The sequence below is a fragment of the Streptomyces sp. NPDC040405 genome, from assembly GCF_055595765.1.
Map to the genome: position 1 here is coordinate 112,593 of NZ_JBVIVI010000002.1, position 90,446 is coordinate 203,038.

Here is a 90,446-nt window from a genome sequence, read left to right on the forward strand (position 1 = left end):
GGCGGCCCCGAACAGGATCAGCGGCACCGCGGTGATGAGCCCGCAGCTCACCAGCAGCGCCGAATGCCCCAGGCCGCCGCCGCTGCCGAACGTGCTGTCGCCGCGCGCCCCGAGGAACAGCAGGAAGCCGAGCGCGGGCAGGAACTGGACGGCGGTCTCGGCGGCCAGCGACTCCAGCCCGTCCAGCCCGATCCGCTTCTTGACCAGGCCGTACGTGGCGAAGGAGAAGGCCAGCGTGAGGGCGATCCAGGGCAGCTTGCCGTAGCCGACGGCCAGCACGGCCACCGCCACCACGCCGACGCCGACCGCCGTCCACTGCGCGGGGCGCAGCCGCTCGCGCAGCAGCAGGACGCCGAAGCCGATGCTGACCAGGGGGTTGATGAAGTAGCCGAGCGCCGTCTCGACGACATGTCCGCTGTTGACGCCCCAGATGTACAGGCCCCAGTTGACGGAGATGGCGGTCGCGGCGAGCGTGACGAGACCGAGCCGCCGGGGCTGCCGCAGCAGCGGGCCGATCCAGGACCAGCGGCGCAGCGTCAGCAGGATCAGGCCGACGACCACCAGCGACCAGACCATGCGATGGGCGAGGATCTCGACCGCGCCCGCGGGCTGCAGCAGCGGCCAGAACAGCGGGGCGAGGCCCCACAGGCCGTACGCGGCGAAGCCGTAGAGGAGACCGGAGCGGTCCGGCTGGTGCTGCGACTGCGGCTGCATGAGGGCCCCTCCCCGACGGCGTGGCGGCCCTGATGCGGGAGCCTGTCCGACGGTAGCGCCGGGCGGCCCGGCTGTCATCACCGTATCCGCGATATGGGACTGACAGGCGGGCCGCCGCGTCTCCCGGCTCAGCCCTTGAGGGCCACCGCGAGCGAGTCCGCGATCGGGGTGGTCGGGCGGCCGGTCAGGCGGGACAGATCGCCGGGGGTGGTGGCCAGCAGGCCGCGCGCGATGGCCGCGTCGACGTCGGCGAGGATGGCGGCGAACGGCTCGGGCAGGCCCGCGCCGGCCAGGATCCCCTTGACCTCCTCGGGGGAGACGGCCTTGTAGGCGATCTCCTTGCCGGTCTGCCGGGCGACCTCGGCGGCGTACTCGGCGAAGCTCCAGGCGGTGTCGCCGGACAGCTCGTACGCGGTGTTCTCGTGGCCCTCGCCGGTCAGTACGGCCACGGCGGCCGCCGCGTAGTCGGCGCGCGAGGCGGAGGCGACCCGGCCCTCGCCCGCGGCGGCGACGACGGCGCCGTGCTCCAGCACGGGGGCCAGCCGCTCGGTGTAGTTCTCGTTGTACCAGCCGTTGCGCAGCAGCGCGTACGGCAGACCGGACTCGATGAGGGCCTGCTCGGTGACCCGGTGCTCGTCGGCGAGCCGGAAGTCGGCGGCCGGGCCGCCCAGCACGCTGGTGTACGCGAGCAGCGCGACCCCGGCCGCCTTGGCGGCGTCGATGACCGCCTGGTGCTGCGGAACGCGCTGCCCGACCTCGCTGCCCGAGATCAGCAGCACCTTGTCGCCCGCGGCGAAGGCGCCGCTCAGCGTCTCGGGGCGGCTGTAGTCGGCCACCTTCAGAGTGACGCCGCGGGCGGCGAGCGGGGCGGCCTTTCCGGCGTCGCGTACGACCGCGGTGATCCGGTCGGCCGGAACCTTCTCCAGCAGGCCGTCGATGACGAGGCGGCCGAGCTGGCCGGTGGCTCCGGTGACGACGATGCTCATGGGGTGGGTCTCTCTTCCGGTCGCGTGCTTCTGTTGGCGAAACCCACCCTAGGCACAGCGCTAACCATTCGAAAGTACCCACTTTGAAGTAAGGTACTGGCATGTACGTAAGCAAGGATGGCCCGGTCTGCCCCTCGCGGCTGATCCTGGAGCACATGACCAGCCGCTGGGGCGTCCTCGTCTTCGCTGTCCTGCTGCAGGGCACCCGCCGCTTCAGCGAGCTGCGGCGCGAGATCGGCGGGGTGAGCGAGAAGATGCTCGCCCAGACGCTCCAGACCCTGGAGCGGGACGGTTTCGTCCACCGCGAGGCGCACCCCGTCATCCCGCCGCGTGTGGACTACTCGCTGACCGGCCTGGGCCGGGAGGCGGCGAGCCGGGTGTGGGCGCTGTCGGGCTGGGCGGAGGAGCACGCTCCGCGGGTGCTGGCGGCCCGGGAGACATACGACGCGGCCAGGCCGGGTGCGTAACCCCGGCCTGGCCGCTTCGTAGGAAAGGTGCGGCTCAGCCGACCACGGTCCAGGTGTCGTTGCCCGCGAGCAGCGCGCCGAGGTCGCCCTTGCCCTTGCGCTCGACGGCGGCGTCGATCTGGGTCGACATCTGGTCGTCGTAGACCGGCCGCTGGACGTCCCGCAGCACCCCGATGGGGGTGTGGTGCAGGGTGTCCGGGTGGGCCAGCCGGGACAGCGCGAACGCGGTGGTGGGCGAGGCCGCGTGGGCGTCGTGGACCAGGATCCGGTCCTCGTTGTCCGGGGTGACCTCGACGACCTCCAGATCGCCGGTGGCCTGGTTCCGTACGACGCCCTTGGCCAGCCCGGCGCCGAAGCGGATCGGCTTGCCGTGGTCCAGCCGGATCACGGCTTCCTCGGCCTGATCCTTGTCCTTGAGCGCGTCGAAGGCGCCGTCGTTGAAGATGTTGCAGTTCTGGTAGATCTCCACCAGCGCGGTGCCCGGGTGGGCGGCGGCCTCGCGCAGCACCTGGGTGAGGTGCTTGCGGTCGGAGTCCACGGTGCGGGCGACGAAGCCCGCCTCGGCGCCGAGCGCCAGGGAGATGGGGTTGAACGGGGCGTCCAGGGAACCCATCGGGGTGGACTTGGTGATCTTGCCGACCTCGGAGGTCGGGCTGTACTGGCCCTTGGTGAGGCCGTAGATGCGGTTGTTGAAGAGCAGGATCTTCAGGTTCACATTGCGGCGCAGCGCGTGGATGAGGTGGTTGCCGCCGATGGACAGCGCGTCGCCGTCACCGGTGACCACCCACACCGACAGGTCGCGCCGGGCGGCGGCCAGCCCGGTGGCGATGGCGGGGGCGCGGCCGTGGATCGAGTGCATCCCGTAGGTGTTCATGTAGTACGGGAAGCGGGAGGAGCAGCCGATGCCGGAGACGAAGACGATGTTCTCCTTCGCCAGCCCCAGTTCCGGCATGAAGCCCTGGACGGCGGCGAGGATCGCGTAGTCGCCGCAGCCGGGGCACCAGCGCACTTCCTGGTCGGACTTGAAGTCCTTCATGGACTGCTTGCCCTCGGCCTTGGGCACCAGGGACAGCGCCTCGGACAGGGCGACGGGCGGCTGCGAGATGGTCTCAGTCATCGATGGCCTCCTTGAGGGCCGTCGCCAGCTGCTCGGCCTTGAACGGCAGCCCCCGCACCTGGGTGAAGGAGCGGGTGTCGACGAGGTACTTGGCGCGGATGAGGGTGGCGAGCTGGCCGAGGTTCATCTCGGGCACGACGACCTTGTCGTAGCGGGCCAGCACCGCGCCCAGGTTGGCCGGGAAGGGGTTGAGGTGGCGCAGATGGGCCTGGGCGATCCGGTCGCCCGCGCGGCGCACCCGGCGCACCGCGGCGGTGATCGGCCCGTACGTCGAGCCCCAGCCCAGCACCAGGGTGCGGGCGTCGCCGGTGGGGTCGTCCACCGTCAGCTCCTCGACCTCGACGCCGTCGACCTTGGCCTGCCGGACGCGGACCATGTGGTCGTGGTTGGCGGGGTCGTACGAGATGTTCCCCGAGCCGTCCTGCTTCTCGATGCCGCCGATGCGGTGTTCGAGCCCCGGGGTGCCGGGCACCGCCCACGGGCGGGCCAGGGTCAGCGGGTCGCGCTTGTACGGCCAGAAGACCTCGGTGCCGTCCTCGGTGGTGTGGTTGGGGCCGGTCGCGAACTGGACCCGCAGGTCCGGCAGGCCGTCGACCTCCGGCACCCGCCACGGCTCCGACCCGTTGGCCAGATAGCCGTCGGACAGCAGGAAGACCGGGGTGCGGTAGGTGAGCGCGATCCGCGCCGCTTCCAGCGTGGCGTCGAAGCAGTCGGCCGGGGTCTTCGGGGCCACGATCGGCACCGGGGCCTCGCCGTTGCGCCCGTACATCGCCTGCAGCAGATCCGCCTGCTCGGTCTTGGTCGGCAGCCCCGTGGAGGGCCCGCCGCGCTGGATGTCGATCACCAGCAGCGGCAGCTCCAGGCTGACCGCGAGCCCGATGGTCTCGGACTTCAGCGCCACCCCGGGCCCGGACGTGGTGGTCACCGCGAGCGCCCCGCCGAACGCGGCGCCCAGCGCCGCGCCGATGCCCGCGATCTCGTCCTCGGCCTGGAAGGTGCGCACACCGAAGTTCTTGTGCTTGCTCAGCTCGTGCAGGATGTCGGAGGCCGGAGTGATCGGGTACGAGCCCAGGAACAGCGGCAGGTCCGCCTGCTGGGACGCGGCGATCAGCCCGTACGACAGCGCCAGATTGCCGGAGATGTTCCGGTACGTCCCCGCGGGGAAGGCGGTGGCGGCGGGCGCCACCTCGTAGGAGACCGCGAAGTCCTCGGTGGTCTCGCCGAAGTTCCACCCGGCCCGGAAGGCGGCCACGTTCGCCTCGGCGATCTGCGGCTTCTTGGCGAACTTCTGGCGCAGGAACGCCTCGGTGTTCTCCGTCGGGCGGTGGTACATCCACGACAGCAGGCCGAGCGCGAACATGTTCTTGCTGCGCTCCGCCTCCTTCCGGGACAGCCCGAACTCCTTCAGGGCCTCGATGGTCAGCGTCGTCAGCGGCACCGGGTGGACCTGGTACGCGTCCAGCGAGCCGTCTTCGAGCGGGCTGCGCTCGTAGCCCACCTTCGCCATCGGGCGCTTGGTGAACTCGTCGGTGTTGACGATGATGTCGGCGCCGCGCGGCACATCGCCCAGGTTGGCCTTGAGCGCGGCCGGATTCATCGCCACCAGCACGTCCGGCGCGTCGCCCGGGGTGAGGATGTCGTGATCGGCGAAGTGGAGCTGGAAGCTCGACACTCCGGGCAGGGTTCCGGCGGGGGCGCGGATCTCCGCCGGGAAGTTCGGCAGGGTCGACAGGTCGTTCCCGAACGACGCCGTCTCCGAGGTGAAGCGGTCTCCGGTGAGCTGCATACCGTCGCCCGAGTCGCCCGCGAATCGGATGATCACGCGATCCAGACGGCGGACCTCCTTGCCGCCGTCCGGTGTTCCCCGTTCCCCGGCGAGCCCCCGCTCGCCCTGCTGATCGGCTGGTTCGGCCTGCTCGGCCGGGCTGCTGACCTGGCTGGTCACTGCTTCGGACCTCCCTCGAGGCGGCGCACCTGGACCGTCGGTGCCGACCGGTTGTCCCATGACCATCGTACGTCGGTAAGGCTCGCCTTCCTTGGCCGGATCGTCGGATGGATCCCGCGCCAAGTGTCTGCGATGTCACGGTATGACACGACTTTCCCGTATCCCCGTGGTGTCATTTCAGGTGATTCCCTCACTCTGTCTTTGGTCCCGCTTTGGTCCTAGGACCGCAGGTGTCGGGGCAGGTGTCGGGAGTTGAGATACAGGTTTCAGGAGTTGAGATAGGTGAGAACCGCGAGCACCCGGCGGTGATCCCCGTCACTCGGCGACAGGCCGAGCTTCAGGAAGATGTTGCTGACGTGCTTCTCGACCGCGCCGTCGCTCACCACCAGCTGCCGGGCGATCGCCCCGTTCGTCCGGCCCTCGGCCATCAGTACCAGGACCTCCCGCTCCCGCGGGGTGAGCCCGGCCAGCACATCCTGCTTACGGCTGCGGCCCAGCAGCTGGGCGACGACCTCCGGATCCAGCGCCGTACCGCCGCGGGCCACCCGCACCACCGCGTCCACGAACTCGCGCACCTCGGCCACCCGGTCCTTGAGCAGATAGCCGATGCCGCGGCTGCTCCCGGCCAGCAGCTCGGTCGCGTACTGCTCCTCCACGTACTGCGAGAGCACCAGCACCCCCAGCCCCGGATGGTCGTGGCGCAGCTGGATCGCGGCCCGCACGCCCTCGTCGGTGTGGGTGGGCGGCATCCGTACGTCGGCGACCACCACATCCGGCAGCGCGCCCTCGTCGGCCAGCTCGCGGATCGCCTTGATCAGCGCCTCCGCGTCCCCCACGCCCACGACGACCTCATGGCCGCGGTCGGTCAGCAGCCGGGTCAGGCCCTCCCGCAGCAGCACCGAATCCTCGGCGATGACCACCCGCACTCTGTCTTCCACGATGCCCGGCCCCCAGTTGCCGTTCGAATTGACGGGGTCAGCATTCCAGGATTCGGACGAATCCGCCGCGCATACCGCGCGCGGCGGGGCGCGGGGTGTCCATTGGGGGCGCGGGGGCGCGGGGGCGTCGGTGCCGGGCCCGGCCGTCAGCGCCAGGGCAGCTCCACCGTCACCGCGGTCGGGCCGCCGGGCGGGGAGTGGACGATCAGCACCCCGTCGACCGCCTCGATGCGCTCGGCCAGCCCCGCGAGGCCGCTGCCCCCGGCCGAGGTGGTGGCCCCGCCGCGCCCGTCGTCGCCGACCCGCAGCATCACCCGGCCGTCGGCCCGCCACACGTCGAGGTCGGCCCTCCGGGCGTGGCTGTGTTTGCTGATGTTCTGGAGGAGTTCGGAGACGGTGAAGTAGGCGATGCCTTCGATGGCGGGTGCGGGGCGCTGGGGCAGGTCGACGGTGACGGTGACGGGGGTGGTGCAGCGGGCGGCGAGTGCGGAGAGGGCGGGGCCGAGGCCGCGGTCGGTGAGGATGGCGGGGTGGATGCCGCGGGCGAGGTCGCGGAGTTCTTGGAGGGCGAGTTTTACTTCGCCGTGGGCTTCGTCGACCATGCGGGCGGCTGCTTGGGGGTCTTCGTCGAGTTTTTCTTTGGCGAGGCCGAGGTCCATGGCGAGGGCGACGAGGCGGGCTTGTGCTCCGTCGTGGAGGTCGCGTTCGATGCGGCGCAGGTCGGCGGCGGCGGTGTCGACCACCGTCCCCCGGTCCGACTCCAGCTCCCACACCCGGGTCGCGAGCCGGGACGGGCCCAGCAGCCCGATGACCAGCAGCCGGTCGACGGAGGTCAGCGCCCGCATCACCGACGGGGTCGCCAGCAGGACCAGCACCCCGAGGACACAGGCCGCGGTGATCTCGAACGGAGTGTCGAGGTAGAAGTGGCGGTTCCGGCTGTCGTCCCCGAACAGCTCGATGCCCGGCCGGTCGAGGTACGCGGGGAAGACCCACCGCCACAGCGGATACGTCGCGAAACCCCAGCCGTAGCAGGTGAACACCACCGCGACGGTGAACGCGAAGATCGCCCACGGCATGTGCAGCAGCGCGTACAGCACATGCCGCCACGAGGTGCCGCTCTTGAGCAGCGCGCCCACCCACGACACCGGCCCCCGCTTGCCGTTCGCCGCGCGGACCGGCTCCGGCTCGGCCACCTCCAGCCCCAGCAGCGCACGGGCGCGGGCCCGCTCCACGACCCCGATCCCCCGGCAGCCCGCCAGGGCGGCGCCGAGCACCGGAACGCCGAGGAAGGTGATCAGGAGCCCCACGCCGAGGGAGAGCATGACGACCGCGTACGTGAAGATCAGGATCGAGATCGGCAGGCTGATCACCAGATAGAGGAACGCGCGCCAGACGCGGGCCTCGAACGGCGCGCGCAGTACCGGCGGCACCAGGCCGCGCCGGGGTTCGCTCCCCGGCCCGTACGGTCCGTATGCGGTGGCCATCTCGTCGTCCGTCCTCCCGGAGCCGGGGCCGGGGCCCGGCTTGCCCACTGTCGTCGTCCTCCAGCGTCCCCGGCACCGGCGGGCCGGGCCATGAAGCGGGTCGGCGTCTTCGCCCGGGGGCTAGCCCCACCCCCCGCTACGGGGTCGTCCGGCGGGCCGCCGCCGGACGGCGGGGGACTCCGCCCGTACGGCTCATGCCGTCGCGGTCGCGCCACGGCAGCTCGGCGTCCACCGAGGTCGGGCCGCCGGGCGGGGAGTCCACCACGAACCGGCCGTCGACCGAGCCGAGCCGCTCCGCCAGTCCCGCCAGCCCGCTGCCCCCGTCCGGGGACGCGCCGCCGCGCCCGTCGTCCCGCACCCGGATCAGCAGTCGGCTGCCCGACCGGGCCAGCGCGACCGACGCGGTGCGGGCGTGGCTGTGTTTGCTGATGTTCTGGAGGAGTTCGGAGACGGTGAAGTAGGCGATGCCTTCGATGGCGGGTGCGGGGCGCTGGGGCAGGTCGACGGTGACGGTGACGGGGGTGGTGCAGCGGGCGGCGAGTGCGGAGAGGGCGGGGCCGAGGCCGCGGTCGGTGAGGATGGCGGGGTGGATGCCGCGGGCGAGGTCGCGGAGTTCTTGGAGGGCGAGTTTTACTTCGCCGTGGGCTTCGTCGACCATGCGGGCGGCTGCTTGGGGGTCTTCGTCGAGTTTTTCTTTGGCGAGGCCGAGGTCCATGGCGAGGGCGACGAGGCGGGCTTGTGCTCCGTCGTGGAGGTCGCGTTCGATGCGGCGCAGATCGGCGGCGGCGGTGTCGACCACCGTCCCCCGGTCCGACTCCAGCTCCGTAATCCGCCGCTCCAGCTCGTCCGACGGCGACAGCAGTCCGCGGACCATCACCCGGTCCACGTTGGTCAGCGCCCGGGCGATCCAGGGCAGCACCGGCCAGGCGATGAACAGCGAGGTCAGCGTCACGGCGAAGGTGAGGATGCCCCAGGGCAGCCGGATGGCCGCGTAGAGCGTGGCGCGCCAGCCCACCGGGTCCCGCAGGCTCCGCCACAGCCAGCTGAAGAAGCCGTCGTCGAGCCCGCGCGGCATGCGGCTGGGCTCGTCCACGTGGAGCCCCAGCAGCGCACGGGCGCGGCGCCGCTCGAACCGGGCGAACGCCCTGCTCCCCAGCAGCCCCAGGGCGAGCACCGGCAGACCCGCGATCGTGACGGCCATGCCCATGCCCACGGCCAGCCACATCAGGGCGTAGACGAAGCCGAAGATGCCCAACGGCAGATTGATCAGGAGATGGCCGATCTCCTTCCACGTCTGCGCGGGATAGGCGAAGGCGGGCGGGCGCGGCAGCCGCTCGCCGCCCTCGCCGGGGGAGCCGCCGGGGGAGCCGTCGGGGGAACTGGAGGTCATGGCACCAAAGACTGCCGCGCCCCGGCGGGCGGCGCCATGGGGTACATCGCCGGGCGCGAGTAGGGCTAGCCCCACCCGTCTCCCCACTCGCCCCCACCCGTCTCCCCACTCGCCCCCACCCGTCTCCCCACTCGCCCCCACCCGTCCTCCGGGCTCCGCATGCCGGACGGGCGGATCACCCCACCGCCGGTAGGGCCTAGACTCCCGTGCGTACGGATCGTCGAACACACGACGTCGACGAGCAGCAGGCAGGACAGGGAGCGAGGGGCGGACGTGCCGGAGGCGACGACCGTACGCGCGGCCAGTAGCGTCCCGCTCGCGGCCGACTACTTCCACGCCTATACGGTGGTGGGTCTGGTCGCGGCGGTCGGGGTGCTCTTCGTGGCCGTGGCCTTCGGGGCAGGGCGGCTGCTGCGGCCGGTGGTGCCGACGCCTGAAAAGCTGCTGACATACGAGTGCGGTGTGGACCCCGTGGGCGAGAGCTGGGCACACACCCAGGTCCGCTACTACGTCTACGCTTTCCTGTATGTGATTTTCGCGGTGGATTCGATCTTCCTGTTCCCATGGGCGACGGTCTTCGCCGCGCCCGGTTTCGGCGCCGCCACCCTGGTGGAGATGTTCATCTTCCTCGGGTTTCTCGCCGTAGGTCTGCTGTACGCATGGAAGAAGGGCGTCCTGGAATGGACGTGACACCGACCCCCGCGCAGGCTCCCGTGGATCTCCCGGAGCCGCGCCGCCTCGGCCCGCTCGCCCGGCTGGCGCCCGAACCGATGAAGGTGGTCCTGAACTGGGGCCGCCGCTACAGCCTGTGGGTCTTCAACTTCGGGCTCGCCTGCTGCGCCATCGAGTTCATCGCCGCCTCGATGGCCCGCCACGACTTCATCCGGCTCGGCGTGATCCCCTTCGCGCCCGGACCGCGCCAGGCCGACCTGATGGTCGTCTCCGGCACCGTCACCGACAAGATGGCGCCCGCGGTCAAGCGGCTCTACGAGCAGATGCCGGAACCGAAGTACGTGATCTCCTTCGGCGCCTGCTCGAACTGCGGCGGCCCCTACTGGGACTCGTACTCCGTGACCAAGGGCGTCGACCAGATCATCCCGGTCGATGTGTACGTACCCGGCTGCCCGCCCCGGCCCGAGGCGCTGCTCCAGGGGATCCTCAAGCTCCAGGAGAAAATCGCCCGCGAGTCGCTGGGGGAGCGGTACGCGACGGGCGGCCGCCCGTCCACGGCCGCGCTGCGCAGCGGCCTGGTCGAGCCCCCGGCCGCCCGGGAGGACGCGCGATGACCGAGCCGACGGAGCCGAACGAGGCCGCCGAGCCTGCTGAGGCCGTGGAGCCCGCTGAGCCTGTTGAGCCCGCTGAGCAGGCGGTGGGCTGGCTGCCGAGCCCCGCCACCGAGCTGTTCGGCGCGGGCGCCAAGGCCGAAGAGGCGTACGACCTGCTGACTGTCGACGTGCCCGCCGACGGCTGGATCGCGGCGCTGGAGACCGCCCGCGACACCCTCGGCTGCACCTACTTCGACTGGCTGAGCGCGGTGGACGAGTCCGGCCAGGGCTTCCGGGTGGCCGCGCACGTCGTCGCCCTCACCCCGGGCGCCGCCATACGCCGCCTGCTGGTCCGCACCACCGTGCCGCACAACGCGGCCACGCTGCCCACCGCCGTGGGCGTCTACGCGGGCGCGGCCTGGCACGAGCGCGAGACCCACGAGATGTTCGGGATCGGCTTCAGCGGCCACCCCGGCCTCGCGCCGCTGCTGCTGCCCGACAGCTTCGAGGGCCACCCGCTGCGCAAGGACTTCGTGCTGGCGGCCAGGGTCGCCAAGGCATGGCCGGGCGCGAAGGAGCCGGGGGAGTCCGAGCACGGTGGCCCCAAGCGGCGCCAGATGCTTCCCCCGGGCGTGCCCGACCCCAACGAATGGGGCCCGCTCAAGGGCCAGCTCCCGCCCGCCCCCGCCCGTCCGGCCCGCGGCGGCGCCCGCGCGGCGGGCGACCGCCCGGTCCGCCGCCGCACCGCGGCGGCGGGGACCGGCTCCGGCGAGGCCGCGGAGCCGAAGGCCGCCGACGCGGCCCCGGCCGAGCGCCCGGCGCGGCGCACGCGCAGCGCGGCGGCGGGTTCGGCGAGCCAGCAGGCCGACGCGGCGCCGACGCCGGAAACCCCGGCGGCCGAGCGCCCGGCGAGGCGTGCGCGCACGGCGGGCGAGGGCTCGGCCGGCCAGCGGACCCCGGCCGCCGAGCCGACACCGCCGGAGCAGACCCCGGCGCCCGAGGGCGACAGCACGGCACCGGCCGAGCGCCCGGCGCGGCGGCCCCGCTCGTCCGACGCCCCCTGGCACCACGCACGCCCGGCGCATGACGACGCGGCCGAGTCCGGCCCGGCGCCCGAGGCCCCCGCGACGGACGCCGCCGAGAAACCGGAACCCGCGGAACCGCCCGCCCCGGAGCAACCGGAAGCCGCGAATCCGGGCACCGGTAAACCCGAAACCGCGAAACCCGGCACCGCCGAACCCGGCAACGACGAGACGCCCCACCCCGACGGCCCCCCAGGAGGCACCGCGTGAACGACGTCCTCGACGTCGCGCTGCGACTGCTCATCCTCCTCGTCGCGTTCCTGGTCCTCCCGCTGGTCGTCGGTCAGACCGAGCACAAGGTCATGGCCCATATGCAGGGCCGCCTCGGGCCGATGTACGCGGGCGGCTTCCACGGGTGGGCACAGCTGGTCGCGGACGGCGTGAAGTTCGCGCAGAAGGAGGACGTGGTTCCGGCCGAGGCCGACCGGCGGATCTTCCAACTCGCGCCCGCCGTCGCGCTGCTGCCGTATCTGCTGGTCCTGGTCGCGATCCCGGTCGGCCCGGGCGGCGCGGTCGGGGAGGTCATCGACGCGGGCATCTTCTTCGTGCTCGCGGTGATGGGCGTCGGCGTGCTGGGCTCGCTGATGGCGGGCTGGGCCTCGGCCAATAAGTTCTCCCTGCTCGGTGGGTTGCGGACGGCCGCCCAGCTCATGGCGTACGAGCTGCCGATGCTGCTCACCGCCGCGTCCGTGGCGATGGCCGCGGGCACGGTGTCGCTGCCGGGCATCCTCGACGCGTTCCAGTGGTGGTGGGTGCCGTGGCAGATCGTCGGCGGGCTGGTGTTCTTCACCGCCGGGCTGGCCGAGCTGCAACGGCCGCCGTTCGACGCCCCGGTGGCCGACTCCGAGATCATCTTCGGTGCGTACACCGAGTACACCGGGCTGCGCTTCGCACTGTTCCTGCTCGCCGAGTACGCGGGCATCGTCATCCTGTGCGGGCTGACCACCGTCCTCTTCCTCGGCGGCTGGCACGGCCCGTTCGAAGGCGACGTGGGCTGGCTGTGGACGCTGCTCAAGACGGCCGTCCTCGCCTTCGTCGTGATCTGGCTGCGGGTGAGCTATCCGCGGCTGCGCGAGGACCAGCTGCAGAAGCTCGCCTGGACCTGCCTCATTCCGCTCTCGCTCGCCCAGATCGCCCTCACCGGCGTCGTCAAGGTGGTGATCTCCTGATGGGTATTCCCGGTTCCGGCCTGGCCAAGGGCCTGGCCGTCACCCTGCGCACGATGACCCGCAAGTCGCACACCGCGCAGTATCCGGAGGTCCAGCCCGAACTGCCGCCGCGTACCCGCGGGGTGATCGGGCTGTTCGAGGAGAACTGCACGGTCTGCATGCTGTGCGCGCGCGAGTGCCCGGACTGGTGCATCTACATCGACTCGCACAAGGAGACGGTGCCCCCGGCGGCGCCGGGCGGGCGCGAGCGCAGCCGCAATGTGCTGGACCGGTTCGCCATCGACTTCGCCCTGTGCATGTACTGCGGTATCTGCATCGAGGTGTGTCCTTTCGACGCGCTGTTCTGGTCGCCGGAGTTCGAGTACGCGGAGGAGGACATCCGCGACCTCACCCACGAGCGGGACAAGCTCCGCGAATGGATGTGGACGGTGCCCGCGCCGCCCGCGCTCGACCCGGCCGCCGAGGAGCCGAAGGAGATCGGCGCCGCCCGCAAGGCCGCCGAGAAGGCCGCCGCGGCCGAAGCGAAGGCCGCCGAAGAGGCGAGGGCAGCCGAAGCCGGCGGTTCCGACGAGAACGGGGCCGCCTCGTGAGCACCGCGGTCCAGCTGGCCGCCACCGGCCACGGGTTCCTGTCGCCCACCGGCGTCGAGATCGCCTTCGTCCTGGTGGGCATCGCGACGTTCGCCGCGGCCGTCGTCACCGTCACCACCAAGCAGCTGGTGCACGCCGCGCTGTGGCTGGTGGTGGCGCTCGGCGGGCTCGCCGTCGAATATCTGCTGCTCACCGCGGAGTTCATCGCCTGGGTGCAGGTGCTGATCTACGTCGGCTCCGTCGTCGTCCTCCTCCTCTTCGGGCTGATGCTGACCAAGGCGCCCATCGGCCGCTCCCCGGACGCCGATTCGGGCAACCGCCCGGCCGCCCTCGCGGTGGCCGTCGCCGCCGCGGCCGCGCTGGTGTGGGTCGTCGTGGACGCCTTCCGGGCCACCTGGATCGACCTGGACAAGGGCGTGCAGGGCTCCACCGCGGTCTCCGGGGAGAGCCTGTTCCGGTACTGGGTGCTGCCGTTCGAGGCGCTGTCCGTGCTGCTGCTCGCCGCGCTCGTCGGCGCGATCGTGCTGTCCCGCAAGAAGGTTGAGGAGAAGCGCTGATGCACCTCGCCTACCCCGCCGTGCTCGCCGTCCTCCTCTTCTGCACGGGCCTGTACGGCGTCCTGGCCCGCCGCAACGCGATCCTGGTGCTGATGTCGGTCGAGCTGATGCTCAACGCCGTCAACCTCAACCTCGTCGCCTTCGACGTCTGGCTCCGCGACACCCTGCACGCGGGCCAGGCGCTGACCCTCTTCACCATCGCCATCGCCGCCGCCGAGATCGGCATCGGTCTCGCCATCGTCCTCCTCGTGTACCGCAACCGGGGCACCTCCGACGTCGACCGCCTCCGGGACCTGGCCGACCCCCCGCCGGGCGGTCAGGACCCTATGGACGACAGCATGGCAGCCGCCACTGACAACGGCCCCGACCAGGGAACTCCCGCCCGGAGGCAGACCGCGTGACGACCACGACCGCCGCCGTTCTCGTCCCGCTCCTGCCCTTCCTCGGTGCCGCCGCGGGACTTCTGCTGGGCCGTCGCGCCCCCGGCTTCGTACGCCCCCTCGCCATCCTGCCCACCCTCGCCGCGACCGTGCTGGCCGTGCTCGTCGCCGTACGCCAGGGCGGCGGCGAGGGCGCCGGGAAGGCGCCGCTGACCCTCGCCACCCGGCTCGCCGACACCGGCTCGGTCCCGATCGACCTCGCGCTGCACATCGACGGGTTCGCCGCCCTGGTCGCGGTCCTCGTCGGCGTCGTCGCGTGCTGTGTGCAGATCTACTCGACCGGCTATCTGCGGGACGACCCCCGCTATCCCTCCTACGCCGCGCTCGTCTCCCTCTTCACCGCCGCGATGCTCCTCGTCGTCTACTCCGACGACCTGATCGTGCTGCTCGTCGGCTGGGAGATCATGGGCATCTGCTCGTACTTCCTGGTCGGCCACTACTGGGAGACCGCGGCCGCCCGGTCCGCCTCCCTCAAGGCGTTCCTCGTCACCAAGCTCGGCGACGTCCCGTTCCTGATCGGCATCTTCGCGCTCGCCGGGGACACCGGCACGTTCCGCATCAGCGAGATCTACGCCCGGCTCACCGCCACCACCTCCGGGATCCCGCTGGACCACCCCACCCTGATCGCGCTGCTGCTGCTGGCCGGGGTCGCGGGCAAGTCGGCCCAGTTCCCGCTGCACACCTGGCTGCCGGACGCGATGGCGGGCCCCACCCCGGTGTCCGCGCTGATCCACGCCGCCACCATGGTCGCCGCCGGTGTCTACTTCATCGCCCGGCTGCTGCCCGTCTTCGTCTCCTCCGCCGCCGCGCTCGCCGTCCTGGCCGCCATGGCGGCCATCACCATGGTCGGCTCGGCGCTCGCCGCGCTCGCCCAGGACGACATCAAGCGCGTCCTCGCCTACTCGACCGTCGGCCAGCTCGGTTACATGACCGGCGCGCTGGCCGTCGACGACCGCGGTGCCGCCGTCTTCCACCTCATCACCCACGGCGCGTTCAAGGCGCTGCTCTTCCTCGGCGCGGGCGTGATCATCCACGCGGCCGGGACGAACTCCCTGGCCGCCATGTCCCGGATGAGCGGCCTTCCCAAGCGCATCCCTGACGCCTTCTGGACGATGACGGTCGCGCTGCTCGCGCTCGCCGCCATCCCGCCGTTCGCGGGCTTCTTCTCCAAGGAAGCCGTCCTCGGCGCCGCCGAGCACGCCGCCACCGGCCACGCCTCCGCCGTACCTGCCGGAGTCGGCTGGACCGTGCTCACCGCCGGGGTGCTCACCGCGCTGCTCACCGCCGGGTACGCGGGCCGCCTGTGGCTGATGGCCTTCCGCGGCAAGGGCGAACAGGCCCCCGATCACGGCAGGCAGCCGGTCGCGCTGAACGTCGTCCTGTGGGTGCTCTTCATCCCCACGCTCGCCCTCGGACTGTCCTACGGCACCCTCCCCGACTGGTTCGACGGCGAGACCCTCACCCCGACCCTCACCACCTCCGTCCTCGGCACCGGGGCCGCCCTCATCGGCGTCCTCGTCATGTACGCCGCCTGGCGGCACACCTCGGCGCGGGCCGCGCGCATCCCGCTCGGCGCCGTGGCCGCCCACCCGGATGCCGCCGACGCCGTCTCCGAGGTCGAGGCCATCGCCACCCACGAGGCCGCCTACGGCTCCATCGCCGGGGCCGCCGACCCCGCCGACCCCGGCCGCCTCCTCCTCGGCCCCCTCCACCGCCACGCGGCAGCCGGTTTCCACCTCGACGCCGTCTACAGCGCCCTGTTCGTCCGCCCCGTGCGCGCCGCCGCCACGCTCGTCCGCTTCCTCGACCGCGAGGTCGTCGAGACGTACGTACGCGGCGCGGCCGGTGCCCCCCGCCTGCTCGGCGCGGCCGTCCGCCGCGCCCAGACCGGCAATGTGCAGACCTACCTCGGCGCGCTGCTCGCGGGCTCCCTCGTCCTGGCCGTGGCCGCCGTCCTCGTCGCAGCGGGAGCCTGACCCGTGAACCACACCGTCCTGCAATACCTCCTCGCGGCCGTCGTCGTGCTCCCCCTGCTCGGCTCCGTCGCCGCCCTGCTCCCGGCCCCGCCCGGGCTGAAGGGCCGCGACCCCGGCCAGGCGGTGCTGCGCCACGGCGTCACCGTCAGCGCCGTCGTGCTGGTCGCCGCCATCGCGCTCGCCGCCGGTTTCGACCACGGCCGCCCGGCCGCGATGCAGGCCCAGACCGACATCAGCTGGATCCCGGCGCTGGACATCCGCATCCACCTCGGCGTGGACGGCGTCTCGCTCCCCCTGGTCGTGCTGACCGCGCTGCTGACGTTCCTCTGCGCGCTCTACTCGTACTTCAAGATGCCCGCCGGGGGATCGGCCCCCTCACCAAAGGGTTTCGTCTCGCTGCTGCTCCTCCTGGAGGGCGGCACCCTGGCCAGCTTCGCGGTCCTCGACCTGATGCTGTTCTTCCTGGCGTTCGAGATGACGCTCATCCCGATGTACTTCCTCATCAACCGGTGGGGAGGCGCCGAACGGGAGCGCGCCGCCTGGCGGTTCATCCTCTACACGCTGCTCGGCTCCGTCGTCATGCTGCTCGGCCTCCTCCTCGTCGGGGTCAAGGGCGGCACCTTCGACATGGTGGCACTCGCCTCCGACAACGGCTCCGGGCTCAGCCACACCACCCAGCTCATCGCGGCCCTCGCCATCATCGCCGGACTCGCCGTCAAGGCCCCGATGTGGCCGCTGCACAGCTGGCTGCCGGACGCCCACACCGCCGCGCCCACCGTCGGCTCGGTCCTCCTCGCGGGCGTCCTGCTCAAGATGGGCACGTACGGACTGGTCCGCATCGTGCTGCCGATGGTCCCCGAGGGCGCCCACACCTTCGCGCCCTACCTCGCGGCCTTCGCCGTCGTCGGCATCATCTACGGATCCCTCGCCTGCCTCGCCTTGGCGCGCAGCGGCGCGGGCGGCGACCTCAAGCGGCTCATCGCCTACTCCTCCGTGGGCCACATGGGCTTCGTGCTGCTGGGCATCGCCACCCTCACCCCCACCGGGGTGAACGGCGCGCTGTTCGCCAACATCGCCCACGGCCTCATCACGGGCCTGCTCTTCTTCCTGGTCGGTGCCCTCAAGGACCGCTCCGGCACCACCGACCTCGACCAGCTCTCGGGCGTCAGCGGCGCCGCCCTCTACGGCCGGGCGCCGCGCCTGGGCGGGCTGCTCGCCTTCGGCGCCGTCGCCTCCCTGGGGCTGCCCGGACTCGCCGGGTTCTGGGGCGAGATGCTCGCCATGTTCGGCGCCTTCGAACCCGCCGACGGGCTCAGCCGCCCGGCGTACCTCACCTATATGGCGCTCGCCGGGTTCGGCACCCTGCTGACCGCCGCCTACATGCTCATCGTCGTACGGCGCGTCTGCATGGGCGACCACCCCGTGGAACCCGGGGCCGAACACGGCGCCGCCCGGCCCGCCCTGGCCGACGTCCACGGCTACGAATTCGCCGCCTGGAGCCCCCTGGTGGCCCTCACCGTCCTCGCCGGACTGTGGCCCGCGGCCCTCCTCGGCCTCACCGACCCGGCCGTGCAGCAGCTCCTCGCGGGAGGCAACTGATGACGACCCCGATCGCCTCCGATCTCGCCGCGAGCCTCGTCCAGTCCGTCGACTGGCTGGCCGTCGCGCCGCCCACCATCGCCGCCGTGGCCGGTCTCGCCGTCCTCGTCGCCGACCTGTTCCTGCCCGAGCACAGGAAGCCCCTGCTGGGCTGGCTGGCGACAGTGGGCCTCGCGCTCGCCGGGCTCAGCCTGCTGCCGCTGCTCGACGGCGACCGCTCCACCTTCTGCCTCACCTCCGGCGACGGGGCGTGCAGCTACACGGCCGACACCTTCACCCTCGTCATCCAGTTCTTGGTGCTCGGCGGGGCGCTGCTCACCGCGCTGCTGTCCATCAGCAGCGTCGAAGACCTCAAGCTGCCCGCGGGCGAGTTCTGGTTCCTGCTGCTGTCGTCCGCCTCGGGCGCGGCCCTGCTGCCCGCCTCCCGGGACCTGGCGACCCTCGTCGTCGCCCTGGAGGTGGCCTCCCTCCCGGCCTTCGCGCTTGTCGGGCTGCGCCGGGGCGACCGGCTCTCCTCCGAGGCCGCGCTGAAGTTCTTCCTCTCGTCGGTCACCGCGACTGCCGTCATGCTGCTCGGCGTCAGCTTCGTCTACGCCGCCACCGGCAGCCTGCACCTGTCCCGGATCGCCGACGGCCTCGCCCATGTCGACCCGCGGCTCGGCACGCTCGCCCAGACGGGCGTCGTCCTCACCCTGGTGGGCTTCGCGTTCAAGACCGCCGCCGTGCCCTTCCACTTCTGGGTTCCGGACACCTACGTCGGCGCGCCGATCCCGGTGGCCGCCTATCTCTCCGTGGTCGGCAAGGCGGTCGGCTTCTCCGGCCTCATCCTGGTGACCCTCCTCGCCTTCCCGTCGTACGACGACGTGTGGGGCCCGGCCATCGCCGTCCTCGCCGCGCTCACCATGACCGCGGGCAACGTCGCCGCGCTGCGCCAGCGCCCCGAGCGCGCGCACAGCGCCGTCCGCCTGCTGGCCTGGTCCTCCGTCGGCCAGGCGGGCTATCTGCTGGTCCCGATCGCGGCCGCCGGATACGCGGGCTCGGCCGACGACGCGTCCCGCGCCATCGGCTCGACCGTCGCGTACGCCCTCATGTACGCGGCCGTGAACCTCGGCGCCTTCGCGGTCGTCGCCCTCGTCGCCCGTACGAACCCCACCGGCCGCATCACCGACTACCGCGGCCTGTACGCCGCACGCCCGGCCACCGCCCTCGCCCTCGGCTTCTTCCTGCTGTGCCTGGCCGGGCTGCCGCCGGGCGTCATCGGGCTCTTCGCGAAGGTGACCGTCTTCTCCACGGCCGTCCACGCGGGCCTGGGCTGGCTGGCCGTCGTGATGGCGCTGAACGTGGTGATCGCCCTCTACTACTACCTCCAGTGGACGACGGTCCTCTTCCGCGCGCCCAAGGCCGCCGAGGGGGAGACCGGGGGCGTGGCATCGGTCACCCCCGTGGCGGCCACCGCCCCCCTGACGGCCGCCATCGGACTCGCCGCCGTCCTCGGCATCGCCCTGTCCGGTGCCCCCCAGCTCGTCCTGCGGTTCGCCTCGGGCGCCCTGCTGTAAAAGCGGCCTCCCGCCGCCCCGTGTGCACAAGGGAACTAGTGGCCCTCACCTGGCGTTGACCAGTTCAGGAGGGTCCACTGAGAGGTGGAAACACCAGTCAAGGGGTTCCCCGCGGCATCATCGGGAGGGCGCACAGTGCACCGCCGGCACAACGGGCTGAAGACCGCCGTACTCCTCGGGGGACTGTCGGCGCTCATCATCGTCATCGGCAGCTTCTTCGGCCGGATGGGGCTGATCGTCGCGGTCTTCGTCGCCCTGGGGACGAACGCGTACGCCTTCTGGAACAGCGACAAGCTCGCCCTGCGGGCCATGCGGGCGCGCCCCGTCAGCGAGTTCGAGGCGCCGGGGCTCTACCGGATGGTGCGCGAGCTGTCGACCGCCGCCCGCCAGCCCATGCCGCGGCTGTACATCTCCCCGACCGAGGCCCCCAACGCCTTCGCCACCGGCCGCAACCCGCGCAAGGCGGCCGTCTGCTGCACCGACGGCATCCTGCGCCTCCTCGACGAGCGCGAGCTGCGCGGCGTCATCGGCCATGAGCTGAGCCACGTCTACAACCGCGACATCCTCATCTCCTCCATCGCCGGGGCGCTCGCCAGCGTGGTGGTGTTCCTGGTCAACTTCGCCTGGCTGATCCCCTTCGGCCGCTCCGACGACGACGAGGGCCCCGGCTTCCTCGGGGTGCTGCTGATCATGTTCCTCGGCCCGCTCGCGGCCGCCATCATCCAGCTCGCCGTCAGTCGCTCCCGCGAATACGAGGCGGACGCGTCCGGCGCCCAGCTCACCGGCGACCCCCTCGCCCTCGCCAGCGCCTTGCGTAAGCTGGAAGCGGGCGCGCAAGCGCTCCCGCTGCCCCCGGAGCCCCGGCTGGAGACCGCCAGCCATATGATGATCGCCAACCCGTTCGGGGCGGGCGGGGGTATGTCCAAGCTCTTCTCCACGCACCCGCCCATGCGGGAGCGCATCGCACGTCTCGAAAAAATGGCGGGGGAGCAATCATGAAGACGATTCTGAATCTCATCTGGCTCGTGCTCAGCGGCTTCTGGATGGCCTGTGGCTATGTCCTGGCCGGTCTGCTGCTGTGCATCACCATCATCGGCATCCCCTTCGGGATCGCCTCGTTCCGCATCGCCGGGTTCGCCCTGTGGCCGTTCGGCCGCACGGCCGTCCCCCGCCGCGACGCGGGCGCCGCGTCCTGCGTGGGCAACGTCCTGTGGCTCGTCCTCGCCGGCTGGTGGCTCGCCCTCGCCCACATCGTCACCGGCGTCCTGCTGTGCGTGACGATCATCGGCATCCCCCTGGGCGTCGCCAACTTCAAGCTGATCCCGATCTCCCTGACCCCCCTCGGCCACGACATCGTCCCCACGGACCGCCCCTTCACCGCCCGTTGATCACCCGGTGAGCAGCCGCCCGTGCTCGTCGAGCAGATTGCGCACCTCGGGTACGTCCCCGAAGTCGCGCAGCCTGCGCAGTACGACGCGCGAGCGCTCGGCGGTCCGCTCGCTCGCCACGTCGGCGGACGCCGTGACGACGAGCCGCGCCTCGGCGGCGGCCTGCTCCGGCTCGTTCGCGTCCGCGAGGGCGACCGCCAGCCACGACCTGTACAGCGCGACCTCGCGCGCGTGGGTGGCGTCGTACCGGGTGAGCACGTCGGTGAGGAGCGGCACGGCCCGTAAGGGGCGCCGCAGCTCGGTGAACACCCGGGCGTCCATCACCTCCAGCTCCGCACGACTGACCCAGTAGGCCCACAGCGGCACGTCGGCGCCGCCGTCCGCCGACAGGGCTTCGTGCGCCGCGCCGAGCGCCCGGATGGCGGGCTCCGCCTCCCCGGCGCGGGTGCGGGCCCAGGCGACGCGGTCGAGGAACAGCGCCCTGGTCTTGGCGGGCGCGTCCGGGCCCGCCTCCTCGACGGCCGCGAGGGCGAGGTCCAAGCCGTCCCGCTCCCGCCCGGTGTTGCTCAACTGGTATCCGAGGCTGCCCGCGAGATGGGCCACGAGCGGCCCGTCGCCCGCCTGCCGCGCGGCCGAGATCCCGACGGTGTAGGCGCGCTCCGCCTGCTCGTGGTGTCCGGCGTCGCTCGCGATCCACCCCGCGATCTGCGCCAGCTCTCCGATCTGCGCCAGCAGCGCGCCGCCCACGTCCTCGGTGTGGCTGGTCTCCCGGTACAGCTGTACCGCCGCCGCCAGTTCACGGAAGGCGGGACCGATCAGATCGCCTCCCGCGAGCACGTCGTCGGCCAGTCGCAGCCCATGCACGCGCGCCGCGAGGCGGGCCACGGTCCCGGTGCCGATACGGCGCCCGGACCGCGCCGTGAGCGGCGCCAACGGGTCGCCGGGCGGCAGCAGCTCGGCCAGCGAGGCCGAGGGCCCGCCCGGGGCTGTGTCCGCCTCGCCCCGGGCGTAGTCGGCGGCCCGCTCCAGCTCGCCCACCGCCACGCCGAGTGCCTGCGCCAGGGCGGGCAGCCAGGCGTCGGGCACCCGCGCGCCCCGCTCCCACCGAGAGACTTCGTGGCGCGTGACGGAGTCCAGCCCCGACAGGGTGCACAGCCGCTCCGCCAGCTGCCGCTGGCTCCGCCCCGTGGCCCGCCGAAGGCGTACGAGACAGGTGCCGAACCACCTGCGCCGGTCATCGCTCATCCTGGCCCCCTCCCCGCCCCAGTCTGGCCCCTCCCGGGCCCCCTGGGCGGCTCCTCCGTGAGGTCAACGGAGCCATTTCGATGGAGTCACGCACTCCCGACGGAAGCAGACCACCATGCCGGACCGCACTGCCCGCGACATCGCACCGCCACTACGACTGCTGCCCTGGACGTCCCCGGACGGCAAACCCTGCTACCTCTCCTCCGGCGACGCCGACAGCAGGCTGAACCGGCGGGCGGACGAGATCGAGGCGCTGCAACTGGACATGGGCACGGAACTGCTCGCCCACGCCCGCGCCCTGCTGGGCGACCGCGGGGCGCATCCCGGGGAACTCCGCTACCTCGCACACCGGCTGGCCGAGGCCCTCCGCGACGCCCTGCGGATCGCCGAGAGCCGGGGCGACCGGCTGGAGGACCCTGCCGAGGGGGAGGACGACGAGGGGCCGCATACGCGAACGCCGGGGCCCGCGGCCCCGGCGTGCCGTCACCCGGCGCGACCGCCTACCGGTAGTTGACGAACTGGATCGCGAAGTCCAGGTCCTTCCCCTTCAGCAGCGCGATCACGGACTGCAGATCATCCCGGCTCTTCGAGGTGACCCGCAGCTCCTCGCCCTGCACCTGCGCCTTGATGCCCTTCGGGCCCTCATCGCGGATGATCTTGGCGACCTTCTTCGCGTTCTCCTGCGAGATGCCTTCCTGCAGCGAGGCGAAGATCTTGTACTCCTTGCCGGACGCCTGCGGCTCACCCGTGTCCAGCGCCTTCAGCGAGATCCCGCGCTTGACCAGCTTGGACTGGAAGACGTCGAGGATCGCCTTCACCCGCTCCTCGGAGTTGGCGCGCATCTCGATCCGCTCGCCCGACCACTCGATCGAGGCCCCGACGTTCTTGAAGTCGTAGCGCTGGGAGATCTCGCGGCTCGCCTGGTTGAGCGCGTTGTCGACCTCCTGCCGCTCGACCTTCGAGACGATGTCGAAACTGGAGTCGGCCATCTTGAGTTGGCTCCTCGTACGTAGATCCGTCAGTGGCACGGCCCAGCGGACCGCAGCTGCCAGCCTAGCCACCCCCGCCATGATCCAGAGGCGATCAACCGGGTGGCGGACCACCCCCGGGGATCAGGTATTGTTTACGTCGTTGCCAGGGAGCAGCGCCGCGAAAGCGGGGCACCTGGCCACATCCCAGGCGGTGTGCCCGAGTGGCCAATGGGAGCGGACTGTAAATCCGTCGGCTTAGCCTACCCAGGTTCGAATCCTGGCGCCGCCACGCTGGGAAGAACGGCCCCCGAGCTGCGATTACGCGGCCGGGGGCCGTTTTCGTTGCTGAATGGGAATCGCGCCCGGAATGGCGGGGAATGTCCCAGACTGTCTCACTCGATTTCGCGTGTTGACCAGCGCGTGTGGGACATCTGTGGGACGGAGATTCCGATCACTTCCAGGTCTTCAGTGCCTTGTCGATGCGGGCGTTCGCCATGGTGGTCGCTCCGTCGAGGCACTTCGCGTAGACCTTCAGCAGGACGGCCACGGTGTGGCCCGCGCGGCGCGCGACCTCCATGGGGTCCACCCCGGAGTTCAGCCACAGGGACACGCACGCATGACGGAGGTCGTAGGGCCGGACGGCCAGTGCCGAAGTCTGCTGCTCCGGCGTGAGCGCCTTCCTGCGTGCCCGCGCCCAGACCTCCCCGTAGCCGCTCTCCTGCACCAGACCGCCCCGGGCGGTCTGGAACAGTCGACCGTCGGGGGCCGTGCCGTACATCACCAGGTGATCCCGCAGCATCGTCACCAGGTCCGGCGGGATCGGAACCGATCGCACTTCCTTCCTCGGACGCCGCTTCAGTCCGCGCTCGTCGTGTGCGGTCCCGGAGTCCGTCCAGGAGCTTCCGACGCGCGGCCGGGAGCCGTCGAGCCGCAGTGTCCCCCAGCCTGTGACGGGGAGATCGCAGTTCGCGCGCCGCAGCCACACGGCCTCACCGGGGCGCATACCAGCGTGGTAGAGGCAGCCGAAGAACGCCCGGAGGTGCTTGCCCCGGTTGCCCTGCTCGGCGACGGCGTCGAGCAGGCGGCGTGCCTGCCGGGGGTTGACCACTGCCCCGGGGTCCACCTGCTCTACCGCGTCCGGGATGGTCCACTGCACCTGGGGGAGCGGGTTCGCGGTGAGCCGCCGAGCCTCCACGGCGAAGCCCAGGGCGTTGTGGAAGATCGCGCGCTTGCGGCGGATAACGGACGCTGCGGCGTGCTCGCCGTCGAGGCGCAGCGTGAACGCGGTGAGCACCTTCCGCAGAAGCAGGGGGTCGTCCAGCGCGCTCACGGGCACCGTGTTCCGTTCCACCCACGCGAGGATGCGTTCCACGTCCGCAGGCGGGTCCTCCTTCCAGCGGTTCATGTTGAACGCCCAGCTATAGAGGGCCCGGCGGAGCTCCCGCGCGTCGGGCATTCCCCGACGAGTGGTGACCAGGGCCGGGGTGACACTCGCCATGGCTTCGGCCAACGTGGTGCGCGTCTTGGCGGGAGCGGTCGGCCACTTCATCTCGATGTAGTCGCGAGCGTGCTGGTACCAGCTCACATCGTTGAGCTTCCGCAGCTCGGAGAGTGGCAGACCCGTGGCCTCATCGAATGCCTCGCCCTTGTTGACGGCGATGAGCAGCTCGGCCCGGCGGCCGTCGGCCTGAGTTTTGGTGGCGAAGCTCTCGGAATGGGGGGTGCTGCCGACCTTCCAGCGGAGTTCCGCTGTGGTCCGGCGCAGATCCTTCCGCTGTCGTACGGCCCAGATACGGACGTTGAACGTGTGTCCCACGGGGGTCCTTCCGTGAAAGAGGGGTCCGGCCGCAGCGCGCGGCCGGACCCCTGCGAGTCGAGGTCAGTAAGCGGGGGAGTCGAGGTCTCGCCACCAGGCGTCCAGGTCGCTACGAAGGACGCGAAGGTGGCCGTTCGGGAGCTTGGTGAGCTTCGGGGCCATGCCCCGGGCGCGCATCCGGTAGAAGGCGGCGCGGCTCATCTTGATCTCTTTGAGGACTTCGGGGAGCTTGAGTTTTTCGTCGCGTGCCACGCGTTCGACTCCTTCGCGCCGATAGCGGGGTATTTGGACTTTCCGGGGCTCGCGTCTGTCCGAAGCGCGGGATTCTGCGTCACCGCGTCACCTGCGTCATTCAGGCTTCTGACCTGCCAGTTTTGGGTGACGCAGAGCGTTGGGAGTGCGTCACCGGTGACGCAGGCTGTCCGTCATCGGTGACGCGGGTGACGCGGGTGACGCGGCGTGACGCAGCAGACGGCTGTCTGCGTCACGGCCGTCTGCGCAGGTCACCCGCCGTTTTCCGGGCCTCCGTGACGCAGGTGACGCAGCGTTCCCCACTTAGGAAAAAAGGGGGGTGTCTGTGGTGGTGCAGTGCGGTCAGGGCGGGAAGATGGAGCCGCTTCGCGGCGCGTCCATCGCAGGGCGGCGCTGCCGCCGAACAGCAAGAGGAGCACGCCCCCTGGTGCTCCTCTTGCTTGTGCGCGGCGTCAGAACGTCTGTTGCTCGTGCGGCGGCGGAGCGGGCGAGCGGGTCATCTCGATGTAGCGGCCCTCCCTGGTGCGGCCTGAGTCGATGAGGACGCCCCGGGCGGCCAGGGTCGGCTGTAGACGCTTGAGACGGTCGGAGAGGACTTTGCCGGTGGTCGGCCACCCCTTGGGCAGGGGGCGGAAGTCCTCGCCCGTGTAGAGGCGGGTGAGGCAGTGCAGCCACTCCGTGGAGGTCATCCGCTGCTCTGTGCCCGGTTCGATGTCTGCGGCGTGCCTGAGGACGGTCTGCGCCAGCAGGTCACCCTCAATGACGTCGTCGTTGAGGTCGTCCAGACTGGCCCGGTAGGCGGTGAGCGCTCCGAGGCCGGTTGCCGCGTCGAGTTGCGCGCACAGGTGTGCGAAGTCCGCCATCCGCAGGTCGGTGGGGGTCTCCGCCTCCGCTGCGCGGACCTTGACCGTCAGGTCGAGGAGAGACCCGAGGACGACGGGCAGGACTTCCGCGTACTCCGCCCACAGCTCAGCCTCGGTGCGCCGGACGCGGGGCCGCTCCAGACGCAACGGCAGGAGCCGTTCCGCGAGGTCAGGCCGGATGACGCCCACGTCGATGCCGGTCAGGAGCAGGGGGCGGCGATAGCGAGCGCGGAAGACGTCCCCATCGGTGAACAGGGCGCGCTTGACGCTCTCGGCTCCGGTGACGATGCAGCACATGGCGTCGGACAGGTCCGGGGTCATGTGGGAGAGGTTGTCCAGGGCGGTGACCCATCCGGCCGCCACCGCCGCGATCAGGTTCTCCTCGTCCTTCGGAGCCCGGCGCAGGTCACCGCTCATGCCCTCGATGATCCGCACGAGCATGCGGCCCCCGGTGGACTTGCCCGCCCCCTGCGGGCCGGTGAGGAACGGGGCGGGGACGGGCACGGACGGCCCGAGGCACCCGATCAGCCAGGCGATGGCCAGGCATTCAGTCTCCGCATTGGCGAAGTTGCACAGCCTGAGCAGGAGGTCGATGCCCTTGCCGTCGGTGTCCTTGGCGGGCAGGGGCAGTTCCCCGGTGAGCTGGGTGCGGCGCCAGCACACCTCGCGCGGGTCGGGGATGGCGATGTCCCAGCCGGTGGGGTGGATGCGGACGGACTGCCCGTCACTGCGCCCCAGGTCCAGCCACGTGGCCCCGTCGAATCCGGGGGCGACGCGGATGTGGACGGGCTGCACGTCCTCGGTCAGCGCGAGCGCTTCGATCAAGTCCAATGCCTCCTTGAGGGCGGTCCCGTTGAACACGCCGCGCCCGTCCCTGAACAGGCCGACCATGAGTTCCTGGCGGTGGCTTCCTGTCGTGCCCTGGGAGCGGATCGGGCGGGCCACGGGGTGGCCGTTCCTCTGCGCGTATACGGTCCCGTCGGCGGTGCGGAAGTACCGGAAGTGCGCCTGCGCGTAGTCGGTGATGACCTCGCGGGCGGGGTTCTTCTCGTCGTCGGACATGGTCACAGTCCCAACCTGGTACGGGCGTTGGTCCACGCATCGGCGCAGTGCCGGGGCGATTCACCCTTGGCCTGAGCGGCGGTGAACAGCCGCTCGACGTGGGCCTCGGTCAGGCAGCCGCACCGGCCATGGGCGGACAGCACGGCCAGGAAGGTTCGGTAGACGGTGGCGTGGACCGCGCTACGGGCCTCGGTGATGCGCTGCTCGGCCATGGCGATGCCACGCTCCAGGTAGGCGGGCATGCGGTGAGGGCACACCCCTTCCCCGGCCCGTGCGGGCACGGTGATGGCCTGCGGGGCCGACCGGACCGTCGAGGGCTCCTTCACGGCCAGCGCGCGCACGATGTCCGGCAGGGCCGTCATGTTGCCGGTGCCGGGACCACGCCACCGCGCGTAGGCCATCGTGGATTTGAGGTCGACACCCTCACGGACGCGGTTCACCGACCGCATCGCACCCAGGTAGATCCAGTGCTCCCCACGGGTGGTGGGCACGATCCTGGTGGGCGAGAGGACCTGGCGGGCCCAGGCGACGGCCACCGGGCTGTCGAGGTCCACCACGGTCAGCCCGGCGCCGCCGGGGTGGTAGGCGACGGTCACCGCCTGTCGCCAGGCAAGTGCCCAGGCGGGGGAGGTGATGACGGCGGGGTCGGTGGTGGCAGCGGCCCAGGCGTGGCAGACGGAGAGGCACTGGCAGGGGCCCGGGTCCTTCATGTTCGGGCGGCCACCGCAGGCGTTCTGCGCGCACGCCGGGCAGTTCCCGAACGGGATCTTGCCGCGCCGCAGGGGCAGCACCGGCAAACCGGTCGCGCTCAGTTCCAGCGCGGTCCGCAGGGGTGAGGGAGCAGGGCGGTCTCGCCGGACGATGGCGGGTTGGGTCATGCTGGAGACCTCCAACAGGTCTGTTGTGGGCTGGTTGGGCCGGGGCGGTCCCGTGTCATTGGCGTGAGAGGGGACCGCCTCGGGCGTGGTCAGAAGGGCGGTTCGTCGCTGTAGCCGGTCGGCGTACGGCGCGGCCAGCGAAGCAGCGGCAGCAGGATCACGGCCCACTGCGACCAGCACGGGCAGGGCTCCCACTCCGTACCGGCGTACTCGCCGTTGTGGTCGGCGTAGTCGTGCGCGATGCCGCCCACGCCCTGGCAGTCGGGGCAGTCGGGGCGCGGGGTGTCAGCCAGGGCCAGAGCCCGACGTGGGCAGTAGGTGACCTTGATGCGAAGGCGGATCACAGGTGTCGGTCTCCTCGTCAGCCGTAGAACTTGTTCCGCTTGATCACGGCCTTACGGATGTTGACCGTGGCCCCGCCGTGGTGGCCGCTCGCGCTGAACACCTGGACAGCGATCCATCCGCCGAAGATGACGGCGGCGAGGATGATGAGCTGTCCGATGAACGCGGTCAGGGCGGCGATGAACGAGGTGAGCAGCAGCAGCCCGCCGCACACGGAGAGGAACCCGACGCCCCCAAGGGCGACATTCACCGCCGCGCGGGACACGGTCGGCTTGGTCGCGACCGGTTCGGGCTGGCCCGAGTCGATGGCGTAGCCGGTGACCACACGGCCGTCCGGGAGCTGGACGCTCGCCACCGCCGGAACACTGCCCGGCTGAACGAGAACCAGCGGCGCCGGGGCCGCGACGGCGGGCGTGATGGGGGTCGGCCGGTGGACTTCCACGGGCCGTTCGGCGGGCGCGTGCTGGGGGTGTTCGGGGTACATGCGGAATCCCTTCCGAAGGTGGGCCAGGGAGGCGGAGGTACCCCCTGCCGGGTGGCGTGTGGAGGGGGTTTCGGGGTGCTGACCTGCGGCGCCTCCCTGACTCCCTGAACGATCATTCGCGCAGGTCAGGGCCAGGGAGACGGGGCAGGGAGGCGTTCAGGGACTTCTCCCTGCCTCCCTAGTCCGCGCGGGTTCGGCTCCCTGTCATTCGGCGGCGGAAGCGGAATCCGTCTCGTCCCGGTCGGCGAGGGCGCGAAGGATGCGGTCGCGGGCGACGACCATGCGGCCATCGGACTTGTACGGCTCGGCCCCGGTGCCCTCCAGCTCGCGCTTGAGGTCGATGAACGACCAGCCGCCGTAGGCGCCCTCATCCAGCGTGGCGAGTCGCTTGAGCACGTCCTGAGTGAGCACCCGCGAGGAGTCCCCGAGCACGTCGGCGATGTCGGCGAGCGGGTCACGCTCCTCCCGCTCCTCGATGATGTGCAGGGTGGTCACGCCGTCGCGCAGGGCCTTGGCCCGGTCGGTGATCGCCTTGGCCTGGTCGTCATCGATGTAGTGCGTGCGCACCGTGATGGACGCCTGACCGGCCGGGATGTCGATGCCGTCGCTGGCGACGACCAGCGTTCCCTTGTCCAGCCCCTGCCGCAGCAGGTGCGGTGCGGCTCCGCCGTCCACGGCCTTGTCTCCCAGTGCCATGCGGGCCTGGGATTCGGTGCCCAGGGCGAGGGAGGCGCGGGTGTGGGCGCCTTCGCGGACCAGCTTGGGGAGGTTCTGGTCGGTGGGGTCCTGCGTGCCCTGCCACATCAGCACATCGACCGCCCGGCCCTGGTTGTTGAGCTTGCGTACGGCCATGAAGTACCGGCTGGTGGCCTTGGAGCCGCCGTAGGGCCGGTTCTCCTCGTCCTTGACCGGGCACATGAACGCCACCTGTGCCTCGTCCACGATGCCGATCAGCGGGGAGAAGACGGCTTTCGGGTCGAGCCTGCGGACCTCGATCCGGCGGTTCATCTCCGCGACCAGGCCCTCAGCCATCTCGGTCGCCTCGATGACGTTCTCATCGGCCGGACCCTGGATGAGCACGCTGGCCAGCCCGTCGAACATGGCCCAGTCGCCGACGCCTTTCAGGTCGGCGATGCGGAACTCCACCGTTGGGTCCAGCGCCGCCCACAGGGCCAGCGCACGGAGGGCGGCGGTCTTGCCCTGGTTGGACAGACCGGTGACCAGCAGATGCCGCTGAAACAGGCTCAGCGCGGCGGCGTCCCCGCGCAGGTCCTGCCCCCACGGGGCCTTGCCCTTCTTGTAGTTGGCGGTCAGTGTCTCGTCGGTGGTCAGCGGGGACGGGCCGATCGGCTCGTCCAGCGCACCCGAGTCGGCGATCCACAGCCGCACCGTGCGGGCCGCCTGCGGGATGGTGATGAACACCTCATGCTCATGCCGGGACAGGTTCTCCGCGAGCTTCCGGCGCCGGTTTTGCACCTCGATGGTCGACACCCCGGAGGGAAGGGTGACGTCGACTTCGACGCCGCATCCGGCGATCCGGATCGGGCCGAGCATCGCGGCGCCGGAGTCGCCCATCTCCTTGATGGCGTTGCGCAGCGCGGGCACTCCCACGTCGCGCAGGGCCTTGACGACGATCGAGGGGGTGATGGGCTCGCCCTCGCTGCTGCGGGCGTTGGCGGGCAGAGCCCAGTTCGGCGCGGCCTGCTGGTGCCGACCAACGGCCCAGAGGCCGAGCAGGGCGAGCAGCGGGCCGAGGGTGACCAGCGGGCCCCACACGATGGTCACGATCGAGATCAGCAGCCGGATGAACTCGATCACCGCCATCAGCGGCGTGACCACGTCGGTGAAGTCCTTGTTGGCGATGGCCAGCACCACCCCAAGGCTCACCAGGCCACCGATGCCCATACCGGTGCCCACCAGCGCGCCCTTGGCCGCGTCGACCGGGGAGCGCAGCAGGTCCATCCGGCGGCGGTGGCGGGCGTCGCGGAAGCGCTGCCCGCGCTCCTCCCACTCGGCCGCGACCTCGTAGTTCCCGGCCGCCTCGGCGGCCCGCAGCATGCGTTCATAGCGAGCCGCGGTACGGCCGTCCCACGTGCGGCGGGCCACGATCCGCGCCCCGCCCAGCACGTACAGGTTGTGCCGCACGACCGCCCGGGCGGCGGTCCTGGTGCGCTCGTGCTTGGCGGCCGTCTTCACCGCGCGGCCGGAGCGCACCCACAACGGCACCGGGGCCGGGGGCGGGGTGTCCGCCACCACGGTCAGCGTCGGCCCTTCGTCCGTGGCGGGGGTTTCGGGGGTCTTGTAGAGGTGAACGACGTTGTCGCTCATGCTGGAACTCTCCTGACTGCCCCCTTTTCTGGGGGTGGGAAGGGGCGTGAGCCCCGGGGCGGCCGGTTGTCCTTGGCCGGGAGACGGCCGCCCCGGGGCGAAGTCACAGACCCGCGCGCCGGATCGCCTGCTCGGTGGCGCGGGCCCGCTTCTCGGCCTGCTTCCGGGCGTCACGGGCGGCGGCGCGGTCCTCGCGCGGCGCGGCGCGTTCGGCGGCCTTGGCGGCGGCGAGTTCGGCCTTGGCCTTCTCGTCCTGACGGCGCAGCGCGGTGGCCTCGCGCTGCCCCCGCTCGGCGGCGATGGCGTCAATGCGCTCGATCTGCCGGTCAAGCTTCGGGTCGACCGCGTCGGCGGCGGCCTGCTTGGTGCCCCGCAGGATCAGCCAGGCACGCTTGCGCTTCTCGGCCGGGGTGTAGGAGCGGTAGACGTCAGTCACAGGGTGTCCTTCCTGGTGCTGGTCTCGGACTCTTTGAACGCGTCGGCGATCTTCATCAGGAGCGTTTCGGCGGCCATGAGGTGACCGGCGAGCCGCCCCGAGTCCGTCATGTCGATGGGCCCGATCGCGGCGACGTAGGCGCGCGTGGCCTCGATGACCACGATCTGTTCGGCACTGCGGACGATGCCCTCCATGGCGCATCCCTTCGGTGTCGGTCGATGCGGTGGAGCGAAGATGGTCAGGACGCTTTGGGCTTGCGCAGGCGCCGGGGGCGGGAGACGTCGGCGGGGTTGTCCGGGGGCCGCTTTCCGCTGCGGCCCCACACCCCGGGCGCCGTCCCGGCCGGGTTGACCGGGCCGGGGTCCGGTGCCTTGACCTCTTGGCCGCGCGGCGTGATCTCGAACCAAACGCCCACGTCAGCTCACCTCCATGCAGTCGTCGGGGTAGGCGCAGGTGACGCACACCCCGAGAGATGTCGGGATGCAGTAGCCCGCGTCCGTGGAGCACTGCGGGCAAGTGCGGCGCGCGGTCAACGCCGCATCCAGCGCGGCCTGTCGGCCCGGGGTCATCGGACGGACGGGCTTGGCCAGGTCGACGCGGTAGAGGTAGGCGACCAGTGGGGGCCGCCTGCGGCGTGGCCGTTCAAGCTGCGCGGCCACGCCCTGACCCCCCGGGCGCAGGCCACGGGCACGGAGTTGCCGACGGGTGGCGTAGCCGTCCGGCGCGAGGTGCCACCGGAAGACCGGCATCGCCCCCATCACCCCTCCCGTGCCGCGCGGATCTCCGTGCGGCTGAGCTGGTCGGGCCGTGTGCGCGGTGCCGTGGTGTTCCACGGGAAGGGGCGGATGCTCTCAGCTGCGGTGAAGACGCGGATCGCGGCTCCGGCCGGAGCATCGGGCAGGGCGTAGACGCGGGCCCCGTCGAGGGAGGCCAGCAGCCGCGCGCCGTGGTGTTCGCACCCGGCGGCGCCTGCGTTGACCGCGTCCAGCACGGTCACGGCGACCGGGCCGCCGCAGGAGGTGGGGTCTTCCGGGTGCGCGGCGGGGCAACGGTGCGGGTCCACGCTCACCACCAACCCGGCTTCGTCTTGGGCACGATGTACGGGCAGTCGTTGCGCAGGTGGTCGACGCACTGCGGGCAGTCCTCCCGGGGCCCGAGGTCGCGGTGCACACGCCGATCGTGGGCGTGCTGCCAGCACTGCGGGCACTCGCCCGGAGGGGCCGGGTCAGCGGGGCCGCGCGTCATGACGACTCCTCCCGCCCGGCCCTCCGTGCGTCGGCCGCTGTGACGCGCTTCCATGCAGCCCGCAGACGTGTCTCCGACGCGCTGTGTCCCAGGGCCCGGAAGCGGGCGGACATCTCCCGGTAGGACAGCGGCGGACTCTGGCTGTGCCGGACCTGGTCCACCAGCGAATCCAGTTCATCGTCTGTGAGAGCAGGCACGCTCTCCAGTGCGGGGACGGGCTCGCTTGGGCCCCAGACGGGCAGTTCCCAGCGGGGTGTGACGCCGGGTGTGACGGGGGTCGTCACGCTGGTCAGGGCCTGTGCGGTGTCCTCGCCGTCCCGCGCGGTTTTCAGCGTCGACCAGGCTTGTGAGAGGGTCTTGGCGGTCTTGGCCTGGACGCGTGCGACGCGTGCCCCGGCGGCCGTCACGGCCGTCAGCCGCGTCTCCTCCGTGACGGCTTCCGCCCGCAACCGAGCGCGGGCCACAGCCGCTTCATCGCGCGCCTCCTGCTGGATGCCCCGGATCGCCCCGAGAGCTACAGGGGTAAGCGCGGTCCGCTCCCACAGACCGTGCACCAGCCACAGAGCCTTCGCCGCGACCGGCAACCACGCGACGGCCAGCCACGCACCCGCCGACTCCTCGGCAGTGAGCGCGTGCGCGACCAGGACACCGGTCGCGGCCAGACCGAAGCACCAGCCGACCCCGGTCACCACGCGGCTATGGTCACCCTGAGCGGCAAGGCGGCGCTCGTAGGCCAGGGTGGCCAGCCACCCGCCGTCGATGCCCAGACCGACGACCAGCGCGACCGGCCACGACATCGCCCCGCCCAGCCACATCATGACCACGGCCAAGGTGAGCACCATCGACACCGCCGTCATCGCGACGGCGGGGAGAACGGTCTTGCCCCTCACGCGCCCACCCCCGAAGTGCCCAGGTCGGCCGAGCGGTTCGCCAGCTCCCGCCGGGCGGCCAGCACCCGGCGACGGGCCCGGCGGATACGACGGCCATCCAGCTCGGACACCGGCCGATCCAGCGTCATGATCTGCGCGTCCAACAGCTCGACATCCGCCGTGATGACGGGCATCTCGCCCTCGATCGCGGTCAACTCCGCGTCCGTGGGCTCAAGCCACGGCTCGAACGCGATCACGGCGTCCTGGACGGTGATGATGTGGGACATTGATGGAACTCCTGTCTCTGCAAAAGGGATGGCGAGAACCTGGAGCGGCGGACTGTCCTTGGCCGGTTGGCCGCCGCTCCAGGGCGAAGTCAGACGGTGGTGATGATGAGCGCGCCCACCAGGAGCCACAGGTGGTGCCAGCTCTGGTCGAGCGCGTAGGCGCCAGTGCCAATGTTCGGGTTGTCGTCGTGGCCGGGGCGCGGGGCACCGAGGGTGTAGAAACCACGCTTGCCGAGCAGATCGGCGAGACGGGCCAGGGTGGTGCGCCGGTCGGCCCACCAGTGCGAGATGGCGTCCACACCCAGGCCGATCACGATGCCCAGGACCGACAGATGCAGGCCCAGCAGCGCGGCCACCGGGAGCAGCAGCACGAGCTTGGTGAGGGTCAGAGTGGCGACGTGCCGAGTGTCGGCCAGGCGGCCGACCCATCCGGGGCGGCCCTTGTCGCAGGACTGGTGATGCGTCTGCACCCAGTGGTCACCCACGCTGTGAGCGACGTACAGGGCAACGAAGACGGTGGCGAACGTAGCGGCATCCATGTGGGACTCCTTCTCGGCTAGTGAGCAGGTGGGACCGGGCTTCCGGCTCCCCTCAACCCCGCCCGTACGGCACCGCGTTCAGCGGCCCGGACGGGCGGGGGAGGCAACCGGCCGCCGCAGGTAGAAGCGGCGGAATGGTCGAAGAGTGCGCGGGTCTTGCTCCGCGCGGGCCGCCTTCTTGGTGCTGAGGACAGGCGGTAGATCCTCGGTCCACTGTTCAGTTCTCAAGGAACGAGCGCTTCCTTTCACCCCCTTGTGAAGGGCTTCCGGGCTCCTCGGAGCAGCCCCAAGAGGGCCCTCCGTCGCCCGCTGTCCTAGGACTGCGGTGCGATGGGTAAGACGATGCCGCACAGTCCCAGGACTGTCAACAGTCCTGGGACTGTGTTTCACTTGAGGCTGTCGAGAGGAGCCCTGTATGGCGCCCAAGTGGCGAGAGCTGGCGGACAGGCTGGCCGAACGAATCAAGAGCGGCGAGTACGAACCAGGCCAGCAGCTCCCGCACATCAGGGACCTGGTCGAGGCGGGCGAAGGCTCGAAGTCCACCGTTCACGCCGCGTATAAGGCCCTGGAGGCTGAGGGCCTGGTGACCTCATCGCGGGGGCACGGCACCGTCGTGCGGCATCAGACCCCGCTCAAGCGGCTCGGCATCGCGCGGTACGACAAGGCGAAGTGGCGCGACGGTGACGAGGTGGCGTTTATCGCCGACCGGGTCGCGTCCGGGCGCGCGTACCGCCGTGGCGAGCAGACTCAGAGCGTCAGCCGTGTGGAAGCACCGCCGGAAGTCGCGGCCGCGCACGGCCTGCCCGCTGGCGCGGAGGTGTACGCCCGGGCGCGGCTCGTGAAGGAGGGCGAGCAGCCGACGCACACGCTGACCAGCTACTACCGGCCGGAGCACGTCGAGGGGACAAGGATTGTCGACCCGACGCCTGGTCCGGCTGGTCGGGGCGGCGGCTTCCGGGTGCTGTATGACGCGGGCTACGAGATTGACCACATGAAGGAAGAGATCTTCGCTCGCGTCCCCACGTCGGATGAGGTGAAGCTGCTCCAGTTGCCGCCGGGGGAACCTGTGGTCGAGCTGCATCGGACCACGTACACGGCGGACGGTACCGTGGTCGAATTCGCCATCGGCGTGCATTCCGCGTCGCGGTTCGCCTGGGAGTACGACTTCAAGGTGCCAGACTCCGCAGCCCAGAAGAACGACGAAGGAGCCTCCCGTGCCGAGTGAAGGAAAGCCGCAGCCGATCGACACAGCGGTGATCGCGGCCCCCAGCGACGTCCCCACCACCGATCTGGGGCTGTTGGCGGACCGGCGGGAGCGTCACACCGCGCGTATCGCTGGCCAGGACGCAAGCGACAGTGCCGGGGATGTGCTCGCCGCGCTAGCCCTCGGCGCTGCCATCCGGCGCGTCCTCAGTGACCAGGAGCAGCATCTGATCCGTGAGGGTCTGCGGAACGGGGCCACGTGGGAGCAGCTTGCGGGGTCGCTCGGCGTGGCCGACGCGACCCAGGCCCGGGCCGCGTACACGGCGTGGGCCCAGCAGCTCCCCAGCGAGGAGGCGGCCGAGGCACTGCACCTCGCGGAGCGCGGGGAGGCTGTGTGATCTCGACGCAGGCATGGGCGGACGCCCGGCGCATCTGGGACTACCACCAGATGGGCCACACGGCGCGCCCCTGCTCGGTCGCCATCGGCCTGGGGAGCCACGACCTGGGCGTAGCCGATACGGCCGTGAGCCTGTACGAGCGCGGCATGGTGCCGCTGCTCGTGTTCACGGGCGCCAACAGCCCCACGACGCGGGAGCGCATGCCGCGCGGCGAAGCTGTCCACTACCGGGAGCGCGCGCTTGAGCTGGGCGTACCCGGCTCGGCGGTACTCGTTGAGCCCCAGGCGCGCAACACCGGGGAGAACATCCGCTTCTCTCGGGCACTGCTGGAGGAATCCGGCGTCGACGTGTCGTCGGTACTGCTGATCAGCAAGCCGTACGAGGAGCGGCGCGCGTACGCCACAGCGCGCAAGCTCTGGCCCGAGGTGGAGATCGTCAGCGCGTCCACGCCGATGACGTTCGAGGAGTACGTCGACTCCATCGGGGATTCGCGCATGGTGATTGACATGCTCGTGGGCGCCCTACAGCGGCTGCTGATCTACCCCGATCAGGGATTCATGATCAGGCAGGCCGTGCCTGACGACGTGATGGAGGCGTACGACCGGCTGCACGCTGACGGCTTCACCAGCCGGATCGTGCCGGTGGGAACGGCGACCCACCGGTGAGCACGCTTCCGGGGAGTTGTGGGGCACGTATGGGACAGGCTGGTCCAGTTGAGCCGTTTGGCCTGGTCACGGCAGCCTGACCGCGCAGTCTGTAAATCCGTCGGCTTAGCCTACCCAGGTTCGAATCCTGGCGCCGCCACGCTGGGAAGAACGGCCCCCGAGCTGCGATTACGCGGCCGGGGGCCGTTTTCGTCAGATCTCCGTGGCCGCCCCGGAGACCCCGTGAGGACTTACGCTGAAACCGTGGACCGTACGCCGCGCCGACGCGTCGAGCGGAGCAACGACCGGCACCAGTGGGAGAAGAACCGGGTGCGGCGGTCGCGGGCCGAGCGGCTGAGGACCGGGTCCACCGAGCACGACACCGGGCTTGCGGTGACCGATCTCGCCTTCCGCGCCGAGTACCGCGAGGCGAAGGCCGACGAGGACCTGGCGGCGGCCTTCGGGGTGCCCGTGGGGACGCGGCTGCTGGAGCGGATGTACCGCACCAACTGCCGCGCGGAGAACGCCCCCTTCGCGCTGGTGCACTCCTACCTCGTCCACGATGTGGTGGCAGTGAATCCCGATCTGCTCGACGCCGCCAATGAGCCCTGGCCCGGGGGTACGCAGAACCAGCTCTACACGATCGGCATCGAGCTGGACCGCGTGGAGGAACGGATCACGGCCCGCCCGCCGACCGCGGAGGAGGCCGAAGCGCTGGGCCTGACGTGCGGCGTCTCGCTGATCCTCCTCCGGAAGATCTGCACCGACACCGACGGCCGGGTGGTCGAGGTCTCCGACGTACGGCTGCCCGGTGACCGCACCGAACTCGTCTTCGCGACCCCCCTGGAAAGATGGTGACCGTGCCGAACACCATCACCGTCATCACCGCGGTCCACGCCCCGGGCGCCCGCCATCTGCCGGACGCGTACGCGTCGTTGCGGGAACAGGAGCTTCCGGACGGCTGGGAGTGGCAGTGGGTCGTCCAGGAGGACGGCGAGACCGACGCCGTACGCCCCAACGTCCCCGACGACCCCCGGATCAGCTTCGGCCAGGGCCGGGCCGGGCGGGCCGCCATGGCCCGCACGATGGGGCTCTCCCGCGCCGAGGGCCGCTACGTCAAGGTGCTGGACGCCGACGACATGCTGACCCCCGGCGCCCTCGCCCGCGACCTGCGGGCCCTGAACGACAACCCGGACATCGGCTGGGCCACCGCGGGCGCCCTGGACCTGCTGCCCGACGGCTCCACCGTCGGCTTCGAGGGCGACCCGCCGCAGGGCCCGCTCGCGCGCGGCGCCGTCCTCGACCACTGGAAGACCCACGACTACCGCGCCCAGGTCCACCCGGCGACCCTCTGTATCCGCCGCGACCTGCTGCTGGCCCTCGGCGGCTGGATGGCCCTGCCCGCCTCCGAGGACACCGGCCTGCTGATGGCCCTCAGCGCGGTCAGCCGAGGCTGGTTCACCGCCGAGACCGGCCTCCTCTACCGCAAGTGGCCCGGCCAGGTCACCAGCCAGGCCGCCCACACCGACGCGGCCGAGCGCGAGACCCGCTTCGCGGTGGTGGAGGCACGCGCCCGCGTCCTGGCGGCAATGGACGGCTGGCGGTACGAGGGCCCCTGACCGGTACCGCGGGACGGCCGGGTCAGAGCTCGGGAGCCAGCAGCGTCAGCCGGAGAAGGGCGGCGACCGCCAGCAGGGCCGGGATCGCGTACCACCACCCGCGCAGCCACCGCGCCTTCACGAAGAGCAGGGTGAGCAGGGCCGTGATCAACGACAAGGCGAGCGCGATGCCCGAGGAGAGACCGCAGTAGCTGATCGTCTCCCGGTCCCAGGGGCCCGCGGGGTTCGCCATAGCGGCGAGATAAACGAAGTAGGCGGTCACCGCGTGCCCCAGCGCCAGGATCACGGCGGTCACCACGGTGCCGACCAGGCCGGGAGCCGACCGGCCCGATGCGGCGGAGGTCATGGCAGTGTTTCGGCGTCGACCCGGGAGAACACCAGGTCGCTCTCGGCCGTGACGGGGCCCCGCCACCGCACCGGCACCCGCGGAGCGTGGCGGAGCGCGGCCGGGTAGCTGGCCGCCGCGTAGTCGTTGGCCAGGTGGTAGATGTGGAAGCCGTGGGCCGCCAGGGCTTCCAGCAGCTCTTCCACGGATTCGCCCAGGTCGGCCATCCGCTCCGGGGTGACCTCGATGGTCAGCTCCGCGTCGGGGCGCAGGGCGGGCAGCAGGGGGATCAGGCCGCGGACCACGGCGCCCTCCGCGCCCTCGACGTCGATCTTGATGACCCTGGCCCGGGCGATCTCCTCCTCGGTGAGGAGATCGGGCAGCGGGCGGGCCGCGACCTCGAAGGTGGACTCGGCCGGGCCGTCGTAGGGGACGATGCTGTTCGCGCCCATGTTGCGCGAGCTGGCGAGGATGAAGGTCAGCAGCTCGTCGCGGTCGGAGACGGCGGCGTTGACCGCGCGGATGTTGGTGGACCGGTTGCGCCGGGCGTGCCGCAGGAGCAGCTGGTGGAAGGCCGGGGACGCCTCGACCGCCACCACCCGGCCACGGGGTCCGACCAGGCGTGCGGCGAGGACGCTGTAGTAGCCGATGTTGGCGCCGACGTCCACGAACGCGTCGCCGGGCTTCAGCCTGCGCTGGAGCCAGCGCGTCATATGGGGTTCCCAGACGCCGAAGAGGTACAGGTACCGCTGGATGAGGTCCTGGGTGTCGACGGCGAAGGTGGCGCCGAAGCGGGTGCGGGCCAGGCGGTGCAGGGGGCGGTCCCGCAGGGCGGCGTTCAGGTGGCGCTCGACCAGGGCCCGCTTCCCGGCGCTCCAGGGCGCGTGGCGGACGTAGGCGCGGCCGAGATCCAGGGCGGCCTGGTCGAGCCATGGCATCACGGGTGACCTCCAGCTTCGCGCCGAGCGGTGCGGGCCGTCGAAGCACAGACAAGCGCCCGATCGCTGGCGACGGGGGATGCACCAGCGATCGGGCTGTTCCCCAGCGTAACGCGCCTGCCCCCGTCAGGGTGCCGACTGGTCGGAATGAACGCCGAGTTGTGATCGTGATCACTCACCGCGGCCCCTTTCGTCAGCGCCCGCACGGGGGCTCGTACGACATCCGGGGCAGATAGTCGTGCCAGTTCTCCGCCGTCAGGACGCCCCGGGTCATCGAGCAGACGCGGCGGATCGCCTTGTCGACGTCCAGGTCCCACAGCCGGATGGTGTCGGCGCCGGTCGACACCCCGAGCATGTGGCTCTGGGGGCTGAACGACAGGAAATTGCCGGTCTTGGCGTTGGGGCTCATCGACTGGCCGATGGGGGCGGCCTTGGACGGGACGCTGATGTCCCAGATCCGGACCGCGTTGTCGTTGCCGCCGCTCGCCAGGGTGCGGCCGTCCCGGCTGAGCGTCAGCGACATGATCGAGTCGGTGTGGCCGGTGAGCGGGCGGCCCAGCCTGGTCGCCTTGCGGGGATCGGCGACGTTCCAGATCCGGACCGTGTTGTCGTCGCTGCCGCTGGCCAGGGTGCGGCCGTCCGGGCTGTAGGCGAGCGCGTTGATGGGACCGAGGTGTCCGGTGAGCGGCGCGCCCAGCCGCTCGGCGTGGCGCCGGTCGGTCACGTTCCACAGCCGGATGGTGTTGTCCGCGCTGCCGCTGGCGAGCGTGCGGCCGTCCGGGCTGAAGAGAAGGGCGTTGACGTAGCCCTTGTGGCCGGTGAGCGGCGCGCCGAGCGGACGGACGTGGAACGGGTCGCTGACGTCCCACAGCCGGATGGTGCGGTCGTCGTACACGGTGGCCAGCGTGCGCCCGTCCGGGCTGAAGGCCAGCGCGCCCGCGAACCGGGTCCGCAGGTTGATGGGCGGCCCGGCGGGCTCGGGCCGGGCCGGGTCGGCGACGTTCCACAGCCGCACCGCGGCGCCCCCGGCCATCGCCGCGAAGATGCGGCCGTCGGGGGAGAACGTCGGCTCCCGCACCGAGCCGTTCCCCGGGCTGAACGGCTTGCCCATCGGCACCGGCCGCCCCGGCTTCGCGACGTTCCACATCCGGACCTTCTCGTCGCGCGCCGCCGTGGCGAGCACCTTCCCGTCCGGGCGGAACGCCCCGACCCGGCCGATCATGTCCGACGTCGGGATCGACCACAGGCGGACCGTGTTGTCGCCGGTCCCGGTGGCCAGCGTCCGGCCGTCGGGGCTGAAGCCGAGCGCGTACATCTCGCCGCTGCTGCCCGCCAGCGGCTCGCCGACCTGCGACGGATACGCCGGGTCCTGGACGTTCCACAGGCTCGCCGTGCTGTCCTGGCTGGCGGCGGCGAGCATGTTGCCGTCCGGGCTGAACGCCACGGACCAGATGGGCCCGGAGTGGCCGGTGAGCGGCGAGCCCAGCGGCTCCACGTGCCGTGGATCGCCGACGTCCCACAGCCGGACGGTGTTGTCCGCGGCGCCGCTGGCGAGGGTTTTGCCGTCCGGGCTGAACGCCACGGAGTGGATCAGGTCCGTATGGCCGGTCAGCGCCTTGCCGACGCGCTTGGGGTGCCGCGGATCGGTCATTTTCCACAGCCGGATCGTGCCGTCGTCGCCTCCGCCCGCCAGCATCCGGCCGTCGGGGCTGAACGCGACGGAGCGTACGGCGGCGGTGGGGCCGGTCAGCGAGCCGAGCGGCTTCGGCCGCCGTCGGTCGCCCATGTCCCACAGGCGGACCTTGCGGTTGTCGGTGGCGGCGGCCAGGGTCTTCCCGTCCGGGCTGAAGGCGATCAGGTAGATCGTGCCGTCCTGGCCGGACAGGGGCTCGCCGAGCGGGCGCGGATGGCGCGGGTCCGTCACGTCCCACAGGCGCACCGTGCCGTCGTCGCCCGCGCTGGCGAGGGTTTTGCCGTCCGGGCTGAAGACCGCGCTGCTCACCCAGCTGGTGTGGCCGGTCAGCGGCTTGCCCAGCGGTTTGGGCCGCGTCGGGTCGCTGGTGTCCCAGAGCCGGACGGTCCGGTCGTAGCTGGCGGTGGCCAGCGTCTTTCCGTCCGGGCTGAACGAGGTGAGATAGACGGCGCCGGTGTGGCCGCGCAGCGGGGTGGCCAGCGGCGCGTTGACGATCGAGATCAGCCGGTTCCTCGTCGCCTCGTCGTCCGGCCGCTGCCGGTGGGCCACCAGGGCGAGCTGGGCGGACAGCGACGGATCCCGGTACTCGAAGCGGTCGGCCTCGGTGACCACCTGCTCGAACACCGCGTCGTCCCGCTGCTGCCACGCGACCACCGCCGATCCGACGGCCACCATCGCCAGCACGACCAGCGCCGCCACCGCGCCCCGGCTGAGCCAGATGGTGCGCTTGCGCAGCCGTACGGAGGCGGCCAGGAACTCCACCGCGCTGCGGGTCAGCAGGGTGTCACCGGCGGACTTCGCCCAGGTGTGGGCCTGCTCCAGCCGGGAGCCCCGGTAGAGCAGCGACGGGTCGCGGCTCATGCCCTCCCAGGCCCGGCCGTCCTCCTCCAGGCGCTGGCGCAGCAGATGGTCGTTGCGGCCCTCGTCGATCCAGTCGCGCAGCCGCGGCCAGGCGTGCAGCAGCGCCTCATGGGTGATCTCCACGGTCTCCGCGTCGAGGGTCACCAGGCGGGCGCGGACCAGCGCTTCGAGCGATTCCTGCGTCTTGCCGGGCTCCGTCGACTCCTCCGACAGCTGGCGCCGCGTCCCCCGCCTGCGGGTGGCCTGGGTGTCCTCGCCCAGCCGGACCAGCCGCAGGAGCAGCAGCCGCGCGGCCGTGCGCGCCGCGGGGTCGAGGCCGGACCAGGCCCGCTCGGCGGTCGCGGCCACCGCCCCCTGGATGCCGCCCGCACCGCGATATCCGGCCAGGGTCAGCCGCCCCGCCTTCCGGCGCTGCCAGGTGGCGAGCAGGGCGTGGGACAGGAGCGGCAGCACCCCGGCGTCATGGGTGCCGCCGGGGCCGTCGGCGCTCACCTCCCGGACGATCAGCTCCGCGAGCCCCGGTTCGAGTTCCAGCCCCACCGCCTTGGCCGGGCCGGTCACCGCCTCGCGCAGCTCGGCGACGGTCAGCGGGCCGAGCACCATGTGGCGGTGCTGGAGCGCGTCGGCCAGTTCGGGGTACGCCAGGCACTGCTCGTAGAAGTCGGCGCGGATGCCGAGGACGGCGAGGACGGGGGCCGGTTCGCCGGAGGCGCCGGGCGAGCACGCGGCGTGCAGCAGCCGGATGAACGTACGCCGGTCCGCCTCGTCGGTGCCGAGGGTGAACGCCTCCTCGAACTGGTCCACGATGACGACCGGCCGGGCGGCGGCGGGGCTGTCGCGCGCCGCCCAGGCCGTGACGGCCTCCCGCACCGCGCGCGTGAAGCGCGGGGTATCGGGCGCCTCCTGCTGGCCGCGGACGACGTCCGCGAGCTGGGGTATCCGGCGGGTCAGCTCCGCGAGCGGATCGCCGCCCGGCGCGAGCTGGAGCACCTCGCGCGCCCGGCCGTCCCCGTCGTCGCCCAGCCCGCACTTCTCCAGCTCGGGCACCAGTCCGGCGTTCAGCAGGGAGGACTTCCCCGCGCCCGAGGCGCCCACGAGCATGACCAGGCCGCCCGTCTTCTCCGCCGAGCGCAGCTGGCCGACGAGCGCCTCTGTGCTCCGCTCCCGGCCGAAGAACCACCGGGCGTCCTGCTGCCGGTACGCGGCCAGCCCCCGGTAGGGGCATACCGCGCCGGGGACGGCCGGGGCGTCGGCCGGGGGCCGCTCCTCCTCGTCCGCGGCCGCCGGGGGGCGCATCCCGACCGGATCGGCCACCGCACGCTCCCACAGGCGCTGCCACTGGGCGAGGTCGTACAGCCCGGTGGACACCGGCGCGGGACGCAGCCGCCGGGCGTCGGGGATCAGTACGTGCAGCACGGCCGCGAGCGCAGCGAACTGGGCGGGTACGTTCTTGGCCCGCCGCCAGTCGCTGATCCGCTGAACGGACACCCGCACGGGGCGCCCCCGCTCGTCGACCCGCTGAAGCCGGACGACCGCCTCGGCCACACTCTTCAGGGGAGGGTTGCCGGCCTCCCGGTAGAGCAGGGCAAGGCGTTCCGCGAAGGCTGTGCGTACCCCTGAGTCGGAACTCAAGGTCTCCACTCCTTACTTCCCCCGCGCCTGGATATCCGGACCGGAAAACTCACTTTATACGGATGACCTGCGACGAAGGCCGCGGCCCAAAACCGGAACCTCCTCGCCCGAAGGCGCAGCTGGCAGGATCACAACCCAGCAGCGCAGGCGGTCGCGACAGCCGGCCGGGCCCTCGGCCCGGACCCCCTGACGACCGCCGCGCCGACCCCCGAACCGCCCCGCCCGCGATCCGCACCCAAACGGGGGGGGTGCGGATCGGCACCGCCCCACCGTTCGGCTCCGGTCCCCGCGTGGGGAGGGACCGGCGCCGAACGCTGTGGGACGGGGAGGCACTTGCTCCGGCGCCGCTGCGGCATGACGCCGCCGAGCGGCGCGGCGGCGCCACTCGGCGGTTCCTTCACGGCTGATCGACGCTCAGACATGCACTGATCCCATGGCCGCCGCCCCGGTTAGGCAAGGGGGCGGCCGGGATTCGGGCCATGATGGCCGAAAACGGCCGGTATTCCCTTACGCCGTCCGGTCCTTGTCGAAGTCCAGCTCCAGCATCCGGATCGCGTTGCCGCGCAGGATCTTGTACGTGGTCTCCGGCGGCAGCCCCGCGACGTGCTCGGCCGCGATCCGCTCGGTGTGCGGCCAGGTGGAGTCCACATGCGGGTAGTCGGTCTCGAACGTGGCGTTGTCCACACCGACCGTGTCGAGCGAGGCGACGCCGTGCCGGTCGCGGAAGAAGCAGCAGTAGATCTGCCGGTAGTAGTACGTGGACGGCGGCTCGGGAACGAGATCCCGCACGCCGCCCCACGCCCGGTGCTCCTGCCAGACGTCGTCCGCGCGCTCCAGGGCGTACGGGATCCAGCCCATCTGGCCCTCGGCGTACGCGAGCTTCAGCCGCGGGAACTTCACCAGGACGCCGCTGAAGAGGAAGTCCATCATCGAGGCCATGGCGTTGTTGAAGCTCAACGCCGCCTGGACCGCGGGCGGGGCGTCGGGGGAGGCCGCGGGCATCTGCGAGGACGAGCCGATGTGCATGCACACGACCGTCCCCGTCGCCTCGCACTCGGCGAAGAACGGGTCCCAGTAGCCGCTGTGGATGCTCGGCAGGCCGAGGTAGGTCGGGATCTCGCTGAAGGTCACGGCGCGCACGCCCCGCGCGGCGTTCCGGCGGATCTCCGCCACCGCCAGCTCGACGTCCCATAGCGGGATCAGGCACAGCGGGATCAGCCGCCCGCCGCTGTCACCGCACCACTCCTCGACCATCCAGTCGTTGTACGCCCGCACACAGGCCAGCCCGACCTCCTTGTCGTCGGCCTCGGCGAAGGTCTGGCCGCAGAAGCGGGGGAACGTCGGGAAGCACAGTGACGCCTCGACGTGATTCATCTCCATGTCGGCGATCCGGGCCTTGGGGTCCCAGCACCCGCGGCGCATCTGCTCGCGGGTGATGCCCTCCAGGGTCATCTCGTCCCGCGAGAAGCCGACGGCCGCGATGATCCGCTTGTACGGGAACAGGCCGCCCTCGTACTCCCACCAGTCCGTGAGCGGACCGTCCGGATCGGTCGTGATGCGGTATTTGCCGCCGATGTACGCCAGTTCCCCGATCCCGGCCGTGAGCGGCTTCGGCCCGCGGTCGCGGTACTTGGCCGGAAGCCAGGTCTCGAAGAGATGGGCGGGCTCGATCACATGGTCGTCCACGCTGATGACCATGGGCAGCTCGGTCGCGCCGGTCGTCTCGCCCGTCATGGCGTCATCTCCCCACGAATCTGACGGTCCGTCAGATTGCAGAGTAGAGGCGACCGCCTCAGGCAACAAGAGAAGGCAGCCCCCGTTTCCGCGGGGCCGGGTTGTGCCCACCCGGCGACCGGGGCCACCGGTGGGGAGCCGCTGCTCGGCGGGAGGGGGCGGGGGTGCAGGGGTGGGGTCCTGGACGCTGCCGTGTATTCGTGGCGCCGATCGCCCCGCGTTCACGCCACGCTCTACGTCGGCGGCGCCGTAAATATACGGTCCAGGGACCTGCCCCGGAGGCGCCGCACCCGGCACCCACCACCCCAGCGACCGCGCGCACCCACCAGCCCCCCGCACCCGCGGGCCCCGCTCAGCCGCCGTCGGCGACGGCGCGTACCGCCTCCGCCACGGGCGTGGCGCCGCCCAGGAGTTCCAGGGTGCGGCCCGCCGTGCGGGGTTCGTCGAGGAGGGCGGCCAGGACGGCGGCCACGTCGTCGCGGGTCACCTCGGCCCGGCCGGTGTGCTCGGCCAGGTTCACCAGGCCCGTGCCCGGGTCGTCGGTGAGGCGGCCCGGGCGCAGCACGGTCCAGTCGAGGGCGTCGCGGGCCCGGATGTCGTCGTCCGCGGCGCCCTTGGCCCGCAGATAGGCGGCGAAGACCGGGTCCGTACCGGGCGGCGGCTCGTGCGCCGCGCCCATCGCGGACACGGTGAGGAACCGACGTACGCCCGCCCGCTCGGCCGCGTCAGCGAAGAGCGCGGAGGCCGCGCGGTCGACCGTCTCCTTGCGCTCGATCCCGCTGCCGGGACCCGCGCCGGCGGCGAAGACGGCGGCGTCCGCGGCCTCCAGATGCTTGGCCACGTCGTCCACCGAGGCCGATTCGAGGTCGCAGACGACCGGTTCGGCGCCCGCCGCCAGCAGGTCGCCCGCCTGCTCCGGCTTGCGGACGATGCCCGCCACTTCGTCTCCACGCGCGGAGAGCAGCCGCTCCAGCCGCAGGGCGATCTGTCCATGTCCACCAGCGATGACAATGCGCATGATCCCGACCGTACGCCGGTTGGGCTAGGGGGTGCCTTGTGGGGCAGGCCGGATGAGCGAGCGGCGTCTGGTGCAGGGGGCACCTCCCAGCGGTAGCTGGGGGAGCATCGCAAGCCGCATGAGGAGAGCGCAGGGGGCACCTCCCAGCGGTAGCTGGGGGAGGCGCTGCGTGCGACGAGCGCGGGGCCGCGAGGTGCCGTGCCAGACGCCGGGAGCCCGGCATGACCCGCAAGGCACCCCCTACGGCTGCGCGTCGCCGTCCGAGGGGCGGGACTGGGGCCGGGACTGGCGCGGCAGGTCGAGGGCGACCGCGGCGGCCGAGTCGCAGTACTCCCGTACCGCGCTGGTACGGGCGACCACCCGGCCGTCGTGCACCACGACCCGGCTGTACGCGAGCGACAGCACGCCCGCGAGCCCGTCGCCGCGCACCGCCAGCAGCTCGGCGGGGAACCCGGCCTCCACCCGCACCTCGGGCAGCCCCAGCGCGGCCCGGGCCCGGGCGCAGACCGCGTCGTAGGCGTCCGCGGGGCCCAGTTCGCCCCGGGAGGCCAGCAGATAGGCGGCCTCCAGCGGGTCGCCGCGGCCCACGGGGTTGACCGGGTCGCGCAGGGCGCCGCTCCCGGCGGCGACCCGGACGCCCGCGGCCCGCAGCAGCCGCACCGGCGCGCAACCGGCCACGCGCGCCCCCTGCTCACCCCGGTCCTCCAGCCCGGCACAGTCGCCCTGCGGCAGGCAGACCACGGTGACGCCCGCCGCCGCGAGCCGGTCGGCGATCCGCGCCGCGATGTCCCGGGGCAGCCGGGCCAGCCCGCCGCAGGGGCCGATGGTGACGCCGGGCCGCAGGCCCCCGGCCATCGCCGCGAGCCGGGCGAGCCGGGCTGGGTCGTCACCGTCCGTGTGGAGGTCGACGGCGCAGCCGTGGCGGGCGGCGAGGTCGAGGACGGCCTCGGCGTGACCGGTCGGGTCGGGGTCGAGGTCGGGGCACCCGCCGATGACGGAGGCGCCCATCCCCGCGGCGTCCCGCAGCATCGCGAGCCCGTCCGCCCCGGCCACCCCGGTCAGCACCCGCGGCACCGCGACCGCGCCGAGGTCGACGAGCCCGCGGAGGCTGTGCCGGGCCTCCAGGACCGCCTCCAGGGAGCGCAGGCCGTGCACCCCGCCGATCCGCACATGGGTGCGCACGGCGGTCGCCCCGTGGCCGAGGTGCACCAGGGCGGCCTCGGTGGTGCGGCGCCGGACGTCCTCGGCGGTGTGCGGGACGGGGCCCGCGAGGTCGGCCGTCAGGGCGGTGTCGCAGTGCGCGTGCGGTTCGGCGGGGGCGGGGAGCAGCAGATAGCCGCCGAGGTCGAGCCGCGGCCCGGGGACCAGGCTGCCCGTGGTGCCGACCGCCTCGATCCGCCCGCCGCTGAGCCGTACGTCCACCGTTCGGCCGTCGGCGAGCCGGGCGCCGCCGAGGACCAGCGCGGAGGGCCCGGCGGCGCCTCCGCCGTCGTTGCCGGAGGGCTGCTGCTGATGGCTCTCGGGCGGCTGGCTCTCGGGCATCGCACTCCTGGGGAATCGCGGTGCCGGGCGCGGCCGGCGGCACAAGATCACGCGGGGCGAACCGAGCCTAGGGCGCGGTGCGGGCGGCTTCGCGGAGGAGGCGAATAGTCGTACCGGTGTGGTGCGTGAGCAACCTGGGCTGTACGCGGTGGCCCTGGGCCGATACGGATTTCACCTTCGGCGGCCGAGCGTGTAATGTCTTCATCGCTCGCCCCAATAGCTCAGTCGGCAGAGCGTCTCCATGGTAAGGAGAAGGTCTACGGTTCGATTCCGTATTGGGGCTCTGATGTGTGAGGAATCCCGTTCGACTCCGGTCGGACGGGGCCCGACTCGCATCGCAGCGGTGTAGCTCAGTCGGTAGAGCAAGCGGCTCATAATCGCTGTGTCACCGGTTCAAGTCCGGTCACCGCTACAGACAGTAGCCGATTGTGGGGTCGGTCCTCCGGTCGGCTACTCTTTAATGCGTTTTTATGTCCCATCCGTCCGTCAAGGAGCACTCACGTGGCTGCCACCGACGTCCGCCCGAAGATCACGCTGGCCTGCGTGGAGTGCAAGGAGCGGAACTACATCACCAAGAAGAACCGGCGCAACGACCCGGATCGTCTTGAGATCAAGAAGCACTGCCCGCGTTGCAACGCGCACACCGCGCACCGCGAGACGCGATAGCAATAAACTCTCATTCGAGGCCGCCCCCCATCAGCGGGGGTGGCCTCGTTTCGTTAGTCATCAACACCAGGAGGTGCCGAGGCGATGGCGCTTGATCCGTCTTTCGTCGGGCGGACATACCCGCCCACCGACCCGTATGAGGTCGGCAGGGAGAAGATCCGCGAATTCGCCGAATCGATCGGCGAGACCAACCCGGTCTACACCGATCCCGAGGCGGCCAAGGCGCTCGGCTACTCCGATGTGATCGCCCCGCCCACGTTCGTCTTCGCGATCACCTTCAAGGCCGCACGGCACCTGGTGGTCGGCGACCCGCAGCTGGGGCTGGACTTCAACCGGGTGGTGCACGGCGACCAGAAGTTCGCGTACACCCGGCCCATCGAGGCGGCCGACCGGCTGACCGTCATCACCAGGATCGACGACATCAAGTCGCTCGCGGGCAACGATGTGATCCTGATCAGCGGTGAGGTGCGCGACGCCGCGGGCGGGCACGTGGTGACGGCGATGACGAAACTGGTGGCGCGCGCAGCCGAAGCGGAGGACAGCAGATGACCGCCAAGATCTCGTACGACGCCGTCGAGGTCGGCACCGAACTTCCCGCGCAGACCTTCCCGGTGAACCGCGCCGACCTCATCCGGTACGCCGGTGCGTCGGGCGACTTCAACCCGATCCACTGGAACGAGAAGTTCGCCAAGGAGGTCGGCCTCCCCGACGTCATCGCCCACGGGATGTTCACCATGGCCGAGGCGATCCGCGTGGTGACCGACTGGACCGGCGACCCCGGGGCCGTCGTCGACTACGGCGTGCGCTTCACCAAGCCGGTCGTCGTCCCGAACGACGACAAGGGCGCGCTCATCGAGATCGCCGCCAAGGTCGCCGCCAAGCTGGACGACGAGGCCCGTACGGTCCGCGTGGACATCACGGCGACCAGCGAGGGCCAGAAGGTGCTGGGCATGGCCCGCGCCGTCATCCGCCTCGCGTAATCCCCGGGGCCCGCGCCACACACGGGGACCACCGGCCGCCCCCGGCATCGCGCCGGGGGCGCCCCCGTACCCTTGAGCGCGTGCAGGAACTCCATGACGCCCCCCTCGCCCCCCTCACCACCTTCCGGCTCGGCGGCCCGGCCACCCGCCTGATCACGGCCACCACCGACGACGAGGTGATCGCCGCGGTCCGCGAGGCCGACGCGACCGGCACGCCGCTGCTGCTGATCGGCGGCGGCAGCAACCTGGTCATCGCCGACAAGGGCTTCGACGGCACCGCCCTGCACATCGCGACCACCGGCTTCACCCTCGACGGCACCCGGCTGGAGCTGGCCGCGGGCGAGAACTGGTCCGACGCCGTGGCCCGTACGGTCGAGGCGGGCCTCGCCGGTGTCGAGTGCCTGGCCGGAATCCCCGGCTCCGCGGGCGCGACCCCGATACAGAACGTCGGGGCGTACGGCCAGGAGGTCTCCGCCACCCTCACCGAGGTGGTCGCCTACGACCGCCGCGCGGACGCCGTCGTGACGATCCCCGCCGCCGACTGCGCCTTCTCCTACCGCCACAGCCGCTTCAAGGCCGAGCCGGACCGCCACGTCATCCTGCGGGTCCGCTTCGGCCTGGAGGACGCGGGCGGGCTGTCCGCGCCCATCAAGTACGCCGAGACCGCCCGGGTGCTCGGCGTCGAGGTGGGCGACCGGGTGCCCGCCGACACCGCCCGCCGGACCGTGCTGTCCCTGCGCGCGGGCAAGGGCATGGTGCTCGACCCCGAGGACCACGACAGCTGGTCGGCGGGGTCGTTCTTCACCAACCCGGTGCTGACCGAGAGCGCGTACGAAGCCTTCCTGGCCCGCGTCGCCGACCGCCTCGGCCCGGACACCGTGCCGCCCGCCTTCCCGGCGGGGGAGGGGCGGATCAAGACCTCCGCCGCCTGGCTGATCGACAAGGCGGGCTTCACCAAGGGCTACGGCACCGGCCCGGCCCGCATCTCCACCAAGCACACCCTGGCGCTCACCAACCGCGGCGAGGCCACCACCGAGGACCTGCTGGCGCTGGCCCGCGAGGTGGTGACCGGAGTCGAGGAGGCGTTCGGCGTACGGCTGGTCAACGAGCCGGTGACGGTGGGCGTGAGCCTGTAGCCGCGAGGGCACCTCCGAATTTTCGGAGGTGCTCAGCCCGCCAGCCAGTCGTCGATCCCCGCCAGCAGCCGCCGTCGTACGTCCTCCGGCGCCGCCGAACCCCGTACCGACTGCCGTGCCAGCTCCGCGAGTTCCTCGTCGCCGAAGCCATGGTGCTCGCGCGCCAGCTGGTACTGGGCCGCCAGCCGCGACCCGAACAGCAGCGGGTCGTCGGCGCCCAGCGCCATCGGCACCCCGGCGTCGTACAGGGTGCGCAGGGGTACGTCCTCGGGCTTCTCGTAGACCCCGAGGGCGACATTGGAGGACGGGCACACCTCGCAGGTCACCCCGCGGTCGGCCAGCCGGGCGAGCAGCCGCGGGTCCTCGGCCGCGCGCACCCCGTGGCCCACCCGGGACGCCACGAGGTCGTCCAGGCAGTCGCGGACGCTCCCGGGCCCCGACAGCTCGCCGCCGTGCGGGGCGGCGAGCAGCCCGCCCTCCCGGGCGATGGCGAAGGCGCGGTCGAAGTCGCGGGCGAATCCGCGCCGCTCGTCGTTGGAGAGCCCGAAGCCGACCACCCCGCGGTCCGCGAAGCGCACCGCGAGCCGGGCCAGGGTGCGGGCCTCCAGGGGGTGCTTCATCCGGTTCGCGGCGACCAGGACCCGTATCCCGAGCCCGGTGTCCCGGGAGGCGGCGTCGACCGCGTCCAGGATGACCTCCAGCGCCGGGATCAGCCCGCCCAGGCGCGGGGCGTACGAGGTGGGGTCGACCTGGATCTCCAGCCAGCCGGAGCCGTCCGCGACGTCCTCCTCGGCGGCCTCGCGCACCAGCCGCCGGATGTCGTCGGGCTCCCGCAGACACGACCGCGCGATGTCGTACAGCCGCTGGAAGCGGAACCAGCCGCGCTCGTCGGTCGCCCGCAGTCTCGGCGGCTCGCCGCCGCTCAGCGCCTCGGGCAGATGGACGCCGTATTTGTCGGCGAGTTCAAGGAGCGTGCCGGGGCGCATGGAGCCGGTGAAGTGGAGATGCAGATGCGCCTTGGGGAGCAGATGTACATCGCGTGCCATCTGCAGATTTTGCCGCACGTCCGGACCGGCCGGTACCGCTTTCGCCGAACGTGGCCTTGCCCGCACAGGAATCCGGGTCCGGACGAGAGCGGGCGCCCGGCCGTGGCCGGGCGCCCGCTCTCATGGGGGGAGGCGCTCAGGCCCTGTCCGGCGGATCTTCGCGGGCCCACGACGCCTGGCACGGCACCTCGCCGCGTTGTCGGGATCGCCCGAGTACGACCCGGTACGAGGACGACCCTCCGCCTTGCGATGTACCGCACCAGACGCCGCGGGCTGATCCACGAAGATCCGCCGGACAGGACCTACGCGCGGGCCTCCGCCAGCAGCTTCTGGATCCGCGAGATGCCCTCGACGAGGTCCTCGTCGCCCAGCGCGTAGGACAGCCGCAGGTAGCCCGGTGTGCCGAACGCCTCACCCGGCACGACGGCGACCTCGGCCTCCTCCAGGATCAGCGCGGCCAGCTCGACGGTGGTCTGCGGCCGCTTGCCGCGGATCTCCTTGCCGAGCAGCCCCTTCGCCGACGGGTAGGCGTAGAACGCGCCCTCCGGCTCCGGGCACTCGACGCCGTCGATCTCGTTGAGCATGCGCACGATGGTGCGGCGGCGGCGGTCGAACGCCTCGCGCATCGTGGCGACGGCGTCGAGGTCGCCGGAGACGGCGGCCAGGGCGGCGGCCTGCGCGACGTTGCTCACGTTGGAGGTGGCGTGCGACTGGAGGTTGGTCGCGGCCTTCACCACGTCCTTGGGGCCGATGATCCAGCCGACCCGCCAGCCGGTCATCGCGTAGGTCTTGGCGACGCCGTTGACCACGACGCACTTGTCGGCCAGCTCGGGCACGACCACCGGCAGCGAGTGGAACTTCGCGTCGCCGTAGACCAGGTGCTCGTAGATCTCGTCGGTGAGCACCCACAGCCCGTGCTCGGCGGCCCAGCGGCCGATCTCCTCGATCTGCTCGCGGCTGTAGACCGCGCCGGTCGGGTTCGACGGCGAGACGAAGACCAGCACCTTGGTGCGCTCGGTGCGGGCCGCCTCCAGCTGCTCGACGGAGACGCGGTAGCCGGTCGTCTCGTCAGCGACGACGTCCACCGGGACACCGCCGGCCAGCCGGATCGACTCCGGGTAGGTGGTCCAGTACGGCGCAGGGACGATGACCTCGTCGCCCGGGTCGACGATCGCGGCGAACGCCTCGTAGATCGCCTGCTTGCCGCCGTTGGTCACCAGGATCTGGGCGGCCTCGACCTCGTAGCCGCTGTCGCGCAGCGTCTTCGCGGCGATGGCGGCCTTCAGCTCGGGGAGCCCGCCGGCCGGCGTGTAGCGGTGGAACCTGGGGTCACGGCAGGCCGCCACAGCCGCCTCGACGACGTAGTCGGGTGTCGGGAAGTCCGGCTCACCGGCGCCGAAGCCGATCACCGGGCGGCCGGCGGCCTTGAGGGCCTTGGCCTTGGCATCGACGGCGAGGGTCGCGGACTCGGAGATGGATCCGATCCGGGCCGACACCCGCCGGTCGGTCGGGGACTGTGCGGGAGGAGTAGCAGCGGTCATGGAGGCATCGTCGCAGACGGGCGAAAAGGGCGGTACACGGGTTTAAGGAGACTCACACAAGTCGTCTGCCGGGATTCAACCCGAGCGCACGGGCGCTTCTCGTTCGACGCCCGGCCGTCAAGCACGTACACTCAACCGTCGTTGGCCGCTCAACAGACGTATCCGACCCGCACACTCCGTGCAGCGGGATGGATGCGGTAGGTTGGGGGTTGCCGCAAAGGGTCGTAGCTCAATTGGTAGAGCACTGGTCTCCAAAACCAGCGGTTGGGGGTTCAAGTCCCTCCGGCCCTGCTACACGCACTTGATCGTCAGGGTGCGTGCATGCGTACGCAAGGACAAGCACCGCTGTGCGGCCGGGCCGGACGCGGCACGGCCACGACCCGGATTCAGGTGAGGACGAGTGACGGAAGCCCTTGGCTCCACCGCGACGCCTGAGAGCGGTCGTCCCGACGAGGACGAGGTGGCGACCAAGAAGGGCCGCCGTGGTGGCAAGCGCGCGAAGAAGGGGCCCTTCGGCCGGCTCGCGCTTTTCTACCGCCAGATCATCGCCGAGCTGCGCAAGGTCGTGTGGCCCACGCGCAATCAGCTGTCGACATACACCAGCGTGGTGATCGTCTTCGTGCTGATCATGATCGGCATCGTGACCGTGATTGACTATGGGTTCAACAACGCCATCAAGTACGTCTTTGGCTGAGACCCCGCGGAGGGCGGCCGTGTACCGGGCGCCCTTTCGCACGTTCCACCCCTTGAAGCCAGGAAGAAGCAGCCACCGTGTCTGACCCGAACCTGAACGACGCCGCCGAGCCCGTCGAGTCCCGTGAGGACGAGCTCGACATCGTCGAGGCGGCGGACTCCGACCAGGCTGAGGCCGCCGACGCCGCTGCGGGCGAGCCTGCCGAGACGGCCGCGATTCATGTCGAGGACGAGGCCGAGGCCGTCGTCGAGACCGCGGAGGACGAGGACGTCGCCGAGGCCGAGGTCGACGTCGACCCGGTCGAGGCCCTCCGTGACGAGCTGCGCGGGCTGCCCGGCGAGTGGTACGTGATCCACACCTACGCGGGCTACGAGAAGCGCGTGAAGGCCAACCTGGAGCAGCGTGCCGTCTCGCTGAACGTCGAGGACTTCATCTACCAGGCCGAGGTCCCCGAAGAAGAGATCGTCCAGATCAAGAACGGCGAGCGGAAGAACGTCCGTCAGAACAAGCTCCCCGGCTACGTGCTGGTGCGCATGGACCTGACGAACGAGTCCTGGGGCGTCGTGCGGAACACCCCCGGCGTCACCGGCTTCGTGGGCAACGCCTACGACCCGTACCCGCTGACCCTGGACGAGATCGTCAAGATGCTCGCCCCGGAGGCCGAGGAGAAGGCCGCCAAGGCTGCCGCCGAAGAGGGCGGCGCCCCGGCGCCCAGCCGCAAGGTCGAGGTCCAGGTGCTGGACTTCGAGGTGGGCGACTCGGTCACGGTCACCGACGGCCCGTTCGCCACGCTGCAGGCGACGATCAACGAGATCAACGCCGACTCGAAGAAGGTCAAGGGCCTGGTCGAGATCTTCGGCCGGGAGACCCCGGTCGAGCTGAGCTTCGACCAGATCCAGAAGAACTGACGCTTCTTCCGCACCCTTCCGACAGGTCAGATCGGGCCCTTCCGGGGCCGGTCTGACCTGCTCGGTTTCAGGCCGCACACCTATACCCGTTATCGTTGTGCGGTATGCCTCCATCCGGATGACCCGGAGTGGAGGCGGACCACCTCTCACTAGGACCCGGAGAGAGCATGCCTCCCAAGAAGAAGAAGGTCACGGGGCTGATCAAGCTCCAGATCCAGGCCGGTGCCGCGAACCCGGCCCCGCCGGTCGGCCCCGCGCTGGGCCAGCACGGCGTCAACATCATGGAGTTCTGCAAGGCCTACAACGCCGCGACCGAGTCGCAGCGCGGCATGGTCGTGCCGGTGGAGATCACGGTCTACGAGGACCGCTCCTTCACCTTCATCACCAAGACGCCGCCGGCCGCGAAGCTGATCCTCAAGGCCGCGGGCGTGGAGAAGGGCTCCGGCGAGCCGCACAAGACCAAGGTCGCCAAGATCACCCGCGACCAGGTCCGCGACATCGCCACCACCAAGATGCCCGACCTGAACGCCAACGACCTGGACGCCGCCGAGAAGATCATCGCCGGCACCGCCCGTTCCATGGGCATCACGGTCGAGGGCTGACAGCCACCCCGTAGCACCACCGTGGCAGGGCCAATGCGCGGTCCGGACCACGACTCCGAACACAACATCAGGAGCAGAGTTGAGCAAGCGCAGCAAGTCCCTCCGCGCTGCGGACGCCAAGATCGACCGGGAGCGCGCGTACGCCCCGCTCGAGGCCGTCCGTCTCGCCAAGGACACCTCCCCGAGCAAGTTCGACGCGACCGTCGAGGTCGCCATGCGCCTGGGCGTCGACCCGCGCAAGGCCGACCAGATGGTCCGCGGCACCGTGAACCTGCCGCACGGCACCGGTAAGACCGCCCGGGTCCTGGTCTTCGCGACCGGTGACCGTGCTGCGGCCGCGGAAGCCGCGGGCGCCGACATCGTCGGCTCCGACGAGCTCATCGACGAGGTGTCCAAGGGCCGCCTGGACTTCGACGCCGTCGTCGCCACCCCGGACCTCATGGGCAAGGTCGGCCGCCTGGGCCGGGTGCTCGGTCCGCGTGGTCTGATGCCGAACCCGAAGACCGGCACCGTCACCCCCGACGTGACGAAGGCTGTCACGGACATCAAGGGCGGCAAGATCGAGTTCCGCGTCGACAAGCACTCGAACCTGCACTTCATCATCGGCAAGGTTTCCTTCGACGAGACGAAGCTGGTCGAGAACTACGCCGCGGCGCTTGAGGAGATCAACCGTCTCAAGCCGTCCGCCGCGAAGGGCCGCTACATCAAGAAGGCGAGCCTGAGCACGACGATGGGCCCCGGCATCCCGCTGGACGCCAACCGCACTCGCAACCTGCTGGTCGAGGAAGAGGCCGTCTGAGCCCCTTCCTGACCGGAACCGCCGGGCCCCCGCATCTCGTGAAGAGAGGCGGGGGCCCGGCGCGTTGATGTCGGCGGCCCCCTATAGGGTTCGGCCTACAGTCGTAAAAGAAAAATAAGGGGGAACCGTGCGCGGTACTCATGTGGGTGTGCGATGCGTGATCGCGGCCTGTGGCGTTGTTCTGATGGCCGGTCTCACCGCGTGCGGGAGCGACAAGTCCGATGAGGGCAAGGCGGGCGGCAAGGGCGACGGCGGCGGCCAGTCGGTGGGCAGCCCGCTGGCGGCCCTGAAGCTCGCCTCCGAGCGCACGGACGAGCAGCACTCGGCCAAGGTCGAGGGCTCCACGCAGATGGGCACCCAGTCCTCCGAGCTGTCCGGCGCCATGGACTGGGCCGACGGCATGAACGCCAACATGACGATCACGCAGAAGGGCGGGGCGATAGCCTCCAGCCCGATCGCGGGCAAGCCCCTCCAGGCCCGGTACACGCCCGACGCGATGTTCATGAACATGGGCGACGAGTTCGCCCAGCAGGCGGGCGGCGGCAAGCACTGGATCAAGTACGACTACGACGCGCTGGCCCAGAAGGCGGGCGCCTCCGGTGCCTTCCTCAAGGACCAGATGCAGAACAACAACCCGTCGCGCTCCGTGCAGCTGCTGATGGCCTCCGGCAAGGTGAAGAAGGTCGGCTCGGAGGACGTCAAGGGCGCCGAGGCCACCCACTACACGGGCAAGATCGAGGTCTCCGAGCTGGCCAAGATGCAGTCCAAGGACCTGAGCCAGTCGGACCTGGACGCGCTGCAGAAGCAGATGGAGCAGTCCGGTATGAAGACCGAGACCATCGATCTGTGGATCGACAGCAAGAACCTGCTGGTCAAGAAGCGTGAGCAGGCCAACAGCAACAACGGCGCCTACGACTCCACGGTCTTCTACTCGGACTACGGCACCAAGGTCACCGTCGAGGAGCCGTCGTCCTCGGACACCGTCAGCTTCGAGGAGATGGCGGGCGGCGCCTCCGCGCCGTCGCCCAGCAGCTGATTTGCCCGGCCGCGGCCCGTTCGCGTAATCTGCTGCAGAAGCCAAAGACCGCTGGTTGTCGCTGTCTCTCCGCAAGGGGATTCGGCGGCTGAAGGATCCGCTAGCTTGCGGGCGACCCGCGTAGGTGACTGTGGTTGAGCTCCCGAACGGGCTGTGTGTCCGTGCGGTCGAGTCACGCCCCGTGCGCCTGCGCCGGGGCGTTTTCGTGTTGTTCAGTCTCCTTCCTTCAGGCCGATGCGGTCCTCATCACCCGGAAGGAGGCCGAGGCTCATGGCGAGTCCCGACAAGGTCGACGCCGTCGACGAGATGCGGGAGAAGTTCCGCAGCTCGAACGGCGCCGTTGTGACCGCGTACACCGGTCTCACCGTCGCACAGCTCCAGGAGCTGCGCCGTTCGCTCGGTGAGAACGCCCAGTACCGTGTGGTGAAGAACACGCTGACCAAGATCGCGGCCAACGAGGCCGGGATCAACCAGCTCGACGACCTGTTCACGGGTTCGTCGGCCGTCGCCTTCGTCACCGGTGATCCGGTCGTGGCGGCGAAGGGTCTGCGTGACTTCGCCAAGGAAAACCCCGCCCTCGAAATCAAGGGCGGCGTGCTCGACGGCAAGGCGCTGTCCGCCGACGAGATCAAGAAGCTCGCGGACCTCGAGTCCCGCGAGGTGCTGCTCTCCAAGCTGGCGGGCGCCATGAAGGCCAAGCAGTCCCAGGCTGCCGCGCTCTTCCAGGCCCCGCTGTCGAAGTTCGTCCGCACCGCGGAGGCGCTCCGGCAGAAGCAGTCCGAGCAGGGCGGTGCCGGCGAGCCGGCTCCCGCCGAGGCCGCGGCCGCCGAGTAATCAGGCCCGGTCACAGCGGGCCCGGACGCCCGCCCGACATTTTCATCCGGCACCTGCCGACTTAGTGGAAGGACCGCCATCATGGCGAAGCTCACCCAGGAAGAGCTGCTCGAGCAGTTCGAGACCCTCACCCTCATCGAGCTCTCCGAGTTCGTGAAGGCGTTCGAGGAGAAGTTCGACGTCACCGCCGCCGCTCCGGCCGCCGTCGTCGCCGCCGCCCCGGGTGGCGCGGGCGCCGCTGCCGAGGCCGAGGAGGAGCAGGACGAGTTCGACGTCGTGCTGACTGGCGCCGGCGACAAGAAGATCCAGGTCATTAAGGTCGTGCGTGAGCTGACCTCGCTGGGTCTGAAGGAGGCCAAGGACCTCGTCGACGGCACCCCGAAGCCGGTCCTCGAGAAGGTCAGCAAGGAGGCCGCCGAGAAGGCCGCCGAGTCCCTCAAGGGCGCCGGCGCCTCGGTCGAGGTCAAGTGATCTCACGGGTCGGATGACCCGCGCTGCCGTGAGGGCGATCACCCGTTGGGGTGGTCGCCCTTCGGTGTTCTTGTGACGGCTACGCTGACTTTCCGGTTCCGGCAGGTATGGTGATCTTCGTTGCCCGTCGCCACGCCCTGTGACGATCTCGGCGGAGTGGGGGGCCTTGACGAACGGCACGCAGCGCGCAATTCTCGGGACGCGACGTCACACCGATCCGTAAGTCCGAGGCATGGATCGTCGGCGAAGCGGGCAGTATCGATATGCGCTGGCGAGGCGCGGTTGCTGCCGACCAGGCGTGTGAAGGACAACGAGGGGCGGGCCCCCTCACCGGAGGGAGAGATTGGCGCTGCCGGTCTCAGAAACTCGGCGCTGGACATCAGTGTGCCAAGTGGCTACACTGACCCTTTGCGCTGCCTGTTAGCTGCTCCCTGCCCGTCACCAGGGGCATACCCACCTTTGAGCACTGCCGATGAAACCGTCCTGATCTGGGATTTCATCCATGGGTTCGCGGTGGGACCGGTACGCGCGTAGTGAGTCCGAGCCCTCGGAAGGACCCCCTCTTGGCCGCCTCGCGCAACGCCTCGACTGCCAATACGAACAATGGCGCCAGCACCGCCCCGCTGCGCATCTCCTTTGCGAAGATCAAGGAGCCCCTCGAGGTTCCGAACCTCCTTGCACTGCAGACCGAGAGCTTCGATTGGCTGCTCGGCAATGCCGCCTGGAAGGCTCGCGTCGAGGCTGCGCTGGACAGTGGTCAGGACGTCCCCACCAAGTCCGGTCTGGAAGAGATCTTCGAGGAGATCTCCCCGATCGAGGACTTTTCCGGGTCGATGTCCCTGACCTTCCGTGATCACCGCTTCGAGCCGCCGAAGAACTCGATCGACGAGTGCAAGGAGCGCGACTTCACGTACGCCGCTCCGCTCTTCGTCACCGCTGAATTCACCAACAACGAGACCGGCGAGATCAAGTCTCAGACGGTCTTCATGGGCGACTTCCCGCTCATGACCAACAAGGGCACCTTCTGCATCAACGGCACCGAGCGTGTCGTCGTCTCGCAGCTGGTCCGCTCGCCGGGTGTGTACTTCGACTCCTCCATCGACAAGACGTCCGACAAGGACATCTTCTCGGCCAAGATCATCCCGTCCCGGGGTGCCTGGCTGGAGATGGAGATCGACAAGCGCGACATGGTCGGTGTCCGCATCGACCGCAAGCGCAAGCAGTCCGTCACCGTCCTGCTCAAGGCGCTCGGCTGGACCACCGAGCAGATCCTCGAGGAGTTCGGCGAGTACGAGTCCATGCGCGCCACCCTGGAGAAGGACCACACCCAGGGCCAGGACGACGCGCTGCTCGACATCTACCGCAAGCTGCGCCCGGGCGAGCCGCCGACGCGTGAGGCCGCCCAGACGCTGCTGGAGAACCTGTACTTCAACCCGAAGCGCTACGACCTGGCCAAGGTCGGCCGGTACAAGGTCAACAAGAAGCTCGGCGCGGACGCCCCCCTCGACGCCGGCGTGCTGACCACCGATGACGTCATCGCGACCATCAAGTACCTGGTCAAGCTGCACGCCGGTGAGGCCGAGACGGTCGGCGAGGCCGGCGACATGATCGTCGTCGAGACCGACGACATCGACCACTTCGGCAACCGCCGCCTGCGGAACGTCGGCGAGCTGATCCAGAACCAGGTCCGCACCGGTCTGGCCCGTATGGAGCGCGTCGTTCGCGAGCGGATGACCACCCAGGACGTCGAGGCGATCACGCCGCAGACCCTGATCAACATCCGGCCGGTCGTCGCCTCCATCAAGGAGTTCTTCGGCACCAGCCAGCTGTCGCAGTTCATGGACCAGACCAACCCGCTGTCGGGTCTGACCCACAAGCGCCGTCTGTCGGCGCTGGGCCCGGGTGGTCTGAGCCGTGAGCGGGCGGGCTTCGAGGTCCGTGACGTGCACCCCTCGCACTACGGCCGCATGTGCCCGATCGAGACGCCGGAAGGCCCGAACATTGGTCTGATCGGCTCGCTCGCCTCGTACGGCCGGGTCAACGCGTTCGGTTTCGTCGAGACCCCGTACCGCAAGGTCCACGAGGGTGTCGTCACCGACAAGGTGGACTTCCTCACCGCCGATGAGGAAGACCGCTTCGTCATCGCCCAGGCGAACGCGCCGCTGGCCGACGACAACACCTACGCCGAGAACCGCGTCCTGGTCCGCCGCCGTGGCGGTGAGGTCGACTACGTGCCCGGCACCGAGGTCGACTACATGGACGTCTCGCCGCGCCAGATGGTGTCGGTCGCGACCGCCATGATCCCCTTCCTCGAGCACGACGACGCCAACCGCGCGCTCATGGGCTCGAACATGATGCGCCAGGCCGTGCCGCTGATCAAGGCGGAGTCCCCGCTGGTCGGCACCGGTATGGAGTACCGCTGCGCGGTCGACGCGGGCGACGTCATCAAGGCCGAGAAGGACGGTGTCGTCCAGGAGGTCTCCGCCGACTACGTGACGGTGGCCAACGACGACGGCACCTACACCACGTACCGGATCGCCAAGTTCTCCCGCTCCAACCAGGGCACCTCCTTCAACCAGAAGGTGGTCGTCGACGAGGGCGCCCGCGTCATCACCGGCCAGGTCCTGGCCGACGGCCCGTCCACCGAAGAAGGTGAGATGGCGCTCGGCAAGAACCTGCTCGTCGCGTTCATGCCGTGGGAGGGCCACAACTACGAGGACGCGATCATCCTCAGCCAGCGGCTGGTGCAGGACGACGTCCTCTCCTCGATCCACATCGAGGAGCACGAGGTCGACGCCCGGGACACCAAGCTCGGCCCCGAGGAGATCACCCGGGACATCCCGAACGTCTCCGAGGAGGTCCTGGCCGACCTCGACGAGCGCGGCATCATCCGCATCGGTGCCGAGGTCGTTGCCGGGGACATCCTGGTCGGCAAGGTCACCCCGAAGGGCGAGACCGAGCTGACCCCGGAGGAGCGCCTGCTGCGCGCGATCTTCGGTGAGAAGGCCCGTGAGGTCCGTGACACCTCGCTGAAGGTGCCGCACGGCGAGATCGGCAAGGTCATCGGCGTCCGCGTCTTCGACCGCGAAGAGGGCGACGAGCTGCCCCCCGGCGTGAACCAGCTGGTCCGCGTCTACGTGGCGCAGAAGCGCAAGATCACCGACGGTGACAAGCTCGCCGGCCGTCACGGCAACAAGGGCGTCATCTCGAAGATCCTGCCGGTCGAGGACATGCCGTTCCTGGAGGACGGCACCCCGGTCGACATCATCCTCAACCCGCTGGGTGTCCCGTCCCGAATGAACCCGGGACAGGTCCTGGAGATCCACCTCGGCTGGCTGGCCTCCCGCGGCTGGAAGGTCGAAGGCTCCGAGGAGTGGATGCAGCGGCTGCAGGCGATCGGCGCCGACGAGGTCCAGCCCGGCACCAACGTCGCGACCCCGGTCTTCGACGGTGCCCGCGAGGACGAGATCGCCGGTCTCTTCGAGTCGACGATCCCGAACCGCGACGGCGACCGCCTGGTGCAGTCCTCCGGTAAGGCCCGGCTCTTCGACGGCCGCTCAGGCGAGCCGTTCCCGGACCCGATCTCGGTCGGCTTCATGTACATCCTCAAGCTGCACCACCTGGTGGACGACAAGCTGCACGCCCGGTCCACCGGTCCGTACTCGATGATTACCCAGCAGCCGCTGGGCGGTAAGGCTCAGTTCGGTGGCCAGCGCTTCGGAGAGATGGAGGTGTGGGCGCTGGAGGCTTATGGCGCCGCGTACGCCCTCCAGGAGCTGCTGACCATCAAGTCCGACGACGTCACCGGCCGCGTGAAGGTCTACGAGGCCATCGTCAAGGGCGAGAACATCCCCGAGCCCGGCATCCCCGAGTCCTTCAAGGTGCTCATCAAGGAGATGCAGTCCCTGTGCCTCAACGTGGAGGTGCTGTCCAGCGACGGCATGTCCATCGAGATGCGCGACACCGACGAGGACGTCTTCCGCGCTGCGGAGGAGCTCGGCATCGACCTGTCGCGGCGCGAGCCGAGCAGCGTCGAAGAGGTCTGACGGGTCTGGCCGGGGCGGATCGTACGCCCCGCCCCGGCCTCTCCCCGGACCCCCAGTCAGACCCGAAGACACGACCCTGAAAGAGGGATTGACGACAAGTGCTCGACGTCAACTTCTTCGACGAGCTGCGGATCGGCCTCGCCACTGCTGACGACATCCGTCAGTGGTCCCACGGTGAGGTCAAGAAGCCGGAGACCATCAACTACCGCACCCTGAAGCCCGAAAAGGACGGACTCTTCTGCGAGAAGATCTTCGGTCCGACCCGGGACTGGGAGTGCTACTGCGGCAAGTACAAGCGCGTCCGCTTCAAGGGCATCATCTGTGAGCGCTGTGGCGTCGAGGTCACCCGCGCCAAGGTGCGCCGTGAGCGGATGGGCCACATCGAGCTTGCCGCTCCCGTCACCCACATCTGGTACTTCAAGGGCGTGCCCAGCCGCCTGGGCTACCTGCTCGACCTTGCCCCGAAGGACCTCGAAAAGGTCATCTACTTCGCCGCCTACATGATCACGTGGGTGGACGAGGAGCGCCGCACGCGCGACCTGCCCTCGCTGGAGGCCCACGTCTCCGTCGAGCGTCAGCAGGTCGAGCAGCGCCGCGACGCCGACCTGGAGGCCCGCGCCAAGAAGCTCGAGGCCGACCTCGCCGACCTGGAGGCCGAGGGCGCCAAGGCCGATGTGCGCCGCAAGGTGCGCGAGGGCGCCGAGCGCGAGATGAAGCAGCTGCGCGACCGCGCCCAGCGCGAGATCGACCGTCTCGACGAGGTGTGGAACCGCTTCAAGAGCCTCAAGGTCCAGGACCTGGAGGGCGACGAGCTGCTCTACCGCGAGCTGCGTGACCGCTTCGGCACGTACTTCATGGGCGGCATGGGCGCCGCTGCTCTGCAGAAGCGCCTGGAGTCCTTCGACCTCGACGAGGAGGCCGAGAAGCTCCGCGAGATCATCCGGACCGGCAAGGGCCAGAAGAAGACCCGTGCGCTCAAGCGCCTCAAGGTCGTCTCCGCCTTCCTGCAGACCCGCAACAGCCCCAACGGCATGGTGCTGGACTGCATCCCGGTGATCCCGCCGGACCTGCGTCCGATGGTGCAGCTGGACGGTGGCCGCTTCGCGACCTCCGACCTGAACGACCTGTACCGCCGGGTCATCAACCGGAACAACCGCCTCAAGCGTCTTCTCGACCTCGGTGCCCCCGAGATCATCGTGAACAACGAGAAGCGGATGCTGCAGGAGGCCGTCGACGCGCTGTTCGACAACGGCCGCCGCGGCCGCCCGGTGACCGGTCCCGGTAACCGTCCGCTGAAGTCCCTCAGCGACATGCTGAAGGGTAAGCAGGGCCGGTTCCGTCAGAACCTGCTCGGTAAGCGTGTCGACTACTCGGCCCGTTCCGTCATCGTCGTCGGCCCGCAGCTCAAGCTGCACCAGTGCGGTCTGCCCAAGGCCATGGCGCTGGAGCTCTTCAAGCCGTTCGTGATGAAGCGCCTGGTGGACCTCAACCACGCGCAGAACATCAAGTCGGCCAAGCGCATGGTCGAGCGCGGCCGCACGGTCGTGTACGACGTGCTCGAAGAGGTCATCGCCGAGCACCCGGTGCTGCTGAACCGTGCGCCGACCCTGCACCGCCTCGGCATCCAGGCCTTCGAGCCGCAGCTGGTCGAGGGCAAGGCCATTCAGATTCACCCGCTCGTCTGCACCGCGTTCAACGCGGACTTCGACGGTGACCAGATGGCCGTGCACCTGCCGCTGTCCGCGGAGGCCCAGGCCGAGGCCCGCATCCTGATGCTGTCCTCGAACAACATCCTCAAGCCGGCCGACGGCCGGCCGGTGACGATGCCGACCCAGGACATGGTGCTGGGTCTGTTCTTCCTCACCACCGACGAGGAGGAGCGCAAGGTCATCGGCGAGGGCCGGTCCTTCGGCTCCAGCGCCGAGGCGACCATGGCGTTCGACGCCCGGGAGCTGTCGCTCCAGGCGAAGATCGACATCCGCTTCCCGATCGGCACCGTCCCGCCCCGCGGCTGGACCCCGCCGGCTCCGGAAGAAGGCGACGACGGCGTCGGGGCCGGTGTCTGGCAGCAGGGTGACAGCTTCCGGCTGCGCACCACGCTGGGCCGCGCGCTCTTCAACGAGCTGCTGCCCGAGGACTACCCGTTCGTCGACTACTCGGTGGGCAAGAAGCAGCTCTCCGAGATCGTCAACGACCTCGCCGAGCGCTACCCCAAGGTCATCGTCGCGGCGACCCTGGACAACCTGAAGGCGGCCGGTTTCCACTGGGCCACCCGCTCCGGTGTCACCGTCGCCATCTCCGACATCGTCGTGCCCGAGGCCAAGAAGGCCATCATCACGGGCTACGAGGCGCAGGACGAGAAGGTCCAGAAGCAGTACGAGCGCGGCCTGATCACCAAGGACGAGCGCACCCAGGAACTGATCGCGATCTGGACCAAGGCGACCAACGAGGTCTCCGAGGCGATGAACGCGAACTTCCCGAAGACCAACCCGATCTTCATGATGGTCGACTCGGGCGCGCGCGGAAACATGATGCAGATGCGTCAGATCGCCGGTATGCGTGGTCTGGTGTCCAACGCGAAGAACGAGACCATCCCGCGGCCCATTAAGGCGTCGTTCCGTGAGGGTCTCTCCGTGCTGGAGTACTTCATCTCCACCCACGGTGCCCGTAAGGGTCTCGCGGACACCGCCCTGCGTACCGCCGACTCGGGTTACCTGACCCGTCGTCTGGTGGACGTCTCCCAGGACGTGATCATTCGCGAGGAGGACTGCGGCACCGAGCGCGGTCTCAAGCTCGCGATCGCGACCCGGGGCGCGGACGGCGTGCTCCGCAAGACGGAGGACGTCGAGACCAGCGTGTACGCGCGCTGCCTCGCCGAGGACATCGTCGTGGACGGGAAGGTCCTGGCCCCGGCCGGTACCGACCTGGGCGACGTGCTCATCGACGAGCTGGTCCGGCACAGCGTGGAGACGGTCAAGACCCGCTCCGTGCTCACCTGCGAGTCCGCCGTCGGCACCTGCGCCATGTGCTACGGCCGCTCGCTGGCGACCGGCAAGCTGGTGGACATCGGCGAGGCCGTCGGCATCATCGCCGCCCAGTCCATCGGTGAGCCCGGCACCCAGCTGACGATGCGTACCTTCCACACCGGTGGTGTGGCCGGTGACGACATCACCCAGGGTCTGCCGCGTGTCGTCGAGCTCTTCGAGGCCCGTACGCCCAAGGGCGTCGCGCCGATCTCGGAGGCGGCCGGCCGCGTCCGGATCGAGGAGACCGAGAAGACCAAGAAGCTCGTCGTCACCCCGGACGACGGTTCCGACGAGACCGCCTACGGCGTCTCCAAGCGGGCCCGTCTGCTGGTGGGCGAGGGCGACCACGTCGAGGTCGGCCAGGCGCTGACCGTGGGTGCCACCAACCCGCACGACGTGCTGCGCATCCTCGGCCAGCGCGCCGTCCAGGTGCACCTGGTCGGCGAGGTCCAGAAGGTCTACAACTCGCAGGGTGTGTCGATCCACGACAAGCACATCGAGATCATCATCCGGCAGATGCTGCGCCGCGTGACGATCATCGAGTCCGGCGACGCGGAGCTGCTGCCGGGCGAGCTCGTGGAGCGTACGCGCTTCGAGGGTGAGAACCGTCGTGTGGTCACGGAAGGCGGCCACCCGGCCTCCGGCCGTCCGCAGCTGATGGGTATCACCAAGGCCTCGCTGGCGACCGAGTCCTGGCTGTCGGCGGCGTCCTTCCAGGAGACGACCCGGGTGCTCACCGACGCGGCGATCAACGCCAAGTCGGACTCCCTGATCGGCCTCAAGGAGAACGTCATCATCGGTAAGCTCATCCCGGCCGGTACGGGCCTGTCCCGTTACCGCAACATCCGGGTGGAGCCCACCGAGGAGGCGAAGGCCGCGATGTACTCGGCCGTCGGCTACGACGACATCGACTACTCGCCCTTCGGCACCGGCTCCGGCCAGGCGGTTCCGCTGGAGGACTACGACTACGGTCCGTACAACCAGTAAGAGACAAGATCTGTTCGCAGGGCGGTCACCCCATGGCGGGGTGGCCGCCCTGCGGCTATGCTCCGGGTTGGTGTGTCCAGCGCGTGTGCATTTGTTTTGACCGGAGCGGATGCGGTAGGTACGCTCTGACCTTGTGCCTGGGGTGTCCCTGGGCTCCCGTATGCGCCAAGAGCGCGACGGGGGGCCGAGGTGTCGACACCAACTATTCGCACTCTCCTGACATTCGCAGGGGGCTGCGGTGCGCGACACACCCGACCGCGTGGGTCGGAGAAACCCCAGGTTAGCTTTATCGAGATCGGCACACAGAAACCGGAGAAACGGTGCCTACGATCCAGCAGCTGGTCCGCAAGGGCCGCCAGGACAAGGTCGAGAAGAACAAGACTCCCGCACTGGCGGGGTCGCCGCAGCGTCGTGGCACGTGCACTCGCGTGTTCACCACGACGCCGAAGAAGCCGAACTCGGCGCTCCGCAAGGTCGCGCGTGTCCGGCTGAGCAGTGGGATCGAGGTCACCGCCTACGTCCCGGGTGAGGGTCACAACCTGCAGGAGCACTCCATCGTGCTCGTGCGCGGCGGTCGAGTGAAGGACCTGCCGGGTGTTCGCTACAAGATCATCCGCGGCTCCCTCGACACGCAGGGCGTCAAGAACCGCAAGCAGGCTCGCAGCCGCTACGGCGCCAAGAAGGAGAAGTAAGAATGCCTCGTAAGGGTCCCGCCCCGAAGCGCCCGGTCATCATCGACCCGGTTTACAACTCTCCTCTGGTGACTTCCCTCATCAACAAGGTCCTGCTGAACGGCAAGCGCTCCACCGCCGAGCGCATTGTCTACGGCGCCATGGAGGGCCTGCGTGAGAAGTCCGGCAACGACCCGGTCATCACGCTCAAGCGCGCGCTCGAGAACGTGAAGCCGACCCTTGAGGTCCGCTCCCGTCGTGTTGGTGGCGCCACCTACCAGGTGCCGGTCGAGGTTCGTCCCGGCCGCTCCTCCACCCTCGCGCTGCGCTGGCTCGTGGGCTACTCCCGCGCCCGTCGCGAGAAGACCATGACCGAGCGCCTCATGAACGAGCTGCTGGACGCCAGCAACGGTCTGGGCGCCTCCGTCAAGCGTCGCGAGGACACCCACAAGATGGCCGAGTCCAACAAGGCCTTCGCGCACTACCGCTGGTAGTCGCTACCCCCATCGAGACCGAGAGAAGACTGAGCCATATGGCCACCACTTCACTTGACCTGGCCAAGGTCCGCAATATTGGGATCATGGCCCACATCGACGCGGGCAAGACGACCACCACCGAGCGGATCCTGTTCTACACCGGTGTGAGCTACAAGATCGGTGAAGTCCACGATGGCGCTGCCACGATGGACTGGATGGAGCAGGAGCAGGAGCGCGGCATCACCATCACGTCCGCCGCGACGACCTGTCACTGGCCGCTCGAGAACGTCGATCACACGATCAACATCATCGACACCCCGGGCCACGTCGACTTCACCGTTGAGGTGGAGCGCAGCCTGCGCGTGCTCGACGGTGCCGTGACGGTGTTCGACGGCGTGGCCGGCGTCGAGCCGCAGTCCGAGACTGTGTGGCGTCAGGCGGACCGCTACGGCGTTCCGCGGATCTGCTTCGTCAACAAGCTGGACCGCACCGGTGCCGAGTTCCACCGCTGCGTCGACATGATCACGGACCGCCTGGGCGCGGTGCCGCTGGTCATGCAGCTGCCGATCGGTACCGAGGCCGACTTCAAGGGTGTCGTCGACCTCGTCACCATGAAGGCGCTGGTCTGGAACATCGAGGCGTCCAAGGGCGAGATGTACGACACCGTCGACATCCCGGACACCCACGTCGAGGCTGCCGAGGAGTGGCGCGGCAAGCTCCTGGAGAGCGTCGCCGAGAACGACGAAGAGATGATGGAGCTGTACCTGGAGGGCGAAGAGCCCTCCGTGGAGCAGCTGTACGCGGCGGTCCGCCGCATCACCATCGCCTCCGGCGTGGGCGGCGGCACGACCGTCACCCCCGTGTTCTGCGGCACCGCGTTCAAGAACAAGGGCGTGCAGCCCCTGCTCGACGCGGTCGTCCGGTACCTGCCGTCGCCGATCGACGTCGAGGCCGTCGAGGGCCACTCGGTCAAGGACCCCGAAGAGGTCATCAAGCGGCGTCCGTCCGAGGAAGAGCCGCTGTCGGCGCTGGCGTTCAAGATCGCGAGCGACCCGCACCTCGGCAAGCTCACCTTCATCCGGGTTTACTCGGGCCGCATGACGGCCGGCACTCAGGTGCTGAACTCCGTCAAGGGCAAGAAGGAGCGCATCGGCAAGATCTACCGGATGCACGCGAACAAGCGTGAGGAGATCGAGTCGGTGGGTGCCGGTGACATCGTCGCCGTCATGGGTCTGAAGCAGACCACCACCGGTGAGACCCTCTGCGACTCGTCGAACCCGGTGATCCTGGAGTCCATGGACTTCCCGGCCCCGGTCATCGAGGTGGCCATCGAGCCGAAGTCCAAGGGCGACCAGGAGAAGCTGGCCGTCGCGATCCAGCGGCTTGCCGAGGAGGACCCGTCCTTCCGCGTCAAGACCGACGAGGAGACCGGCCAGACCATCATCGCCGGTATGGGTGAGCTCCACCTCGACGTGCTGGTCGACCGCATGAAGCGCGAGTTCAAGGTCGAGGCCAACGTCGGTAAGCCGCAGGTGGCCTACCGCGAGACGCTGCGCAAGACGGTCGAGCGGTACGACTACACGCACAAGAAGCAGACTGGTGGTTCCGGCCAGTTCGCCAAGGTGCAGATCGCGCTGGAGCCGCTCGAGGGCGACGGCTACGAGTTCCAGAACAAGGTCACCGGTGGCCGTATCCCGCGGGAGTACATCCCGTCCGTGGACGCGGGCTGCCAGGAGGCCATGGAGTTCGGCGTGCTCGCCGGCTACCCGCTGACCGGCGTCAAGGTCGTGCTTCTCGACGGTGGCTACCACGAGGTCGACTCCTCCGAGATGGCGTTCAAGATCGCCGGTTCGATGGCCTTCAAGGAGGCCGCCCGCAAGGCCAGCCCGGCCCTGCTGGAGCCGATGATGAAGGTCGAGGTCACCACGCCCGAGGACTACATGGGCGACGTGATCGGCGACATCAACTCCCGCCGTGGTCAGATCCAGTCCATGGAGGACCGTAGCGGCGCCAAGCTGGTGATCGGTCTGGTCCCGCTGTCGGAGATGTTCGGCTACGTGGGCGACCTGCGCAGCAAGACCTCTGGCCGCGCCAGCTACTCCATGCAGTTCGACTCCTACGCCGAGGTTCCCCGGAACGTGGCCGAGGAGATCATCGCGAAGGCCAAGGGCGAGTAAGGCGGGTTCATCCGCATTCCTCACCCTTTAGGCTGGAGCAAGAGGCAACGGGGTCTCCGTCGCGAAGCGCTCGACAAGGCGCTTCGCGGCGGGAACCCCTGACGCCGGCCCCCCAGAACGAATACGGCGACGGGCATCCCCCTCGGGGTCCTGGCCGGTTCGGTAGACCACCTGAACCGTCCGCAAAGCGCGGATGCGTTACAGAACCACTCCACAGGAGGACCCCAGTGGCGAAGGCGAAGTTCGAGCGGACTAAGCCGCACGTCAACATCGGCACCATCGGTCACGTCGACCACGGTAAGACCACTCTTACCGCGGCGATCACCAAGGTGCTGCATGACAAGTTCCCGGAGCTGAACCCGTACACGCCGTTCGACGAGATCGACAAGGCTCCGGAAGAGCGGCAGCGTGGTATCACCATCTCCATTGCGCACGTGGAGTACCAGACGGACTCCCGTCACTACGCCCACGTCGACTGCCCGGGTCACGCGGACTACATCAAGAACATGATCACCGGTGCGGCGCAGATGGACGGCGCCGTTCTCGTGGTCGCCGCCACCGACGGCCCGATGCCGCAGACCAAGGAGCACGTGCTCCTGGCCCGCCAGTCGAACGTGCCGTACATCGTTGTCGCGCTGAACAAGGCCGACATGGTGGACGACGAGGAGATCCTGGAGCTCGTCGAGCTCGAGGTCCGCGAGCTGCTCTCGGACTACGAGTTCCCCGGTGACGACGCCCCGATCATCCGCGTCTCCGCGCTGAAGGCCCTCGAGGGCGACCCGCAGTGGGTCAAGTCCGTCGAGGACCTGATGACCGCGGTCGACACGTCGATCCCGGAGCCGGCGCGTGACGTCGACAAGCCGTTCCTCATGCCGATCGAGGACGTCTTCACCATCACCGGCCGCGGTACGGTCGTCACCGGCCGTATCGAGCGCGGTGTGCTGAAGCTCAACGAGAACGTTGACATCATCGGCATCAAGAACGAGAAGACCTCGACCACGGTCACCGGCATCGAGATGTTCCGGAAGCTGCTCGACGAGGGCCAGGCCGGTGAGAACGTCGGTCTGCTGCTCCGCGGCATCAAGCGCGAGGACGTCGAGCGCGGCCAGTGCATCATCAAGCCGGGTTCGGTCACGCCGCACACCGAGTTCGAGGCCACGGCGTACATCCTGTCGAAGGACGAGGGCGGTCGCCACACCCCGTTCTTCAACAACTACCGTCCGCAGTTCTACTTCCGTACGACTGACGTGACCGGTGTGGTGACCCTCTCCGAGGGCACCGAGATGGTCATGCCGGGCGACAACGCCACCATGAGCGTCCAGCTGATCCAGCCGGTCGCCATGGAGGAGGGCCTGCGGTTCACCATCCGTGAGGGTGGCCGTACCGTCGGCGCCGGCCAGGTCACCAAGGTCAACAAGTGACCCCTTAGTGATCCTTCCTGCCCCGCTGGGGCAGGGGTCACTGCTCTGGGCGGGCCCGCGCATCGCGAGATGCGCGGGCCCGCCTTGCTGTGTTTTCCGAGGGCTCTTCTCTCTCTGCCCGCGCCCCGGGGAGTGGTCCGCGGCCGATGGGTACTCGGCCCCGAGACTCCCGTCGGCGGCGCCGACGGGGCCGAGGACAAGGAGAGTGAGAGAGTTGATGACCAATGGCAAGATCGCGGTAGCGGTCGCGGGAGGCTATCTCCTGGGGCGTACGAAGAAGGCGAAACTCGCCCTCGGGCTGGGCATGCTGCTCGCCGGGAAGAAGATCACCCTCGATCCGCAGCAGTTGGCCAAGGCGGTCGCCGACTCCCCGCTGCTGAGCGGGCTGAACGCGCAGGCGCGCAAGGAACTGGCCGGTGCCGCCAAGACGGCCGCGACCTCCGCCCTGTCCACCCGCATGAACGGCCTCGCCGATTCGCTGCACGACCGCACGTCGGCCCTGCGGGGCACGGTGGACGACGAGCGCGAGGCGGACGAGGAGCCCGCGGAGGACGAGCCCGCCGACGGCGAGAGCGAGCGCAAACCCCCGGCGCGACGCCGCAAGGCGCCGCAGGCCAAGGCGCCGCAGGCCAAGGCGGGGAAGGCCGCCAGGTCGGCCACGTCGGCCGCCTCGGGCAGGGCCAGGAAGGCCGCGAAGACCGCCGGGGGCCGCAATGGCTGACACCTTGGGCAAGCTGAAGGACGACATCGTGGGCGGCCCGGCCGCGGACCGCCTCAAGGACGAGCTGCGGAGTTACGTCCAGGCCCGGGCGACCCATACGCTCTCCGGGCTCGGCACCGGCCTCGCCAAGGGCACCCAGGCGCTCGCCGAAGGCAAGCCGCCGGGCCAGGCCGTGCTGAAGGCCGGCGCCTCCCAGCTGAAGGATTCGCTGAAGGACAAGGTCAAGGGGCTGTTCGGCAAGGGCCGCGGCAAGAGCGGCGGCGGCAAGTCCAAGAGCGTCACGGTGGTCGAGGACATCGATGTCGGGGTGCCGGTCCGCGAGGCGTACGACCAGTGGACTCAGTTCCAGGAGTTCAGCACCTTCGCCAAGGGCGTCGTCAGCGTCGAGAAGGCCGACGACACCAGCAGCAACTGGAAGGTGAAGGTCGCCAAGTCCACGCGCAGTTGGAAGGCCAACGTCACCGAGCAGGTGCCCGACGAGCGGATCAGCTGGACGACCGAGGGCGCCAAGGGCACCGTCAAGGGCGTCGTCACCTTCCACCCGCTCGGCGACACCCTCACCCGGGTGCTGCTGGTGCTGGAGTACTTCCCCAAGGGGCTGTTCGAGAAGACCGGCAACATCTGGCGCGCCCAGGGCCGCCGTGCGCGGCTCGACCTCAAGCTCTACCGCAAGTTCATCATGATGCGCGGCGAGGCCACGGACGGCTGGCGCGGCGAGATCCGGGACGGCGAGGTCGTGGTCGACCACGAGACGGCCGTGGCGGAGGAAGAGGAAGAGCACGGCGAGGAGGCCGGGGAAGAGGCCGACGAGGCCGAAGACCCCCGGGCCGAGCGGGACGACGAGGACGCGGCGTACGAGGACGAGGACGAACCCGAGGACGACGAGGCGGAGTTCCTCGACGAGGACGAGGAGGAGCCCGCCGAGGGCGAACCCGAGGACGACGCCGACGTCGAGCCCGAGGAGGAGTACGAAGAGGAGCCCGCCGAGGAGGAGCCCGTCGAGGACGCCGACGCCGGGCGCCCCCGGCGGCGCGTGGCGGGGGCTCGCCGCTGAAGGTGAGCGCCCCTGCCGCCGGAGGGTGCCCCGACAGGTCGGTCGGGGCACCCTCCGGCGGCGGTCGGCCTCCTGCGCCCGGGCGCGCCCCGGCCGTGGCGTTACGCCGTGGATGTCGGGCGCGGGCGCCAGATCCACGGGGTGGCGTCCGGCGCGATGCCCACGACGCAGGCGTCCTGGCCGGGGTCCGCCAGCAGGGCGGGGGTGCCCACCGGGGTGAGATGGCCGGGGGAGCGCAGCGGGTGGTCGTCGGGGCCGGTGCCCCACTGGACCTGGACGTCGCCGTCGAGGCTGCGGCCGAGCAGGAGCAGGGTGGCGGCCTTGTCGTCGCCGTCCTTCCCGGGCTCGGGCACGGTGTGCGCGGCGATGGCCCCGTACCCCTCGAAGTGCGGCACCGTGCGGTTCCCCGGGCGGCTCTCCGTGCCGTGGAGGGCGGGCACGGTGGCCGCGGGGGTGCGGTAGATCAGGGAGAGCGAGCCGTCGGGGGCGATCGTGGCGCCGATCCGGTCGCCGCCGGGGCGGGGCAGTCCGGCGGGGGCCCGCAGGGTGACGGGGCCTCCCGGCCGTTCCTGCGACCAGTGGTGCACGGTGTCGCGGCCCGGGGCGACGACGTGGACGCGGCCCTCGCGGTCGGCCAGGGCGGTCAGCCCGTCCTGGATCTCCTCGCCGCCGAGCCGTTCCCAGGGGCCCCAGCGGCCGTCGGCGTCCCGTACCCGGGTGGCGAGGCCCTTCTCGGCGGTCCGTACGAAGAGGTGGACCCTCCCGTCCGGCGTGGCGACCGCGGTGGGGCAGCCGACGCGGCGGCCGTACTCGGGGTTGGCCTCGGGGGTGCCGAGCCCGGTCCAGGCGCGGAACGGCCCGTCGGCGCGGGTCTGTTCGAGCGCCACGATCTCGCGCAGGTTGGCTCCGCCCTGGCCGTCCAGCGCCGCGAACCGCAGCGCGAGGAGTACGTGGCGTCCCGCGCTGTCGCGTACGGCGCTCAGGCCGGGGGCCAGCGGCCCGCCGCCGAGCCCGACGGCCGCCCCGAACCGCCCGCTGCCGCGGGCGGTCTCGCGCCACCGGACGGCCTGGGCGCCGAGGACGCCGTACGCGACGAGACGGCCCTCGCGGTCGGTGGTGGGGGTGGGCAGGGCGCTGGGGTAGCGGTAGTGGGTGGAGCGGATCCAGCCCTTGCGGTTCTTGAGCGGCCGCAGCCCGCCCTGGCTGTAGTCGCCGCAGCCCGCGGCGTCACCGCACTCCCACTCGGGGGAGCCGCCGTACGCCTTGATGACGCGGGCCTTCTGGGCCAGCACGGCGGGCGGCAGATTGTGCGGCCAGCGCTGGTTGTAGTAGCCGCGGAAGGACGTGGTGGTGAAGCGCGGCGCCTTGTCGTCCCGCCGGGTGGACTCCGCGGTCCACTGGGCGATCGCCTTCCAGGTGAACAGCGCGACCGGGGTGTGGTCCCGGTGGTCCGAGCAGCCGGGCTGGTCGTTGTCCTTGGGGTGCAGCGCGTCGTGGATCTGGAAGTCGGGGTCGGGGTCGAGGGTGTGGATGAGCGTGGGCCGGTAGCGGTCCATGATCTCGGCGAGCACGTCGACCAGGGTCTGATGGACGTACGAGCTGGGGTGCTCGACCGGGGAACCCTCGGCCAGCAGCGTCCGCATGACGGTGCCCGGGGTGTCCCACAGGGCGGGCATGCGCATGTGCCCCTCGGACAGCATGGCGATGTTGAGGAAGACCAGCCGCACCCTGCGGGCGCCGTTGGCGAGCACGTTCGTCTCCGCCTTGACGCCGCCGGGCAGGTTCAGCACCGACCGCTGCCACGGCGTGAACTGGTGCAGCCCCAGCATCTGCGCGTACGCCTGCCGCAGCCCCTGGTGCCGGGCGGCGGAGTACGCGGCCTTGTCCGGCGGCGGCAGCGGCCGCCCGGCCACCCGGTTCAGGCCCAGCGCCTCGCCCGCCGTGACGTACACGCTCACCACGGGGACCCCGGAGCGCAGGATGTGCTCGTTGTCGGGGTTCATGAAGTACAGGTCGTCATCGGGGTGGGCCATGACCTGGAGCAGGGTGGCCCGGTCGTCCCCGGCCGCCGAGGAGAACGGCTCGGCGGCCCCCGGGCTGGTGGTCCTCCGGGCCGGTGCGGCGGGGGCGGCGGACGCTCCGGGACGGCTGCTGCACCCGGCGGCGGCGGTGGCGGTGGCGGCCGCCACCGCGGCCAGTGCCTGCCTGCGTGTCGTGCGCGCGGGCAGAGTCCATCGACTGTTCAATTTGGTGACCCTGTCACTTGTGCAGCCCGTAATCTCCGGCTGCTTCCACGTGATAAGGGACGGTTGATGATCTTCAAAGGTTGTCCGATAGCCGGAGAGGCTTCGATCACACTTCGGACACGCCGGACCGGGGCTCAGGCCACCGGGGGACCGCCGAGATACGTACCGGACCTGGAGTAGGGCCAGGCGTTGGCGACGCAGCCCTTCAGCCCGTCTATCTGCTGCATCATCGCCGGGGCGGGCTTTCCGGGGCCGGGGCAGGTCTCATGGCCGTGGCCGATGCGGTGGCCCACCTCGTGGTTGATGATCAGCGCCCGGTATTCGCGGATCGGGCCGTCGAACTCGGGGGAGCCGGTGTTCCAGCGCGTGAGGTTGACCATGACCTGCGTTCCGGCGGCGCAGTTGACCTTGCCGCGGGTCTTGAGCCCCGCCTGCCCGCAGATGTCGTCGACGGTGTCCGGGGTGGCGATCTTCACTTCGAAGTCGTACGTGCCGCCGGACACCAGCTGGAAGGAGTGCTCCCGGTCCCTGGTCCAGCCGCGCTCGTCCGCGAGGACCGCGGATATCTCGGCCGCGGCCTGCTTCGGGTCGACGCCCGTGCCCTCCTCCACCTGGACCTTGAACCGCCGCACCGCACCGCCGTCGCCTATCACCTCGCCGGACGCCTTCGCGGTGCGGAAGGTGCCGGTCCCGGCGGAGGAGGTGGGCGCGGCGGGGCGCGTGGGCGCCGCGTCGCGGGAGGACCGGGAGGGCGGAGCCGACGGCGCGGCGGTGGGGGAGTGGGCGGCCGTCGGGGACCGGCCCGCCGCCGGAGAGTCCGTCCCCGCCGGGGCCGCCGCCCGTACGCCGCCTCCGTCGCCCGGTAACAGGACGTAGGCGGCCAGCAGGGCCGCGGACACCACCGCCGCGCCGATGAGCAGCGGCACCGCCGGCGTCCGCCGCCGACGGCGGCGCCGGGAGGAACGGCGGTGCGAGGGCCGGGCGGGCGGTGCCGCGGACGGTTGTTCGGTGACGGTCATGACGGGGGGTGCTCCAGGGGGGGAGGGGGGTGCGTCGGCGGCTCAGGAGAAGCGGGCCGAGGAGAGCGCGTCCTTGACGCGCTCGATGAGTCCGGGGTCAGCGGAGGCGAGGCAGGCGTACGCGGCGACCGTGCTGTCGGGGTGGCCGGGCAGCGGCTGCCGTCTGCTGAGGAACGCCGTGCCGCCCAGTTCCCGGCAGGCCGCGGTCGGCTGCGACCGCCGTACGGGCAGCGTCTTCCCGGGCCGGTCGTAGGACTCCCGGCGCCACAGCACCAGGGCGCTGTTCTCCGGGAGCCCGGTCACCGGCAGGCACAGCTCGGGGCCGTAGCGGGCCTCCTTGATGGTGTCGCCGCAGGAGCGGCCGCCGGGGGTGGTCGCCGGGGGAGCCACGGTCGACGCCGCGCTGTCCGGTGTGGCCGTCATGGTGGCCGCCGCCGTGCTCGACGTCTCGTGCGCCGCCGGGCCCGCCAGGACGTACCGCTCGCTCGCCGGTGCGTCCGTGCCGTCCACGCGGCGCGGCTCCGGCACCCGCCAGTCGCGGGGCACGGACACCCGCAGGCGCATGCCGCCCGCCACGTCCGGCAGCTCCAGCACCTTCCGGGGCGTCGCGGTCCGGTCGGGGGCGGGCGTCGTGGCCGGTGTGGTGGTGCCGGGCTCGGCGGACCGGCCGTCGCGCAGGCCGGTCGCGAGGGACACCGCCCCCGCGATCAGCGCGACCACCACCGGGGCCGCCACGACGGCGGTGCGCCGTCTGCGGGCCCGCACCACCCGGTGCCGTACCCGCTCCATGCGGTCCTCCGGCGCCGTCAGCGGCGGGGTGTCGGCCTCCGCGAGCCGTCGCAGCCCGGCCGCGGCGCGGGCCAGCTCCTCGGTGCCGTATCCCCTGGGGTCCTCGTGCATCGCCACGGTCCTCACCTCACTTCGGCGCGGCGCGGCCGCGGACCGGCTCCGGGGCGGGCACGAGACCGGTATCGAGCCCGGGTAATCGGGTGCGCAACGTGTTCAGGGCCTTCGACGCCTGGCTCTTGACCGTGCCGGTGGAGCAGCCCAGCACCGCGGCGGTCTGCTCCACGCTCAGGTCCTCCAGATAGCGCAGCACCACGACCTCGCGCTGCCGCCGGGGCAGCAGCCGCAGCAGCCCGACGATCGTCCGCCCCTGGTCGACCTCGCCGACCTGGGGATACGGCCCGGCCGGGCCGCCCCGGGAGGACGGTTCCGGCAGCTCGGAGTGGGGCACCTCGCGCCGCCAGTGCCGCCGCCACCAGGACGCGTGCAGATGCACCAGGGTCCGGCGGACGTACGCCTCGGGGTTCTCCTCGGCGATGCGTGCCCACTTCGGCCAGACCCGCGCCAGGGCGCTCTGCAGCAGGTCCTCGGCCAGATGCCGGTCGCCGGTCAGGAACCAGGCGGAGCGCAGCAGCCGTGGCCCGCAGGCGGCGACGAACTCCTCGAACTCGGTCCAGTCGCCGCCCGCCATGCCGCCCTCGCGTGATTCGAAGCCGATCCTTCGTGTGATCCACGCACGCCGAAACGCTTCGGAGGCGGGGCCGGGTTGCCCACTGTGCGTCACATCACAGGGCGGGAGCCGGCGAAGGGTTCAAGATCAGGGGGGTGGGGTACGCTGCAGGGCCGATTCGCGGAGGCTGGGCCTCGTATGGCAGACTGTCCGGGTTGCTCGGTTGAGTGCCAATGCTGCGCGCCTCCCGCCGGGAGGACTGGAAGCGAGTCCCGCAGTACTCGTCGCCCCTGATCAGGGGCGGAAGTACGGGAATCTTCCGGGAAGTGTCAGCGGGGCCCCAGCCAGGCGCCCGGTGGGTGACTCTCTCCCCCGACCAAACCCCTTCATCAGGGATCTCTCTTGTGGAGATTTACGAGAAGGGGTGCGACACGCCCGACCGCGTGGGTCGGGAGTGGGGAAGAGGGCCGCGAACGCCATCGGGTCCCAGAGCGTTACGAGAGACAGGACTACGAAGTAGCCATGGCGGGACAGAAGATCCGCATCCGGCTCAAGGCCTACGACCACGAGGTCATCGACTCCTCGGCGAAGAAGATCGTCGAGACGGTGACCCGCACTGGTGCGTCGGTCGCGGGCCCGGTGCCGCTGCCCACAGAGAAGAACGTGTACTGCGTCATCAAGTCGCCGCACAAGTACAAGGACGCGCGCGAGCACTTCGAGATGCGTACGCACAAGCGCCTCATCGACATCCTCGACCCCACGCCGAAGACCGTCGACTCGCTCATGCGTCTCGACCTGCCGGCTGGCGTCGACATCGAGATCAAGCTCTGAGGTGACGCGCGAGATGGCTAAGCAGATCAAGGGCGTCCTGGGCGAGAAGCTCGGCATGACGCAGGTGTGGGACGAGAACAACCGTGTTGTTCCGGTCACGGTCGTCAAGGCCGGGCCCTGTGTCGTTACCCAGGTCCGCACCGATGACGCGGACGGCTACGACGCCGTCCAGATCGCCTTCGGCGAGATCGACCCGCGCAAGGTGAACAAGCCCCTCAAGGGCCACTTCGCCAAGGCCGACGTCACCCCGCGCCGCCACCTGGTGGAGCTGCGTACCGCTGACGCCAGCGAGTACACGCTCGGCCAGGAGGTCACCGCCGAGGCGTTCGAGTCCGGTGTCAAGGTCGACGTGACCGGCACCAGCAAGGGCAAGGGCACCGCCGGTGTCATGAAGCGCCACGGCTTCGGTGGCCTCGGCGCCGGCCACGGCACCCAGCGCAAGCACCGCTCGCCGGGCTCGATCGGTGGCTGCGCCACCCCGGGCCGCGTGTTCAAGGGCCTGCGCATGGCCGGCCGCATGGGCAACGAGCGGGTCACCACCCAGAACCTGACCGTCCATGCCGTTGACGCGGAGAAGGGCCTGCTCCTGATCAAGGGAGCGGTTCCTGGTCCGAACGGCGGCCTCGTCCTGGTCCGTACCGCGGCCAAGGGGGCCTGAGGTAACCGATGAGCACCATTGACATCCTTTCGCCGGCAGGCGACAAGGCCGGGAACGTCGAGCTCCCCACGGAGATCTTCGACGCGCAGGTCAGCATTCCGCTGATCCACCAGGTCGTCGTCGCACAGCTGGCCGCTGCCCGTCAGGGCACGCACAAGACCAAGACGCGCGGCGAGGTCCGCGGCGGTGGCAAGAAGCCGTACCGCCAGAAGGGCACCGGTCGTGCCCGGCAGGGCTCGACCCGCGCGCCGCAGTTCGCCGGCGGTGGCGTCGTGCACGGTCCCGTGCCGCGCGACTACAGCCAGCGCACCCCGAAGAAGATGAAGGCCGCCGCCCTGCGCGGTGCCCTCTCGGACCGGGCGCGCCACAACCGCGTTCACGTCGTGACCGGCGTGGTCGAGGGCGAGGTCTCCACCAAGGCCGCGAAGACCCTGCTGGGCAAGATCAGCGAGCGCAAGCACGTGCTGCTGGTCGCCGAGCGGAGCGACGAGGCCGCGTGGCTGTCCGCCCGCAACCTGCCCCAGGTGCACATCCTGGAGCCGGGCCAGCTGAACACGTACGACGTGCTCGTCTCCGATGACGTGGTCTTCACCAAGGCCGCCTTCGAGTCCTTCGTGGCTGGTCCCAAGGCCGCTGAGAAGACCGAAGGGAGCGCCGCCTGATGAGTGAGGCGACCGCTGTCACCAGCAAGACCTTCACCGACCCCCGCGACGTTCTCGTCAAGCCGGTGGTGTCGGAGAAGAGCTACGCGCTGCTGGACGAGAACAAGTACACGTTCATCGTCGACCCGCGCGCGAACAAGACCCAGATCAAGCAGGCCGTCGAGGCGGTCTTCTCGGTCAAGGTCACCGGGGTCAACACGATCAACCGGCAGGGCAAGCGCAAGCGCACCCGCACCGGTTACGGCAAGCGCAAGGACACCAAGCGCGCCATCGTGACCCTTGCCGAGGGCGACCGTATCGACATCTTCGGCGGCCCGACCTCCTGACGGAGGTCGGATTCGTCCAGAAGTCCGGAATATTCCGAGGACTGAGAAATGGGTATCCGCAAGTACAAGCCGACGACCCCGGGGCGTCGTGGCTCCAGCGTCGCCGACTTCGTCGAAATCACGCGGTCCACGCCGGAGAAGTCGCTGGTCCGCCCGCTGCACAGCAAGGGCGGTCGTAACAACGCCGGTCGCATCACGGTCCGCCACCAGGGTGGCGGTCACAAGCGTGCGTACCGCGTGATCGACTTCCGCCGTCATGACAAGGACGGCGTCCCGGCGAAGGTCGCGCACATCGAGTACGACCCGAACCGCACCGCGCGCATCGCGCTGCTCCACTACGTGGACGGCGAGAAGCGCTACATCCTCGCGCCGCGTGGCCTGAAGCAGGGCGACCGGATCGAGAACGGCCCCGGTGCCGACATCAAGCCCGGCAACAACCTGTCGCTGCGCAACATCCCGGTCGGTACCACGCTGCACGCCATCGAGCTGCGGCCCGGCGGCGGCGCCAAGTTCGCCCGCTCCGCGGGTGCCTCGGTGCAGCTGCTGGCGAAGGAGGGCTCGATGGCCCACCTTCGTATGCCGTCCGGTGAGATCCGCCTGGTCGACGTCCGCTGCCGCGCCACTGTCGGCGAGGTCGGCAACGCCGAGCAGTCGAACATCAACTGGGGCAAGGCCGGCCGCATGCGCTGGAAGGGCGTCCGCCCGACCGTTCGTGGTGTGGTCATGAACCCCGTCGACCACCCGCACGGTGGTGGTGAGGGCAAGACCTCCGGTGGTCGCCACCCGGTCTCGCCTTGGGGTCAGAAGGAGGGCCGTACGCGCTCGCCGAAGAAGGCCAGCAACAAGTACATCGTCCGCCGCCGCAAGACGAACAAGAAGCGCTAGGAGCGGGTTTAGATGCCGCGTAGTCTCAAGAAGGGGCCCTTCGTCGACGACCACCTGATCAAGAAGGTGGATGTTCAGAACGAAGCCGGCACCAAGAACGTCATCAAGACCTGGTCCCGCCGCTCGATGATCGTCCCGGCCATGCTCGGCCACACGATCGCGGTGCACGACGGCCGTAAGCACGTCCCGGTGTTCGTCTCCGAGTCGATGGTCGGCCACAAGCTCGGCGAGTTCGCGCCGACCCGCACCTTCCGCGGCCACGAGAAGGACGACCGTAAGTCGCGTCGTCGCTGATCGGCGGAAGAGACTCATGACAGACACCGAAGGGACAACCATGGAAGCCAGGGCCCAGGCGCGGTACATCCGCGTCACGCCCATGAAGGCCCGCCGAGTGGTGGACCTCATTCGTGGCATGGGCGCCACGGAGGCTCAGGCGGTCCTGCGTTTCGCCCCGCAGGCCGCGAGCGTGCCGGTCGGCAAGGTGCTGGACAGCGCCATCGCCAACGCCGCGCACAACTACGACCACACCGACGCCGGCAGCCTCGTCATCTCCGAGGCCTATGTCGACGAGGGCCCGACCCTGAAGCGGTTCCGTCCGCGGGCCCAGGGCCGCGCCTACCGGATCCGCAAGCGGACCAGCCACATCACCGTGGTCGTCAGCAGCAAGGAAGGAACCCGGTAATGGGCCAGAAGGTTAACCCGCACGGGTTCCGGCTCGGCATCACCACCGACTTCAAGTCGCGTTGGTACGCCGACAAGCTGTACAAGGACTACGTCAAGGAAGACGTCGCCATCCGCCGGATGATGACGAAGGGCATGGAGCGCGCCGGTATCTCCAAGGTGGAGATCGAGCGCACCCGTGACCGCGTCCGCGTCGACATCCACACCGCCCGGCCGGGCATCGTCATCGGCCGCCGCGGCGCGGAGGCCGACCGTATCCGCGGCGAGCTGGAGAAGCTCACCGGCAAGCAGGTGCAGCTGAACATCCTCGAGGTCAAGAACCCCGAGGTGGACGCTCAGCTGGTGGCCCAGGCCGTCGCCGAGCAGCTGTCCTCCCGCGTCTCCTTCCGTCGTGCCATGCGCAAGAGCATGCAGTCGACGATGAAGGCCGGTGCCAAGGGCATCAAGATCCAGTGTGGTGGCCGTCTCGGCGGCGCCGAGATGTCCCGCTCGGAGTTCTACCGCGAGGGCCGCGTGCCCCTGCACACGCTCCGCGCGAACGTCGACTACGGCTTCTTCGAGGCCAAGACCACGTTCGGCCGCATCGGCGTCAAGGTGTGGATCTACAAGGGCGACGTCAAGAACATCGCCGAGGTCCGCGCCGAGAACGCCGCCGCCCGCGCCGGCAACCGCCCGTCGCGCGGTGGCGGCAACGACCGCCCGCAGCGCCGTGGTGGCGAGCGTGGTGGCCGTGGCCGCAAGCCGCAGCAGCAGAACGCCGCCGCCGAGGCCCCCAAGGCCGAGGCCGCTGCCGCTGCCCCGGCCGCTGAGGCCGCGTCGTCTACAAGCAGCGGAACGGAGGCCTGACCGACATGCTGATCCCTCGCAGGGTCAAGCACCGCAAGCAGCACCACCCCAAGCGGTCCGGCATGGCCAAGGGCGGCACGGAGCTGGCGTTCGGTGAGTACGGCATTCAGGCCGTCACCCCGGCGTACGTCACGAACCGTCAGATCGAGGCCGCTCGTATCGCGATGACCCGCCACATCAAGCGTGGCGGCAAGGTCTGGATCAACATCTACCCGGACCGTCCGCTGACGAAGAAGCCCGCCGAGACCCGCATGGGTTCCGGTAAGGGTTCGCCGGAGTGGTGGGTCGCGAACGTCAAGCCCGGTCGGGTGATGTTCGAGCTGTCCTACCCGAACGAGAAGACTGCGCGTGAGGCGCTCACCCGCGCTGCTCACAAGCTCCCGATGAAGTGCCGGATCGTGCGGCGCGAGGCAGGTGAGTCGTGATGGCGGCCGGTACCAAGGCGTCCGAGCTGCGTGAGCTGAACAACGAGGACCTCGTTGGCAAGCTGCGTGAGGCCAAGGAAGAACTGTTCAACCTCCGCTTCCAGGCGGCGACCGGACAGCTCGAGAACCACGGCCGGCTGAAGGCCGTCCGCAAGGACATCGCCCGGATCTACACCCTGATGCGGGAGCGCGAGCTCGGCATCGAGACGGTGGAGAGCGCCTGATGAGCGAGACGAATGTGACTGAGAACGCACCGCAGAGCCGCGGCTTCCGCAAGACCCGCGAGGGTCTGGTCGTCAGCGACAAGATGGACAAGACCGTCGTCGTCGCCGTCGAGGACCGCGTCAAGCACGCGCTGTACGGCAAGGTCATCCGCCGTACGAACAAGCTCAAGGCGCACGACGAGCAGAACGCCGCGGGTGTCGGCGACCGTGTCCTCCTGATGGAGACCCGGCCGCTGTCCGCGACGAAGCGCTGGCGCGTCGTCGAGATCCTCGAGAAGGCCAAGTAACCCCCTGAGGGCAGCAGCCCTCAGGTCAGTTCCGCCAGGCTCGGCAGGGGCTTGATGCATCGAGCCCCTGCCGGGAACCGGCAGACGATCAGGAGATAGACGTGATCCAGCAGGAGTCGCGACTGCGCGTCGCCGACAACACGGGGGCGAAGGAAATCCTTTGCATCCGTGTTCTCGGTGGCTCCGGTCGCCGCTACGCGGGCATCGGTGACGTGATCGTCGCCACCGTGAAGGACGCGATCCCCGGTGGCAACGTGAAGAAGGGTGACGTCATCAAGGCGGTCATCGTGCGCACCGTGAAGGAGCGCCGCCGCCCGGACGGTTCGTACATCCGCTTCGACGAGAACGCGGCCGTCATCCTCAAGAACGATGGCGACCCCCGCGGCACCCGTATCTTCGGCCCGGTGGGCCGTGAGCTGCGCGAGAAGAAGTTCATGAAGATCATCTCCCTCGCGCCGGAGGTGCTGTAACCGATGAAGATCAAGAAGGGCGACCTGGTCCAGGTCATCACCGGTAAGGACAAGGGCAAGCAGGGCAAGGTCATCGCGGCCTTCCCCCGCGAGGACCGCGTCCTGGTCGAGGGTGTCAACCGGGTCAAGAAGCACACCAAGGCCGGACAGACCGCTCGTGGGTCGAAGACCGGCGGCATTGTGACGACCGAGGCCCCGATCCACGTGAGCAACGTTCAGCTCGTGGTGGAGAAGGACGGCAACAAGGTCGTCACCCGCGTCGGGTTCCGCTTCGACGACGACGGCAACAAGATCCGCGTTGCCAAGCGGACCGGTGAGGACATCTGATGACTGCCACCACCAGTGCACCGCGTCTCAAGACGCGCTACCGCGAAGAGATCCAGGGCAAGCTGCAGGAGCAGTTCTCGTACGGGAACGTCATGCAGATCCCCGGCCTCACCAAGGTCGTGGTCAACATGGGTGTGGGCGACGCCGCCCGCGACTCCAAGCTGATCGAGGGCGCCATCCGCGACCTCACCACGATCACCGGCCAGAAGCCGGCCGTCACCAAGGCCCGTAAGTCCATCGCGCAGTTCAAGCTGCGCGAGGGCCAGCCGATCGGTGCCCACGTCACCCTCCGCGGTGACCGTATGTGGGAGTTCCTGGACCGCCTGGTGTCGCTCGCGCTGCCGCGTATCCGCGACTTCCGCGGTCTGTCGCCGAAGCAGTTCGACGGCCGGGGCAACTACACCTTCGGTCTCACGGAGCAGGTCATGTTCCACGAGATCGACCAGGACAAGATCGACCGTGTCCGGGGTATGGACATCACCGTGGTGACCACGGCGACCAATGACGAAGAGGGCCGGGCCCTGCTGCGTCACCTCGGCTTCCCGTTCAAGGAGGCGTGAGCCGTGGCGAAGAAGGCTCTCATTGCGAAGGCCGCCCGCAAGCCCAAGTTCGGCGTGCGTGGATACACCCGCTGCCAGCGCTGCGGCCGTCCGCACTCCGTGTACCGCAAGTTCGGCCTGTGCCGCGTGTGCCTTCGTGAGATGGCTCACCGTGGCGAGCTGCCGGGCGTGACCAAGAGCTCCTGGTAACCAGCCCACCCGTCTCCCACCACCGCCCTCAAAGGGCGCCCTGGCGGGCGAAGATGGAATTTTGGGCTGGTTCCGGAGGCTCTCGGTAAGCATTGGATGGCGAGACCCGCCCTTTCACTCCCGTAAGGTGGAAGGGTTGGGTTCTCGTCGCCCAGAATTGTCTTACTACGCCGAAGGTCCCCGCGCCACACCCGTGCCCACCCCGAGTGGGTGAGAGGGATGGTGCAGATAGGAAACCCCGGCGAGAGAGGCCGAAGGCCAAACATGACCATGACCGATCCGATCGCAGACATGCTGACCCGTCTGCGGAACGCGAACTCGGCTTATCACGACGACGTCGTGATGCCCCACAGCAAGATCAAGTCGCACATCGCGGAGATCCTCCAGCAGGAGGGCTACATCACCGGCTGGAAGGTCGAGGACGCCGAGGTTGGCAAGAACCTCACCCTCGAGCTGAAGTTCGGTCCGAACCGTGAGCGCTCGATCGCGGGCATCAAGCGGATCTCGAAGCCGGGCCTGCGGGTCTACGCAAAGTCCACCAACCTGCCGAAGGTGCTCGGCGGCCTGGGCGTGGCGATCATCTCCACGTCGCACGGGCTCCTCACCGACAAGCAGGCCGGCAAGAAGGGCGTGGGTGGGGAAGTCCTCGCCTACGTCTGGTAACCAGGGAACGGAGGAAGCACATGTCGCGTATTGGCAAGCTGCCCATCCAGGTTCCCGCTGGTGTGGACGTCACTATCGATGGCCGCACGGTCGCCGTGAAGGGTCCCAAGGGCTCCCTCTCGCACACCGTCGCCGCGCCCATCGAGGTCGCCAAGGGTGAGGACAACACTCTCGTTGTCACCCGCCCGAACGACGAGCGTCAGAACAAGGCCCTGCACGGCCTGTCCCGCACGCTGGTGGCGAACATGATCACCGGCGTGACCCAGGGCTACAGCAAGGCGCTCGAGATCAGCGGTGTTGGCTACCGCGTCCTGGCGAAGGGCTCCAACCTGGAGTTCTCGCTCGGCTACAGCCACCCGATCCTGGTCGAGGCCCCCGAGGGCATCACCTTCAAGGTGGAGTCCGCGACCAAGCTGAGCGTCGAGGGCATCGACAAGCAGCGGGTCGGCGAGGTCGCCGCGAACATTCGCAAGCTTCGCAAGCCCGACCCCTACAAGGCCAAGGGCGTGAAGTATGCGGGCGAGGTCATCCGCCGCAAGGTCGGAAAGGCTGGTAAGTAAGCCATGACATACGGTGTGAAGATCGCTAAGGGCAACGCGCGCAAGGCCGCTGCCATCAAGCGCCGTCACATCCGCGTCCGCAAGCGGATCTCCGGTACGCCGGAGCGTCCCCGCCTCGTGGTGACGCGGTCCAACCGCCACATGGTGGCCCAGGTCATCGACGACATCGCGGGCCACACGCTCGCCTCGGCGTCGACTCTGGACACCTCCATCCGTGGTGGCGAGAGTGACAAGAGCGACCAGGCCAAGCAGGTCGGCGCGCTGGTGGCCGAGCGGGCGAAGGCCGCGGGTGTCGAGGCCGTCGTGTTCGACCGCGGTGGCAACCAGTACGCCGGGCGCATCGCCGCTCTGGCGGACGCCGCCCGCGAAGCCGGGCTGAAGTTCTAAGCCCCGGTTCCGGAGCTAGCGGACGTAACAGAGAGAGGTAAAACCAATGGCTGGACCCCAGCGTCGCGGTGGCGGCGCCGGTGGCGGCGAGCGGCGGGACCGGAAGGACCGGCGGGACGGTGGCGCAGCTGCCGAGAAGACCGCCTACGTCGAGCGCGTTGTCGCGATCAACCGCGTCGCCAAGGTTGTGAAGGGTGGTCGTCGCTTCAGCTTCACCGCGCTGGTCGTGGTGGGCGATGGTGACGGCACCGTCGGTGTCGGTTACGGCAAGGCCAAGGAGGTGCCGGCCGCGATCGCCAAGGGCGTGGAGGAGGCCAAGAAGCACTTCTTCAAGGTCCCCCGGATCGCCGGCACCATTCCGCACCCGATCCAGGGTGAGGAGGCCGCGGGTGTCGTACTGCTCAAGCCGGCGTCCCCCGGTACCGGTGTGATCGCCGGTGGCCCGGTGCGCGCCGTTCTGGAGTGCGCGGGCATCCACGACGTGCTGAGCAAGTCGCTCGGCTCGTCGAACCCGATCAACATCGTGCACGCCACGCGCGCCGCTCTGCAGGGCCTTCAGCGGCCCGAGGAGATCGCGGCCCGTCGTGGTCTGCCGCTCGAGGACGTCGCCCCCGCCGCTCTGCTGCGGGCGCGTGCCGGGGTGGGTGTGTGAGCATGGCCCGCCTCAAGATCACGCAGACGAAGTCGTACATCGGCAGCAAGCAGAACCACCGCGACACCCTGCGTTCGCTCGGGCTGAAGAAGCTCGGCGACGTGGTTGTCAAGGAGGACCGCCCCGAGTTCCGCGGCATGGCGACCACCGTGCGGCACCTCGTGACGGTCGAGGAGGTCGACTGACATGGCGGAGAACAACCCGCTGAAGGTCCACAACCTCCGGCCCGCCCCGGGCGCCAAGACCGCCAAGACCCGTGTGGGTCGTGGTGAGGCGTCCAAGGGTAAGACCGCTGGTCGTGGTACCAAGGGCACGAAGGCCCGTTACCAGGTTCCGGAGCGCTTCGAGGGTGGGCAGATGCCCCTCCACATGCGGCTCCCGAAGCTGAAGGGCTTCAAGAACCCCTTCCGCACCGAGTACCAGGTCGTGAACCTGGACAAGCTGGCCGCGCTCTACCCGCAGGGTGGCGAGGTCACGGTGGCCGACCTGGTCGCCAAGGGTGCGGTGCGCAAGAACCAGCTCGTCAAGGTGCTGGGCTCCGGTGAGGTCTCCGTGGCGCTCCAGGTGACGGTCGACGCCGTCTCCGGTTCCGCCAAGGAGAAGATCACCGGTGCGGGCGGCACCGTCACCGAGCTCGTCTGAGCAACGTGCGAAACTGGCCGGGGATGCCCCAAATACGGGGCATCCCCGGTTGGTCGTTCCTAGGGGGGCCAGGTCGCCGGTAAGGTGGCGTGCGCTGTTACCTTCCGCGCGGTACGTCTTCGTGCGGTCCTGGCTGATATGTATTCGTCGATCCTCAAGACCGTCACCTCTCGCGCATGCACGCGGGGGGCGCAGGAGGCACCGTGCTCACCGCGTTCGCCCGGGCGTTCAAGACGCCCGACCTGCGCAAGAAGCTGCTGTTCACGCTGGCCATCATCGTGCTCTTCAGGCTCGGGCAACACGTCCCGATCCCGGGCATCGATTATAAGAATGTCCAGACGTGCATGGACTTGGCCAAGGGCCAGCAGGGGCTGTTCGGCCTGGTCAACATGTTCAGTGGTGGCGCACTGCTCCAGATCACCATCTTCGCGCTCGGGATCATGCCGTACATCACGGCGAGCATCATCCTGCAGCTGCTGACCGTGGTGATTCCGCGTCTGGAGGCCCTCAAGAAGGAGGGCCAGACCGGGCAGGCGAAGATCACGCAGTACACCCGATACCTCACCGTCGCGCTGGCGATTCTCCAGGGCACTGGCCTGGTCGCCACGGCGCGCAGCGGTTCTCTGTTCCAGAGCTGCCCGGTCGGCAATCAGATCGTCCGGGACGATTCGATCTTCACCACCGCCGTGATGGTCATCACGATGACGGCGGGCACCGCGCTGATCATGTGGCTCGGTGAGCTCGTCACCGACCGCGGCATCGGCAACGGCATGTCGATCCTGATGTTCGTCTCGATCGCCGCCGGTTTCCCCAGCGCCATGTGGAGCATCAAGCAGCAGGGCAAGATCATGGGCGGCTGGCTGGAGTTCGGCCTGGTGATCCTCTGTGGTCTGGCCATGGTCGGCCTGGTGGTCTTCGTCGAGCAGGCGCAGCGCCGCATCCCGGTGCAGTACGCCAAGCGGATGATCGGCCGCCGCTCCTACGGCGGCACGTCGACCTACATCCCGATGAAGGTGAACCAGGCGGGCGTGATCCCCGTGATCTTCGCCTCGTCCCTGCTCTACATTCCGGCGCTGATCGTTCAGTTCAGCCAGTCCAAGGCGGGCTGGGCGAACTGGATCTCGCAGAACCTGGTCAAGGGCGACCACCCGATCTACATCGCCTCGTACTTCCTGCTGATCGTCTTCTTCGCGTTCTTCTACGTCGCCATCAGCTTCAACCCCGAAGAAGTTGCCGACAACATGAAGAAGTATGGTGGGTTCATCCCGGGTATTCGGGCTGGTCGTCCCACTGCTGAGTATCTGAGCTACGTGCTGAACCGCATCACGTGGCCCGGTGCGCTCTATCTGGGTCTGATCGCCCTCGTGCCCACGGTGGCGCTGGTGACGCTCAATGCCAATCAGAACTTCCCGTTCGGTGGCACGAGCATCCTGATCATCGTGGGTGTCGGCCTGGAGACCGTGAAGCAGATCGAGAGCCAGCTTCAGCAGCGACACTACGAAGGGTTCCTCCGCTGATGCGAATCGTCCTCGTCGGGCCTCCTGGAGCCGGTAAGGGTACGCAAGCGACGTACCTCGCCGAGAACCTGTCGATCCCGCACATCTCCACGGGCGACCTCTTCCGCGCGAACATCAGCCAGGGCACACCGCTCGGCAAGCAGGCGCAGGAGTACATGCGGGCCGGTCAGCTGGTACCGGACGAGGTCACGGTCGGCATGGCCGAGGACCGGATGGGCCAGCCGGACGCCGCGGGCGGCTTTCTGCTCGACGGCTTCCCGCGCAATGTGGCCCAGGCCGAGGCGCTGGACGCCTACCTGCGGGCCAACGAGCTGACGCTCGACGCGGTGCTGGACCTGGAGGTCCCGGAGGACGAGGTGGTCAAGCGCATCGCCGGCCGCCGGACCTGCCGCAACGACAGCGCGCACACCTTCCACGTCGAGTACAAGCAGCCCAAGACCGAGGGCGTGTGCGACGTGTGCGGCGGCGAGCTGTACCAGCGCGAGGACGACAGCGAGGAAACCGTCCGCAAGCGCCTTGAGGTCTACCACCGCGAGACCGAGCCGATCATCGACTACTACAAGGCCAAGGGCCAGGTCGTGACGATCCCGGCGCTCGGCAAGGTGTCCGAGGTGACCCAGCGCGCCATGGGCGCGCTGGCGGCCAAGGCCGCCTAGGCCGCGAGGACCGGAGTACGGCCGTGGGGGGGGGGGGGGGGGGGAAGAGGGGGGGGGGGGGGGGGGGGGGGGGGGGGAGAGGAACAAAGAGGGAGGGA

At 70.1% G+C, this 90,446-nt stretch carries 98 protein-coding genes and 4 tRNA genes (1 of these 102 only partly in view); 65 read left to right on the forward strand and 37 right to left on the reverse strand.

The window, feature by feature from the left end:
- Positions 1-714, reverse strand: the 5' portion of a protein-coding gene (gene rarD, locus ACZ59A_RS07700; protein WP_470954957.1) for an EamA family transporter RarD. The gene continues 273 nt to the left of window position 1, outside the view; the window shows 714 of its 987 coding nt (coding positions 1-714); its start codon is at positions 712-714; its stop codon lies off the left edge, out of view.
- Positions 715-842: 128 nt separating this feature from the next.
- Positions 843-1,700, reverse strand: a complete 858-nt coding sequence (locus ACZ59A_RS07705; protein WP_470954960.1) for an SDR family oxidoreductase — start codon at positions 1,698-1,700, stop codon at positions 843-845.
- A gap of 101 nt (positions 1,701-1,801) precedes the next feature.
- Between ACZ59A_RS07705 and ACZ59A_RS07710 the strand changes: the two genes are divergently transcribed.
- The gene (locus ACZ59A_RS07710) at positions 1,802-2,167 is read left to right on the forward strand and encodes a winged helix-turn-helix transcriptional regulator (RefSeq protein ID WP_470954963.1); all 366 of its coding nucleotides are present in this window, start codon (positions 1,802-1,804) and stop codon (positions 2,165-2,167) included.
- 34 nt (positions 2,168-2,201) lie between these two features.
- On the opposite strand, the gene ACZ59A_RS07715 is transcribed toward ACZ59A_RS07710, so the two are convergent.
- The 5 genes from ACZ59A_RS07715 to ACZ59A_RS07735 form a co-directional block, all read right to left on the reverse strand.
- Positions 2,202-3,284: a 2-oxoacid:ferredoxin oxidoreductase subunit beta gene (locus tag ACZ59A_RS07715; protein ID WP_468049204.1), complete on the reverse strand. Its 1,083-nt coding sequence runs from the start codon at positions 3,282-3,284 to the stop codon at positions 2,202-2,204.
- Positions 3,277-5,229, reverse strand: coding sequence for a 2-oxoacid:acceptor oxidoreductase subunit alpha (locus tag ACZ59A_RS07720; RefSeq protein ID WP_470954967.1), 1,953 nt, complete (start codon positions 5,227-5,229; stop codon positions 3,277-3,279). The genes ACZ59A_RS07715 and ACZ59A_RS07720 overlap by 8 nt, the downstream gene beginning before the upstream one ends.
- 266 nt (positions 5,230-5,495) lie before the next feature.
- Positions 5,496-6,155, reverse strand: a complete 660-nt coding sequence (locus ACZ59A_RS07725) for a LuxR C-terminal-related transcriptional regulator (RefSeq protein WP_470957799.1) — start codon at positions 6,153-6,155, stop codon at positions 5,496-5,498.
- A 158-nt stretch (positions 6,156-6,313) separates the two neighbouring features.
- Positions 6,314-7,651, reverse strand: a complete 1,338-nt coding sequence (locus ACZ59A_RS07730; protein ID WP_470957801.1) for a sensor histidine kinase — start codon at positions 7,649-7,651, stop codon at positions 6,314-6,316.
- 136 nt (positions 7,652-7,787) lie between these two features.
- Complete coding sequence (locus ACZ59A_RS07735) at positions 7,788-9,041, reverse strand: sensor histidine kinase (RefSeq protein WP_470954970.1); 1,254 nt, start codon at positions 9,039-9,041, stop codon at positions 7,788-7,790.
- A gap of 273 nt (positions 9,042-9,314) precedes the next feature.
- Here ACZ59A_RS07735 and ACZ59A_RS07740 point away from each other — a divergent pair, with 273 nt between their 5' ends.
- The 12 genes from ACZ59A_RS07740 to ACZ59A_RS07795 all read left to right on the forward strand — a co-directional run bounded on the left by ACZ59A_RS07740 (position 9,315) and on the right by ACZ59A_RS07795 (position 20,663).
- On the forward strand, positions 9,315-9,731 hold the full coding sequence (locus ACZ59A_RS07740) for an NADH-quinone oxidoreductase subunit A (protein ID WP_009715927.1): 417 nt from the start codon (positions 9,315-9,317) through the stop codon (positions 9,729-9,731).
- Positions 9,722-10,327 carry an NADH-quinone oxidoreductase subunit B gene (locus ACZ59A_RS07745; protein WP_468049200.1) on the forward strand — a complete coding sequence of 202 codons (606 nt, stop codon included), beginning with the start codon at positions 9,722-9,724 and terminating at the stop codon, positions 10,325-10,327. Before ACZ59A_RS07740 ends, ACZ59A_RS07745 begins: the two co-directional genes overlap by 10 nt.
- The gene (locus tag ACZ59A_RS07750; RefSeq protein ID WP_470954974.1) at positions 10,324-11,598 is read left to right on the forward strand and encodes an NADH-quinone oxidoreductase subunit C; all 1,275 of its coding nucleotides are present in this window, start codon (positions 10,324-10,326) and stop codon (positions 11,596-11,598) included. Before ACZ59A_RS07745 ends, ACZ59A_RS07750 begins: the two co-directional genes overlap by 4 nt.
- Positions 11,595-12,557, forward strand: a complete 963-nt coding sequence (locus ACZ59A_RS07755; RefSeq protein ID WP_468049196.1) for a complex I subunit 1/NuoH family protein — start codon at positions 11,595-11,597, stop codon at positions 12,555-12,557. The genes ACZ59A_RS07750 and ACZ59A_RS07755 overlap by 4 nt, the downstream gene beginning before the upstream one ends.
- Positions 12,557-13,147 (forward strand): NuoI/complex I 23 kDa subunit family protein, encoded by a 591-nt coding sequence (locus tag ACZ59A_RS07760; RefSeq protein ID WP_470954976.1) that lies wholly within the window; start codon positions 12,557-12,559, stop codon positions 13,145-13,147. The genes ACZ59A_RS07755 and ACZ59A_RS07760 overlap by 1 nt, the downstream gene beginning before the upstream one ends.
- A complete protein-coding gene (locus tag ACZ59A_RS07765) occupies positions 13,144-13,704 on the forward strand; it encodes an NADH-quinone oxidoreductase subunit J family protein (protein ID WP_468049194.1) in 561 nt (186 codons plus the stop codon). The genes ACZ59A_RS07760 and ACZ59A_RS07765 overlap by 4 nt, the downstream gene beginning before the upstream one ends.
- Entirely contained in the window at positions 13,704-14,105 is a 402-nt protein-coding gene (gene nuoK / locus ACZ59A_RS07770; RefSeq protein ID WP_468049193.1) for an NADH-quinone oxidoreductase subunit NuoK, read from the forward strand. Before ACZ59A_RS07765 ends, nuoK begins: the two co-directional genes overlap by 1 nt.
- Entirely contained in the window at positions 14,102-16,120 is a 2,019-nt protein-coding gene (locus tag ACZ59A_RS07775) for an NADH-quinone oxidoreductase subunit 5 family protein (RefSeq protein WP_470954979.1), read from the forward strand. The genes nuoK and ACZ59A_RS07775 overlap by 4 nt, the downstream gene beginning before the upstream one ends.
- A gap of 3 nt (positions 16,121-16,123) precedes the next feature.
- Complete coding sequence (locus tag ACZ59A_RS07780) at positions 16,124-17,719, forward strand: complex I subunit 4 family protein (protein WP_470954982.1); 1,596 nt, start codon at positions 16,124-16,126, stop codon at positions 17,717-17,719.
- Positions 17,719-19,275: an NADH-quinone oxidoreductase subunit N gene (locus ACZ59A_RS07785; protein ID WP_470954985.1), complete on the forward strand. Its 1,557-nt coding sequence runs from the start codon at positions 17,719-17,721 to the stop codon at positions 19,273-19,275. Before ACZ59A_RS07780 ends, ACZ59A_RS07785 begins: the two co-directional genes overlap by 1 nt.
- Positions 19,276-19,410: 135 nt before the next feature.
- Entirely contained in the window at positions 19,411-20,274 is an 864-nt protein-coding gene (gene htpX / locus ACZ59A_RS07790; protein ID WP_470954988.1) for a zinc metalloprotease HtpX, read from the forward strand.
- Positions 20,271-20,663 carry a YccF domain-containing protein gene (locus ACZ59A_RS07795; protein WP_470954991.1) on the forward strand — a complete coding sequence of 131 codons (393 nt, stop codon included), beginning with the start codon at positions 20,271-20,273 and terminating at the stop codon, positions 20,661-20,663. The genes htpX and ACZ59A_RS07795 overlap by 4 nt, the downstream gene beginning before the upstream one ends.
- Here the strand turns inward: ACZ59A_RS07795 and ACZ59A_RS07800 are convergent, their stop codons facing one another.
- Positions 20,664-21,908, reverse strand: a complete 1,245-nt coding sequence (locus ACZ59A_RS07800) for a helix-turn-helix domain-containing protein (RefSeq protein ID WP_470954994.1) — start codon at positions 21,906-21,908, stop codon at positions 20,664-20,666.
- 115 nt (positions 21,909-22,023) lie between these two features.
- On the opposite strand from ACZ59A_RS07800, the gene ACZ59A_RS07805 reads away from it, so the two are divergent.
- A complete protein-coding gene (locus ACZ59A_RS07805) occupies positions 22,024-22,422 on the forward strand; it encodes a hypothetical protein (RefSeq protein WP_470954996.1) in 399 nt (132 codons plus the stop codon).
- On the opposite strand, the gene ACZ59A_RS07810 is transcribed toward ACZ59A_RS07805, so the two are convergent.
- Entirely contained in the window at positions 22,409-22,897 is a 489-nt protein-coding gene (locus tag ACZ59A_RS07810; RefSeq protein ID WP_468049182.1) for a YajQ family cyclic di-GMP-binding protein, read from the reverse strand. The two genes, ACZ59A_RS07805 and ACZ59A_RS07810, sit on opposite strands and share 14 nt — an antisense overlap.
- A 189-nt stretch (positions 22,898-23,086) precedes the next feature.
- On the opposite strand from ACZ59A_RS07810, the gene ACZ59A_RS07815 reads away from it, so the two are divergent.
- A tRNA-Tyr gene (locus tag ACZ59A_RS07815) sits at positions 23,087-23,168 on the forward strand.
- Between the two features lie 162 nt (positions 23,169-23,330).
- On the opposite strand, the gene ACZ59A_RS07820 is transcribed toward ACZ59A_RS07815, so the two are convergent.
- From ACZ59A_RS07820 to ACZ59A_RS07895, 16 genes are all read right to left on the reverse strand, one after another.
- Positions 23,331-24,695, reverse strand: a complete 1,365-nt coding sequence (locus tag ACZ59A_RS07820) for a tyrosine-type recombinase/integrase (protein ID WP_470954998.1) — start codon at positions 24,693-24,695, stop codon at positions 23,331-23,333.
- A gap of 63 nt (positions 24,696-24,758) precedes the next feature.
- On the reverse strand, positions 24,759-24,947 hold the full coding sequence (locus ACZ59A_RS07825; protein WP_470955001.1) for a helix-turn-helix transcriptional regulator: 189 nt from the start codon (positions 24,945-24,947) through the stop codon (positions 24,759-24,761).
- Between the two features lie 452 nt (positions 24,948-25,399).
- Entirely contained in the window at positions 25,400-26,872 is a 1,473-nt protein-coding gene (locus tag ACZ59A_RS07830) for an ATP-binding protein (protein ID WP_470955004.1), read from the reverse strand.
- A gap of 2 nt (positions 26,873-26,874) precedes the next feature.
- Positions 26,875-27,750: a bifunctional DNA primase/polymerase gene (locus ACZ59A_RS07835; protein ID WP_470955007.1), complete on the reverse strand. Its 876-nt coding sequence runs from the start codon at positions 27,748-27,750 to the stop codon at positions 26,875-26,877.
- An 89-nt stretch (positions 27,751-27,839) separates the two neighbouring features.
- Complete coding sequence (locus ACZ59A_RS07840; RefSeq protein ID WP_470955008.1) at positions 27,840-28,094, reverse strand: hypothetical protein; 255 nt, start codon at positions 28,092-28,094, stop codon at positions 27,840-27,842.
- Between the two features lie 17 nt (positions 28,095-28,111).
- Positions 28,112-28,576 (reverse strand): hypothetical protein, encoded by a 465-nt coding sequence (locus ACZ59A_RS07845; RefSeq protein ID WP_470955010.1) that lies wholly within the window; start codon positions 28,574-28,576, stop codon positions 28,112-28,114.
- Between the two features lie 204 nt (positions 28,577-28,780).
- Positions 28,781-30,904 (reverse strand): FtsK/SpoIIIE domain-containing protein, encoded by a 2,124-nt coding sequence (locus ACZ59A_RS07850; protein WP_470955012.1) that lies wholly within the window; start codon positions 30,902-30,904, stop codon positions 28,781-28,783.
- Positions 30,905-31,007: 103 nt separating this feature from the next.
- Entirely contained in the window at positions 31,008-31,340 is a 333-nt protein-coding gene (locus ACZ59A_RS07855) for a hypothetical protein (RefSeq protein WP_470955015.1), read from the reverse strand.
- Complete coding sequence (locus ACZ59A_RS07860) at positions 31,337-31,534, reverse strand: hypothetical protein (protein ID WP_470955017.1); 198 nt, start codon at positions 31,532-31,534, stop codon at positions 31,337-31,339. The genes ACZ59A_RS07855 and ACZ59A_RS07860 overlap by 4 nt, the downstream gene beginning before the upstream one ends.
- 44 nt (positions 31,535-31,578) lie before the next feature.
- Positions 31,579-31,755: a hypothetical protein gene (locus tag ACZ59A_RS07865; RefSeq protein WP_470955020.1), complete on the reverse strand. Its 177-nt coding sequence runs from the start codon at positions 31,753-31,755 to the stop codon at positions 31,579-31,581.
- A 1-nt stretch (position 31,756) separates the two neighbouring features.
- Positions 31,757-32,098: an RRQRL motif-containing zinc-binding protein gene (locus ACZ59A_RS07870; RefSeq protein WP_470955023.1), complete on the reverse strand. Its 342-nt coding sequence runs from the start codon at positions 32,096-32,098 to the stop codon at positions 31,757-31,759.
- On the reverse strand, positions 32,098-32,403 hold the full coding sequence (locus tag ACZ59A_RS07875) for a hypothetical protein (protein WP_470955026.1): 306 nt from the start codon (positions 32,401-32,403) through the stop codon (positions 32,098-32,100). Before ACZ59A_RS07875 ends, ACZ59A_RS07870 begins: the two co-directional genes overlap by 1 nt.
- A gap of 2 nt (positions 32,404-32,405) precedes the next feature.
- Entirely contained in the window at positions 32,406-32,585 is a 180-nt protein-coding gene (locus ACZ59A_RS07880; RefSeq protein ID WP_470955029.1) for a pRL2-8, read from the reverse strand.
- Positions 32,582-33,475: a protein spdB gene (locus ACZ59A_RS07885; protein ID WP_470955031.1), complete on the reverse strand. Its 894-nt coding sequence runs from the start codon at positions 33,473-33,475 to the stop codon at positions 32,582-32,584. Before ACZ59A_RS07885 ends, ACZ59A_RS07880 begins: the two co-directional genes overlap by 4 nt.
- Positions 33,472-33,741 (reverse strand): DUF6284 family protein, encoded by a 270-nt coding sequence (locus ACZ59A_RS07890; RefSeq protein ID WP_470955034.1) that lies wholly within the window; start codon positions 33,739-33,741, stop codon positions 33,472-33,474. Before ACZ59A_RS07890 ends, ACZ59A_RS07885 begins: the two co-directional genes overlap by 4 nt.
- A gap of 89 nt (positions 33,742-33,830) precedes the next feature.
- Positions 33,831-34,280 carry a transcriptional regulator gene (locus ACZ59A_RS07895; protein WP_470955037.1) on the reverse strand — a complete coding sequence of 150 codons (450 nt, stop codon included), beginning with the start codon at positions 34,278-34,280 and terminating at the stop codon, positions 33,831-33,833.
- A gap of 415 nt (positions 34,281-34,695) precedes the next feature.
- Here ACZ59A_RS07895 and ACZ59A_RS07900 point away from each other — a divergent pair, with 415 nt between their 5' ends.
- The 5 genes from ACZ59A_RS07900 to ACZ59A_RS07920 all read left to right on the forward strand — a co-directional run bounded on the left by ACZ59A_RS07900 (position 34,696) and on the right by ACZ59A_RS07920 (position 38,144).
- The gene (locus ACZ59A_RS07900; RefSeq protein ID WP_470955040.1) at positions 34,696-35,505 is read left to right on the forward strand and encodes a GntR family transcriptional regulator; all 810 of its coding nucleotides are present in this window, start codon (positions 34,696-34,698) and stop codon (positions 35,503-35,505) included.
- The gene (locus ACZ59A_RS07905; RefSeq protein WP_470955042.1) at positions 35,495-35,881 is read left to right on the forward strand and encodes a hypothetical protein; all 387 of its coding nucleotides are present in this window, start codon (positions 35,495-35,497) and stop codon (positions 35,879-35,881) included. Before ACZ59A_RS07900 ends, ACZ59A_RS07905 begins: the two co-directional genes overlap by 11 nt.
- Positions 35,878-36,546, forward strand: a complete 669-nt coding sequence (locus ACZ59A_RS07910; protein WP_470955045.1) for a YdcF family protein — start codon at positions 35,878-35,880, stop codon at positions 36,544-36,546. Before ACZ59A_RS07905 ends, ACZ59A_RS07910 begins: the two co-directional genes overlap by 4 nt.
- A gap of 141 nt (positions 36,547-36,687) precedes the next feature.
- Positions 36,688-37,383, forward strand: coding sequence for a UTRA domain-containing protein (locus tag ACZ59A_RS07915; protein WP_470957804.1), 696 nt, complete (start codon positions 36,688-36,690; stop codon positions 37,381-37,383).
- Positions 37,377-38,144: a glycosyltransferase family 2 protein gene (locus ACZ59A_RS07920; protein WP_470955047.1), complete on the forward strand. Its 768-nt coding sequence runs from the start codon at positions 37,377-37,379 to the stop codon at positions 38,142-38,144. The genes ACZ59A_RS07915 and ACZ59A_RS07920 overlap by 7 nt, the downstream gene beginning before the upstream one ends.
- Positions 38,145-38,166: 22 nt before the next feature.
- Here ACZ59A_RS07920 and ACZ59A_RS07925 read toward each other — a convergent pair whose 3' ends face one another.
- The 6 genes from ACZ59A_RS07925 to ACZ59A_RS07950 form a co-directional block, all read right to left on the reverse strand.
- Complete coding sequence (locus ACZ59A_RS07925; protein WP_470955049.1) at positions 38,167-38,490, reverse strand: hypothetical protein; 324 nt, start codon at positions 38,488-38,490, stop codon at positions 38,167-38,169.
- Entirely contained in the window at positions 38,487-39,407 is a 921-nt protein-coding gene (locus ACZ59A_RS07930) for an FkbM family methyltransferase (protein WP_470955052.1), read from the reverse strand. The genes ACZ59A_RS07925 and ACZ59A_RS07930 overlap by 4 nt, the downstream gene beginning before the upstream one ends.
- A gap of 193 nt (positions 39,408-39,600) precedes the next feature.
- Entirely contained in the window at positions 39,601-43,602 is a 4,002-nt protein-coding gene (locus tag ACZ59A_RS07935) for an nSTAND1 domain-containing NTPase (protein WP_470955053.1), read from the reverse strand.
- Positions 43,603-44,100: 498 nt separating this feature from the next.
- Positions 44,101-45,327, reverse strand: coding sequence for an amidohydrolase family protein (locus tag ACZ59A_RS07940; RefSeq protein ID WP_470955055.1), 1,227 nt, complete (start codon positions 45,325-45,327; stop codon positions 44,101-44,103).
- Between the two features lie 352 nt (positions 45,328-45,679).
- A complete protein-coding gene (locus ACZ59A_RS07945) occupies positions 45,680-46,345 on the reverse strand; it encodes an NAD(P)H-binding protein (RefSeq protein WP_470955057.1) in 666 nt (221 codons plus the stop codon).
- Positions 46,346-46,585: 240 nt separating this feature from the next.
- The gene (locus tag ACZ59A_RS07950; RefSeq protein ID WP_470955060.1) at positions 46,586-47,887 is read right to left on the reverse strand and encodes an amidohydrolase family protein; all 1,302 of its coding nucleotides are present in this window, start codon (positions 47,885-47,887) and stop codon (positions 46,586-46,588) included.
- Between the two features lie 210 nt (positions 47,888-48,097).
- Between ACZ59A_RS07950 and ACZ59A_RS07955 the strand changes: the two genes are divergently transcribed.
- The 6 genes from ACZ59A_RS07955 to ACZ59A_RS07980 all read left to right on the forward strand — a co-directional run bounded on the left by ACZ59A_RS07955 (position 48,098) and on the right by ACZ59A_RS07980 (position 50,669).
- Positions 48,098-48,170: transfer RNA gene (locus ACZ59A_RS07955), tRNA-Thr, on the forward strand.
- 56 nt (positions 48,171-48,226) lie between these two features.
- Positions 48,227-48,299: transfer RNA gene (locus ACZ59A_RS07960), tRNA-Met, on the forward strand.
- A gap of 89 nt (positions 48,300-48,388) precedes the next feature.
- The gene (rpmG, locus tag ACZ59A_RS07965; protein ID WP_009715907.1) at positions 48,389-48,553 is read left to right on the forward strand and encodes a 50S ribosomal protein L33; all 165 of its coding nucleotides are present in this window, start codon (positions 48,389-48,391) and stop codon (positions 48,551-48,553) included.
- Positions 48,554-48,637: 84 nt separating this feature from the next.
- Positions 48,638-49,102 carry an FAS1-like dehydratase domain-containing protein gene (locus tag ACZ59A_RS07970; RefSeq protein WP_470955061.1) on the forward strand — a complete coding sequence of 155 codons (465 nt, stop codon included), beginning with the start codon at positions 48,638-48,640 and terminating at the stop codon, positions 49,100-49,102.
- Entirely contained in the window at positions 49,099-49,533 is a 435-nt protein-coding gene (locus ACZ59A_RS07975; protein WP_470955063.1) for a MaoC family dehydratase, read from the forward strand. Before ACZ59A_RS07970 ends, ACZ59A_RS07975 begins: the two co-directional genes overlap by 4 nt.
- A gap of 80 nt (positions 49,534-49,613) precedes the next feature.
- The gene (locus ACZ59A_RS07980) at positions 49,614-50,669 is read left to right on the forward strand and encodes a UDP-N-acetylmuramate dehydrogenase (protein ID WP_470955066.1); all 1,056 of its coding nucleotides are present in this window, start codon (positions 49,614-49,616) and stop codon (positions 50,667-50,669) included.
- Between the two features lie 32 nt (positions 50,670-50,701).
- On the opposite strand, the gene ACZ59A_RS07985 is transcribed toward ACZ59A_RS07980, so the two are convergent.
- On the reverse strand, positions 50,702-51,715 hold the full coding sequence (locus ACZ59A_RS07985; protein WP_470955069.1) for an adenosine deaminase: 1,014 nt from the start codon (positions 51,713-51,715) through the stop codon (positions 50,702-50,704).
- A gap of 302 nt (positions 51,716-52,017) precedes the next feature.
- Positions 52,018-53,256 (reverse strand): pyridoxal phosphate-dependent aminotransferase, encoded by a 1,239-nt coding sequence (locus tag ACZ59A_RS07990; RefSeq protein ID WP_468049141.1) that lies wholly within the window; start codon positions 53,254-53,256, stop codon positions 52,018-52,020.
- Positions 53,257-53,474: 218 nt separating this feature from the next.
- Here ACZ59A_RS07990 and ACZ59A_RS07995 point away from each other — a divergent pair.
- The 16 genes from ACZ59A_RS07995 to ACZ59A_RS08070 all read left to right on the forward strand — a co-directional run bounded on the left by ACZ59A_RS07995 (position 53,475) and on the right by ACZ59A_RS08070 (position 73,179).
- Positions 53,475-53,547, forward strand: a tRNA-Trp gene (locus tag ACZ59A_RS07995).
- 109 nt (positions 53,548-53,656) lie between these two features.
- The gene (gene secE, locus ACZ59A_RS08000; RefSeq protein WP_468049140.1) at positions 53,657-53,950 is read left to right on the forward strand and encodes a preprotein translocase subunit SecE; all 294 of its coding nucleotides are present in this window, start codon (positions 53,657-53,659) and stop codon (positions 53,948-53,950) included.
- A 77-nt stretch (positions 53,951-54,027) separates the two neighbouring features.
- Positions 54,028-54,858, forward strand: a complete 831-nt coding sequence (gene nusG, locus ACZ59A_RS08005; RefSeq protein ID WP_470955079.1) for a transcription termination/antitermination protein NusG — start codon at positions 54,028-54,030, stop codon at positions 54,856-54,858.
- A gap of 167 nt (positions 54,859-55,025) precedes the next feature.
- Positions 55,026-55,460: a 50S ribosomal protein L11 gene (rplK, locus tag ACZ59A_RS08010; protein WP_009715899.1), complete on the forward strand. Its 435-nt coding sequence runs from the start codon at positions 55,026-55,028 to the stop codon at positions 55,458-55,460.
- A 79-nt stretch (positions 55,461-55,539) separates the two neighbouring features.
- Positions 55,540-56,259, forward strand: coding sequence for a 50S ribosomal protein L1 (rplA, locus tag ACZ59A_RS08015; protein ID WP_468049137.1), 720 nt, complete (start codon positions 55,540-55,542; stop codon positions 56,257-56,259).
- 127 nt (positions 56,260-56,386) lie between these two features.
- Positions 56,387-57,295: an SCO4651 family lipoprotein gene (locus tag ACZ59A_RS08020; protein WP_470955083.1), complete on the forward strand. Its 909-nt coding sequence runs from the start codon at positions 56,387-56,389 to the stop codon at positions 57,293-57,295.
- 270 nt (positions 57,296-57,565) lie between these two features.
- Entirely contained in the window at positions 57,566-58,129 is a 564-nt protein-coding gene (gene rplJ / locus ACZ59A_RS08025; RefSeq protein WP_470955085.1) for a 50S ribosomal protein L10, read from the forward strand.
- Between the two features lie 78 nt (positions 58,130-58,207).
- Positions 58,208-58,600: a 50S ribosomal protein L7/L12 gene (gene rplL, locus ACZ59A_RS08030; protein ID WP_199844443.1), complete on the forward strand. Its 393-nt coding sequence runs from the start codon at positions 58,208-58,210 to the stop codon at positions 58,598-58,600.
- Positions 58,601-59,163: 563 nt separating this feature from the next.
- Positions 59,164-62,646: a DNA-directed RNA polymerase subunit beta gene (gene rpoB / locus ACZ59A_RS08035; RefSeq protein WP_470955087.1), complete on the forward strand. Its 3,483-nt coding sequence runs from the start codon at positions 59,164-59,166 to the stop codon at positions 62,644-62,646.
- Positions 62,647-62,744: 98 nt separating this feature from the next.
- Positions 62,745-66,659 carry a DNA-directed RNA polymerase subunit beta' gene (locus ACZ59A_RS08040; protein WP_470955089.1) on the forward strand — a complete coding sequence of 1,305 codons (3,915 nt, stop codon included), beginning with the start codon at positions 62,745-62,747 and terminating at the stop codon, positions 66,657-66,659.
- A 320-nt stretch (positions 66,660-66,979) separates the two neighbouring features.
- Positions 66,980-67,351 carry a 30S ribosomal protein S12 gene (gene rpsL, locus ACZ59A_RS08045; protein ID WP_014054153.1) on the forward strand — a complete coding sequence of 124 codons (372 nt, stop codon included), beginning with the start codon at positions 66,980-66,982 and terminating at the stop codon, positions 67,349-67,351.
- Positions 67,352-67,353: 2 nt separating this feature from the next.
- A complete protein-coding gene (gene rpsG, locus ACZ59A_RS08050) occupies positions 67,354-67,824 on the forward strand; it encodes a 30S ribosomal protein S7 (RefSeq protein ID WP_014178748.1) in 471 nt (156 codons plus the stop codon).
- 38 nt (positions 67,825-67,862) lie between these two features.
- Positions 67,863-69,983: an elongation factor G gene (fusA, locus tag ACZ59A_RS08055; protein ID WP_470955093.1), complete on the forward strand. Its 2,121-nt coding sequence runs from the start codon at positions 67,863-67,865 to the stop codon at positions 69,981-69,983.
- 227 nt (positions 69,984-70,210) lie between these two features.
- Positions 70,211-71,404: an elongation factor Tu gene (gene tuf, locus ACZ59A_RS08060; RefSeq protein ID WP_470955095.1), complete on the forward strand. Its 1,194-nt coding sequence runs from the start codon at positions 70,211-70,213 to the stop codon at positions 71,402-71,404.
- Between the two features lie 217 nt (positions 71,405-71,621).
- Positions 71,622-72,125, forward strand: a complete 504-nt coding sequence (locus ACZ59A_RS08065; protein ID WP_470955098.1) for a hypothetical protein — start codon at positions 71,622-71,624, stop codon at positions 72,123-72,125.
- Positions 72,118-73,179 carry an SRPBCC family protein gene (locus ACZ59A_RS08070; protein WP_470955101.1) on the forward strand — a complete coding sequence of 354 codons (1,062 nt, stop codon included), beginning with the start codon at positions 72,118-72,120 and terminating at the stop codon, positions 73,177-73,179. The genes ACZ59A_RS08065 and ACZ59A_RS08070 overlap by 8 nt, the downstream gene beginning before the upstream one ends.
- Before the next feature lie 101 nt (positions 73,180-73,280).
- Here ACZ59A_RS08070 and ACZ59A_RS08075 read toward each other — a convergent pair whose 3' ends face one another.
- From ACZ59A_RS08075 to ACZ59A_RS08090, 4 genes are all read right to left on the reverse strand, one after another.
- On the reverse strand, positions 73,281-75,425 hold the full coding sequence (locus tag ACZ59A_RS08075) for a PIG-L family deacetylase (RefSeq protein ID WP_470955103.1): 2,145 nt from the start codon (positions 75,423-75,425) through the stop codon (positions 73,281-73,283).
- Positions 75,426-75,559: 134 nt separating this feature from the next.
- Positions 75,560-76,444, reverse strand: a complete 885-nt coding sequence (locus tag ACZ59A_RS08080) for a DUF3152 domain-containing protein (protein ID WP_470955106.1) — start codon at positions 76,442-76,444, stop codon at positions 75,560-75,562.
- A gap of 42 nt (positions 76,445-76,486) precedes the next feature.
- Positions 76,487-77,350: a hypothetical protein gene (locus tag ACZ59A_RS08085; protein ID WP_470955108.1), complete on the reverse strand. Its 864-nt coding sequence runs from the start codon at positions 77,348-77,350 to the stop codon at positions 76,487-76,489.
- 10 nt (positions 77,351-77,360) lie between these two features.
- Positions 77,361-77,921, reverse strand: coding sequence for a SigE family RNA polymerase sigma factor (locus ACZ59A_RS08090; protein ID WP_470955111.1), 561 nt, complete (start codon positions 77,919-77,921; stop codon positions 77,361-77,363).
- 501 nt (positions 77,922-78,422) lie between these two features.
- Between ACZ59A_RS08090 and rpsJ the strand changes: the two genes are divergently transcribed.
- The 23 genes from rpsJ (at position 78,423) to ACZ59A_RS08205 (ending at position 90,348) form a co-directional block, all read left to right on the forward strand.
- Positions 78,423-78,731, forward strand: a complete 309-nt coding sequence (gene rpsJ, locus ACZ59A_RS08095) for a 30S ribosomal protein S10 (RefSeq protein WP_014054162.1) — start codon at positions 78,423-78,425, stop codon at positions 78,729-78,731.
- Positions 78,732-78,744: 13 nt separating this feature from the next.
- Entirely contained in the window at positions 78,745-79,389 is a 645-nt protein-coding gene (gene rplC, locus ACZ59A_RS08100) for a 50S ribosomal protein L3 (protein WP_009715882.1), read from the forward strand.
- Between the two features lie 8 nt (positions 79,390-79,397).
- Positions 79,398-80,051, forward strand: coding sequence for a 50S ribosomal protein L4 (rplD, locus tag ACZ59A_RS08105; protein ID WP_470955114.1), 654 nt, complete (start codon positions 79,398-79,400; stop codon positions 80,049-80,051).
- The gene (gene rplW / locus ACZ59A_RS08110) at positions 80,051-80,377 is read left to right on the forward strand and encodes a 50S ribosomal protein L23 (RefSeq protein WP_009715880.1); all 327 of its coding nucleotides are present in this window, start codon (positions 80,051-80,053) and stop codon (positions 80,375-80,377) included. The genes rplD and rplW overlap by 1 nt, the downstream gene beginning before the upstream one ends.
- Before the next feature lie 48 nt (positions 80,378-80,425).
- Positions 80,426-81,262 (forward strand): 50S ribosomal protein L2, encoded by an 837-nt coding sequence (gene rplB, locus ACZ59A_RS08115; RefSeq protein ID WP_009715879.1) that lies wholly within the window; start codon positions 80,426-80,428, stop codon positions 81,260-81,262.
- Between the two features lie 12 nt (positions 81,263-81,274).
- Positions 81,275-81,556, forward strand: a complete 282-nt coding sequence (gene rpsS / locus ACZ59A_RS08120; protein ID WP_009715878.1) for a 30S ribosomal protein S19 — start codon at positions 81,275-81,277, stop codon at positions 81,554-81,556.
- A gap of 40 nt (positions 81,557-81,596) precedes the next feature.
- Entirely contained in the window at positions 81,597-81,944 is a 348-nt protein-coding gene (gene rplV, locus ACZ59A_RS08125; RefSeq protein WP_450875563.1) for a 50S ribosomal protein L22, read from the forward strand.
- Entirely contained in the window at positions 81,944-82,789 is an 846-nt protein-coding gene (gene rpsC, locus ACZ59A_RS08130) for a 30S ribosomal protein S3 (protein WP_470955118.1), read from the forward strand. Before rplV ends, rpsC begins: the two co-directional genes overlap by 1 nt.
- Before the next feature lie 5 nt (positions 82,790-82,794).
- Positions 82,795-83,214, forward strand: coding sequence for a 50S ribosomal protein L16 (gene rplP, locus ACZ59A_RS08135; protein WP_009715875.1), 420 nt, complete (start codon positions 82,795-82,797; stop codon positions 83,212-83,214).
- Positions 83,214-83,438: a 50S ribosomal protein L29 gene (gene rpmC, locus ACZ59A_RS08140; protein WP_009715874.1), complete on the forward strand. Its 225-nt coding sequence runs from the start codon at positions 83,214-83,216 to the stop codon at positions 83,436-83,438. Before rplP ends, rpmC begins: the two co-directional genes overlap by 1 nt.
- Complete coding sequence (rpsQ, locus tag ACZ59A_RS08145; protein WP_009715873.1) at positions 83,438-83,725, forward strand: 30S ribosomal protein S17; 288 nt, start codon at positions 83,438-83,440, stop codon at positions 83,723-83,725. Before rpmC ends, rpsQ begins: the two co-directional genes overlap by 1 nt.
- Before the next feature lie 101 nt (positions 83,726-83,826).
- Positions 83,827-84,195 carry a 50S ribosomal protein L14 gene (gene rplN / locus ACZ59A_RS08150; protein WP_003992364.1) on the forward strand — a complete coding sequence of 123 codons (369 nt, stop codon included), beginning with the start codon at positions 83,827-83,829 and terminating at the stop codon, positions 84,193-84,195.
- 3 nt (positions 84,196-84,198) lie between these two features.
- A complete protein-coding gene (rplX, locus tag ACZ59A_RS08155; protein ID WP_468049111.1) occupies positions 84,199-84,522 on the forward strand; it encodes a 50S ribosomal protein L24 in 324 nt (107 codons plus the stop codon).
- Positions 84,522-85,082: a 50S ribosomal protein L5 gene (gene rplE, locus ACZ59A_RS08160; protein ID WP_123108480.1), complete on the forward strand. Its 561-nt coding sequence runs from the start codon at positions 84,522-84,524 to the stop codon at positions 85,080-85,082. The genes rplX and rplE overlap by 1 nt, the downstream gene beginning before the upstream one ends.
- Before the next feature lie 3 nt (positions 85,083-85,085).
- Positions 85,086-85,271, forward strand: coding sequence for a type Z 30S ribosomal protein S14 (locus tag ACZ59A_RS08165; RefSeq protein WP_003948630.1), 186 nt, complete (start codon positions 85,086-85,088; stop codon positions 85,269-85,271).
- 264 nt (positions 85,272-85,535) lie between these two features.
- On the forward strand, positions 85,536-85,934 hold the full coding sequence (gene rpsH / locus ACZ59A_RS08170; protein WP_385440561.1) for a 30S ribosomal protein S8: 399 nt from the start codon (positions 85,536-85,538) through the stop codon (positions 85,932-85,934).
- Between the two features lie 20 nt (positions 85,935-85,954).
- Positions 85,955-86,494, forward strand: a complete 540-nt coding sequence (rplF, locus tag ACZ59A_RS08175) for a 50S ribosomal protein L6 (RefSeq protein WP_468049109.1) — start codon at positions 85,955-85,957, stop codon at positions 86,492-86,494.
- Between the two features lie 3 nt (positions 86,495-86,497).
- A complete protein-coding gene (gene rplR, locus ACZ59A_RS08180) occupies positions 86,498-86,881 on the forward strand; it encodes a 50S ribosomal protein L18 (protein WP_385440556.1) in 384 nt (127 codons plus the stop codon).
- A gap of 46 nt (positions 86,882-86,927) precedes the next feature.
- Complete coding sequence (gene rpsE, locus ACZ59A_RS08185) at positions 86,928-87,533, forward strand: 30S ribosomal protein S5 (RefSeq protein WP_009715867.1); 606 nt, start codon at positions 86,928-86,930, stop codon at positions 87,531-87,533.
- Positions 87,534-87,535: 2 nt separating this feature from the next.
- Positions 87,536-87,718 carry a 50S ribosomal protein L30 gene (gene rpmD, locus ACZ59A_RS08190; RefSeq protein WP_009715866.1) on the forward strand — a complete coding sequence of 61 codons (183 nt, stop codon included), beginning with the start codon at positions 87,536-87,538 and terminating at the stop codon, positions 87,716-87,718.
- Between the two features lies 1 nt (position 87,719).
- On the forward strand, positions 87,720-88,175 hold the full coding sequence (gene rplO, locus ACZ59A_RS08195) for a 50S ribosomal protein L15 (protein ID WP_014054179.1): 456 nt from the start codon (positions 87,720-87,722) through the stop codon (positions 88,173-88,175).
- 203 nt (positions 88,176-88,378) lie between these two features.
- Positions 88,379-89,692, forward strand: coding sequence for a preprotein translocase subunit SecY (gene secY, locus ACZ59A_RS08200; protein ID WP_468049106.1), 1,314 nt, complete (start codon positions 88,379-88,381; stop codon positions 89,690-89,692).
- Positions 89,692-90,348: an adenylate kinase gene (locus tag ACZ59A_RS08205; protein WP_468049104.1), complete on the forward strand. Its 657-nt coding sequence runs from the start codon at positions 89,692-89,694 to the stop codon at positions 90,346-90,348. The genes secY and ACZ59A_RS08205 overlap by 1 nt, the downstream gene beginning before the upstream one ends.
- Positions 90,349-90,446 lie beyond the last annotated feature (98 nt).

What these genes read in the sequence shown, in the direction of transcription:
- ACZ59A_RS07850 (WP_470955012.1), bottom strand. Translation starts at nt 30,904, where the DNA reads ATGAGCGACAACGTCGTTCACCTCTACAAGACCCCCGAAACCCCCGCC.
- ACZ59A_RS07950 (WP_470955060.1), bottom strand. Translation starts at nt 47,887, where the DNA reads ATGCCCGAGAGCCAGCCGCCCGAGAGCCATCAGCAGCAGCCCTCCGGC.
- rpmC (WP_009715874.1), top strand. Translation starts at nt 83,214, where the DNA reads ATGGCGGCCGGTACCAAGGCGTCCGAGCTGCGTGAGCTGAACAACGAG.
- nuoK (WP_468049193.1), top strand. Translation starts at nt 13,704, where the DNA reads ATGCACCTCGCCTACCCCGCCGTGCTCGCCGTCCTCCTCTTCTGCACG.
- ACZ59A_RS08205 (WP_468049104.1), top strand. Translation starts at nt 89,692, where the DNA reads ATGCGAATCGTCCTCGTCGGGCCTCCTGGAGCCGGTAAGGGTACGCAA.
- rplB (WP_009715879.1), top strand. Translation starts at nt 80,426, where the DNA reads ATGGGTATCCGCAAGTACAAGCCGACGACCCCGGGGCGTCGTGGCTCC.
- ACZ59A_RS07895 (WP_470955037.1), bottom strand. Translation starts at nt 34,280, where the DNA reads ATGGATGCCGCTACGTTCGCCACCGTCTTCGTTGCCCTGTACGTCGCT.
- ACZ59A_RS07975 (WP_470955063.1), top strand. Translation starts at nt 49,099, where the DNA reads ATGACCGCCAAGATCTCGTACGACGCCGTCGAGGTCGGCACCGAACTT.
- rplF (WP_468049109.1), top strand. Translation starts at nt 85,955, where the DNA reads ATGTCGCGTATTGGCAAGCTGCCCATCCAGGTTCCCGCTGGTGTGGAC.
- ACZ59A_RS08090 (WP_470955111.1), bottom strand. Translation starts at nt 77,921, where the DNA reads ATGGCGGGCGGCGACTGGACCGAGTTCGAGGAGTTCGTCGCCGCCTGC.
- ACZ59A_RS07705 (WP_470954960.1), bottom strand. Translation starts at nt 1,700, where the DNA reads ATGAGCATCGTCGTCACCGGAGCCACCGGCCAGCTCGGCCGCCTCGTC.
- rpsH (WP_385440561.1), top strand. Translation starts at nt 85,536, where the DNA reads ATGACCATGACCGATCCGATCGCAGACATGCTGACCCGTCTGCGGAAC.
- ACZ59A_RS07890 (WP_470955034.1), bottom strand. Translation starts at nt 33,741, where the DNA reads ATGTCCCACATCATCACCGTCCAGGACGCCGTGATCGCGTTCGAGCCG.
- rplP (WP_009715875.1), top strand. Translation starts at nt 82,795, where the DNA reads ATGCTGATCCCTCGCAGGGTCAAGCACCGCAAGCAGCACCACCCCAAG.
- ACZ59A_RS07730 (WP_470957801.1), bottom strand. Translation starts at nt 7,651, where the DNA reads ATGGCCACCGCATACGGACCGTACGGGCCGGGGAGCGAACCCCGGCGC.
- ACZ59A_RS07760 (WP_470954976.1), top strand. Translation starts at nt 12,557, where the DNA reads ATGGGTATTCCCGGTTCCGGCCTGGCCAAGGGCCTGGCCGTCACCCTG.
- ACZ59A_RS07785 (WP_470954985.1), top strand. Translation starts at nt 17,719, where the DNA reads ATGACGACCCCGATCGCCTCCGATCTCGCCGCGAGCCTCGTCCAGTCC.
- rplW (WP_009715880.1), top strand. Translation starts at nt 80,051, where the DNA reads ATGAGTGAGGCGACCGCTGTCACCAGCAAGACCTTCACCGACCCCCGC.
- ACZ59A_RS07795 (WP_470954991.1), top strand. Translation starts at nt 20,271, where the DNA reads ATGAAGACGATTCTGAATCTCATCTGGCTCGTGCTCAGCGGCTTCTGG.
- ACZ59A_RS07970 (WP_470955061.1), top strand. Translation starts at nt 48,638, where the DNA reads ATGGCGCTTGATCCGTCTTTCGTCGGGCGGACATACCCGCCCACCGAC.
- ACZ59A_RS07920 (WP_470955047.1), top strand. Translation starts at nt 37,377, where the DNA reads ATGGTGACCGTGCCGAACACCATCACCGTCATCACCGCGGTCCACGCC.
- ACZ59A_RS07990 (WP_468049141.1), bottom strand. Translation starts at nt 53,256, where the DNA reads ATGACCGCTGCTACTCCTCCCGCACAGTCCCCGACCGACCGGCGGGTG.
- ACZ59A_RS07940 (WP_470955055.1), bottom strand. Translation starts at nt 45,327, where the DNA reads ATGACGGGCGAGACGACCGGCGCGACCGAGCTGCCCATGGTCATCAGC.
- rplX (WP_468049111.1), top strand. Translation starts at nt 84,199, where the DNA reads ATGAAGATCAAGAAGGGCGACCTGGTCCAGGTCATCACCGGTAAGGAC.
- ACZ59A_RS07880 (WP_470955029.1), bottom strand. Translation starts at nt 32,585, where the DNA reads ATGACGCGCGGCCCCGCTGACCCGGCCCCTCCGGGCGAGTGCCCGCAG.
- fusA (WP_470955093.1), top strand. Translation starts at nt 67,863, where the DNA reads ATGGCCACCACTTCACTTGACCTGGCCAAGGTCCGCAATATTGGGATC.
- rpsG (WP_014178748.1), top strand. Translation starts at nt 67,354, where the DNA reads ATGCCTCGTAAGGGTCCCGCCCCGAAGCGCCCGGTCATCATCGACCCG.
- ACZ59A_RS07710 (WP_470954963.1), top strand. Translation starts at nt 1,802, where the DNA reads ATGTACGTAAGCAAGGATGGCCCGGTCTGCCCCTCGCGGCTGATCCTG.
- ACZ59A_RS07985 (WP_470955069.1), bottom strand. Translation starts at nt 51,715, where the DNA reads ATGGCACGCGATGTACATCTGCTCCCCAAGGCGCATCTGCATCTCCAC.
- ACZ59A_RS07800 (WP_470954994.1), bottom strand. Translation starts at nt 21,908, where the DNA reads ATGAGCGATGACCGGCGCAGGTGGTTCGGCACCTGTCTCGTACGCCTT.
- rpsE (WP_009715867.1), top strand. Translation starts at nt 86,928, where the DNA reads ATGGCTGGACCCCAGCGTCGCGGTGGCGGCGCCGGTGGCGGCGAGCGG.
- rpsJ (WP_014054162.1), top strand. Translation starts at nt 78,423, where the DNA reads ATGGCGGGACAGAAGATCCGCATCCGGCTCAAGGCCTACGACCACGAG.
- rplE (WP_123108480.1), top strand. Translation starts at nt 84,522, where the DNA reads ATGACTGCCACCACCAGTGCACCGCGTCTCAAGACGCGCTACCGCGAA.
- ACZ59A_RS07925 (WP_470955049.1), bottom strand. Translation starts at nt 38,490, where the DNA reads ATGACCTCCGCCGCATCGGGCCGGTCGGCTCCCGGCCTGGTCGGCACC.
- rplD (WP_470955114.1), top strand. Translation starts at nt 79,398, where the DNA reads ATGAGCACCATTGACATCCTTTCGCCGGCAGGCGACAAGGCCGGGAAC.
- ACZ59A_RS07805 (WP_470954996.1), top strand. Translation starts at nt 22,024, where the DNA reads ATGCCGGACCGCACTGCCCGCGACATCGCACCGCCACTACGACTGCTG.
- rplC (WP_009715882.1), top strand. Translation starts at nt 78,745, where the DNA reads ATGGCTAAGCAGATCAAGGGCGTCCTGGGCGAGAAGCTCGGCATGACG.
- rpsS (WP_009715878.1), top strand. Translation starts at nt 81,275, where the DNA reads ATGCCGCGTAGTCTCAAGAAGGGGCCCTTCGTCGACGACCACCTGATC.
- ACZ59A_RS08065 (WP_470955098.1), top strand. Translation starts at nt 71,622, where the DNA reads ATGACCAATGGCAAGATCGCGGTAGCGGTCGCGGGAGGCTATCTCCTG.
- ACZ59A_RS08070 (WP_470955101.1), top strand. Translation starts at nt 72,118, where the DNA reads ATGGCTGACACCTTGGGCAAGCTGAAGGACGACATCGTGGGCGGCCCG.
- rplO (WP_014054179.1), top strand. Translation starts at nt 87,720, where the DNA reads ATGGCGGAGAACAACCCGCTGAAGGTCCACAACCTCCGGCCCGCCCCG.
- ACZ59A_RS08080 (WP_470955106.1), bottom strand. Translation starts at nt 76,444, where the DNA reads ATGACCGTCACCGAACAACCGTCCGCGGCACCGCCCGCCCGGCCCTCG.
- ACZ59A_RS07750 (WP_470954974.1), top strand. Translation starts at nt 10,324, where the DNA reads ATGACCGAGCCGACGGAGCCGAACGAGGCCGCCGAGCCTGCTGAGGCC.
- ACZ59A_RS07845 (WP_470955010.1), bottom strand. Translation starts at nt 28,576, where the DNA reads ATGTACCCCGAACACCCCCAGCACGCGCCCGCCGAACGGCCCGTGGAA.
- rplK (WP_009715899.1), top strand. Translation starts at nt 55,026, where the DNA reads ATGCCTCCCAAGAAGAAGAAGGTCACGGGGCTGATCAAGCTCCAGATC.
- rpmD (WP_009715866.1), top strand. Translation starts at nt 87,536, where the DNA reads ATGGCCCGCCTCAAGATCACGCAGACGAAGTCGTACATCGGCAGCAAG.
- rplR (WP_385440556.1), top strand. Translation starts at nt 86,498, where the DNA reads ATGACATACGGTGTGAAGATCGCTAAGGGCAACGCGCGCAAGGCCGCT.
- ACZ59A_RS07930 (WP_470955052.1), bottom strand. Translation starts at nt 39,407, where the DNA reads ATGCCATGGCTCGACCAGGCCGCCCTGGATCTCGGCCGCGCCTACGTC.
- ACZ59A_RS07860 (WP_470955017.1), bottom strand. Translation starts at nt 31,534, where the DNA reads ATGGAGGGCATCGTCCGCAGTGCCGAACAGATCGTGGTCATCGAGGCC.
- ACZ59A_RS07900 (WP_470955040.1), top strand. Translation starts at nt 34,696, where the DNA reads ATGGCGCCCAAGTGGCGAGAGCTGGCGGACAGGCTGGCCGAACGAATC.
- ACZ59A_RS07830 (WP_470955004.1), bottom strand. Translation starts at nt 26,872, where the DNA reads ATGTCCGACGACGAGAAGAACCCCGCCCGCGAGGTCATCACCGACTAC.
- rpsC (WP_470955118.1), top strand. Translation starts at nt 81,944, where the DNA reads ATGGGCCAGAAGGTTAACCCGCACGGGTTCCGGCTCGGCATCACCACC.
- ACZ59A_RS07735 (WP_470954970.1), bottom strand. Translation starts at nt 9,041, where the DNA reads ATGACCTCCAGTTCCCCCGACGGCTCCCCCGGCGGCTCCCCCGGCGAG.
- rplJ (WP_470955085.1), top strand. Translation starts at nt 57,566, where the DNA reads ATGGCGAGTCCCGACAAGGTCGACGCCGTCGACGAGATGCGGGAGAAG.
- ACZ59A_RS07810 (WP_468049182.1), bottom strand. Translation starts at nt 22,897, where the DNA reads ATGGCCGACTCCAGTTTCGACATCGTCTCGAAGGTCGAGCGGCAGGAG.
- rplV (WP_450875563.1), top strand. Translation starts at nt 81,597, where the DNA reads ATGGAAGCCAGGGCCCAGGCGCGGTACATCCGCGTCACGCCCATGAAG.
- ACZ59A_RS07715 (WP_468049204.1), bottom strand. Translation starts at nt 3,284, where the DNA reads ATGACTGAGACCATCTCGCAGCCGCCCGTCGCCCTGTCCGAGGCGCTG.
- rpsQ (WP_009715873.1), top strand. Translation starts at nt 83,438, where the DNA reads ATGAGCGAGACGAATGTGACTGAGAACGCACCGCAGAGCCGCGGCTTC.
- ACZ59A_RS07745 (WP_468049200.1), top strand. Translation starts at nt 9,722, where the DNA reads ATGGACGTGACACCGACCCCCGCGCAGGCTCCCGTGGATCTCCCGGAG.
- ACZ59A_RS07835 (WP_470955007.1), bottom strand. Translation starts at nt 27,750, where the DNA reads ATGACCCAACCCGCCATCGTCCGGCGAGACCGCCCTGCTCCCTCACCC.
- ACZ59A_RS07870 (WP_470955023.1), bottom strand. Translation starts at nt 32,098, where the DNA reads ATGGGGGCGATGCCGGTCTTCCGGTGGCACCTCGCGCCGGACGGCTAC.
- ACZ59A_RS07945 (WP_470955057.1), bottom strand. Translation starts at nt 46,345, where the DNA reads ATGCGCATTGTCATCGCTGGTGGACATGGACAGATCGCCCTGCGGCTG.